We start from the raw sequence: 83,468 nt of genomic DNA on the forward strand, positions 1-83,468 counted from the left end.
TGGTCGCCGGTGCGCACCTTCAAGGGCTATGCCGCCTGGGGCGAGCCCGAGGGCGCCGGCAAGAACTCGCTGCGCCGGGCGGCCATGACCAACTGCGGCTGCGCCAGTTCCTGCAACGTCCATGGCCACGACCATGCCGGCGCCTGGTCGAGCAAGCTGCCAGTCGGCGACCTCCGCAGCTTCTGGGGCGCGCTCGGCTGTGCCTGCTGGGCGGTGTGATATGGCCGGGAGCGACCAATCGGCGGCGGTGCCGCGAACAGGCGTGCTGCGCTGGACAGCGCTGCTGCTGCTCTGCGCCGCCTATATCCAGGGGCCGGTGACCAAGATCCTCGATTTTCCGGGCGCCATCGCCGAGATGGATCATTTCGGCCTGTCCCCGGCGCCGCTCTTCGCCGTCGGCGTGATCGTCTTCGAACTGGCGATGAGCGCGCTCATCCTGGTGGGTCGCTGGCGCGGGCTCGCGGCGCTGGCGCTCGCCGGTTTCACGCTCGCTGCCACCTTCCTCGCCCTGCGCTTCTGGGAGATGCCGGCAGGGCAGGGGCGGATGATGGCGATGAACGGCTTCTTCGAGCATCTCGGGCTGATCGGCGGCTTCATCCTGGTCGCGATCGACGATCGCGCCCGCAAGGGAGTCACGCGATGAGCGTCGCCCCACCCCCGGCTGCGGCTTCCGGCTTCGCGCCGCTGCGCCAGAAAGTCTTCGCCGTGCTCTGGGCGGCGACGATCATCGGCAATATCGGCTCGTTCATGCGCGACGTCGCCAGCGCCTGGCTGGTCACCGACCTCTCCGGCGCGCCGGCGGCGGTGGCGCTGGTGCAGGCGGCGGCGACGCTGCCGATCTTCCTGCTCGCGATCCCGGCGGGCGTGCTCTCCGACATCCTCGACCGCCGCAAGTTCCTGATCGCCATCCAGATCCTGCTCGGCTGCGTCAGCCTCTCGCTCATGCTCCTGGCCGGAACCGGGCAGCTCAGCGTGCCCGCCCTGGTCGGCCTGACCTTCCTCGGCGGCGTCGGCGCGGCGCTAATGGCGCCGACCTGGCAGGCGATCGTGCCCGAGCTCGTCGGCAAGGCCGACCTCAAGAGCGCGGTGGCGCTGAACTCGCTAGGCATCAACATCTCCCGCGCCATCGGCCCGGCGCTGGGCGGGTTGATCCTCGCCGCCTTCGGCGCGGGCTTCACCTATGGCGCGGACGTGCTGAGCTACGTCATCGTCATCGGCGCCCTGATCTGGTGGCGCCGCGCGCCGGGCGCGGACGATGCGCTGAGCGAACGTTTCGCCGGGGCCTTCCGGGCCGGGCTGCGCTATGCCAAGGCGAGCCGGGAACTGCATGTCGTGCTGTTGCGCGCGGCGATCTTCTTCGCCTGCGCCAGCGCGGTCTGGGCGCTGCTGCCGCTGGTCGCGCGCAACCTCCTCGGCGGCGGCGCCGGCTTCTACGGCATCCTGCTCGGCGCGGTCGGCGCCGGGGCGATCGGCGGCGCCATCCTTCTGCCGCGCCTGCGCGCCCGGCTCGATGCCGACGGGCTGCTGCTGTTCTCGGCCGTCCTGACCGCGCTGGTCATGGCGGTGCTGACGCTCTCGCCGCCGCAATGGCTCGCCGTCATGATCCTGCTGCTGCTCGGCGCGGCCTGGATCGTGGCGCTGACGACGCTCAACGGCGTGGCTCAGGCGATCCTGCCGAACTGGGTGCGCGGCCGGGCGCTCGCAGTCTATCTGACCGTGTTCAATGGCGCGATGACCGCCGGCAGCCTGGGCTGGGGCGCGGTGGCGGAAGCGGCCGGCATCCGCGGCACGCTGCTGATCGGCGCGGCCGCGCTGCTGGTCGCCGGCATGGTCATGCACCGGATCAAGCTGCCGGCCGGGGAGGCCGATCTCGCGCCGTCCAACCATTGGCCGGAGCCGCTCACCGCCGCCACGGTCGAAAACGATCGCGGCCCCGTGCTGATCCTGATCGAGTACCGCGTGCCGGCGGCCGACCGTGAAGCCTTCCTGCGCGCGATCAACGCGCTGTCGGCCGAGCGGCGGCGTGACGGCGCCTATGGCTGGGGCATCACCGAGGACACCGCCGATCCCGACAAGCTGGTCGAGTGGTTCATGGTCTCGTCCTGGGCCGAGCATCTGCGCCAGCATCGCCGCGTCTCGAAGGCCGATGCCGATCTGCAGAAGGAGGTCGCGCGCTTCCATGCGGGTGAGGGCGGCCCAGTCGTGCGACACTTCCTGCACGTCGACCCGCCGCCGAGGCCGGTGAAGCATCGAGGGGAAACAGAGCCATGAGAGATTGCGTCTGACGCGGACTGCACGGGCGACGCCTGCGCAAAATCATCGCCCCGCCACGCGTTGCCAAGCATTCACCCGGTCGCCCAAAGGAGAGCAACATGTCCAAGTATCTGGAAGTCCTGACCCCGAAGAACTGCCAGCTCATTTTCATCGACCAGCAGCCGCAGATGGCGTTCGGCGTGCAGTCGATCGACCGGCAGGTACTGAAGAACAACGTCGTCGGCCTTGCCAAGGCTGCGAAGGCCTTCAACATCCCCACGACGATCACCACGGTCGAGACGAACAGCTTCTCCGGTCATACCTATCCGGAGCTGCTGGCGGTCTTCCCTCAGAACAAGATCCTGGAGCGGACGTCCATGAATTCCTGGGACGACCAGAACGTCCGGGATGCGCTCGCCGCCAACGGCCGCAAGAAGGTGGTTGTCTCCGGCCTCTGGACCGAGGTCTGCAACACCACCTTCGCGCTCTGCGCCATGCTCGAGGGCGGCTACGAGATCTACATGGTGGCGGACGCCTCCGGCGGCACCTCCAGCGACGCACATAAATACGCCATGGACCGCATGGTTCAGGCTGGCGCGGTGCCGGTGACCTGGCAGCAGGTTCTGCTCGAATGGCAGCGCGACTGGGCGCATCGCGAAACCTATGATGCCGTCATGGCGATCGTGAAGGAGCATTCCGGCGCCTACGGCATGGGCGTCGACTATGCCTACACCATGGTCCACAAGGCGCCGGAGCGCGTGACCCATGGCGAGACGATCGGGCCGAATGCCGCCAAGTGAGCTGAGCGAGCGATGATGCCGCTGCGGGTGCTCGCGGGGGCATCATCACGATGGCGCCGACCTCGCTTGCGCCCGCGACATGATCGAGCCGGGCTAGGTGTCCTTCTGCGAGGGCTGCCGCGCCGCGTCATCGCAGTAGCGTTGCCAGGAGACGTTCAGGTGGTGTGCGACGGCCGCTTCGGCACCATCTTCGTCGCCCCGGACGATCGCATCCAGAATGGCCCGGTGCTCGTCGAGCACGGGCTTGATGTCGTGCGGCCGGCTGTTGACCAGACGGGCGTGGTGCAGATGCGGATGCAGATTGCGCACGGCCTGGGCGAGGATCGCGTTGCCGGAGGCTGAGAGAATGGCCTCGTGGAATGTCTCGTCGAGCCGGCTGGCGCTGACATAGTCGTGGTCGTCGGCGCCTTCTTCGGACAGCTTCCTCTCCATGGCTTCGATGCTGGCGCGCATCGCGATGATCGATTCTGCCTGCCGGGTGCGTGCAAGATGTCGGGCGGCAAAGCCCTCGTTGAGGATGCGGAAATCCTTGAGCTGCTCGAACCATGCGCGCGGAGGTTCGGGCGCAACCGAAAAGCCGGTGAAGGAGACCGATGCCACCAGACCGAGCCCGCAGAGCCGCGTCAGCGCTTCACGAATCGGTGAGGAGCTCACCTCCAGCTCGCGTGCGAGCGCATCGATGTTGAGCTTCGCACCCGGGGCGTAGACACGGTCAAGGATGCGCTGCGTGAGCAAAGCAGCCACCTGATCGACGAGCGCTACACGGGTAAGAAGCGGCTTGCCGGCCATGACGCCTCCCTTTTCAGCCTATCGCTTTTCTTGCTATTGACGACCGTCAATCATCGATCATGCACGATTCTTATATGTGAACGATCGAGGCACGACCGCCAGTTTGGCTGGGAGAGGGATCAGGATCCGAGGGCGACTAACGTGAAGATCGCCGCGGCTTTGACAGCCCCAGGCGTTGCCAGGAGCGGCGTTCATGCAAGTGTCGACAGGACGGGACGCGAGGGGCTTTTTCGGCGAGCGCGTCGCCGATCATTTCGGGATGCGGGGCGAGGTCGTATCGGAGTTTCATCTCGACGGCCAGTTGGGGTTGGCTGCCACGCGGTTGTCCTGCGGGCGCCGCTTCAGGGAGCGCACAAGCCAGACCCATAGCGAGGGTGCGTTCTCCATTCTCTGCCAAATCGACGATCTCGAATGCCATTCCGGCTGGCTCGGGGGGCAGAGATATCGCTCAGGCCGCTTCCGCGCGAAATCCGTGAACGTCGTGGATTTGCGTGAAGATCCGCAGTGGCAGTTCAGAGGCCGCTTCGACGCTCTCCAGTTCTATGTTCCTGCCGACGGGCTCGCGTTGATTGGTGCACAGCATGGAGGCCGCACCGCTTCGACATTGCGCTCGGAAGGCGAGGCCCCGGACGAGATTCTGTGGGGGCTGTCGCAGGCGCTGGTCCACGCCTCGGCTTCGCCCGGCGCGAACCAGCTTCTGACCGATCAGATCGCGATGGCTCTCCTGATCCATTTTGCGCGCGCCTATGGCGGCCTCGAAGCCGAAGCCGCCGCTGGGTACGGAGGGCTTGCCGCCTGGCAGCAGCGCCGGGCCAGGGAGATCATGACCGCACGATTGGCGTCGAACCTGACGATCGCGCAGGTGGCGAGCGAGTGCCGGTTGACGCCCAGCCATTTTGCCCGCGCGTTTCGGCAAAGCCTCGGTGTGGCGCCCCAGCGCTATCTGCTGCAATTGCGGGTGTCGGAGGCGAAGAAGCATCTCGTCCAGCAGCATCTGCCGCTCTCCGATATCGCGTTGATGTGCGGCTTCGGGGACCAGAGCCACTTCACGCGCGTCTTTCGCCAGCTTGCGGGCAGGACGCCGGGCGCATGGCGCCGGAACTTCCAGGGCAGCGACGCCGAATAGCTGTCGGGGATCAGGCAAAGCCTGCCGTTGCCCCCTCGCTATGCCGAACCGACGATACTTGGAGGCAAATCCGAGATCGCCGCTGCAGATTCCTGATCAATCCCGGCGAAGCGCGATCCAATCGGCGCGTGCTCTAGCATAGGGGTTGCGCGGGGTTCGCGCCGACACCTGAGCCCATCAGCCGGGCGCCCTCACGCACATCAATTATCGACGGAAGCCGCCGCCGTGGAAGCCACCGCCTCCGTGGAAGCCCCCGCCGCCGAACCCGCCCCCGCCGCGGAAGCCTTCCAGATGTTCGCCCCTGAAGCGGGCAGCCTGTTCACGATCGAAGTTGCGAAAATCGCCACCTCCGGCATTGGACCAACGCCCGTTCTGATGCTGCTGCCAGCCTTGCGCGCCGCGCCGCATCACCTCGCCATCGCGTCCGGCATAGAGGTCGTTGGCACGCGGGTGGTTCTGCCTGAGGTCGCTGACGCTGTTCCGGGGGCCTGGGCCGCCCGGGCGACTCTCCAGCCGCTCGCCTGCGCGGCTTTCGAGCCGATTGCCCAGATTGTTGCCGACCTGGTTTCCGAACCGGTTGCCGATGTTGGCATTGACCCGGTCGCCGACGCGGTTGTCGATGCGCGTGCGCACCGTGTTGTTGCCCCAGCGATTGTAGATGTTGGCGTTGTTGAAGTTGAAATTGTTGATCACGACGTTGCCGCCGCCGTGCCAACCCCATCCTCCCCAGCCCCGTCCCCAGGCGCCGCCGCTCCAGGCAGCGCCGGCGATGGCGCCGATCGCAAAGCCCGTCGTGGCGCCCCAGGCGAAGGCTGCGCCATAGCCATAGGTCAGTGGCGCCGGGTACCAGAAGTCCCCGACCCAGGCCGGGTAATAGTAGCCGGTGCCGTAGACCACGACCCCGCCCGGCGCGACCACGGTGCCGTAATAGCCCGGCGTATAGCCGACATAGACGGTGTCGGCGGTCGAGCGGTAGACCTTGGCATAGGTGACGTAATGCAGCGGGGATTCCGGCGGAATGGTGTAGATCGCCGGCGGGACTTCGGTGGCCACCTGCCAGGGACCGTTGGGGCCGGCGGCGGTGAACCAGACGCCGTTCTCGATGGCATAATAGGTGCTGCCGACCCTGATCACCGGAACCGAGGCGTTGACGACATATTCGAGGCTGGTGCCGGGGACCGGCTTCATCTCCGGCTTGCCGTCGACCTGGACATTCGGCTTGGCCTTGCGGCGGTCGACCGTGGCCGTCTGCGGGATCTGGTTGTCGATCAGCGATTCCTGAGCCTGCACCGTGCCGCTGACGGAAGCCAGCACGTCGCCCTTGGGGTGGCTCTCGGGAATCTTGGCGAAATCGGCAGGCAGTTTGTCGCTCGCGACGAAGCTCCAGGGCCCCTGCGCCAGCGACGGAGAGCGGAACCACCGGCCTGAAATCAGGACGTAGTGATCCTGGGTGCTGACATCGACGATGATCTGGCTGCTGGTGTTCTTGACGTAAAGCAGCTGGGTTGCCGGGATCGGTGCATATTCCGGCTGGCCGGCTGTCTGCACGAGTTCAGTAGGCTGCAGGCTGACGTCTATTCTCGGCGTGTTGCCGCGTTCGACGGTTTCCTCGATCTCGGGCGGCGCCTCATCCATCAGATTGGCGCGGGAACCCGCCGATTTCAGGGTCGCGGCCAGGGATGCGGGCGGGCTCGCGACGACGGACCAGCTGCCATCGGGCTCCTTGGCCGACCACCACTTCTTGAGCGCGCGCAGATAATAGGTGGCGCCGCTCTCGTCGAACAGCATCAGTGCCGGCGTGTTGATGACGCGCAGGAGCTTGCTGCCGGTGATCTGGCGCAGCTGCGGCTTGCCATCGACCAGCACCAGCATTGCGGGTGTTTCGCTGAAGATGATCTTCGGCGGATCGTTCCTGACGGGCAGGGCCTTGGTCGTCGTCTCCGCCTCGGCGACCGCGAGGCTCGCCTGCAACCGGGCCAGCGAGATCGTACGCAGACCGGTGCCGGCATGCTGACGGAGCGCCGCGGCGTAGGCATCGGCATTGGCGGGATCGGACGGGAAGCTCGCCTTTACGACCTGGATATTGTCGAGCGTCACGCTGTCGCTCTCCCGGTCGACCGCGGTGTGGGCCTTGAACCAGACGACGCCCAGCGTCTGCGCGTTGGTGCCGGGTTTGTCGACCGCAACGGCGGCACGCGCGTCCAGGGTGTCGTCCTGCCAGCGTTCGATCTGCGGCTGGTAGACGGTGATGCTGCGCTCGGCATCCTCGACCAGGCGAGGCCAGGCCGCGTCAGCATGCGCCACATCGGCGGGCCGCGACGCCGCGGCCCGCCCTGCCTGGGCCAGAGCCGGCGCCGCCGGCGGGACGAGTATGCAGGTTATCGACAGAAGAGCGACCGTGTTCCGGAGGTGCGACTTAAGGGTCTGGCGCATCCGGCTTCTCCTTGTCCATCCAGCCCGGCGCCCGAGTGCCGGGCGCGATCAGCGGTCGCAGCGATGATAGCTCGTCTCCACCTCGGGAAATTCGGGGTCGAAGCGGACGAAGGTGCCGTCGTCCTTGAAGCGGATCGAGACTGTCATGGTGTCGAACATGATCTTGTCCGCGCAACTGAGAAGGAGCGTCGTCACGTCGCCCTTCTGCTTGGAGGATTTCACGTTGCAAGTGGCGTTCGCGCCATTGATCCGGTTGCCGTTGACGATGAAGGCGCTCCAGCCATCGAGCGTGCGCTTGAGCGCGAGCTTGCCCTTGCTCTTGACGAAGACCTGATCGCAGGTCGAAGCGGTCGTCGTCCAGGCCCCGTCCATGCGGTCCACGGCGTGCGCCGCACCACTCAGCAAGGGAAGGGCGAGGACAAGGATCCCAAGGCCGGCCAGTCGCTTTCCACTTTGCATCTGCACTCTCCCATGCGTTGAAAAAACAAGAAAATCTGCGGCAGGCCGGGCAGAGGGGCAGGTCATGCACTTCGCCGATTGGGAACGGTGCCGCGTCGAGACCACTATCAGGTCATTCTTGCCGATATCTTCCGCCACGGAAACGTGCCCCCGACGTCTCGGGCGTTGCGCCCAGCCTGAAAATGCTATCCGTTCTGATGAGTGCTTGGTGGGAAGGCTATGATGATTGTCGTCTGCGGTGGGTCTTGATATCAAGATGTACCAAGACATTCCCGTCAATCACGAGGCGAGGATCGTGGTTGCTCTGCGGTTGAGGATGGCTCGCGGCGACGTCGCGGCATCTGGCGGCGGCAGCGCGACAAGCCGGGCTGCGGAAGCGATCAGACTTTGAAACAGGGTGCCGCCAGCAAGCCGGCTCGGCGCGCAAGCCTTGCACGCGAGATTGCCAGGGCGGCTGGCCGTGAAGGGGTTGTCCTTGCGGTCGGGGCGGCGGCATCGATCGGCCTGCTGGACCTTGTCGGAGAGGCAAGGGCAGCCGGCAGGCCGCCGACCCTTCTGCGAAGCTGTACCATAGCGACACCGGACCTCGAGCCCCTCCTGCCCGAACCGCCCTCCATCTCCCCCGGCAAGGCTGGCGCCGACGATACGGGAGATGACGATGAGGAAGACGAGGCGGACGACGACGACGAGGAGGATCCTCCGCCCTCCGGCTTCGTCTCGCCCGGCTTGGGCGGCTGCATCGTCGTCTCCGGAACGGTGAATGCCGGGCTCCAAGGCGACAACTATCGAGCGAATGCCCTGGCGCGCGCGACAGGGCTCGTGCCGCAGAATACGACTAGCTTTCCGCTCAGCACGACCTTTCGGATCGAAAGCGGTCAGTCGCTTGCCAATGGCCATTATCTTGCAACGGCCTTCGAGTTCTCGATGGACACGAACAGCGGCGGTGGCACCGACGTCACGATCGGCGAGGCGAGCATTACACTGGGAGCCTTCAGCGCCGGGCTGGCCAGCTCGCGCTTCGATTTCTGGACCGGTGACGAGTTCGCCCTGGTCGGGCGCATTCCCAGCCGCACCGTTGCCCTGATCGGCTACGAGCGACCGCTTACCGAAGAGCTCAGCCTCTCGCTGTCGGCCGAAGATGTCTCCGCCGACCAGCGCATTCCGCTGCCGACCGCGGGGCGCCGCCTGCCGGACGGCGTGGCCCGCCTTGTCTATGAAGGGGAAGCGTTGACCCTGCATGGTGCGGTGGCGTTGCGGGAGGTTTCGCGTATCGGTGCGCCGAGCCTGTCGGGGCGGGCGGCCATCATCGGCGCGACCTGGGAAGGCAGCGTGCTCGACCGGTCGTTCACCCTGTCCGGCCAGATCGCCGGCGCTGTCGATGCCCCCGCCTATGTCGGCTCGCTGCTCGACCGGCGCACGGCATTGCCGTTCTTGACCGGCGACCAGACGACGCGCGGGTGGTCCGGCCTCGTCTCGATCGGTTGGGATTGGTCGGACGAATGGTCCAGCAACGCCTATCTCAGCCGCTACAGCCTGACGCTGCCGCGCGCAGGCGACATTGGGGGGCAGGTTCGGATCGATCGAATGTCTGCGAATCTGATTTGGAGGCCGGTCACAGGCCTGCGCCTCGGACTGGAGGGATCACTGGCCTGGCAACGCCTCGACATCGTCGGTTCGGCGCGTGCCGCAGCTCTTTCCGGCACGCAAAGCACCGCCCAGATCTTCATCGAGCGGGTATTCTAGCTCTTGGAGACGTTTTGGAAACCCGAGCCCGCATCTGAGCAGCCGCGTTAGCGACGGAATGGCTCCTCAGGATGAGGGCTCGGGGAATTCTCAAAAAGGCTCTTATTCCAGCTCTCCTGCAGACGGCACGTTCACCGTCGACGCGCGGTATCCGGTTCTCGGTCCGTCAACGGGCCTGAGCCGCCGCGAAGGCGAGGTTCTCGGCGAGCAGCGCTTCGGCGAGGGCCGGCGTGGCAGCCTCCACATAGACGCGCAGCTCGGGGGCATTGCCCGAAGCCCGGAAATGGACCGTGCTGCCATCAGCCAGCGTCAGGCGAAGACCGTCGCGGCGGTCGCGTGCGACCACCCCGCCGTGGCCGGAGAAGCTGTCATCGCGAAACGCTGCATCGTCGGTATCGAGCCTGGCGATCAATGCAGCGGTGCGATCCTGGGGGATCTCCTGGAGCCGGTTCGACAAGGCAATGGCGAAAGCGGCCTCTGACGCGATCTCGCTCAGCTGCTTGCCCTGCCGCGCCTTGAGAGCGAGCGTCGACAGGATCGGGAGCATCGCATCGCGCGTCGGCAGGGCCGCCAGCACGCGTCCATCGCGGGTGACATTCGAGCCGAGCAGCACACCGCCATTGGCTTCGAAGCCGACGACGACCGCTGCGCCCTCGTTTGAGGCCTGTTCCATGCCTGCGATGACATAGGGTGAGCCGACGCGGGTGCGAACCACGCGGGCGAACAACCCCGGCCGGTCGAGGGCGGAATTCGAGGTGACGGGGGTTACGATCGCATCGGCCCCGAGAAACTGCGCGGTCAAGGCGCCGACGAGATCGCCGCGCAGGAAGGTTCCGCGTTCATCGGCGACGAGCGGACGATCCGCATCGCCATCCGTCGAGACGATGGCATCGAGCCGCTGCTCGGCGGCCCATTGCCGCGCCAGGGCCTCGTCTTCAGGACGCAAGGCTTCGGTATCGACGGGGATGAAGCTGTCGCTGCGTCCCAGCGGCAGAGCTTTCGCGCCGAGCGCGGCGAGAACCTCGCAGATCGCGTCCCGGCCGACGGAGGAATGCTGGTAGACCCCGACGGTCAGCCCCGCGAGGGCCGAGCTGCCGAAGAAATCCGCATAACGGGCTTGGTAAGCCGTCAGCGCATCATAGGGTGCAGTCTTGGCCTGCAGGGTGGGCATCGCGCTCAGGCCCAGCCGGCCATGCCAGGCCAGGATCTGTGCCTCGTCGGCCTTGTCGATCTCGCCCTGCGCCCGGTAGAATTTCAGCCCGTTGCGGTCATCGGGAATATGGCTGCCCGTCACCATGATGGCCGCGCAGCCGCGTGTCATCGCGGCCAGAGCCAGTGCGGGTGTCGGGACGGTCCCGCAGTCGATGGGAACGAGACCCGCATCGACGATCGCCTGAGCAGCCTGACTGGCGATCAGCGGGCTCGATGAACGCAAGTCCCGCCCGATCAGCACGTCTGCCTGCGCTTGCGTATCATTGTCGCGGAGCATCGCGCAGAAGGCGCGAACATGGCTGTAGGTCGGCAGGCCGACGAGTTCGCCGACAAGGCCGCGCAGGCCGGAGGTTCCGAATTTCAGGCTGGTCATGAGAGGCCGATCGTCCCGAGGTCGAATGCTGTTCAAAGGATGGAAGGTGAATATCAGAATTCATTGCTTGGCTTCTGGTGCCGCATCGACGGCTTGTTTCCTGGTCCGGCTTGACGGCCTCCTTCGCTCGCTTCGCCCTCAAATGTTGTAGAAGGAGCGATACCATTCGACGAAGCGCGTGATGCCCTGCTCGATCGGCGTCGCAGGGCTGAAGCCGGTGCGAGCCGCCAGATCGCCGACATCGGCATAAGTCGCGGGCACATCGCCGGGCTGAGATGGCAGCTGCCTCTTGATGGCCTTGCGTCCACAGGCTTCCTCGATCACCGCAATAAAGCGGTCAAGCCGGACCGGCGTGTGATTGCCGATATTGTAGATGCGGAACGGCGCAGATGCCGTCGCGGGATCGGGGTCGGAAGCATCGAATTTCGGGTTGGCCACAGGCGGCAGGCCGGCGAGCTTCACGATCGCCTCGCGGATGTCGTCGACATAGGTGAAGTCGCGGCTCATCTCGGCTTCGGCATAGACGTCGATGGGCTGGCCCTCGAGAATCGCTTTGGTGAACTTGAAGTAAGCCATGTCCGGACGACCCCAGGGGCCGTAGACCGTGAAGAAGCGCAAGCCAGTCGTCGGAATGGCGTAGAGGTGCGAATAGGCATGGGCCATCAGCTCGTTCGCCCGCTTGGTCGCGGCATAGAGCGATACGGGATGGTCGGCGCGGTCATGCTCACTGAACGGCACCTTGGCGTTCGCGCCGTAGACCGAACTCGATGAAGCGTAGACGAGATGGTCGACCGGATGCCGGCGGCAGGCTTCGAGGACGGAGAGGAAGCCGTCGAGATTGGCGCTCGCATAGGCACGGGGATTGTCGAGCGAGTAGCGCACGCCGGCCTGGGCGCCGAGATGGATGACGACCTGCGGCCGGAACGCGGCAAAAGCCGTCTCCAAGCCGTCATAGTCGGCAATGTCGCACTTTTCGAACGAGAAGCCGTTGCGCGCCTGAAGGCGGTCGAGCCGCGCCTGCTTCAGCGCCGGATCGTAGTAGGGGGTGAGGCTGTCGATGCCGAACACCTCCACGCCCGCATCAAGGAGAGCCTCCGCGACGTGAAAGCCGACGAAACCGGCGGCGCCTGTCAAAAGCACACGTTCAAACGGCAGATTGGCTTTCATGCGATCATCTTCGTTCGTGCGGTTCTGGCGTCTTATTCGCGATGCGCCGCAACGTCGCAAGCGCCGCGCGACGATTTTGACACGCAAGGGGGATGCGATGCTCGGGCCGCGATCTTGATGGGCGCGCGGAACCATGCCGATCGCCGAAAGCATGGGCAGGCGGCGGTCGTCGTCATGCGTGCCAGCATCCCCAGAGGGATGCGCGTTCGCGACCGCCGCCTCGGCCGCGATGCGGCTGGATCGATTGCATCTCGGCTGATTTCGTTTCAGGACAGCGCAGCTTTGAGCTTAAGTCCACCCGTTGATATCCGCGCCGCAATCGGCGGATAGGCGAGATGAGAACAGACGACGCGGGTGTGCTTCCGGAAGCGGCGTCTTCCGCATCCCGGATGTCGACGCTGTCGAGGAGTGAATGATGAAGATCGTTATGATCGGTTCCGGCTATGTCGGCCTGGTGTCGGGCGCATGCTTTGCGGATTTCGGCCATGATGTCGTCTGCGTCGACAAGCAGGAAAGCAAGATCGTCGCATTGAAACGGGGCGAGATCCCGATCTTCGAACCGGGTCTGACCGATCTCGTGCGCACCAATGCCGCGGCTGGCCGGCTGTCCTTCACGACCGATCTTGCAGGTCCGGTCGCGCAGGCCGATGCGGTCTTCATCGCGGTGGGCACCCCGTCCCGGCGCGGCGACGGCTTCGCGGACCTCTCCTATGTCTATGCGGCGACGCGCGAGATCGCGCAGGCATTGAGCGGCTACACCGTCATCGTCACGAAATCGACGGTCCCGGTCGGAACGGGCGACGAGGTCGAGCGCATTATCCGCGAACTGCGTCCCGATGCCGAGTTCTCCGTCGTTTCCAATCCCGAGTTCCTGCGCGAGGGCGCGGCGATCGAGGACTTCAAGCGGCCGGACCGCATCGTGATCGGCGCCGAGGAGGATCGGGCGCGCACGATTATGGCGGACGTCTATCGCCCTCTCTACCTCAATAGCGCGCCGATCCTGAATACGAGCCGTCGCACTGCCGAGCTGACCAAATATGCGGCGAACGCGTTCCTGGCGACCAAGATCACCTTCATCAACGAGATGGCGGATCTGTGCGAGCAGGTCGGCGCCAATGTGCAGGACGTGGCCCGTGGCATGGGGCTCGACAATCGGATCGGCAGCAAGTTCCTTCACGCCGGCCCCGGCTACGGCGGGTCCTGTTTCCCGAAGGATACGCTGGCGCTGATCAAGACGGCTCAGGATTATGGCACGCCGGCGCGTATCGTGGAGGCCGTCGCGGCGGTGAACGATCAGCGCAAGCGCGCCATGGGCCGGAAAGTGGTGGCGGCCTGCGGCGGGTCTGTTCGGGGCAAGACGGTCGCCGTGCTCGGGCTGACCTTCAAGCCCAACACCGACGATATGCGCGATGCCCCGTCGTTGGCGATCGTTCAGGCGCTGCAGGATGGCGGCGCCACGATCCGCGCCTATGACCCCGAAGGCATGGAGCAAGCCAAGGCGATGCTGCCTGCCGAGGTGATCTACTGCGCCAATGCCTATGATTGCGTGGCCCAGGCGGATGCTGCCGTCATCGTGACCGAGTGGAACATCTTCCGCGCACTCGACCTCGACCGGGTGAAAAGCTTGATGGCCGCTCCGGTTCTGCTCGATCTGCGCAACATCTACCGGCCGGAACAACTGCGTGCCAAAGGCTTCACCTATGTCGATGTGGGAAGAGGCCTGCCGCCGGAGGCGCCCGCCAAGGCGACCGACGCGGCCTAGGCGGCGGCTGGACGATCATGACTCCGAGACAGTAGGTTGCGGTGCACCCTTGGGAGCATCTCCTGGCGCGAGCCTGCCGGCCAGCGCGTGACGATGCTTTCGCTGTGCTCAATGTCCCTCGAGCAGATTTCAGAGATGCAGCATGTCCAATGATGTCAGCCCTCTTGCGGGAAAACGGCTCGAACCTGCCATGCTCGTCGATGTGGGAGCGCTGACGAAGGCCTATTTCGAGCGGCCGGACCCGTCGCAGCGCTCGCAGCAGGTGGCCTTCGGCACCTCGGGCCATCGCGGCTCCGCATTCTCGCTGTCCTTCAATGAGGCCCATATTCTCGCCATCGCTCAGGCGATCTGCCTCTATCGCCGTGAGCAGGGCATCGACGGGCCACTCTTCCTCGGCATCGACAGCCACGCGCTCTCGCGCAACGCCTTCGAAACCGTGCTGGAGGTCTTCGCCGCCAATGGCGTGACCACGATGATCGACGAGGCGCTCCGCTTCACGCCGACGCCGGTGATTTCGCACGCGATTCTGACCTACAACCGCGGCCGCAGCTCCGGCAAAGCGGATGGCGTTGTCATTTCGCCCTCGCACAACCCCCCGGCGGATGGCGGCCTGAAGTACAACCCGCCGCATGGCGGCCCGGCCGACACCGACGCCACCGGCTGGATCGAGAAGAAGGCCAACGCCTTCATTGCAGACAAGCTCGCCGGGATCAGCCGTGTCCCCTATGAGCGGGCGTTGAAGAGCGAGCATGTCCGCAGGCACGACTACATCAGCGGCTACGTCGCCGATCTTGCCGATGTCGTCGACATGGAGGCGATCGCCAGGGCCGGGGTCTCGATCGGCATCGATCCGCTCGGCGGGGCCGGGCTCGACTACTACCAGCCGATCATCGACCGCTACGGTTTGAAGGCGACCATCGTCAGCAAGGAGGTCGATCCGACCTTCGGCTTCATGACCGCGGACTGGGACGGCAAGATTCGGATGGACTGCTCCTCGCCCTACGCCATGGCGAGCCTGATCGGCATGCGCGACAAGTTCGATGTCGCTTTCGCCAATGATACGGATGCAGACCGGCATGGCATCGTCACCCGCAGCGGCGGGCTGATGAATCCCAACCACTATCTCGCGACGGCGAGCGCCTATCTCTTCGCCAACCGGCCCGGCTGGCGCAGCGATGCCGCGATCGGCAAGACCGTCGTGTCGAGCGCCATCATCGACCGCGTCGCGGCCAAGCTCGGGCGCAGGCTGGTCGAGGTGCCCGTCGGCTTCAAATGGTTCGTCGACGGCCTCCTCTCGGGCGCGTTCGGCTTTGCCGGCGAGGAGAGCGCCGGCGCCTCCTTCCTGCGCCGCGACGGCACGGTCTGGACGACGGACAAGGACGGAATCATCCTGGGCCTGCTCGCGGCCGAGATCACCGCGAAGACGGGCGCCGATCCCAGCGTCTTCTATGGAAAACTGACGGCCGAACTGGGCAATCCCCGCTATGCGAGGGTCGATGCCCCCGCGACGTCGGCGCAGAAGGCGATCCTCAAGAACCTGTCTGCCGAGCAGATCACGATCACGGAACTTGCGGGCCAACCCATCACTGCCATTCTCAGCGAGGCGCCGGGCAACGGTGCCGCGATCGGCGGCGTGAAAGTGACGGCTGCCGATGGCTGGTTCGCCGCTCGCCCGTCCGGCACCGAAGAGGTCTACAAGATCTACGCCGAGAGCTTCCGCGACGAGGCGCATCTGGCGGCAATCCAGCAGGATGCACGGCGCATCGTCGGCGCGGCGATCGGCGGAGCAGCCTGAGGAGGCTTCGGCGCAATTCGTTACAGTTTGGTCTCCTGCCGGCCTCGTCGGCCGGCAGGAGACTCATGATGCGACGCATCATCGATCGCTGGGGATAGGGCCGCGAATTTTATTCGATTTTTGCCCCGATATGGCAGTCTGGCCGGACCGATTCAGGTTCTGCCAACGATAATGGCTCGGAGGGGCATCCGTGATCTATGTCGGGATTTTCTACCTCGCCTGCGCAGCGGTGTTCCTGCAGCTCGTCGAAGGAGCGCCCGTCATAGAGTAGATCGGCCGGGCAGGTCATTCGCCTGAGCCGAAAGCCTTCGTCCGGAAGCGCTCGGCCGCAAAGGGCGCGATGTCGCAGAAGGTCGGGGCGCCTGTCATGGCCTCCGCCAGCAGCCGTCCGGTCGCGGGTCCAAGCGTGAAGCCGTGATGGGCATGGCCGAATGCGAACCATAGGCCGGTATGCCGGGGGGCACGGCCGATCACGGGAAGCATGTCGGGCAGGCAGGGGCGCGAACCGCGCCACGGCTCGGCATCCAGACGCCGCCCCAACGGCATCATGCCTCGTGCGATCTGTTCGGCTCGGTCGAGTTGCCAGGTATCGGACGGCTGGTCGCGCCCGGCCAGCTCGATCCCCGTCGTGAGCCTGACGCCGCGCTGCATCTGCGTCAGCACGAAGCCGGCCCGAGCGTCGCAAAGCGGGTGCCGCGGAGCCAGCTGGGACGCAATCTCGTAGTGCATGTGATAGCCGCGCTTGAAGCCCAGCGGGAAGCGATAGCCGAAGCGCTCGTAAAGCTCCTTTGACCAAGGCCCCAAAGCGGCGACGACCTCTGATGCCTGCCATTTGCCCGCTTCGGTCGGCAGGCGCCACGCCGACTGCTCGTGCCTCAAGCCGTGCGCGTCGGCCTTTGCCACGATGCCGCCGCGGGCTGCGAAGAGCGCCGCATAAGCGCGCGTGACTGCCCCGGGGTCGGTCACCGTCGCGGGGTCGCGCCAGTGAATGGCACCGGCTATCGCGTCCGGCAGCAGTCCGGGCTCGCGGTGGTGCAGGCTGTGGTCATCGAGCACGTCATAGGCGAGGCCGTAGGATTGCAGATCCGAAGCCGCCCTCGTCGCTTGCTCGAACCCGCGCCGGTCGCGATAGAGCTCGATCCAGCCGCCGCTTCGCATCAGCGCTTCGGTTCCGGCTGCCTTCGTCCAATGGCTGTGTTCATCGATGCAGCGCTCGATCAGCGGCAGGATCGCCCGGCCCAGCTTGTCCAGGCGCGTGGGGGCCGAATTCCACCAATAGCGAGCGAGCCAGGGCGCCATCTGCAGCAGCGTGGCCGGGCGGTAGCGCACGGCGATCGAGCGGTTCGACGCGAAGGCGGCAAGCGTCGCGAAATCACGGGGAAAGGCATAGGGGACGACCGAAGATCGCTCGATCAGTCCCGCATTGCCGTGGCTGGTCTCGCCGCCGGGCTCGCCGCGGTCGACCAGCAGAACCTTGCGGCCGCGCTCCTGCAGATGCAGCGCCGCGCTGACGCCGACGATTCCGGCTCCGAGCACGATCACATCGGCGTCTCGTATTGCAGTGGTCATTGCGCGGGAAAGCCCGTCTCCATCCACCCGAAGCGGGCACCGGGAAGACGAGCCTCAAACGGAAAGGTTTTGCAAGAAAATAAAAATCATTTGACGTCGTGAAAGAAAAATTTCTTGATGGGGCGTCGTCCGGAGCTCAGATGTCTCAAACCCTTCGCCAGAGATTGCAGGCTTGCCTCGCCCACGGCTCCAAGGCCGACAAGGCGTTGGCGAGCTACATGCTGGCGCAGATGCCGAGCCTGCCTTTCGAGACGGCGGCCAGCCTGGCCGAGAAGGTTTCGGTCAGCGAACCGACCGTCGGGCGCTTCTGCCGGACGCTTGGCTACAAGAGCCTCAAGGACCTCAAGGGCAGCCTCGCCGAGGAGATCGGCGACAGACCCTGGCTGATCAGCGACCGGCTGCGCGATTTCCAGCAGCGCAGCCTCGCGGGCGACGACCAGCTCGCGCGCAGCCTTCAACTCGAGATCGCCGGTCTCGTCAGGCTCTATGAACTCGCCCAGGGTGAGGAGTGGAAGCGGGTTGCCCGGCGCCTGGCGACGGCGCCCTCCGTCTATGTCACCGGCTTTCAGACCGAGCGGGGCCTGGCGCAGTACCTCGCCAACCAGCTGCAGTATCTGCGCGACGGCGTGCATCTCGTCGATCTTGCCGCCGGCAATTTCTCGGAGCTGCTGCTCTCGGGCGATGCCGGGCGTCATCTCGTGATCTTCGAAGCGCGGCGCTATTCGCGCATGGCCAAGGTGCTGGCAGAGCAAGCGAAGGCGGCCGGCATCCCGACCACGCTCGTGACCGATTCCTTCTGCGACTGGGGCCGCGGCCTCGTCGACGAAATGCTGGTCGTCTCGACCGAGTTCAACCTGTTCTGGGACTCGACCGCCCAGATGGCGAGCCTGAGCAATCTGCTGATCAACGCGGTCTTCGTCGAGCTCGGCCCGCAGGTCGAGCAGCGGCTGAACCGGATGGCTGAACTCTATGGCCGCTTCACCGGCCATGTCGGCGACAACTCAGGCCCTCTGGGCTGAACCACACAAGCCTTTCGCAACATCTCGAAACAAAAGGGGAAGCGGGATGAAGACGATGATCAAGGGGAGCCTTCTGGCGTTGGGGCTAGCCGCGCTTGGCGCGACCGCCGCGCCGGCGCAGGAAGCGACGTTCGTGATGACCGCGCGCCTCGTCGGCGCGCCGGCCTACAATCCGATCAAGGCGACCAAGCTCAATACCGCCACCACGCTGATCTTCGACCGGCTGGTGGTGCAGGATGCCGATCAGAGCTTCCATGGGCAGCTCGCGGCGTCGTGGGAAGCGAGCCCCGACGGCATGCAGTGGACCTTCAAGCTGAAGCCCGGCGTGAAGTTCCACAATGGCGAGCCGTTCAACGCCAAAACCATCGAATGGTGGGTTCCGCAGTTCAAGGGTACCGAGAACGCCTTCACCGTCGAGGCGATCGACCGTGTCGAGGTGGTCGACGACCTGACGGTGCGCTTCCACATGAAGCATCCCGACCCGAACCTGCTGTTCAATCTCGCCAGCTCCTTCATGTGCATTCCCGAGCCCAAGGCCTTTCAGGCGCTCGGCGACAAGTTCGGCGTAACGGAAGCTGTCGGCACCGGCCCCTACAAGATGCAGCAGTTCACCGTCGGCCAGCAGACCGTGCTGGTCCGCAACGACGACTATGCCTGGGCGTCGGATTTGTCGGCCAACAAAGGGCCGGCCAAGTTCAAGAAGCTGACCTTCCGCGAGATCGCGGAGGAATCGACCGCCTATCTCGAGCTTAAGACCGGCGGCGCCGACCTCTTGGTCAACGTTCCGACCGACTTCCTGCCGCGCATCCAGGCCGACAAGGCCGTTAAGCTCGTTACCATTCCCGGCAACGAGCTGGTCTACATGCCGATCAACACCAGCGTCGAGCCGTTCACCGACATCAAGGTGCGTGAGGCAACCGCCTTCGCGGTCAACCAGAAGGAGATCCTGACCAGCCTTTATGGCGGCAACGGTGCGGCTGCGGACACCTTCCTGATCTCCTCGCTCAAGGAATCGCAGGTCGAGCCGAAATACAGGATCTCCTACGATCCGGAGCGCGCGAAGAAGCTGTTCGACGAGGCCGGCTGGAAGGCGGGACCCGACGGCATCCGCGTCAAGGACGGCAAGCGCCTCGAGGTGAAGCTCTGGACCCAGAACGGCACCGAGTTCAAGCGCCTCGTCGAGATCGTCCAGGCCCAGCTCAAGGCCGTCGGCATGCAGGCCGACATCAGCATCATCGATGCGGGCTCGATCAATGCGCAATATCGCAAGAAGACCGAGCACCAGCTCGCGATCCGCTCCTATCAGTGGACCAATGCCGACATCGTCGACTGGTTCTTCGCCGCGAAGCGGGCAGGCTATCCCAACGTCTCGATGTTCAACGATCCGGAAGCCGAGCGGCTGAACGACATCGCCATGAACAAGTCGAAGACCTGGGACGAGCGCGTCGCGAACTTCACCAAGTACCATGAGTACGTGCTGTCGCAGTACGCGTTCGCGCCGATCTACCAGCCCGCACAGAGCCTCGCCTACGGCAAGCGCATCGCGATGCCCGAGAAGATCCGCGGGACCGGGCTCTACGGACCGACGATGCTCGACATCGCGCCGGCGAACTGAGCCTGGATCGCCGCGCGTCCGACAGGACGCGATAACGGCGATCTATCTTTTGTTGCCGCATCGGACCGAAAAGTGGATCCCACTTTTCGGTCCGATGCTCTAGGCCACGGCCGCACACGGGAGAGACCCTTGCTGCGCTTCGCGATCCGGCGGCTCGCCATGCTGGTGCCGGTGTTCCTCGCCGTCTCGCTGGTGATCTTCATGATCATCCATCTCGTGCCGGGCGACCCGCTGGAGCATCTGATCCAGGTCGGCTCGTCGCCCGAGCAGCGGGCTCAGATGATCGCCCGCTACGGCCTCGACCAGCCGCTGCTCGTCCAGTACGGGCGCTGGCTCGCCAAGGTCGTGACAGGCGATCTCGGCGACGCCATCGTGATGCGCCAGCCGGTTTCGCAGCTGATCGCGGAGAACATGCCGCACAGCCTCGCGCTCGGCGGCACGGCGCTCCTCTTCTCGACGACCGTCGGGATCGTGGCCGGCGTGCTCGCCGCCTCCTTCCGCGACAGCCTGTTCGACCGGGCGGTTATGGGCTTCATCCTGCTGGGCTCGACGCTGCCGAGCTTCTGGCTGGCGCTGCTGATGATCCTGATGTTCGCCGTGCAGTTCGAATGGTTCCCGGTTTCGGGCGCCCGGAGCTGGGATGCGCTGGTGCTGCCGGCGCTGACCATCGGTATCGGGGGCACGGCGCTGATCGCCCGCGTCACCCGCGCCGCCATGGTCGAGATCTCCGGCCGGGACTTCGTGCGCGTGCTCCAGGCAAAGGGGCTGCCGTTCTGGCGCATCCAGCTCCGGCATGTGCTCCAGCAGGCGATGCTGCCGGTGATGACCATTCTCGGCCTGCGCATCGGCTGGATCCTCGGCGGTGCCGTCACGGTTGAATACGTCTTCGCCCGGCCGGGTCTCGGCTCGCTGCTGATCACGGCGCTCGGGCAGCGCGATTATCCGCTGGTGCAGGGCTGCCTGCTGATGCTCGCCATTGCGGTGATGCTCGGCACGCTGCTCGGCGATCTCGCCCAGGCGGCGCTCGATCCGCGTCTGCGCGAAGCGATGGGTGCAAGATGAGCCGTTCGTCCCTCGTGTCCCGGCTTGCGCGCTCGCCGCGCGGCGCCCTCTGCGCCCTGTTCCTGATCGCGCTCGTGCTCTGCGCCATCTTCGCACCCTGGATCGCGCCCTACGACTATGCGGCGCAGAAGCTCTCCATGGCGAACACGCCGCCCTCGGCCGCGCATTGGCTCGGCACCGACGAGTTCGGGCGCGACCTGCTCTCGCGCATCATCCAGGGCGCGCGCACCTCGCTCAGCGTCAGCGTGCTGTCCATCGCGCTTTCGGTGATCGCGGGGGCGACGCTCGGCGCTGCCGCCGGCTATTTCGGCGGCATGTTCGACCGGGCCGTCACCGTCATCGTCGACCTGACCTGGTCATTCCCGGAGATCCTGCTGGCGCTGATCCTGATCGCCATCTTGGGCCCCGGCCTGCATTCAACGGCGATCGCGATCGCCATCGCCTATCTCGCGCAGTTCACCCGGCTGACACGGGCGCAGGTCATGGCGCTGAGGGGGGAGCTCTTCGTCGATGCCGCGGTGACGGCCGGCGCGAGCCCCGCCCGCGTTCTCTTCCTGCACCTGCTGCCCAACGCGATGACGCCGGTCATCGTCGCCGGGATGCTGGCGACGGGCGATGCGATCGTGCTCGAAGCGACGCTCGGGTTCTTCGGGCTGGGGGCCCAGCCGCCGATCCCGAGCTGGGGTGCGATGATGAGCTCCGGCACCGCCCAGATCTTCATCGCGCCCTGGATCATCATCTTTCCCGGCCTCGTCATCGCCACGACCGTGATCGCCATCAACCTGTTCGGCGACGCGCTGATCGAGGCGCTCGATATCCGCCGGCCGCTGCGCGACGGCTGACGCTCCGCCATTCAAGCGAAACATAAAGAGACCGCGAGGAACGCCATGACCTTCACCGTGCTGACCGCCGAGTTCTCGCATGAGAGCAATACCTTCAGCCGCTGCCCGGCCGACCGTGCCGCCTTTCAGGACCGCGGTATCCGCAATGGAGAGGCGGCCATCGCCGAACGTGGCGAGGCCAACACGCCTATCGCGGGCTTCCTCGATATCGGCCGGCCGGCCGGATGGCGTGTCATCCACGCGATCAGCGCCGCCGCCCAGCCATCGGGGCCGGTGACGCGAGACGCCTACGATCACATCGCCGGTGTCATCGTCGATACGGCCAAGGCCCATGGCGGGGCGATCGATGGCGTACTGCTCGGCCTGCACGGGGCGATGGTGACGGAGTTCTGCGAGGACGGCGAAGGCGAGCTGCTGGAGCGCCTGCGCGCCGTGCTGGGCCCGAAGGTGCCGATCGGCATCACGCTCGATCCTCACGCCAACGTCACCCGCAAGATGACCGAGCTGGCTGACATCGTCGTTTCCTACAAGACCTACCCGCATGTCGATGTCCGCGAGACCGGGCGGCTGGCGGCCGGCATCATGCAGCGCACGATGGCCGGGGAGATCAGGCCGGTGACGCTGCGCGCCGAGCGGCCGATGCTGGAAGAGGTCAATGGCGGACGCACCGATATCGGCCCGATGGTCGAGCGCATCGCCAAGGCCAAGGCCTATGAGCAGGAGGCCGATGTCTTCGCGGTCAGCGTCAACGGCGGCTTCGGAAATGCCGATATCCAGGAGGTAGGCCCGACCGTCCTCGTCACCTGCCAGGGCGATCACGAGTGCCACCGTGCCTTCGCCGAAGCGCTCGTCGACGACATGTGGCAGCGCCGCTTCGACAAGGTCACGCCGTTCCTCTCGGTGGAGGAAGCGGTGGCGGAGGCGGCCGGCTATGTCGCGACCTCCGGCCCCCTCATCATCGCGGACTATGCCGACAATCCCGGGGGCGGAGGCTATGGCGATGCGACCGAGCTGCTGAAGGGCATGATCGCCGCCGATCTGAAGGATGCCTGCTTTGGACCGATCGTCGACCCTGAGGCTGCGGCCGAGCTGCACCGGTCCAGGCCGGGCTCGACAGTCTCCGTCCGGCTCGGCGGCAAGGTCGACCCTGAGATCGGCGGGGGGCCGCTTGCGCTCACCGGCACGCTCGTCAGCGTCAGCGACGGTGCCTATGTCGGAGACGGCCCGATGATGGGCGGCTTGCATGCGAGCTGGGGGCCGTGCGCCGTGCTGCGTGTCGGTAATATCGAGATCCTCGTCACCACGATCCGCGCCCAGATGAACGACCTCCAGCAGTTCCGTGCCTTCGGCATCGATCCCGCCGCCAAGCGGGTGGTGGCGCTGAAGTCGATGCAGCATTTCCGTGCCGCCTTCGAGCCGATTGCAGGCAAGGTCATCGTCTGCGACAGCGGCGCGCTCTGCACACCCGATCTCACCAAGCTGCCCTATCGCCGCGTGCGGCGCCCGATCTTCCCGCTCGACGCATAGTCGGCGCCTGCGTCGGGAGCCGTCGTTCCGCTGTCGATCCGAGTGGGCCATGCGTTCTGCGCGAGCAGCGGCCCGTCTCAAGCTGTAGGGACACCGGCAGCTTGGCACTCGATTTGGATGAGTTCCGCGATCTGGATCACCGCGCGGCGATGATCCGACCGTTCCGGAGGCCGGCGACGAGAAGGCGGTGGCCGAGGCCGGAGAGGAAATCGACCTCGTCGGCCTTGAGCGAGAGCTTGTAGCGGAGCTCGAGAATGCGGGCTCTCGTCTCGGGCGCGCGTATGTCTGCCAAGGACAGCCTCACGAACTTGATCTCGAGCTTGTCGCAATCCCGCGTTTGCATGACATCGCAGCGCCAGCGGACCAGGCGTTTCCGCCAGCGCCTGGTCTCCTCCTCCAGCCCGTCGAGACTGGCCCGGCTTGAATTGTCGATCATCGCATCGATCGAGGCCGTGATGGTGTCCAGCGCTCCCGGGCCGTCCGTCGATGTCGACATGTCGCCGCCGACGCGCAGCGAGGCGTCGGCTACGATCACGACGATGCGCCTCACCTCCCGCGCTGTCGCCTCCGGGAGTGGCGCCGGCGCCGGTCCGCGCATCGACCTCATGAGGTTTTGGGTGGCCAGATTGTCGACGAGTCCACCATCGAGCAGCTTCAGGTAGCGCAGGTCGGTAGCCGTCGCGTAACGAGCCTGCGTTTCCCGAAGATGGGACACGACCGTGGAGCTCGCAGCCGGCGCCACAGGGACGCCTGGAACGAGCGGACAGGCTGCGTTGAAGTTTTCCAGGACAACCGGCGCAAACAAGACCGGCACGGCTGCCGAGGCTGCGACGGCATGGGATAGGGGAAAGGTGGCGTAGTCGCTGCAGATCGTGCGGAAACTCTCGCGATCGAAGGAGAAGGGCGCACGATTATAGAGGTCCGTCGCGTGCAGCAGGAGGCGCGGCCCTCCCATGCGCTCGAGGTCGCCGAAGGTTGCGCCATGATAGAGATGAGCATCGAGCCAGGCGCCGAGGCCGGTGAGGTCATTGACGCCGCCGCGATAGCCGCGCAGCAGATTGTCCGGCGTGAAGGCGGTCCGCAGCGACGCTTCGGGATCCTGATCGAGGTAATCGCGCCTGAAGGCCGGTATACCCGACGGGCCATGTAAGGCGACATAGGCCGCCAGCATGCCACCGCCTGAAACGCCGGCGACCACCGCAATATCGTCCGCGAGCGTCCGGCCCGTTTCCTCGGGGGCCCGTTGATCGGCAAGCGCCGACAGAACGCCGTATCCGAAGGCGGCAGAACGAGCCCCTCCGCCTGACAGAGCCAGCAGGACTGCAGTGGTCCCTGAACGCGCGGGCGATGAGCGTGGGCCCGCCGACGCCGCGATCTCCGTCAAGGGCAGGTTCGAGGGAGGATTTGAGGGGCTGGCGCAAGCTGCCATGCCGACGGACAGTGCCGCCATTCCCAGAACCTTCAGTGCCTTCTTCCAGCAGCCGGCAGTCGGCTGGCTTGTCGGCTTGAGAACCATGCGGGCGCTATCTCCACCGCCCGCCGTCTTCTCTTGTTGGGACGCGCAGGCCGCGGGAGATGTCGCTTCGGTCGATTATCTCAGCATTATGCCCGCCATGAACCCGAGGCGTTCAGCTCGGCATCGGCAAGCTCAGGCGAAAGCAGGCTCCGTGCGCTCGATCCAGAATTGCGATTGCGCCGCCGTGCAGCCGGACAATTTCCCGCACGAGATGAAGCCCCAGGCCGGCCCCCCGATCCTGGTGGACGATGCGGGAGAAGGGCTCGAACACCCGCTCGCGCTGTTCGGCCGCGATCCCGGGGCCTTCATCGATCACATCGACGATTCGCTCGCTTCCGACCGAGATGGTGATCGTGCCGCGCCGGCCGCCATGCTGAATGGCGTTCTGCACCAAATTGACGAGCGCCCGCTCGAGCCCCGCAGCGTCTCCGATGACGTCAACCTGCTCGGCCTCGGTATCGAAGGCGAGCGCGTAGCCGGCGTTGATGGCGAGTGGCGCAAGATCGCTGGCGACGCGCCGGCCGATCGCGACGAGGTCCAGCCTGACGAAGGCGTTGGGAGCGCGTTCCAACCGCTGCAGGTCGAGCAACTGCTCGGCCATCACGGCGAGCCGGGCGATATCCTCAAGCAGCCGGCCGCGCTGGGCCGAGCCCGGCAACGTCTCCAGCCGGGTCTGCAGGATCGCGATCGGCGTCCGCAGCTCGTGAGCTGCGTCGGCGAGGAAGCGTTTTCGCCGGGAATGCCCCTCGTCCAGCCGCTGCAGGGCACGATTGACCGCATCGACGAGCGGCGTGACTTCAGTCGGCGTCAGCACCGTCGGCAGGCGGGTGCCTTGGCGGTCGATGTCGATCCGCTCCGCCTCCGCAGCAACGGTTCCAAGCCCGCCTAGTGCCCGACTGACCACCATGGGCGTTGCGATCAAGGTCGCCAGGGCCATGACGACCAGCGTGGGCAACACGAAGCTCGCGAAGACGACGAGAATACCCTGGATCAGCCAGCGGAGCGGCGCCTCGCCCCCCGGACCGGTCACGACCTGGATGTCGCCAGCTGCGCTCCCGACCCAGCGCATCTGGGCGTTCGCGCGCGGCGGGTCCCCCAGGTTCCAACCCAGGCGAGCATTGCCGATCTCATCCAGCGCATCGCCGATGTGCGCGAAATGAGACGGCGGAGATCCCTCGACGAGCTGGCGCCCCTGCCGGTCTCGCACGATGTACCAGAGGTCGGGCACCTCGGCGCGCAGCTTGATCAGTTCCGGCGTCTCGCGGATCGCGAGGCTGCCAGTGGCGTCGCGCGACACTGCGTCCTTCAGTGCGTCGATCGTAATGTCTTCGGATTCGAAGTTGAGGAGATGGCCACCGAGATAGAGCGCGGCGATGATCGACACGACCAGCAGCGAGAGCAGCGCAGCTTGCAGCGCGAGCAGCCGGCGCACCAGCCGCCACTTCAGCGAATGGGCACGCGGTGCCTGGAAGGTCATGCCGCCTGCTTCAGCAGATAGCCGATACCCCTGATTCCGTGAATTTCGAGCTCCGCCCCGGCATGGCTCAACCTCCGGCGCAGGCGAGAGACATGCATGTCGAGCGCGTTCGACTGGATTTCGTCGTCGAAGCCGTAGACCGCTTCTTCCAATGTCGTGCGCTGGACGGCGCGGCCATGACGGCGCAGCAGGCTCTCCAGCACCAGCAGCTCTCGCCGCGGCAGATCGAGGGCCTGCCCATCCACGCTCGCGCTGCGATTGCGCCAGTCGAATTCGAAGCGGCCGATGCGCAGGAGGTCCGGTGCCAGCTCCGCCGATCGGCGCAGCACGGCGCGCAGCCGCGCGAGGAGCTCATCGATCACGAAAGGCTTGGCAAGGTAGTCGTCGGCGCCCGTATCGAGCCCCTCGACCCGCTCTTCGATGTCGCCACGGGCGGTCAGCACGATGACGGGAGCGAGCAGCTTCCGGGCGCGTATGCGGGGAAGCAGATCGAGCCCGTCACCATCCGGCAGATTGCGATCGAGCAGCACCGCGCCATGAACGCCGGCCGCGATCGCTTCCTCGCCTTCGGCCAGCGTGGTGACATGGTCGACGACCATGTCGCGTTGCCCGAGCGCCGTGCGCAATGCGCTGGCCATCTCCGGTTCGTCTTCGACCAGAAGAATGCGCATGCCGGGTACTCAGTGGCCGCGCATGAGCGAGGTACCCACGTTCGGCTTGCGGGCGGTGGAAGGCGCTGACGGCTGCAGCATGATGGGGGCTTTGGGCGGGGCGGGGCTTTGGCCGGTATCGCCCCCCACGCTTGCCGCAGCATTGCCGGGCAAGGTGTCTCCGGACCGCTTGCGAACCGGCGATCCCTAGTAGACGTCGGCCTGGTAGCGCCCCGCCTTCCGCAAAGAGGCGACATAGGAGATGGCTTCCTCGCTGGAACGAGCGCCATGTTCGGCGACGACATCGACCAGAGCGCGCTCGACATCCTTGGCCATCCGCTTGGCATCGCCGCAGACGTAGAAATGTGCGCCTTGTTCGAGCCAGGCCCAGAGCTCGCTGCCGCGCTCGCGCATGCGGTCCTGCACATAGACTTTCTCGCCATCGCGGGACCAGGCCAGCGTCAGATTGGTGAGGAAGCCCGAATCCTTCATCGCCTGCAGCTCGTCTTCGTAGAAGAAATCGCAAGCGCGGCGCTGGTGGCCGAAGAACAGCCAGTTCCGGCCCGGCGCCTTCGTCGCCAGCCGGTCGTGCAGGAAGGCGCGGAAGGGTGCGACGCCCGTGCCCGGGCCGCACATGATCACTGGCGTTGCCGGATCGGCCGGCAGGCCGAAGCCATGGGCGCGCTGGACATAGACCGGCACCTTGTCGCCGGGCTGGACCCGTTCGCCGAGGAAGGTCGAGGCGACGCCCCAGCGCGGCCGGGTGCCGACCTTGTAACGGACAGTATCGACGGTCAGCGTGATGCGGCCGGGCGTGGCGTTGTGCGACGAGGAGATCGAGTAGAGCCGCGGTTGGAGCGGATCGAGCGCCTCGACGAAGGCCTCGGCCGAGAGCCGCGCCTGCGAGAACTTGTGCAGCGTTCCGAGTACGTCGAGCCGGTCGAGGTCTCCATCGGGGTCTTCACCGGCGGCAAGGCGTCTGGCCTTGGCGCGGGCTTCGCCCCCCGTGACGTAGGAGATGAGCTGAAACAATGCGTCAGGCGCCGGGCCGAGCGCGCAATCGGCCACGAGCTTGTCCCGCAGGGACTTGCCGCCGATCTCTGCATCCGGTCGCGCGCCCAGCAGCGCGATCACGGCATCGACGAGGCGCGGGTCGTTCTGTGCGACGATGCCGAAGGCGTCGCCGACGACATAGTCGAGGCCGGATTCGGAGAGGTCGAATTCGACGTGCCAGGTCTCCTTTTCGGAGCCCTGGCCATTGAGCTTGCGGCGCGAGAGAAAGGTCGCGAGCGCGGGGTTCTCACGGCAGCGCCCCTTTGGCCCCGGTTCCGCAGCCGGAGCGGTCTCGGTGGGAGTGCCCGCGGCGGAAGCGCCGGGCTCCTCCATCAGGGTCTTGATCTGGCGCAGCGTCTCCTTGCCGCCGGGCGCGCAGAGATTGAGCCGCCCCTCCGCTCGTGAGGCGATGGCGGCGGAATAGGTTTCGCAGACATAGCCGCATTGCCCGCAATCCTGCTGCGCCATGGCGGCGTAGAGCCGGCGGGGCAGGGGCTTGCCTTCGGCCAGCTGCATGCGCTCGGCCATCTCCAGCGACGGATCGTGCCAGGGCGCCCCGTCCTCGGCCTCGGCCATGACGGCGGCGTTCTCGGCCGGCGAGAGTGCGGTTACGCCGGCATTGTCGAGCGAGAGCAGCCCGGCGAAGAAGCCGTTCAGCCAGGAGCGCTGCTCCTGGCGCGCAGGATCGCCTCGACCAGGGCCGGTGCGTCCTCCGCCTTCACATTGGTCCGGAATTCGCGGCCGATGCCGCCTTCGACGCCGAAGCCGCCGCCGACAAAGACGTGGTAGCCGGGAACGGTGTCGCCATCGTCATTGATCGGGACCTTGGCGCCGATCAGCCCGAGATCGCCGATATAGTGCTGGGCGCAGGAGTTGTGACAGCCGGTCAGGTGGATGTTGACCGGTGTGTCGAGCGTGATGCGCGGCTCGCAATGGGCGGCGATGGCAAGCGCGTCCTCCTTGGTATGGGCGCCGGCGAATTTGCAGCCGGTCGCGCCGGTGCAGGCGATCAGCCCCGCGCGCAGGATCGAGGTCTCGGCGGAGAGGCCGACGGCCTGCAGATTGGCCAGCACGTCCTCGATCTTCGCGTCGGGCACGCCGGAGATCAGCAGGTTCTGCCAGACGGTGAGGCGGATATCGCCGTCGCCGCAGCTCTGGGCGATCGAGGCGATGACGCGCATCTGCTGGGCCGTGAGCTTGCCGACCGGCAGCGCCACGCCGATCCAGTTCAGGCCGGGCTGTGCTTGGCCGTGGACGCCGATATGGGCGAGCCGGTCATAGACCGGGCGCGGCTTGACGAAGGCGTTGTCGAGCCGGATCAGCCCGCGGCCGAGCTTCTCCTCGACGGCGGCGAGGAACTTGTCGAAACCCCAGGCGTCGAGCACGTATTTGAGCCGCGACCTGTTGCGGTCGGTGCGGTCCCCGTTGGCGATGAAGACGCGCACGATCGCATCGGCGACCGCAATCGCGTCGGACGGGGTGACGATCACGCCGGTGTCGCGGGCAAGGTCCCTATGGCCGGTGATGCCGCCGAGTGCGAGGCGATACCAGATCCCGGGCTCAACCGGCTGCCCCTCGAAGGTGGCGCCTTCCGCGACCTCGATAGCCTGGAAGCCGATGTCGTTGGTGTCCTCGAGCGTCGCGACGGAGCCGGCGCCGTCGAAGGCGACGTTGAACTTGCGCGGTAGCCCGTAGAGCGAGCGGTCGTTCAGGATGTGATGATGCCAGGCGCGGGCATGCGGGCGGGTGTCGATGAGTTCGAGCGGATCGATACCGGCGGTCGCCGATCCCGTGACGTTGCGGATGTTGTCGGCGCCCGAGCCCTTCGCGGTGAGGCCGAGATCGGCGAGGCCTTCGAGCAGAAGGGGCGCATGCTCGGCGGCGATCTCGCGTATCTGGAGATTGGCCCGGGTGGTGACGTGGCTGTAGCCGCCGCCGAAGCTCTCGGCGATGTCGGCGACACCCGCGAACTGCCAGGCCCTGAGGATGCCGTTTGGAATGCGCAGCCGGCACATATAGCTGTTCTGCGCGGGCGCCACGTAGAACAGGCCGTGATAGCGCCAGCGGAAATTGTCCTCCGGCTTGGGATAGATGCCGGCCTGGGCCTGTTCCTTGAAGCGGGCATAGGCGTCGAAGGGGTGCTCGGCGGCTTTCCACTTCTCCTGATCGACGAGCTTGCCGCCGGCGGCAACCGTCCGCGCCTGCGCCTCGGCATGCTCCTTGTCGGGCCCGGACGGTGCGGCCTTGGCCGCGCCCGGCGCACCGCCGAGCGGACCAAGGCCGCGCGCGGTGCGAGCCGACTGCATGCCGCTCACGAAGCCTTCGAGGTAGCGCTTCTGATCAGGGGTGAAATCGTCGCTCATGATACTTTTCTTCCTCAGCCTCATCCTGAGGAGCGCCGCAGGCGCGYCTCGAAGGATGCTCCAGCGCCCTCTGGACCATCCTTCGAGACGGTCGCTTGCACGGCCTCCTCAGGATGAGGGCTAGGGGCGGTGTTCGGGTCACGCCGCCTCGACGAAGCGATGGCGCTCGTAGAGGAACTTCAGCACCGCCTCGCGCGCGGCGATGTAGGTGCGGTCGGAGACCAGTTCGAGCCGCTTGCGCGGGCGCGCGAAGCACACGTCCAGCACCTCGCCGATGCGGGCAGAGGGGCCGTTGGTCAGCATCACGATCCGGTCGGAGAGCAGCACGGCCTCGTCGACGTCGTGGGTGATCATGATCATGGTGTTGCCGAGCGCGGCGTGGATCTGCATCACCGAGTCCTGCAGATGCGCGCGGGTCAACGCGTCGAGCGCGCCGAACGGTTCGTCGAGCAGCAGGATCTTCGGCTCCATCGCGAGGCCGCGGGCGATGCCGACCCGCTGCTTCATGCCGCCGGAGATCTCGCCGGGGCGCTTGTCCCTGGCATGGGCTATCTGGACGAGGTCGAGATTGTGCATGATCCAGCCATGCCGCTCGGCCTTGCTCTTTCTGCCGCCGAAGATCTTGTTCACGGCGAGCGCGACGTTGTCGTAGACGGTGAGCCAGGGCAGCAGCGAGTGGTTCTGGAAGACCACGGCGCGGTCCGGGCCGGGCGCGTTGACCTCCCTGCCTTCCAACAGGATGCCGCCGGTCGTCGCAGGCGTCAGCCCTGCGATGATGTTGAGCAGGGTCGACTTGCCGCAGCCGGAATGGCCGATGATCGAGACGAACTCGCCCTTGTCGATGACGAGGCTGACGTCCTTGAGCACTTCCGTGGTGGCGGCGCCGCGCTGGAAGCGTTTGTCGACGTGGTCGATCTTCAGATAGCTCATCGTTCCGCCCTCAGTTGGTCGCGGTGCCGCGGGTGACGACATGGCCGACGAAAGCGACGAGGCGGTCGAGCAGGAAGCCGACCACGCCGATATAGACCAGCGCCACGATGATGTCGGAGAGGCGCGAGGAGTTCCACGCATCCCAGATGAAGAAGCCGATGCCGACGCCGCCGGTCAGCATCTCCGCCGCGACGATGGCGAGCCAGGACAGGCCGACGCCGATCCTCAGGCCCGTGAAGATGTAGGGCGCGGCCGAGGGCACCATGATCTTGTAGAAGAACTCGATCTGGTTCAGCCGCAGCACCTTGGCGACGTTGCGGTAGTCCTGCGGGATGTTGCGGATGCCGACGGCCGTGTTGATGATGACCGGCCAGATCGCCGTGATGAAGATCACGAAGATCGCCGAGGGCTGGCTGTCTCGGAAGGCGGCGAGCGACAGCGGCAGCCAGGCGAGCGGCGGCACCGTGCGCAGCACCTGGAAGACCGGGTCTAGCCCGCGCATCGCCCAGATGGATTGGCCGACGAGCGCACCGAGCAGCACGCCGACGACGGCTGCCAGGCTGAAGCCGATGGCGACGCGCTGCAGCGAGACGAGGATGCGCCAGCCCAGCCCGATATCCTGCGAGCCCGTCCAGTAGAACGGCTCGACGATCAGGTCCTTCGCCTCGTCCCAGATCCTGGTCGGTGGCGGCAAGGAGGATTGAGGTCCGGAAGCCGCGATCTGCCAGAACAGCAGGATCAGCGCGACCGTGATCAGCGGCGGCAGCAGGTTGATGAGGACGCTTTTCGCGATGGGAGCGAGCTTTCCCACGAAGGGCTTCGCACGCCCGGCCGGCAAGGGCAGGACTGCGGACGGCTTGCCCGAGAGCGGGACGACCGTCGCGCCCGCGATCGTGCCTTTCAAGACAGGCTGACCCATGTTCCAGTCTCTCCTCTGACCGAGCTCATCCGTCGCATTCGTCATGCCGCCTCGCTCGCGCGTGCCTGCGCGCCGATGCGGCGGATTTCGGGAAGGCAGGAGCCGCAATTGGTCCCGGCCTTGAGCTGAAGGCCGATCGCTTCGGCCGTCGTCGCGCCGGCCTCGAAGGCGGCGCGGATGGCGTTCAGCCCGACGCCGAAGCAGGCGCAGACGGTCGGTCCGGGATCGGCGCCGCCCGGGTTCCGTCCCGAGAGCAGGGCAAGTCGGCTTTCCACGGTCGCTGCCGGATCGGCGAAGAGGGCCTTGACCGTGTCCCAGAGCGGCGCGCGGCCCGCAGGAGCGAGGAAGAGGGCGGCCTGGAGCCGGCCTTCCCGGAGCACGGCACAACGATAGCTGCCGCCGTCGCGGTCGATCAGCTCGGTCAGCTCTCCCGCGCCGAAACGCTCGCGCATCAGAGCAGTCAGGTCATCGACGGACGCGTCGGTGGCGAAGAGCCGGCCCTCGCCGCCCTGCACAGCAAGACGCGCCCACCAGCTCTGCTCCGGCAGGGCGAAGGGCTCGCGCGACAGGACGAAGCCTTCGAAACGATAAGCGACCGGCGCGATCGAAACCGGCGTCGCCTTCATCTCGGGCTGGCCGGAAAAGGGATCGCAGAGCGGCTGCGTCAGGGCGCCGATGCGCGCGTCGGAAGCGGTCTCGCCGGACCAGTGGATGGGCGCAAAGAGCGATCCCTCGGCCACGCCTTCGTCGGCCGCGACCCTGAGCGCCGCGCCGCCATGGGCGTTGACCAGACGGGCAAAGCCGCCCGCGACCAGCCGGAAGCGCGAAATGTCGACCGGATTCACGTAAATCGAAGGCTCGGCGACATGCGCGGTGAGCCGCGGGCTGAGGCCGGTGCGGGTCATGGTGTGCCAGTGGTCGCGCACGCGGCCCGTGTTGAGCAGCAGCGGGAAGGCCTCGCTCGTGACCGAGGCCAGCTTCGGCGTGGCGAGCCGGCGCATCTGTGCGCGGCGCGCGGGACCGAAGAAGTTTCCATCGCCGAAGAGCCGCGCGGTGCCATGCGGCCGGGATGCCGGCACGGGCCATTGCACCGGCCGAAGCCCGTCATAGCCGGCGCGGTCGAGGCCGGCATGGGCGCCGATGTCGAAATCGCGCGTGCCGCGGTTCTCGAAGGCGGAGAGCGTGGCGTGCTCGGCGTAGATTTCGTGCGGGCCGGTGTAAGAGAAGGCCTCGCCGAAGCCGAGACGCTTCGCGACCTCGCAGACGATCCACCAGTCCGGCTTCACCTCGCCCGGCAGGTGCAGGAAGGCGCGCTGGCGCGAAATCCGCCGCTCGGAATTGGTGACCGTGCCATCCTTCTCGCCCCAGGCGGCTGCGGGCAGGATGTAATGGGGCTTCGCCGCGAGCGTGTCGTTCGAGAGCACGTTCTCGGAGACGATGAAGAGGTCGAGTCCGGCGAGCGCGGCGCTGACCTTGTCGGCCTCCGGGAGGGAGACGGCCGGGTTCGTCGCCATCACCCACATCGCACGGATGCGGCGCTCAGTGACCGCATCCAGCATCTGGACGGCCTTCAGACCCTCCCGCCGGGCCATGTTCGGCGCCTGCCAGAAGCGGCGTACGCGGTCGACCTCTTCCACACCATAGCCCATATGGGCGGCGAGCATGTTGGCGAGCCCGCCGACCTCGCGTCCGCCCATCGCATTCGGCTGGCCGGTGAGCGAGAAGGGGCCGCAGCCGGGCCGTCCGATCCGGCCAGTGGCGAGATGGCAATTCAGGATTGCGGCGACCTTGTCGGTTCCCTGTGCCGACTGATTGACGCCCTGGCTCCAGGCCGTGACGACATACGGCGTGCTGGCCCAGAGCTCGTAGAAGGCTGTGATCTGCTCCGTCGGCAGGCCGGTGGCAGCGGAAACCGCGGCGATGTCGGGGGCCCACAGGCCCACGAAGAGCGCGGCGTCGGAGCCGGGCTTCAGCGTCAGCACCATATCGGCGTCTTCCGCCGTGGCGGTGACGCGGGGATCGAGGACGACGAGGCGCGCACCGCGCTCCTGCCGGTTGTCCTGCATCCGCCGGAACAGGATCGGGTGGCACCAGGCCGTGTTGGAGCCGACGAGGACGATCAGGTCGGCGCTGTCGAAATCCTCATAGGCGCCGGGCACCGTATCCGAGCCGAAGGTCCGGCGCTGCGCAGCGACCGTCGAGGACATGCACAGGCGCGAATTGGTGTCGACATTGGGCGAGCCGATGAAGCCTTTGGCCAGCTTGTTGGCGACATAGTAATCCTCGGTCAGGAGCTGGCCGGAGAGGTAGCAGGCGATCGCCTCGGGCCCGTGCTCCGCCGCGATGGTCCGCAGACCGTTGGCGACGGCATCAAGCGCCTCGTCCCAGCCGATCCTGTCATAGCTTCCGGCGGCATTGCGCTTCAGCGGGTGCAGCACCCTGCTGCCCAGTCCCAGCGTTTCGCCGAGCGCAGAGCCCTTGGAGCAGAGCCGCCCGCGATTGGCCGGATGGTCCGCATCGCCCGCGATGGCGGCGCCTCCCAGCCCGTCCGGCGTTGCCAGAACGCCGCAGCCGACCCCGCAATAGGGGCAGGTCGTGCGCGTCGCAGTCGGGGCGAGGGGGGCGTCATCGCGCATCAGGCGGCTTCCCCGATGCAATAGCTCTCGCCAAAAGGCAGGTCGGCGCGGATCGCGCTGATGTCCTGGCCCGAGCGGATCAGCCCGAGATAGAACAGGGCGCCCTGCGTATCGCCGACGAGAACACAGCCGGCGAGGCGGCCGTCACGCAGCACGAACTTGCGGTAGATGCCGGCAGCGAGATCGCGCAGCACGACCGTCTCGGCACCGTCGCCGGCCTCGAACTCGCCAGCCGAGAAGACGCCGACGCCGGAGACCTTGAGATTGGTCGCGAGCAGCGAGCCCCGATAGGCCGCATCCTGGCCGGCAAGCCGCGTAGCCAGCACGCGGGCCTGTTCATAGGCCGGCTCGACCAGCCCATAAGCGAGGCCGCGATGCTCCGCGCATTCGCCGATGGCGAAAATCGCGGGATCGTCGGTTGCGAGGCCGTCATCGACGAGGATGCCGCGCCCCACGCCGAGGCCGGCTGCTCGCGCGAGCCCGACATTCGGGCGCACGCCGATGGCGATGACCGCGAGATCGGCGGGAATCTCGATGCCGTCCGTCAGCTCGACGGCCTCGACATGTCCCTTGCCGCGGAAGCCCCTGGTTTCGGCGCAAAGGCGCACGTCGATCCCACGCGTGGCCATGGCGGCGGCAAGCAGGGCTGCGCCCTCATGGTCGAGCTGGCGTTCCATCAGGCGGTCGACGAGATGCAGCAGCGTCACTTCGGCGCCGGCCCGGGCAAGGCCATAGGCGGCCTCGAGCCCGAGCAGCCCGCCGCCGATCACGACGATGCGGGCGCCGCGCTCGGCATAGGCCCGCATCGTGCCGACATCGGCGGTATCGCGGAAGGTCGCCACGCCGGCAAGATCGCTGCCGGGAAAGGGCGGCCGCAGCGGCGCCGAGCCGGTTGCGAGCACGAGCTTGCCATAGGGCAGCGTCGGGCCTCCGCTGAGCGTCACCGTCCGCGCCGAGCGGTCGATGCTCTCGACGGAGCGGCCGTAGAAGGTCGAGATGCCGCGCGCGCGCCACCATGCGGCGGGCTTGAGCTCGATCTCGCCTTCGCTGATCTCGCCCGCGAGCAGCGGCGAGAGCAGCACGCGGTTATAGGCGAGCCGCGGCTCCTCTCCGATCACCGCCACGGAATAGCGCCCGAGCGCGCGCTGGCAGAGTTCGTCAGCCAGCCGCGTCGCGGCCATGCCGTTGCCGACGATGATCAGGGGCTCGGCCATGGCGTCAGGCCACCCGCTTGATCTTCAGTGACTTGAGATAGTCCATCGGCGCCGAGGGGTCGAACTTCATGCCGTCGAAGAAGGTCTCGACACCGCGGGAATCGGCCGTCGGGGCGCCGGCGACGCCGAGCGTCCTGGCAGCCTCGCGCCAGAGATCGGCGCGGTTGGTCTTGTCGACCAGCGCCTTGATGTCGATGGTCGGCTCGAACTTGCCCCAGCGGATGTTCTCGGTGACGAACCAGGTGTCGAGGCTCTTCCAGGGATAGGAGGTCGAGCCCCCTTCGCCCCAGAACTTCATGTAGAGATTGGTGCCCTTCGCCTCGCGGCCGTTGCCGTAGTTGATGTCGCCGAGCAGGCGCTTGTTGATGTCGCCGGTGGGGACGTTGAACCACTGCCGCCGGCCGACGATCTCGGCGAGTTCCTGGCGGTTCTCCATCTTGTCCGCCCACATCTGGGCCTCCATGACCGCCATCAGGATGGCCTGCGTCGCCCGCGGATTGGCGTCGACGAAATCGGCGCGCATGCCGAGGATCTTCTCGGGGTGGCGGAACCAGAGCTCGCCGGTGGTCAGCGCGGTGTAGCCGATGTTCTGGTTGACGAGCTGCTCGTTCCAGGGCTCGCCGACGCAGAAGCAGTCCATCGTGCCGACCTTCATGTTCGCCACCATCTGCGGAGGCGGCACGGTGATGACCTTGATGTCGGTGTCGGGGTCGATGCCGCCGGCGGCGAGCCAGTAGCGGATCCAGAGGTCGTGGGTGCCGCCCGGGAAGGTCATGGCGGCGGTCAGTTCCTTGCCCGCTGCCTTCTTGCGCTCGAAGGCCTGCTTCAGAGGCGAGGCGTCTTTCTGGACATTGAGATCCCTGTACTCGTTCGAGACCGAGATCGCCTGTCCGTCCTCGTTGAGGTTGAGCAGCGTGTACATCGGCAGCGGCTGTCCGTTCTGCATGACCTTGCCGGTCGAATAGAGATGCGTCTTCGGCCGCAGGATGTGGCCGCCGTCGATGCCGTTGGCCTTGAAGCCGAGCGCCATGTTGTCGCGCGTGGCGCCCCAGGAGGCCTGCTTGGCGATGTCCATGTCGGGCAGGCCGTGCTTGGCGAAGAGGCCCTTCTCCTTGGCGATGATCAGCGGCGAGGCGTCGGTGAGCGCGATGTAGCCGAGGCGCGTGCCCTTGACTTCGGGGCCGGCGCCTTGAGCGAAGGCGCCGGAGGGCAGGGCGGCCTTCGCTGCCGCGAGCAGTGCGGCCGTGCCGGACAGTCGCAGGACGTCACGGCGGCTTGCGCCGGCCTCCAGGGATGCGGCCGTCCTGATCGGTGTCTTGGAGCTGTGGGTCATCGATGGCCTCTCGATTGCCGGAAAGTCGTTCGCCTTGAGCCAGCCCCGAACGCGAAAAACGCCGCGCGAAAGACGCCTTGTCAGGCGCATTCGACAGCGGCGTTGCTGTGTCTTCCGGATCGGGGATGGCGCGGGCAGCGTTGGCCGCGTCGCATCAGACTCTACAAGGATCGTGCCAACCGCTCGGCGGCGCTGCGATCCTTGAATTGCAATAACTTGCGAACTCGCGAGCTGGCGGGCGATGGGCTCAATCGCTTTGCAGCGCCGCACAAGAGAGGCGCATTGGCCTAATGTTTAGGCATAATGGGATGGTTGGCGAAAATGCCCTCGAAATAGGCCGGCAGGAAAACGCCCCGGGCAATGTCGCGCATCTGCGGCGTCGCGACGATCTGGCCGGCCTGTTCCATTCCGGCCAGAACCCAGCCGGCATCGTCCGGATCGGGGCGCAGCGCCTCCCGGTCGAACCGGATGAAGCGCTCGATATGCCTCGGCGGGCGGTCGGCGCCCTGAATCAGCTCTCCGTGCAGGATGCGCTCGATAAGTGGCGCCGGGAGCGCCAGCCGGTCTGCGGCCGAGAGATGATGCGCCATGCGCGCGAAGTTCTCGGGGCGGCAGGCCCATGCGCTGGCATTGAGGATCGCGGCGCCGAGTTTCGAGACGGCCGCCGGGCGCCTCTGCACGTCATCGGCGCGCCAGGCAAGGACCTTGTCGTGACAATTGCGCCGCAGGTCGACGCTGGCATGTACCATCGCGCCGACGCCGGCCGCTACGGCGGCCGAATTCCAGGGCGCGCCAGCGCAGAAACCGTCGATCCGCCCGCTGGCGAGCGCCTCGACGGTCTGCGGAGGCGGCACCACCTCGAAGCGTACGTCCTCGCCGAGCTTGAGCCCGCCCTTCTCCAGCCATTCGCAGAGCAGATAGATGTGCATCGAGAAGCCGAATACGGCGGCGAAGGTGAGCGCCGGCAGGCCGGAGGCCTTGCGGTGCGCGACCATGGCGGCAAGCGCGCGGGCCGAGACGGCCGTATCGGCCACGTCACCCTCGGCCAGGCGCGACAGCTCCTCGAAGCGCCGAAGCGAAAGGGTAATCGCGGCGCCGTCGCGATTAAGCGCCAGCGGCGCTGCCATCGGGGCCTTGACCCCGCCGATGCCCAGCGTCGCGGCGATGGCGGCCGGGCCGAGCATATGGGCGGCGTCGAACAGGCGCACATTCAGCTTGTCGCGCAGGTTCGACCACGACACCTCGCGAACCAGCTCGAGATCGAGCCCTTCGGCTTCGGCGAAACCCTCGTCCTTCGCCAGCACGACCAGCGCGCAATCGACCAGCGGCATGAAGCCGACCCGCAGGTGCAGCGTCGTCATTTCAGCATCTCCGCAGCGGTGATGAGGGAGCGGGCGATGTCGACGAGCTTGCGCTTCTCGTTCATCGCGGTGCGGCGCATCAGCGCGTAGGCTTCGTCTTCGGAGAGGCCCTTCAAGCGCATGACGATGCGCTTGGCCTGGTCGACCGTCTTGCGGTCCTCAAGCTGGGAACGGGCCTCGTCCAGCTCCTCGCGCAGCTTGCGGAACGCATTGAAGCGGCTGATGCAGGTCTGCAGGATCGGCTGCATCCGCTCCTTCTTCAGCCCGTCGACGATGTAGGCGGAGACGCCGGCCTCCACCGCTGCCTCGATCGAGGCCGAATCTGACTGGTCGACGAACATGGTGATCGGCCGGCGGATATGCCGGCTGACGAGGAACATGTCGGCCAGCGCGTCGCGGCTGGGGTCCTCGAGGTCGATCACCACGACATCGGGATCATGGGCCTCGATGGCGGCGATCAGCCCGGTCGTCGCGGACACGCGGATCAACTGCCGGTAGCCCGCTTCCCGCAGGCCTTCCTCGATGATCGCGGCCCTGACCTGGTTCGCGTCGACGATGAGGATTCGCAGATTTGGCGCCATGCCTTTCAGCCGTTCCTTTGGGACGGTTCGCGGTGTGCCAATCAGGAATCGTGCCACCATGGCCAGCGCGGCCGTCCGAACGTTCGGCGACAAGGCGATTCAACGGGCCGAGGCCTGCGGCTCTTGCCGCGGGCTTCGTCCGTGCAGGCCGTGGACTGACGCGATGCGAGCCTGTAGCGAAAGCTTCCCCGATAACGATGTCGCTGCATGGGCAGGTCCGGCAATGTCAGCGTTCGGGCACCCGATGGAGATCGCACCATGCCCAAGCTCTGCAAGTTCACCTCGCCGAAGGACGGCGAGCCCGTCTACGTCAATCCCGATCAGGTCAGCGTGGTCTACACCTTCAAGGGCGAGCCGCCGGATACGATCATCGCCTTCCGCAAGGATTTTCTGCTCGGTGTGAAGGAGAGCCTCGACGAGGTGGTGAGCACGCTCGAAAGGGCCGCCACAGAACCGACCAGCGGCGCCTGACGCGGAAGGCCGCGGCGGAGGAGGCGCGCCAGCGTTGGATTTTCGCCCGGCGCGCCCATATCCTCTTGGCAGGGAGGTGTCAGGATGGCCAGCGGTTGGGCTCCCGACGGAGCCGTTCAGGATCAGATCGACGATTCCATCAATGATGCGGTCCGGCTGGCGCGGTCACGGCTGCCGGCGGGGCCGGGCGAGATTCATTGCCAGGAATGCGGCGAGGAAATCCCCGAGGCGCGCCGTCGCGCCATGCCGGGCGCGCGTCTGTGCGTGCACTGCCAGTCGGGCCATGATCGGTCGGCGGCGTCCTCCGCCTATAACCGGCGCGGCAGCAAGGACAGCCAGCTGAGGTAGGCGGGGCCGGGCTGCTGAACACGCCGATCCGGAGTGCTGCAGGCGCTGGGATGTTCAGCGCGCAGGGGTCTTTGGTTCTCGCCCCGCTCCAGGCTCATAGGCCGCGCGATCGATGCCGTGCCTTGCGAGCTTGTCGTAGAAGGTCTTGCGCGGGATGCGCAGCGTCTCCAGCGCGGCGCGGACATCGCCGCGCGCTTCTTCCAACGTCTTCCTGATCAGCGTCGCTTCGACCGCGTTGAGCCGTTCGGGCAGGCTCAGCAGCTCGGCGTCCTCCGCCTTTCGGACCGGCAGCAGGTTCTCCGGCAGCCCGAGTGCGACACGCTCGGCGAAATGGACGAGTTCCCGTACATTGCCCGGCCAGTCGCTATCGACGAGGTGCCGTTCGACGGCGCGGTCGAGGGGGGGCACCTCCCGGCGGTACTTTTCCGCAGCCCGCGACAGGAAGCGCGAAAACAGCAGCGGGATATCACGGCGGCGTTCGCGCAGCGGCGGAATGTGCAGCGTCACCACATTGAGGCGGTAATAGAGATCCTCGCGAAAATCGCGCCGCCGCACGGAGTCGCCCAGGTCGGCCTTGGTCGCGGCCACGACCCGGAGGTCGACGCGGCGCAGGTCGTTCGAGCCGAGCGGCGCGATCTCACGCATTTCGAGGACCCGCAGCAGCTTGACCTGCGCGGCAAGCGGCATGCTCTCGAGTTCGTCGAGGAAGAGCGTGCCGCCGCTCGAATGCTCGATACGGCCGATCCGGCGCTTCTGCGCACCGGTGAAGGCCCCGGGCTCGTAACCGAAGAGCTCGCTCTCGATGACGCTGTCCGGCAGAGCGCCGCAATTCAGCGCGACGAAGGGCTTGTCGCGCCGCCGCCCGAGGCGATGCAGCAGGTTCGCGACGACCTCCTTGCCCGTTCCCGTCTCACCCTGAACCATCACGTCGACATCGACATCGGCGAGTTCGCGGATGGTCTGGCGCAGGCGCATGATCGCGGGTGTCTCGCCGATCAGGGTGGTTTCCTCCTCGCCGCGCGTCGCCAATGCCCGCAGGCGGCGATTCTCGAGGACGAGCGCGCGCTTCTCGGCGGCTCGATGCAAGGTCTCGACGAGGCGCTCACCGGAATAGGGCTTGGCGATGAAGTCGTAGGCGCCTTCGCTCATCGCCCCCACCGCCGTCTCGATATCAGCATGGCCCGAAATCATGATCACCGGAATGTCGGGATCGAGCGCCCGCAGCCGCCGGAACAATTCGATGCCGTCCATGCCGGGCATGCGGATATCGGTGACGACGATGCCGGCATAGTCCGGCCCGATCCGCTGGAGCGCCGCCTGGCCGGAGGGCAATGCCACCGCCGGGAAGCCGGCCAGGCGCAGTGCCTGAACATTCGCGTCGCGCAGATCGAGGTCGTCGTCGACGAAGGCGACCTCGATCGCAGCGATGGAAGCGCCGGAATTGCTCATGCGGCTGCCCTCTCCAGATCGATGATGAAGCTGGCGCCTTCGCCCGGCCGGCTCGTCGCGGTCAGCGTGCCCCCGAAGGAAGTGATCATGTCCTGCGAAATGACCAAGCCAAGGCCGAGCCCCTTGGGCTTGGTCGTGCTGAACGGCGTGAAGAGCTGCGCCAGCGCGTCGGCGGACAGGCCCGGACCGCGATCCGTGATCGCGATCGCGACGCGGTCGCCATGCGGCGTGACCGTGATGGCGAGCGCCGGCTCTCCCCCATCTCCGCCATCGAGCAGGGCCTCGATCGCGTTGCGCAGGAGATTGACCAGAACCTGCTCGAGTTCGATCGGGCGGGCGGTGACGAGGACCGGCTCCGGCGGAGCGGTGACGACGGGCGTCACGCCGGCCTGACGCAACGGCCCTTCAAGCAAGGTCAGGGCGCCTTCGATGACGGTCGCCACCGGGACGGGCACGGGCGGCCCCTTGCCGCGGCGCGCGAAGCCGCGCAGAGCCTCGGTGATCGCCCCGATCCGATCGGTCAGCGAGACGATCCTCGCCAGTGCGCCGTCGGCTTCGAGCGCGTCGGACCGCTTGAGGAAGGCGCGGGCGTTCTCGGCATAGGTGCGCAGCGCCGCGAGCGGCTGATTGACCTCATGGGCGACGCCGGCGGTGACCTGGCCGAGCGTGGCCAGGCGGTTGGCCTTGGCGAGCTCTTCCCGGAGATTGGACAGCCGTTCCTGGGCCAGGGTCCGCTTCGCCATTTCGGCGACGAGCATCTGATTGGCGCCGGCCAGCTCGGCGGTGCGCTCGGCGACGCGGTCCTCGAGCTCGGCCTTCGCGCGCGCGTCTGCGTCGCGCCGGGCGAGATGGTGCTGGCGCCGGCGCAGGGCGAAGGCGGCGAGAGCGGTGCCCGGCATCAGCACGAGCGCGACCAGCGCCTGGGATTGCGAACGGCCCGCGGTGATTGCGGCATCGACAGGCAGAAGCACCTCCAGCGCCCAATCCGTCGTCGGCACGGGCTGGCGTATCTGGACATAGCGGCCGGTGAGCGGGCTCGTCCCCTGGACGAGCTCCCCCTGCTGCACCAGCGGCAGAGAAGTCAGAGGGGCGGCGCCGAACTGGAGCGAGTCCCGGATCGCCGCGGCTGTCGCCTGGTCAAGCGGTGCTTCGACCCGGAAGCGCCAGTCCTCGACCGTCGCGAGCAGCACGACGCCACGTTGGTCGACGACATAGCTCTGGCCGCCCAGCGCCCGCCAATCGGCCTCGACCCGGTCGAATTCGACCTTGACGACGATCACGCCGAGGCTCTGGCCGGCGTCCTCGATCCGCCGGGTGATATAGAGACCGGGCCGCTGGCTGACCGTGCCGAGCGCGAATTGCTCGGCGCCGCCGGAGGCGACGGCACCTCTGAAATAGTCGCGGAAGCTGTAGTCGCTGCCGACGAAGCTCGTCGGCTCGTTCCAGTTGCTGGCTGCGATTGCGACGCCGTCCAGGCCGAGCAGATAGATCACGGCGGTGCGGGCCTCGCGCGCGATGGCTTCCAGCTTGAGGTCGAGTCCGTGGCGGCTGCCGCCCGTCAATGCCAGCCGCACATCGGGGTCGCGGGCCAGGATGACCGGCAGCGCGCGCTGCTTCTCGAGCTCGCCGCGCAGGATCGCGAGCGCCAGCGTTCCGGCATCCCCGGCGCGCGATTGCGTGCCGGCGATGGCCCGGCTGCGGCCGAATTCTCCGGCGGCGAAGAGCGAGGCGATGGCAATCGCCGCGACGACCAGCCCGAAGACCAGCCAGCGCAGCTTGGCCCTGCCTTTCCGCGGATCGAGCAAGGGATGGCTCATGTTCTGTCGTCGTGCGGATTTCCGCACAAATCAAGAGGGTTGTGTGCGGCTTATCGCCAGATGACATCGATCGAAGCCGCTCTGCGTCTTTCTAATCATCTGTTTTATAAGGTCTTTGTCGTCTTTTCGTGGTTGGCACGCCGATTGCGCGAGCGGCGTAGCGGTTTCGAACAAGAGCAAGAACACCGCCGACCCAAGGAGCACATCATGGCGACCACGCTCGACCTCGCGTCCGCTCAGCCGGCGCGTCCGAAGAAGTTCTACCAGCACCTCTATGTCCAGGTTCTGTTCGCCATTGCGGCGGGCATCCTGCTCGGCCATTTCTGGCCCGAGCAGGGCGCGGCCATGAAGCCGCTCGGCGACGCCTTCATCAAGCTGGTGAAGATGATCATCGCGCCGGTGATCTTCCTGACGGTCTCGACGGGGATCGCGGGCATGACCGACATGCAGAAGGTCGGTCGCGTCGCCGGCAAGGCGATGATCTATTTTCTCGTCTTCTCGACCCTGGCGCTGATCGTCGGCCTCATCGTCGGCAACGTCATCCAGCCCGGCACCGGGCTGCACATCAACCCGGCCAGCCTCGATGCCAAGGCCGTGCAGAGCTATGCGGCCAAGGCGCATGATTCCAGCGTCGTCGGCTTCCTGCAGAACATCATTCCGGACACGATCGTCGGCGCCTTCGCCTCCGGCGACATCCTGCAGGTGCTGTTCTTCTCGGTGCTGTTCGGCCTTTCGCTCTCGATGGTGGGCGAGCGCGGCAAGCCGGTTCTCGACTTCCTGCAGGCGCTCTCGGCCCCGATCTTCAAGCTGGTGGCGATCCTGATGAAGGCCGCCCCGCTCGGCGCCTTTGGCGCGATGGCATTCACCATCGGCCGCTACGGCATCGGCTCGGTCGCCAACCTCGCGATGCTGATCCTGACCTTCTACCTGACGGCGGGGATCTTCGTGCTGGTCGTGCTCGGGGCGGTCGCCCGCTACAACGGCTTCTCGATCTTCGCCCTCATCCGCTACATCAAGGAGGAGATCCTGCTCGTCATCGGCACCAGCTCTTCGGAGGCGGCGTTGCCGAGCCTGATGGAGAAGATGGAGGCTGCCGGCTGCAAGCGCTCCGTCGTCGGGCTGGTGATCCCGACCGGCTATTCCTTCAATCTCGACGGCACCAACATCTACATGACGCTGGCGGCGCTGTTCATCGGGCAGGCCATGGACATCCACCTGCCGCTCGGCGACCAGATCCTGCTGCTGCTCGTCGCCATGCTGAGCTCGAAGGGCGCGGCCGGCATCACGGGGGCGGGCTTCATCACGCTGGCCGCAACGCTCTCGGTCGTTCCCGCCGTCCCGGTCGCCGGCATGGCGCTGATCCTGGGCATCGACCGCTTCATGTCGGAATGCCGCGCGGTGACCAACTTCATCGGCAATGCGGTGGCGACGATCGTGGTGGCGCGCTGGGAAGGCGAGCTCGATCAGGACCAGTTGCAGGCCGCGCTGAGCGGTCATTCCCCGCTGGTGGTCGACGGCGAGGTTCTGTCGGTCCCGGCCGAATAAGCCAAGCTGCCAAGCCCGGAGCACCGATCTTGCGCGGTGCTTCGGGCCGCCGATCATTCACGCCCGCATTTCACAGAAACATCGGATGTGCCGGCCTGCCCCGTTTGAAGGCCGGCGAGGGCATCTGAACGGCTAGTATCTGTTGCGCTGGGTCACGTCGCGGATCGCAGTCAGCCCAGACAGCGCGTCGGGTGACTTGTTCGCCTTGTAGAGGGCCTGGAAGACCTGGCTCGCGTCATCATAGCGGCCGAGATTGAAATAGGACCAGCCGCGCATCAGCATCAGGTCGGTCGTCTCGGGAGCGTAGCGTGCCCGCGCGGATAGCGTGACGAGTGCGCCGTTGTAATCCTTGGCATCGTATTGCGCGAAGAAGCGCTCGGACATGAGCAGGGCCGAAAGCTCGTTGCGCCGCGCGGGAGGCAGAGCCGCACTGCCGGCCGCGACGCTGGCTTCCGTCGTCAGGCCCTGCTGGATCTTGGCATAGGCCAGGCCGGCAGAAGCATCCGACACGACCTGGGCGTTGCCGGTGCGCCGCGCCGCTTCGAAGGCTTCCGCTGCCGCGACCGGGCGCTTGAGATTGAGAAGGCACCAGCCGCGCTGCAGGGCCGCAGCGCCGGATGAGCCGGCGCCGCAGCTGCCGCCGCTCGTGCGGGCGGTGCTCGACCGGGGCGGTGCCGCGGCGACTATCGCGTCGTCACGTTCCACGGGACGAGAGCGCAGCGCGGCTATCGCGGGCCGAGGCGCGCGCTCCAGCGGTTCCAAGGCAGGCTCCACCCGGGTGCTCTGGCGCGTCTCGGCAATGAGAGGCTGATCGGCACGGGCTTGGGTCGGGGACTGCGGCCGCCTGCGCGCTGGGTTGAGAATATCGGCGATCCGCTGGGAACGGCCCCCCCATTCGGACATCAACGCGCGCAGCCCGGCTTGGTCGCGCAGACGCTGGCGCACGAGCGCCAGCCCATAGGCTGCCGGCTCATAGCCGCGGTCCCAGGACAGCGCGGTCTCGAACCAGGTGGCGGCCGGCGCTGTTTGTCCTGAGTTGTAGGCGTACCAGCCGAGGGCCCCGGCACCGGGGGCGTACCGGTCCGTGCCCACCGTCTTGGCGATGCGCTCGATCACGGCACGGTCGAGGCGCGGCGGCGGCTCCTGGGTGAGCAGCGCTGTGATGACGTCGAGATAGGCCTTGCGATTGGCTGCGCCAGCTTCCAGCCACTGCGCGCCGAGCGTTTCGGCCTCCTGATATTTCCGCGTCGCGCCGAGTGCGAGCACCGCACCTTCCGCCGCCTTCGCCCCGCCCTTGCGCGCGAGCGCGGTCTGGAACCAGGTCACGGCCTTTGCCGGGTCGTTATGGTGGAGAGCGTAGAAGCCGAGAAGGATGGGGTCGTCGGCCGTCGTGGCCGCGTTGGCGAGGGCTTCGATGCGCCGGAGATCCTCGGGCGTGGCTGTCTGCGCCGGATCGTCGGCAGCCTTGCCGATGCGACGCCGTGCGAGCTCGTCGCGAATGCTGGCAAACTCGGTCTGCCGCTCCTGCGCCAGCAGCGGCTCGACCAGATTTTCCGGCAATGTCGCGAGCGCCTTCTGCATCGTGCCGACCCGCTCGGCCGGGTTGGTGCAGTTGGTCAGCACATAGGCGAAGGCGTCACGCGCACGATCCGGCTTGCCAGTCTGGACGAAAGCCTCGGCGACGCGCCAGAGCGCATCGACATTGGCGCAGGTCAGCATGGCCGGCGTCTCGGTGCCCAGGCGGATGACCTGCTCCCATTGCCGGGCGTTCGAGGCGTTGACGAGGCGCTGGCGCGCCTCGGCCGTGTCGAGCTGCGCCACGAGATCGGCAGGTGCGCGCCAGTTCGGATCGGCGCTGCCGCGCTGGGCGATCGCGGCGCGCGCCTCGCCGTACTTGCCCTCGGCGAAGAGCTTCCACATCCGCTCGAGCTCAGGGTCGCCGACCTGCCCCTGCGAGGTCAGATCGGTCGGCGGCTTCCACTCGGGGTAGAGCGCCCGCAGCCGCGCGAGTTCGGCTTCGAAGCGGCGAACGTCCCCTTGCGCCGCGAAATAGCGCAGCGCGGTTTCATCGACCTTCTGCGGAGGCTGCTGCGTTTGGGGCTGAGCCACTGACGGGGGCGTCCCGGGGCGCGCGGGCGCGTTCGTGGCCTGCGCCAATTCGAGCGCCGCCTCGTTGCCCGGCGTGGCCTGCTGCGCCTCGCCCTGAGCCTGCGCCGACCGGATCACGGGTTGCGATCCCGGCCATTTGGCGTCCTGACCACCGTAGCGGCCAAGGGCATAGAAGGCGGCGCTCGAGGCCGCGGCGACGATAAGGACCGATCTCACATGCATTGCGGATACCTCTCGCTCAGCATCGAGAGGGACAGAAGATGGAGCGTCGACGGGTAGTACAGCGTTGGCTGGAAGGCCTTCAGCTCCGCCGGAATCGGCGTTTTATCGAGCGCGCAGGCCATCGCTGCGGCCAGGATGCGATAACCCGCATCGGGCAGAGGCTCGACGGGCTTGCCGCTGCGGACGTCGACGACCGCCGTGCCGCTGGCCCAGGCCTGGCGGAAGGGCTCAAGCCGCGCCTTCTCGCCAAGCCCGGCGCGCAGCAGATAGAGGGGGATGCGGAGCGCATTGTAGCCGAACTGGGCCGGGAAGCCTTCGGCCGGCCTCGGCTCGGCCTTGATCGACAGCCATTCCGGCGCAAGCATCTTCCGCTTCGCCAGCTCGTCGAGCAGCTTGAGCCCGCTGGCCTGGACATGCGTCCAGACCGGGTCGCCGGTCAGCTGGGTCATGACGGGGAAGGCTTCGAACACCCAGTAGGACGGGTTGATCACCGGGCCGTCGGCTCGTTCCTTCTCGGAGAAGCCGACCGCGGCCGGCATCAGCCAGACCTCGCTTCCGCGCTTCAGCAGCGCGACCTTCGCAAGGGAGCGAGCGATCTGGCGGGCGGCGGCCGTATAGGCCGGCATGTTCCAGCGGCTGCCGGCGCAGGCGAGGGCGTGGGCGATCAGGAGATCGCCGTCGCTGGCGTTGTTAATGTCGGTGACGCGGGGGCTCGCCTTGGGATCCCAGCGCCAGGCCGCGAGCCCGTCGTCGCGGATGAGCAGTTCCGTGCGCGTGAAGGCGAAGATGCTCGCGAAGGTGCTGCGGTCACCTGCCAGGCAGGCCAGCAGGAGCCCGTAGCCCTGGCTCTCGCTATGGCTGATCCCGCCATTCGCGTCGTCGACGACGCGGCCCTCGGCGGTGACGAATTTCTGCCGGTACAGCGCCCAGGCATCGGCGGGCACGGCCGCTTGCGCATTCGGAAGGAAGCCGAGGAGAGCAGCAGCCAGCATGGCGAGAACGCGGATCATGATCGACGCCCCAACCGCCGGAGCATCAGCGAGGTTCCGATGCCGAGGCCGATGCAGGCCGTGAGCAGCGCCAATGCATAGACGCCGATATTGCTCGACATCCAGTTGGCGAAGACCAGGCGCATGTTCGTGAGGCTGAAAGGCCGCGTCATCACGAAGGAGGTGCTGTCGGCAGAGATGATGTGCGCCTCCTGGGCGCCTCGGAAAGCGGTGATCTTGCCGGCCATGCCCGCCCAGTTCCCGGGCGAGACGACCCTGTCCACCGTGCTTTCCAGCGCCTCTTCACGGCGGGCGATAAACGCGGTCCAGACCTGCCTCGTCTCCGGATCGGCCACCTGCGCGGCAATCAGATCGGTACCTTCGGCGGGCTCGTACAGTGTCGGTGCGCGGGAGGGCGCGCGCAGCTGTGCGAAGGACAGATCGAAGGTTCGCTGGAGCCATTGGTCGATGGCGATGAAATAGCGGGCAAGAGGGCCGCCCAGCGAGCCGCGCCAGCGGTCGCGGACGGCCTCCGTTGTCGGAGCCGCACCGCCCGAGGCTTCGGGCGTCGCCTGCCGGCCTTGCAACCGGTTGATCACGGCGTCGAAGACAGCGGCGCCCTCCGCGTCCGGTGTCACCACCACGGCGTCCGAGCGCAGCGGCCAGGTCGCGCGGACATTGTCGGCGATCCCGACACGCGGGAGCAGCCCGGCCGGCATTTGGCCGGCGGCGCCGACGATGAGCACCGGCCGGTCCCCGACTGCAGCAGGCCCCGACAGCACATCGACGGTTAGCGGCCTGCTGGCCCGCTGGGCGATGCGCGCCAGCAGCGTCGTCGCGGCGCTGAGGTTGGTGGCGTCCTGCCGGCCCATGATCAGGGCGACCTGCGATGCGACCGAATAGGGAAAGCCGGTGCCGGCAGCCGCCGCGAGATTGGGGCTGACGCCGATCTTCGCGAAGTTCGGGACGGCCAGCACGGTGGTGTCGAACAGCGCGAAGCGGCTTTTGCCGGGCAACGTCGCGCCAGGCCCGCAGCTCAGGTCCGATTTGGCCACGGTGACGGCCTCGAACCAGATCTCGTTGACGCCGGGCCGGAAGTGCCGAAGCGGCACGGTGATGGGGAATTGCTGGAAGAGACCGCCCGTCACCGCATTGAGCTGCAGGGTCGCCGCGACGTTGCCGTTGACGAAGATCTCAATATGGCTGTCGCCCGGAAGGACCTCGTCCGAATAGGCGCCGTCCAGATAGAGCGTCGCCTCGCCATAGGCGTTGGCGTAGAAATCGCCGGGCATCGCGACGACGGCGCGCACCCGCATGCGCCGGCCGGACGATTCCTGCGTGGAGATGCCGAGCTCGGAGAACCGTACCACCTGACGGTCCGCAATGAAGGGCGCATCCGGCACGTGCCAGCTCGCCGTATCCATGATCTTGCGATTGATGTTGGCCGGCCTGGAGACGGGTGCGGTCAGAAGCTTGCCGACGATCGTGTCGATGTCCGACCAGTTCTCGCCGGTCACGAGCAGCATGTCGGCACTCTTCTTCGGGCTCGGTACGAAGCCGAGGAAACTGCGGCCGCCGGCTTCGGCCGGCAGTGCGCCGAGCAAGGCGCGCACCTCCTCGTTCGTGCCGAGCGCGACGGTCAACGTGCCCGGCCGCGCGCGGTCGGGCAGACGCTCGGACACCTTCACCGCGACCTGGCCATATCGTCCGCGCAGGGCGAGCGCCTGGGCCACGGCGAAAATGCTGTTCGCGGCAATGGCGCTCGCTGCGCCGGGAGCGACGATAACGATCGTGGTCTGGCCGCCCTCGTCGGCGCCCACCGCCGGCAGATCGTCGAGGCTGCGCAGCCGGAACTGCTGCGCGCCCGGTCCCTTGAACGTCAGCCTGGTGCCCGCGCCGTCGATGCGGGTCCACAGCTCATAGGTCGAGGCCACCGTGCAATCCGTCCGATGGCGCTGCAGAGCCTCGAAGCCGATCGTATTCCGGCCCGGCCTGAGCAGGCCTTTGCGAACCGCGACCGAGGTCTGCTTCAGGCGATCGGACGAGGCGATCGGCATCTCGATCACCCGTTCGCCATTGAGGCGGACCGCCAGCCGGGAAACCTCCGGCATCACGACCAGCGCATTCTGGAAAGCGATGTCGAGATTGGGATCGGCAGCTGCTTCGTCCTGCGTCAGGTAGAAGGCCCAATTGCGGGCATCGCTCTCGCCTTCGAGCATGACGCGCGGGGCCGGCAGCAGCGGCTTGAAGGCGAAGGCCGGAACCTGCGATGGCGCCACCGGCTCCCGCGCCGGAGGCGGGGCAGGGTTGGCCGCGGGCGGCGGTTCTGCCAGCTGCGGGCTCGGCGGCGCGATCATGAAGGGGGCCGGGCCGGGCGCAGTCGCTGGCGCCTCCTGTGCCGAAAGCCGCGGGAGGAGGCCCTGCGCCAGTGTGGCAATCGCGACTGTGAGGAGGGTGAGCGGGAGCCGTCTCATTCCGCCGCCCCGGTGCGCGTGGACGACCGTGAAAACCGGTAGAGGCCGAAGAAGTAGGACAGGCCGCGGCTCGTCTGAAAGGCCGCCATCCGCAGGAAGCGGATCGTGCCGTAGATCACCCCCATGTTCTGCCGCCGCGACTTCTGGAACTGGCTCCAGTTCTCGGCGTCGGAGAAAGCGAGATCGGCGATGATGCGGCTGTGCAGCGGCTCGCTCGGCTTGTAGCTGCAGCCGAGCAGAAGCCCCTTGTCGTCGGGGGCTACGCGCATGATCCGCAGGGGCAGGGACCCGCGCGGCATGTCGATGGTCGTTTCGAACGACACCTGCCCCACGCTGCCGATCGGCACCTTGTCGAAGTCCCTGGACAGCACCCGGATGGCGATGCCGTCGACGGATACGTTCTCCGTCACGACCGGGGCGGTGCGTCCGTCGATCGTGATCTCACCCCGCCGCTTCACCGCGAAGCGTCGTGCGGCGCGCCCTTCCGGCCGCTCCGAGACGACGCCGAGCGCGCAGCCCGCCATCAGCAGGTTGAGGACGTTCCACAACCCCACGACCAGGGTCGTGTCGGCATTGTAGGGTTCGGCGATCATCCGCCAGTAGGTCGCGATGACGCCGAGGAACAGCACGGCGAAGATGATGAAGAACGGCTTGCCGAGCTCCGAGACGCGCCGCTGCTCCAGGGATTCGTTCTTGGCCGTCACCTTGAAGGTCGGCTTGGTCGGCCTGAGCAGCACCGAGATCACGGCCGGCAGCAGATAGACCGACTGGATGAATTCGTAGAGCTCGGAGATCCATGGCCAGCGATAGCGGCCATAGAGATAGTTTTGCATCATCAGGTTCACTGCCATGTAGCTGAGCACATAGGCGATGAACTCGGCGCCCGAGGCAGTGAAGATCTCCAGGCCGAAGAACAGGTAGAACAACGGCGCGATCAGGAAGGTCAGCCGCGCGAAGGGGAAGAGCCAGAACAAGGCGGAGGACGAATAGCAGAGGCGCTGCGGCAGGGAGAGGCCGCGCTTGAACATCGGGCGGTGGAACAGAAGGATCTGCATCATGCCCTGGGCCCAGCGCGAGCGCTGGCCGATAAAGCTCGTGAACGTCGCCGGCTGCAGCCCTGCGATCAGCGGCTTGTCGACATAGACGCTGTGCCAGCCGGTGGCGTGCAGCGTGATCGCCGTTTCGGCGTCCTCCGTGATGCTCCTTCCCGAGAAGCCGTTCGTCGTCTGCAGGGCCGTGCGCCGTAAGACCGCGGCCGAACCGCAGAAGAAGGAGGCGTCCCACTTGTCGAGGCCGCGCTGGATGATGCCGTAGAACATCTCGTTCTCGGACGGCATCGTCTTGAACGTCTTGAGGTTGCGCTCCAGCGGATCGGGATTGATGAAGAAGTGCGGGGTCTGGACCAGGAACAGCTTCGGGTCCTGGCCGAAATAGCCGACTGTCTCGGTCAGGAAGCTGCGCGCCGGGGCGTGGTCCGCGTCGAAGACGACGATCAGTTCGCCCTCGGAATGGGCGATGCCGTTGTTGAGGTTGCCGGCCTTGGCGCTGATGTTGCGCTCGCGCGTCAGATAGGAGACGCCAAGCCCGTCGCAGAGCTTCTGCAGCGTCGCACGGCGCTCCTGGGCGGCGCTGGCCGCGACGAAATTGTCGGCGTTGCACTTCTCGTCGGTGCCGCCGTCGTCGAGCAGGTACACTTTCAGGCGGCCGGCCGGATAGTCCATCGCCAGCGCCGCCGAGAGGGTGGTCGCCAGCAGTTCCGCATCTTCATTGTAGGAGGGCACGAAGACATCGACCGTCGGCGCGTTCTCCGGGTCGATCGGCGGGGTCTTGCGCCGCGGCAGCGGCATGGCCACGACGAAGAGGCTGAGGAAGAGCATGCCGATGTTGTAGAGCTCGGCGAGATAGACGATCAGGCCCGGGATGAAGTCCTCGAGCTGGTTGACCGGCGGCAGCGTGCTCGTCGTGCGCCAGTAGATATAGCGCAGCACGATCGCGGTCCCCAGGCCCAGCGCGATCAGCCGCCAGACGCCGTAGGGGCGCAGGAATTTGAGGATGATCATCGCGCTCACCACGATCGCGCCGGCGATCAGATGCGCCTGCAAACTGATCGGCAGCGTGATGAGCGCGACGACCACGATCGCCGTGATGGCCCAGAAGATGACGTAGCACGCTGTTCGCATCGGGCGTTCGGCAATCCGGGTTGGGCTCAGGGCGCAGGAGGCGGTGGGACGGTCGGATATCCTTCGAGAGGCTTGTCCGGGATCGGCTCGGGGGCTTCCTGCACCCGGCGCTCGTTTCGCGGCGCCCGCACCGGGCGCGGCCGGGCGGCGGGCGCCTGCTCGAAGGCGTCGAGAGCCGAGGCCTGCGGCACCGGGTAGATCGGCGCTCCGGCCTTGCCGAGTTCCGGCGCAGGCGACGGCGCATCGACGATCGGGCCCCAGCCCGAACGCCGCAGCGAGGCGTTGATCGAATAGCTGTAGGCGAGGCGCAGCAGCCCCGCTTCCGTGGCGGCGGGGTCGCAGACCCTGATGCGGACCGAAATCACCCCCGATCTCGGCATGAAGAGGCTGTCGCCGCTCGCGATCCGCTGCCAGGCGTAGAGGCAGCCTTCGCCGCCCACCCCGCGCCCGAATGCATAGCCGAAGGGGCCGTATTTGTTCTGGACGAAGACGGCTGCGGGCGCCATGGCGATTCCCGGCAGGCGCTCTTCCATCTCCTGGGCGATGGAAAAATCGTCGATGCCCGGTTCCCGCAGCAGGTTGCCCTCGACGCCAAGCCTGTCGGGGAGATCGGTGAGCGTGAAGAAGGCGGCGTGGATGGCATTCTCGCCTGGCGTGCGGCCGCGCGTCGCCAGCGAAATGACCTGTGAGATGGCATTGTCGTAGTTGCGTTGGGTGATCCCGGTCACGGGAAGGCTGCCGGGTGGGGGTAATACCAGCGCCCGGCCGACATCGACCGTGATGGACCGCGACGCGATCAGCAGCTCCGAATCGGAGAGTTTCTGCTCGCCGCAGCCCGCGATCGCTATCGTCAGCCCCGCCGCCGCGAGGGACATCGCTACACACTTGAGGGGCGCACGACGTGGCGCGTGGTGCGCGGGCGAAAGCGGCCTCGCAACACTCATCGGCGTGCCCGTCGATGTCTGCTCGGCATCGTCATGGTCGAGACCATTGGTTAACACAGTTAACGCGCGGTTAACTGTGGCCGCACGGCTGCAAGCCGGCGATCAGCCTGGAACCCCCCTCTGCAATACAGATGATTCGCGGGCCCATTCCAACTGTGGATCGCTTTCGATGGCGGCGGTTGAAAGAACGCTCGCGAGTCGACTGATGAACACAGATCGGCTCGCCGCCGGCGAAGATGATTCGGGGTAGCTCGCCTTCCTCTTTCCGACGCAGGGGAAAGCCGTGCCCGGCGTTGCGCTGCTGCGGCCGAATCAACACGAAAACACCTGTGGAGAACAGAGATGTCCGGCTAAGCGAATCCTGGAAGCGGCGGGATATCGCCACCACATCCTGCCACAGGCCCGAACGGGCTTGCGCCGCCACTCCGGTCGCGGCAACAATGGCTGATGATCAGGATATCGATAGCTGCAAGCGTGGTCGCCATCCTCGTGGCGGGCTGCGTGTCATCCCAGCCCCGTGGGGTTCCGGCTGCTTCGGCTGGCTCTGCCAAGCGGATCGTCCGCGACAGCGCACAGCTCATCCTTCCGGATGGCACGCGGGTGAACCCGGACTCGAGCGGCGGCTTCGAGCTGCCCAATGGCGACTACGTCAAACGCGATCCCGGCGGTGCGCTCATTCTGCCGACTGGCGCGCGCTGCCTGCCGGATCAGGGCGGCTATCTCTGCCCCTGATCGCGACAGCCTCTTTCCGGGCCGATCAGCCGGCCCGGTCGTGCAAGGAGGCATTGGCTGATCTCGACGGGCAGCCGCGCCGTCTCAGGTGGTCTGCCGCCGCGAGGTCTTTTCGGCCGAAGCTTGCCGCCTTGACGGCGTGTCGGCGGCCTGTTGGCCTGCCGGCCACGAAACCCCGTCATCCTCGAGCACGTGGTTGTGGCTGCGATAGGCCCATATCTCCTTGGCCGCGTCCCAGTGCTCGCGGTCGCGACCTTCCGGCTGGCCGTCCCTGATCCACAAGTCGTAGGCGATCTTCCGGATTTCGTGCTGGGATTTCTCGTCCTGCTGCATGTCTCGCCTCCATGATGGCTCCCCGATGCGCATTGGGGAATCCTGGCTTCGGAGCGGGCAACGGCTCAGCCGTGCAGGGGATCAACGACGCTCAGTACGCGCTGTTCCCTTGCTGGGTCGAAAGATCTCGCGGGAAGCGGCACTCAGGCCTTCGCGGCAGCAAGCGTCGGCTCGCCGGGTGTGTTCGCCTCCGGTTTTGCCGGGCGGCGCGCATAGCGCTGCGCCAGCACGGCGCAGGCGAATAGCTGAGCCTGGTGGAACAACATCAGCGGTAGCACGATCAGGCCGAGCGCCTGGCCGGGGAAAAGAATGTTCGCCATGGGGATGCCGCTCGCCATGCTCTTCTTCGAGCCGCAGAAGACGATGGCGATCTCGTCCTCCTTGGAGAAACCGAGACGGCGGCTGGCGAAGGTCGTGATCGTCAGCACGGCGGCGAGCAGGACGATGTCGATGATGATGACGAGGCCGAGGTCGGCGAGCGTGACCTGGGACCAGATGCCGGCGACCATGCCCTCGCTGAAGGCGGCGTAGACGACGAGCAGGATCGAGCCGCGGTCGACGATGGAGATCGGCGCCTTGTGGCGCTGCAGGAACGGCCCGACCCAGCGGCGCAGCAACTGGCCGACAATGAAGGGCAGGAGGATCTGCAGCGCGATGCTCTCGACTGCCTTCGTGCTGAAGCCGCTGCCATGCGAGTCGAGCAGCGCGACGACGAGCAGCGGGGTCAGCACGATGCCGAAGAGGTTGGAGACCGAGGCGCTGCACAGCGCCGCCGCGACATTCCCGCGTGCGATCGAGGTGAAGGCAATCGACGACTGCACGGTCGAGGGCAGGATGCAGACGAAGATCAGCCCCGCGACTAGCTCCGAGGGCAACCAGCCGCCGAAGACGCGCGTCAGCAGGAGGCCGAGAAGCGGGAAAAGCACATAGGTGCTGGCGAAGACCAGCGATTGCAGGCGCCAGTGCAGCAGGCCTTCCCAAACCGCCAGCGGCGACAGCCGCGCGCCGTAGAGGAAGAACAGCAAGGCGACCGCCACCGAAACGGCGTCATTGGCGACTTCCGCGCCGACGCCGCGTGCCGGCAGCACGGCAGCGACCGCGACCGTCGCCATGAGCGCGATGAGATAGGGGTCGATGCCGAAGCGGGCGAGCGTGCGGCGGATCATCTGCGGTCCTTCCGATGCGATGCCATCTTGTAATCCCTTTCGGGCTCATTTTGATCCGGACTGGACATGATATCGCTCATCATGGATCGTGATTGGCATGGAACTGGACAAGAAGCCGCTCGATCCCGTCCTCCTGCAGAGCTTCCTCAAGGTCTGCGAGACGCTGAGCTTCACCGAAGCCGCGCGCCAGCTCGGCCTGCGCCAATCGTCGGTCAGCCAGCACGTCGCGCGGCTGGAGAAGCGTGTCGGGCGACGCTTGCTGGAGCGCGACACGCATGAGGTGCGCCCGACACCGGACGGCGACGCCATCCTGCCCTTCGCGCGGGAGGCGCTCGACGCTGGTCGTCGGATCGAGCGCTATCTCGAGGGTTCGACCCTGCGTGGGCGGCTCAGGCTCGGGGTCTCGGAGGATTTCGCCTACACGGCGCTGCCGGACATCCTGGCCGAGTTCGCGATGCAGCATCACGCGGTCGACCTGGAACTGACGGTCGGGCTCAGCGGCCTGCTCTACGAGCAGTATGATGCCGGCGATCTCGACCTGATCTTCGCCAAGCGCCGCAAGGGGGACGAGCGCGGCGAGGTCGCCTGGCAGGAGCGGCTTGTCTGGGTCGGGCGCCCGGGAGCGCGGCTGGCGGAACAGCGGGAGGTGCCGCTCGTGCTCTATCCGCCGCCGAGCATCACGCGCGTCCATGCGATCGAGACGCTGGAGCAGGCGGGACGACCCTGGCGCGTCGCCTGCACCAGCGGCAGCCTTGCCGGATTGCGTGCCGCGACGGTGGCGGGGCTTGGTATCACCGCCCATTCGGCCCGGTTGATTCCGTCCGGCCTCGCCGAGGTCGAGCCGCGCGAGGCGCTGCCCAAGCTAGGGACGATCGAGTTCGTCGTCATCGGCGGGCAGTCGCATCAGGAGGCGGCACGGGCGCTCTCTGCCAGCATCCTGTCCGGCACGAGCCGCCTGCTGCCGGAGATTCCGGCGCGGCGCGGGCGGAAGGCCTAGGGCAGCTTTTGATCTGGCTGAGCCGTCGGTCCGTCATTGCGAAGAGCGTCAGCGACGAAGCAATCCAGGGGGACGTGGGGCCCTGCCGCCCTGGATTGCTTCGCTTGGCTCGCAATGACGGGGGCTCCCGTCCAAAAATCAGCGTGATCAGTCTCGCGCCAGCGCCACCACCGGGTCGAGGCTCGCGGCGTTGCGGGCCGGCAGGAAGCCGAAGGTCAGGCCGATCAGCGTCGAGCAGGCAATGGCGGCTGCGAAAGCCTCGCCCGAATAGATGAAGCTGACCTGCGAGCCAGAAGCCTCGAAGGCGAAGCCGATGGCGAGCGCCATCCCGATGCCGAGCGCGCCGCCGATGAAGCAGACGAGCGAGGCCTCGATCAGGAATTGCTGTAGAATGTCGCTGCGACGGGCGCCGACCGCCATGCGCAGGCCGATCTCGCTGGTGCGCTCGATCACCGAGACCAGCATGATGTTCATCACGCCGATGCCACCGACGAGAAGCGAGATCACCGCGATCGAGGAGATCATCAGCGTCATCGTCGCGGTGGCGCTGGTGATGGTGTTACGGATCTCGTCCTGGTTCAGGATGAAGAAGTCCTTGGCCCGATGGCGATGGGTCAGCAGCTCGGTCACGGCTTCCTGCGCCGCGGCCATCGGCGTCTCGTCGTCGACGCGCAGCGTGATGCTGCGCAGCGAGAGATCGCCGAGGAAGCGGCCCTGCACGGTGGTATAGGGCAGGAAGACCTGCGGGTTCTGGCTGCCGCCGAAGCCGCCCTGCTGCTGGCGGATCACGCCGACGATGCGGCAGGGCACCGAACCGACCAGGATCACCGTGCCGATCGGGTTCGCCTGCCCCTGCGGGAAGAGCACGCCCAGCGCGTTCTCGTCGATCACGACGTCCTGCGCCAGCGTGCGGACATCGGAGGCGTCGAAGAACGAGCCGCGTGTCAGCACGCTGCCGCGCACGTCGAAATAGCGCTCGCTGACGCCGTTGACCTGCGCCGTCGCCTCGACATTGCCGAAGCGGATCGTCGCGCTCGTCGTCACCGTCGGCGTCACGCTCGCCGCATAGGGCTGGCCGGCCAGGACCTGCGCGTCGAGCACGGTCAGCGTCTTCACCCGGCCCGAGCGCAGATCGCCGAAGCCGGTGCCGGGAAAGATCTCGAGCGTGTTGGTGCCGAGGCCGGAGATGTTCTGCAGCACGTTGCGCTTGGCGCCCTCGCCGAGCGCAACGACGCTGACCACGGCGGCGATGCCGATGACGATGCCGAGCATGGTCAAGGTGGTGCGCAGCTTGTGGGCGGCCATGGCGCGGACCGCCATGCCGAACGCCTCCCTCAGCCGGCCGGAGGCGGCGCGCAGCCGTCCTGCCGGCGGCGGAACGGGTGAGGGCGGGGGCACCTTTTCCGAGCGCGGCGCGGTGCGCCGGTCGGCGACAATCCTGCCATCGCTGAGCTCGATGATGCGATGGGCGCGGTTCGCGACATTCATGTCGTGGGTGACCAGAATGACGGTGTGGCCTTCGCGGTTGAGCTCCTCGATCAGCGCGAGCATTTCCTCGCCGCTCTTGCGGTCGAGCGCGCCGGTCGGCTCGTCGGCGAGGAGGACGCGGGCGCCGTTCATCAGGGCGCGTGCGACGGAGACGCGCTGCTGCTGACCGCCGGAAAGCTCGGACGGCCGGTGCGTCTTGCGGCTGCCGAGGCCGAGCCGGTCCAGCAGCATCGTGGCGCGGCTCTCGCGCGGTGCCGGCGGAATGCCGGCATAGATCGCGGGGACCTCGACATTGGCGAGCGCCGTCAGCTCGGAGAGCAGGTGATAGCGCTGAAAGACGAAGCCGAAATATTCGCGCCGGAGCCGGGCGAGTTCGTCCGGGTCCAGGTCGCGCGTCGGGCGGCCGTCGATCTCGTAGCTGCCGCCGGTCGGCCGGTCGAGGCAGCCGATGATGTTCATCAGGGTCGACTTGCCGGAACCGGACTGGCCGACGATCGCGACCATCTCGCCGGCCTCGATCACGAGATCGGCCCCGTCGAGCGCGGCAACGGTCGCCTCGCCCGTGCCGAAATCGCGTCGGACACCCGCCAGACGGATGAGCGGCACGCCCACGGTCAGAAACCGAACGGAGAGCGGGACCGGCGCGTCGGTCGGGTCGCGTCCGCGCCGCCGCCGCTGCGGGTGGTGACGACGCGCTCGCCTGCCTTCAGGCCCGAGGTGATCTCGGCGACGATCTTGTTGTCGAGACCGACCGTGACCTTGCGCTGCTCCACCTTGCCGTCGTCGCCGAGCACCTCGACGGAGGCATTGGGGCCGCGGCGGCGGATCGCGGTCGAGGGCACGGTGACGACGTTCTGGGCGCGGCCGACGATCACCGTGACCTGCGCGGTCATCGAGGTCAGCAGGCGGCCGTCGGGATTCGGCACCTCGAACCAGGCGTTGTAGTAGACCGCGCTGGTGCTGGAGGCCGAGGAGCTGCTGCTCGTGGTGGCCGAGCTGGTCATGTTCTGCGTCTTCAGCGTGTCGGGTGCGGGCTCGACGAAGGAGATCTTGCCGGGGAAACGTTGTTCGGGCGCGCCGAGCACGCTGAAATAGACCTCCTGCCCGGTCTTCACCCGGAGCACGTCCGCTTCCGAGATCTTGGCCTTGACCGTCATGGTCGAGACGTCGCCGAGCACGACGATGGTCGGGGCCGACTGGACGGCATTCACCGTCTGGCCTTCCTGCGCGACCACGGCGAGTACGGTGCCGGCGCTGGGCGCGGTGATGCGGGTGTAGCCGAGAGTGGCGCGGGCGGTCTCGACCTTGACCTGGCTCGACATGATCTGGGCATCGAGTGCCTCGATCTGCGCCTGCGTGGTCGAGACGGTCATCTGCGCATTCTCGTAGGCGTCGCGCGATACGGCGTTCTGGCCGACCATCTGCTTCTGGCGGGCGAGGACGGCCTCGGCATAGGCGAGGCTGGCGAGGCGCTCGGCGCGCTGGGCCTTGAGCGCCGCGAGATCGGCTTCGGCCGAACGCAGCGCATTCTGCTGGGTGATGCTGTCGATCTCGGCGATGAGATCGCCCGCTTTCACGTTGTCGCCGAGCCTGGCCTTGAGCGAAATCACGCGGCCGGTGGTCTGCGCGCCGACGCTGACCTGCCGGACCGGCTCGAGCGCGCCGGAGGCGAGCACGGCTTCCTCGACATTGCCGATCGTCGCTTCGACGCTCGGCAAGCTGACGGTCTCCGCCGGCGCAGGTTGCCGCGCCTGCCAGAGATAGTAGCCGCCGACAGCCGCGACGATCAGCGTGGGGAGAAGGAGGCGGCGCAGCCTCATGGTTGCGGCTCCTCTATGGGAACGAGGCGCAGGCGCGGCCCGGTCTCGCCGTCGATCACCGCCGGCGCCGAGACCTCGACGGGCCTGAGCCAGCCGCCGCCGAGCGCCTTGTTGAGAGCGATGAACTGTGTCGCGAGCGTGACCCGGCTCTGAATCAGCGCCTCCTCGGCGCCGAACTGCGTGCGCTGCGCCTCGAGCACGTCGAGGAAGCTCGCATTGCCGGAGGTGTAGAGCGCGCGCGAGAGCTGCGCGGCCTGGGTCGAGGCCTGCGCGGCTTCCGAGAGACTTCCGAGCCTGATCCGCTCCTGCCGCAAGCCCACCAGGCTGTCCTCGACGTCCTGCAGCGCGGTCAGCACCGTCAGCCTGAACGCCGCGTCATTTCTGTCACGCTGGGCTCTGGCCGCATCGACGGCCGCCGCCAGCTCGCCGCCGTTGAAGATCGGCACGCTGAGGCTGGGCCCGATCGACCAGCCGATCGCGCTGTTCTTGGCAAGGTCGCCGAGCTTGAGCGCTGCGGTCGAGATGGTGCCGGTCAGCGAGACCGAGGGATAGCGGTTGGCCTCCGCCTGGCCGATCCGCGCCGTCGCCTGGGCGAGCAGGCGCTCGGCCGAGCGAACGTCGGGGCGGCGGCGCAGGACGTCGGCGGGGATGCCGGTGCGCGGCGGGGCGGGTGTCGCGGGGACTGCGGCTGCGCGCGCAAAATAGGGCGCTGTCGCTGCCGGCGGGCGGCCAATTAACACGGCGAGACGATGTTGGTTCTGGGCGAGCGCGGTTTCGAGCAAGGGGATCTGCGATTCCGTGCTTGCGGCCTGCGCGGTGGCGCGGGCGGTGTCGATGGCAGAGATATCGCCGGCGCGGAAGCGGGTGCGGGTCAGCGCCTCCGTCTCGCGCTGCGTCCTTGCCGTGCTGCGGGCCAGCGCGATGCGCGCCTGCAGGCCGCGTGCCTCGACATAGGTCGACGCGACATCGCCGATCAGCGTCAGCATCGCTGCGTCGAGATCGTCGAAGGCTGCGTCCGTGCCATAGGTCGCGGCCTCGACGGCGCGGCTCTGCGCGCCGAAGAGGTCGATCTCCCAGGAGGCATCGAAGCCGGCGCGGAAGCCGTTGCGCGTTACGCCGGCCACACGCGAGCGCGTGGCCGAGGCGTTGCCGTCGACTTGCGGAAAGAGCGCGCCGACCGCCTGCTCGCGCGTGGCGCGGGCTTCGCGGATGCGGGCCTTGGCCTGGGCAACGTCGAGATTGCCGGCAATGGCCTGCTCGACCAGCGCATTTAGCGTCGGATCGCGCAGGGTGCGCCACCATTCGCTCGGCTTCGCCGCCTTCGGCCCGCCATTCGCCGCGCTCCAGCGTTGTGGCAGCTCGAGTGCGGGCGGCGTGTAGTCCGGCCCCACGGCACAGGCACCGAGAGCCAGCGCCAGTATCAACGGTGCAGCGGAGCGAATCATTGCGGCCAGAATGACGGGAAAACCCGAGGCCGCCACCCATTCACCCCGCCCATGCGCAATATTTCGTCCCTATGGCAATCCTGCCCACAGGGTTGCCGTTTGGGCCGCCCGCAGCATCGCGGCTAGATGACGATGCGGTGCGACAATGTTTTGACCGTCATGTAGTGGGCCAACCCCTCGGCGCCGCCCTCGCGGCCATAGCCGCTGTCCTTGACGCCGCCGAAGGGCACCTCGGCGACGGAGGCCTCCAGCGTGTTGATCGAGACATTGCCGGCCTCGATGCCGTCCGCGAGCTGGTCGGCCCGCGCCGCTGAGTGCGTGAAGCCGTAGGCAGCGAGGCCGAAGGGCAGGGAATTGGCCTTCTCGATGGCTTCCTCGACCGTGCGGACGGGGTTGATGATCGCCATCGGACCGAAGGGTTCCTCGCGCATGGCGCGGGCGTCGTCCGGCAATTCGGTGAGGACGGTGGGCGGGAAGAAATAGCCGCGATTGCCGAGGCGCTCTCCGCCCGTCAGCACGCGCCCGCCACGGGCCCGCGCATCGGCGGCCAATGCTTCCAGCGCCTCGATGCGGCGATGATTGGCGACGGGGCCCATCTCGGTCCCCGCGTCGAGGCCGTTGCCGACCGCCACGGCCTTGGCCTTTTCGACGAAAGCCTTGGTGAAGCGCTCGTAGATGTCCTGCTGCACGAAGAAGCGGGTCGGCGAGGTGCAGACCTGTCCGGCGTTGCGGACCTTGCGGGTGGCGGAGAGATGAGCTGCGGCGACGGGATCGACATCGTCGCAGACGATGACCGGGGCGTGGCCGCCGAGTTCCATCAGGACCGGCGTCATATGCCGCGCCGCCAGCTCGGACAGGTGCTTTCCGACGGCCGTCGAGCCGGTGAAGGCGACGAGGCGCGTCTGTGCCTGCGGGATGAGATAGCTCGAGATTTTGGCGGGCACGCCGAAGACGAGATTGAACACGCCGGGGGGGACGCCGGCATCATGCAGGGCACGCGCGATATGGAGGGCGCCGGCGGGGGTTTCCTCGGCGGCCTTGATGATGATCGAGCAGCCGGCCGCGAGCGCGCCCGCGATCTTGCGGCAGGGCTGGCTCATCGGGAAGTTCCAGGGCGAGAAGGCCGCGACCGTCCCGACCGGCTGGTGGATCACGACATATCGGATGCCGGGTTCGCTGGGCACGACGCGGCCATAGGCGCGCTGGCCCTCCGCCGCGTCCCACTCGAAGAACTCGCAGCCTCTGACCACTTCGAGCCGCGCCTGCGCCAGCGGCTTGCCGTGCTCCAGCGTGATCGAATGGGCGATCTCCTCGACGCGCTCGCGCATCAGCGCTGCGGCCTTGAGCATGATCTCGCCGCGGATGCGCGGGGCCATGCGGCTCCAGACCTTGAAGCCCTCGGCGGCGGCGGCAAGCGCATCGTCGAGATCGGCCTGCGAGGCGAGCGGCACCGCGCCGATGACGCTTTCGTCGGCCGGGTTGAGCACGGGCTGCTCCTCCGCCGTCTTCCGCCAGGCGCCGCCGATATAGAGCTTGAGATCGGGATAGGTCGTCATGGAAGCCTCGGCTGGCGATGCGTTCAGCGGTCTCTGCGCGGCGGTTCCGCCGGCTTCAGAAGGACCATAGGTGGCGGGTCATTCTGTGATCCAGTCGGCTAAATCAGATAAATTCAGATCGATCTGATTATGAATGGTGCGCGCTTGCTAGCGAGCGTCATTCTCGGGCGAAGCGCAGCGCAGACCCGAGAATCTCATGACGAGAAGCCGCTGGTTTCCGAGATGCCCGGGTCAAGCCCGGGCATGACGTGTAGGGGGTCGTTCAGCGCACCAGCGTCCGCACACGGTTCTCGATCAACCTCACAAGCCCGAGCGCCGTCATCTCCGAGGATTTCGGGTTCGTGGCGAGCGGGCGGTTCTCGATGGCGATGTCGAGCTTGCCGAAGGCGCCGCGCGCGCTGAGCTGGTGGCCGTTGCCGCCGGCTGCGGGGTCGGCGACGAGCTCGACGCGGGTGCGGTCGAGCCCGATGCCGGCGAGCGCCGAGATCACCGCGACATTGGCGTTCTGCGGGAAGCGTGAGGCGGCCTCGCGAGCCGTACCGGAGAAGAACGTGGTCGCCTCGGCCAGTGTATCGAGCGCTGTGAGACTCTCGGCGGCAGTCCCACGCCAGGCGGACGGCGGCTTGACGATGCGATGGACGACCTCGTCGAGCGGCAGGAGCGAGGCGGCGGCGATGCCGTCGATGCCGGCGAGCGCGCCGGGCGGGATCAGGATCTGGCTGCCATGGCTTTCAGCCGCGGCGACGAGCCGGTCGAGCAGGGCGGTGTCGCAGAAGGCGCTGGTCGAGGCGACCGCGAAGGCCGGCGCGTGTCCGAGCGCCGCCTCGCCCCAGATGCCGACCGCCTCGCGCCCGGCGGCTTCGACGACGAGATCGAGGTCGAGCCCGGCCAGTTCATCGGGTGCCGTGATCAGCGTCGCGCCGGCCGGGATGTCGCTGGCTGCAATGGCGTTGCGGACGCCGATGGCGACGATGGCGATATCGGCGCTGGCCCGTTCCGAGAGCAGTTCCGCGACACGGCGGTTGATGGCGCCCCAGCCGATCAGGGCGAGGCGCAGCGGCCTGGCGGGATGCTTGGTCATGAGCCTTCAGCCGTTCGCAAGGCGAGATCGAGCAGGGCGCCCCCGTTCAGCCCTTCCAGCATGCTGAAATGATGGCCGGGGCAGATCAGCGGAGCCGGCGCCTGCCATGTCGCAGCGAGCGCGGTGGATTGCGCCTTGAAGGCGTCGCTCTCGCCTTCGCCGACCGCGAAAGCGAGCCGTGTCGATTGCGGTCGGGGCTGGACAATCGGGCTGAGCCGGGTCGCACGTGCCGCATCGTCGAGGCCGAGCAGGCGACCGAGCGGCAGGTGGCCGAGCGGCTTCAGGTCGTAGAGGCCGGAGAGCAGCAGTGCCGAGGCGATGGGCGGTGCGTCCTGGGCGAGGAGCGCCATCGCCGCCAGGTGCCCGCCGGCGGAATGGCCGGAGATGTGCAGGCTGCTGGCATCGAGGCCGAGCGCATCTGCTTCATCGACGAGAAAGTTCAGCGCGGCCACGCTCTGGGCGATGCTCGCTTCCAGCGGGTTATCCGGTGCCAGCCCGTAATTCGGCATGGCGACGGCATAGCCGGCGTCAAGCAGCCCTTGCGCGAACTGGGCGTGCTGGACCTTGTCGGAAGCCTGCCAGTAGCCGCCATGGATGAAGACGAAGATCGGCGCGCGTTTGGCGCCGGCCGGGCGATAGAGATCGAGCGTTTCGAAGCGGCCGGGACCATAGGCCAGATCGACGCCGCCATGGTTGGCGCGGAAGGCCTCGCCGTCGCGGCTCCATTGGCGGAACAGCGCCTTCATGTCGGCCTGCAGGCGCGGGCTGTATTGCCGGCCGAGTTCGCGCAGGTTGTAGCCCTCGACGAGCGCGTCGGGCAGCGGCTGCGCGGCGGCATGCCGGGCGCGGATGGTCAGCCCGGCTTCTGCCTTCCGCTGCAGGCGGATCGGCGGGCGAAAGCCAGCGAAGACCTCGCGATATGCCAATTCGATGGTGTGGCGGGACAGGTGGAAGGCTTCCGGCTGGTCCGTCTCCCACATCATCTCTTTGAGATGATGTGGGCCGCAACCGGCCGCGACGAGCCCGGCGAGGATATCGCTCAGCGCATCGCGCAGGGCCTCGACCGGGTCGGTCTCCGCGCTGTGCGCGACGATCTCGTGAAGGTCGTTTTCGGAACTCATTCAAAAATCCCCTGAGCCCTCATCCTGAGGAGCCATTCTCTTGGGAATGGCGTCTCGAAGGATGGTCCAGGAGCCTGCGGCGACATCTGGAGCATCCTTCGAGACGCCGCTGCGCGGCTCCTCAGGATGAGGGCTGCCTGCTTCGAACCGGCGTCAGACGCCGACATAGCGATGCACCAGTTCCGCATTGTTGGCGATGTCGGCGCTGGAGCCCGACCAGACCGTGCGGCCCTTCTCGATGATGTAATGCCGGTCGGCGATGCGCTTGAGCACATTGATGTTCTTGTCGATCAGCAGGATCGACTGGCCCTGCGCCTTCAGGGCCTCGATGCAGCCCCAGATCTCGGCGCGGATGACGGGGGCCAAACCTTCGGTCGCCTCGTCGAGGATCAGGAGCTTGGGATTGGTCATCAGCGCGCGTCCGACCGCGAGCATCTGCTGCTCGCCGCCCGAGAGCGTGCGGGCCGATTGGCCGGCGCGCTCCTGCAATCGGGGGAACAGGGCATAGACCCGCTCCAGCGTCCAGGGCGAGGAGCGCTTCAGCCGGTTCGAGGCGGTGGCGACGAGGTTCTCGCGTACGCTGAGCGTCGGGAAGACCTGCCGGCCTTCCGGCACGAGGCCGATGCCGCAGCGGGCGATCTTCTCCGGTGCGGCGCCCTGGACGGCGCGGCCGTCGAAGCGGATATCGCCGCCCTTCGGCGCTAGCAGCCCCATGATCGAGCGGATCGTCGTGGTCTTGCCCATCCCGTTGCGGCCTAGCAGCGTCACGACCTCGCCCTCGGCGATATCGAGCGCGACATCGAACAGCACCTGGCTCCTGCCATAGGCCGATTGCAGGTTGCGCACGCTCAGCATCAGGCGTCTCCCTCGCCGAGATAGGCGGTGCGCACCTCCGGATTGTTGCGGATTTCATCTGCCGTGCCGGTGGCGATGACGCGGCCATAGACGAGGACGGAGATGCGGTCGGCCAGCGCGAAGACGGCATCCATGTCGTGCTCGACCAGCAGCATGGTGACGCGGCCCTTCAAGGCGGAGAGCATCGCGACCATCTGTTCGCTCTCTGCATGGCCTAGTCCCGCCATCGGCTCGTCGAGCAGCAGAAGGCGCGGCTCGCAGGCGAGCGCGATCGCGAATTCCAATTGCTTCTGCTCGCCATGGGAGAGATCGGCGACCTTGACCTCGGCGCGGTGGCTCAGGCCTGCGGTCGCGAGGTACTGCCGCGCGCGGCTGCGCAGGGTTTCGTCGCGCCTGGCATTGCCGAAGAAGCGAAAGCTGTGGCCCTCATGCGCCTGCACGGCGAGCGCGACATTGTCGAGCATCGTGAAATCCGGCAGCAGCTGGTTGATCTGGAAGGTGCGCGCGAGGCCGCGCTCGACGCGCTGCGGCGTCGTCAGGGCGCCGATCTCGTCGCCGGACAGCCTGATCGCGCCCTCGTCATGTGTCAGTTCGCCGAAGAGCTGGGTCAACAACGTGGTCTTGCCGGCGCCGTTGGGGCCGATCAGCGCATGGATCTCGCCGTCGCGGACATCAAGATCGACGCCGTCGGTCGCAATGAGCCCCCCGAAGCGCTTGCGCAGGCCGCGAACGGAAAGGAGCGGTTGCGTCGTGGCGAGTTCGGTCATGGCGCGCTCCTGCCGAAGCCGAGGCGTGAGAGCAGCCCGTTGAGCCCGCCCTGCGTGAAGAGCACGACAAGGAGCAGGATCGGTCCCAGCACGAGCTGCCAATGCTCGGTCCAGCCGGTCAGCACGGTCTCGAGGATAACGAGCGCGGCGGCGCCCAGCAGCGGGCCGAGCAGCGTGCCGACGCCGCCGAGGATGACCATGATCATCAGTTCGCCGGACTTGGTCCAGTGCAGCATGTCCGGGCTGACGAAGCGCAGGTAGTTCGCCATCAGCGCGCCCGCGAGCCCTGCGCCCATGCCGGAGATGACGAAGGCGGCGAGCTTGTAGCGATAGGGCGCGATGCCGATCGCCGCCATGCGCCGCTCGTTCTGGCGGATGCCGGCCAGCACCATCCCGAAGCGCGAGCCGACGATGCGCCAGAGCGCGAGGAATACCAGCGCGGCGATGACGAGACAGATGAAATAGAAGGTCACGTCGTCGCGGGTGTTGAGATCCAAGAGCGCATTGCGGCGGCGGATCGTCATGCCGTCATCGCCGCCATAGGCCTTGAGCGAGACGAAGAGGAAGAACAGCATCTGCGCGAAAGCGAGGGTGATCATGATGAACTGCACACCGGCCGTGCGTAAGCTGAGCGCGCCGATGATGCAGGCGAACAGGCCGGCGACGAGGATCGCGGCCGGTAGCGTGATCAGCAACTGGTCGGTGCCGGGGATAAAGCCGAGGAAGAGCGCGTCGTCGGCGAAGGTCCGGTAGAGGATGCCGACCGCGTAGCCGCCGATGCCGAAGAACGCGGCGTGGCCGAACGAGACCATCCCGCCGAAACCGAGCGCAAGATTGAGGCTGGCGGCGGCGATGGCGTAGATCAGGACGCGGGTTGCCAAGGGCACCAGAGCGGGCTGGCCGATCGCCTTGACGAGGAAGGGCAGAGCGATCAGCGCGACGGCGAGCGCCAGCAGGGCGATGGTGCGGCCCAGCGCGGGCGTCGCGGCATCGGTGCGGATGATGGCGTTCTCAGACATGGGCGGGGAACAGTCCCTTGGGCCGCACCAGCAGCACGATCGCCATAAGGAGATAGATGCCCATCGAGGCGAGGCCGGCGCCGAGCGCATCGGCTTCCGAGCCGGTCATGACATGGCGCAGCAGGCCGGGCGCAAAGGCACGCAACGACGTGTCGACGAGGCCGACGATCAGGGCGCCGAAGAAGGCGCCGCGGATCGAGCCGACGCCGCCGATCACCACCACGACGAAGGTCATGATCAGGATCTGCTCGCCCATGCCGACCTGCACGGCGAGGATCGGCCCTGCCATCAGCCCGGCCAAGCCCGCGAGCAGGGCGCCGAGACCGAAGACGGCGGTGTAGAGCAGGCGGATATCGACGCCGAGCGCGCGGACCATCTCGCGATGGGTGGCGCCGGCGCGCACGAGCATGCCGATGCGCGTGCGGTTGATCAGGAGGTAGAGGCCGAGCGCGACGAGCAGGCCGACCGCGATGATGGCGAGGCGGTAGACGGGATAGGTCAGGCCGGGCAGGAGCTGCACCGAGCCGTTCAGCGCTGAGGGTACCGAGACGAAGAGCGGCTGGCGCCCGAACAGGATCGTCACGCTCTGGTTGAAGATCAGGATCAGCGCGAAGGTCGCCAGCACCTGGTCGAGATGGTCCCGCGCATAGAGCCGGCGCAGCACGACCACCTCCATCACCATGCCCACGATAGCAGCTGCGGCGAGCCCTGCGATCACCGCGAGCAGGAAGGAGCCGGTCTGCGCGGCCGCGAAGGCGGCGGCATAGGCGCCGACCATGTAGAGCGAGCCATGGGCGAGGTTGATCACGCCCATGATGCCGAAGATCAGCGTCAGCCCTGCCGCGAGCAGGAACAGCATCACGCCGAACTGGAGGCCGTTGAGCAATTGTTCGAGAACGAGCGTCATGGTGGCGGAAGCCGGAATTCTCTGGGGCGGATCGAAACGCTGCCGTCACTCCGGAGCTTCGCGCTAGCGAAGAACCAGAAGCCCATGACGGTCGGCGTCATTCCAGTTTCGTCATGCTCGCCCTTGTGGCGAGCATCCACGTCTTGAACACCGGTCTCGATGACGGAAGACGTGGATGGTCGGGACAAGCCCGACCATGACGGGAGCGTAGCGCGCTTGACTGCGAACGGATGCAAGCCGGCTTAGAGCTTGCAGTCCTTGGCGTAGACGTCGCTGTGGTTGCTCAGCACCTTGCCGGTCGTCTTCAACACCGGCGTGCCGTCGGCGGCCTTCTCGACCTTGAGCGAATACCAATCCTGCACCGGGTGCTGGTTCGGGCCGAACTTGAACGACCCACGCACCGACTGGAAATCCGCCTTGGCGAGCGCCTTGCGCAGCGCGGGCACATCGGCCTTGCCGCCGGTCGCCTTCAGGGCGGAGGCGATGGCGAGCGCGGTGTCGTAACCCTGGCTGGCATAGTAGGTCGGCACACGGTTATAGGCCTTGGTCCAGGCCTCCACGAACTTCTTGTTGGCGGCGTTGTCGAAGTCCGTATTCCAGTGCGCGGTGACGCTGAGGCCGAGCGCGGCGTCGCCGACGGCCTTCAGCGTGGTGGCGTCGAGCGAGGGCTCCGCCAGCACCATCGGCACCTTTCCGAGCAGGCCGGCCTGCTGGTACTGGCGCAGGAAGGCGATGCCGAGGCCGCCCGGGTGGAACTGGAAGACGACGTCGGGATTGGCGGAGCGGATCTGCGCCATCTCGGGGGCGAAGTCGGTCTGGTCGAGGCGGGTATAGACCTCGCCGACGACATCGCCCTTGAACAGGCGCTTGAAGCCGGTGAGCGCGTCCTTGCCGGCCTGGTAGTTCGGGGCGAGGATGAAGGCCTTCTTGTAGCCGAGATTGGTGGCGTATTGCCCGGCGCTCTCGTGCAGGCTGTCGTTCTGCCAGGCGACGACGAAGTAGTTCTCGTTGCACTCCTTGCCGGCGAAGTTCGACGGCGCGGCGTTGGGGCTGACATAGAGCGCGCCGGAATCGACGATATCCGGCACGGTGGCGCCGGCGACGTTCGAGAAGACGATGCCGGTCATGATCTTGATGCCGTCGGTCTTCAGCATCTTCTCGGCGATCTGCTTGCCCTGGCCGGGCTTGAGCGCGTCATCCTCGACGACGAGCTCGACCGGCACGCCGCCGAGCTTGCCGCCCTCCATGTCGATGGCAAGCTTGAAGGCGTCGCGGATGTCATGGCCGAGATAGCCGCCGGGACCCGAAAGCGTGGTGATCATGCCGATCTTGACCGGCTGCTGGGCAAGTGCGGTGGACGCCGCCAGCGTGGCGGCGATGCCGAAGAGCAATCCGCGCAGTTTCATCATGGACTCCAGTCGTTCCGTTCTGCCTCTGAGATGGTTCGACGCGGCGTTTCTGCGCCGCCGCGCTTTATGCGTGTTCTCGTGCACCATCACCGCGCCCCAGTCGGGGCGCAAGGCGCTGCTGCCCGTTATCCAAGCACGGACTCCTCTGGGAGAGGGAGCCCGCCTTTCGGTGCGGCACTCTCAGAGCGCGACCCAGCCGGCCGGCGGCTTGCGGCCGGGATGGAGCGCGCCGCAATGCTTGCAGGTGCGCGCCTTCTCGTCGGAGAAGAAGGCTTCGTAGAGCGGCGGCAGGTCCTTCACGAGGTCCTTCACCTTGAGCTCGATGCGGTGCACGAGGCCCTGGCACTCGAAGCAGTACCATTCGAAGCCGTCGACCTGGTCGGGGCTACGGGCCGGCTCAACCACGAGACCGATCGAGCCTTCCTGCGGGCGCTGCGGCGAGTGGCGCACATGCGGCGGCAGCAGGAAGACGTCGCCCTCGCGGATCGTCACGTCGTAGTGCTTCCCGTTATCGACCAGCTTCAGCATCATGTCGCCCTTGAGCTGGTAGAAGAACTCCTCCACCGGGTCGTCATGGTAGTCAGCGCGCTGGTTCGGGCCGCCGACGACCATCACGGTCATCTGGCCGTCGTCGAACACCTTCTTGTTGCCGACCGGCGGCTTGAGCAGGTGCTCATGCTCTTCGATCCATTTCTTGAAATTGAAGGCCTTGAGCCGTCCTTCGGTCGCCATGGTTCCCACTCCCGTCCTCGTTCGTGATGTCTATCAGCCAGCCTTCGCGAGTTGGGCCTTGCCCAGGCCGCAACTCTCGAAGGCGGCGCGCGTCGCGGCCTTCTCGGCCTCGGTCAGCTCCAGCATCGGTGGCCTGACGCGCCCGCCGAACTGGCCGAGCAGTTCCTGCCAGTACTTCTGGTGGGCGTGCGGCTTCTCGGCCGGCCGCGTGCCGCGCAGCGCCTCGCGCACCGGGTTCAGGCTGTCGCGGATGGCGCGGGCCTTCTCGGCCTCGCCGCGGAAGGCGAGGTCGGTGTAGTCGCGCATGCGCCGGTCGTTCGCCGTCTGGATCAGGTAGGGCGGAGAGGAACAGAGATAGAGCTGCCAGCCGAGCTCGAGGATGTTGTCGAGCCATTCCTCCTCGGACGCCGTGCTGACCAGGATGCGGTCGCCGGCGAGCCGCGTGAGCTCTGCATACATCGACCGCGGCACGCTGTACTTGATCGCGACGACGTTCTCGATGTCGGCGAGCCGGTTGCAGAGCCGCGGGCTCATCAGATAGCCCGAATCCGGGTGGCTCCAGAGTGCGATGCCGATATCGACCTTCTCGGCGATGGTCCGGTAGTACTCGTAGACCGTCTCGTCCTGCGCCTTGAAGAAGTGCAGGATTGGGGCGTGGACGACGATGTAATCGGCGCCGACCTTCTGGGCATGCTTCGCCAGATCGATGACGACATCCATGTTCTGGTCGGAGCAGGACATGATCGTCTGGCCGCGCCCCGCACTGGCCTCGACCGCCAGCTCGAAGCTGCGCTTGCGCTCCTCGATCGACATCGAGAAGAACTCGCCCTGCTTGCCGGCGATGAACAGCCCGTCGATTTTGAGATCGTCGAGCCAGTGGCGGATGTTCTGGCGGAAGCTGTCCTCATCGATCGCGAGCGTGTCGGTGAAGGGGGTGAGCGCGGCCGCCCAGATGCCCTTCATATGGGCGCGGGCATAGGCCTTGGCGTCCTTCTTGGCGTATTTCATGAAGCCTAACCCTCGCATTCCCGCACGGTCCGGCAGCTGGTCTGCGATAGCGAGGACTGGCCTTGACCGCCGATCCGCTCTGCCGCCTTCCACATCCCTGCCAGGCGTCGCCCCGCATCCGTGGGGCGATGAGGAATGATGGCATGACGGGCGGGGTATACGGCAACTCGTAACATTCGTATGAATTCGGAAGCTGTCCTTATAAATCGGAAAACCCATGGCGATCACGCTGCGCCAGATCCAGGCCTTCCTCGCAGTGACCGAGCAGGGCACCTTCACCAAGGCGGCCGAGCGGCTGCACATGGCACAGCCGGCGCTCTCGCAATTGGTGCGAGAGCTGGAGCGCGAGCTCGGCATCCGGGTGCTCGACCGGACGACGCGGCGCGTCGAACTGACCGAGGGCGGGCGCGAGTTCCACGGCGCGGCGCTGAAGGTCGTGCAGGACCTCGACACGGCGGTGCAGAACGCCAACGGGCTGGCGGAGCGCCGTCGCGGGCGCATCGTGGTGGCGGTGCCACCGCTGCTTGCGACCGTGATCATGCCTCCGACCATCGCGGCGCTGCGCGAGAAGCATCCCGGCCTCCAGGTCGCGATCATCGATGCGCGCAACGACCTCGTCGTCGAAGCCGTCCGCTTCGGCCGGGCCGATTGCGGGGTCGGCACCTTCTCGGCGCTGGAGGACAATATCGAGCGCACGCCGCTCGCCCGGGACAGCCTGATGCTGTTCTGCGGGCGCGACAGCCGATTCGCCGGACAGGAGAGCGTGCTCTGGCGCGACCTGGCCGAGGAGCAACTGATCACGCTCACGCGCGACAGCGGTATCCGCCTGCTGGTCGAGGTCGGCTACGAGAGTGCCGAGATCACGCTGCGGCCGGCCTATGAGGTGGCGCAGATCACCACCGCCCTGGCGCTGGTCGAGGCCGGGCTCGGCATTGCGGTGCTGCCGACCTATGCGCGGGCCGTCGCGCCGGCGGGCGTGGTTGCTCGCCCTCTGGCGGAACCTTCGATCGCACGCGACATCGTCATGATCCGGCCGAGCGGGCGTTCGGTCTCGCCGGCGCTCGCGGCCTTTGAGACGCTGCTGCGACGCTTCGTGCGCCAGCTTGCGCCGAGCGAGGCGGATTGAGCGCCACCCGCTGCAAGCGGCGAAAAGCAAAAAGGCCGCCCGGTGAGGCGGCCTTTCGTCCCTGTATCACAAGGGCATCAAATGGTGGGCGCGACAGGGATCGAACCTGTGACCCCTACGATGTCAAGGGCGCGCTCCACCCCTTCAGGTCAATATAATCAATCACTTAGAGGCTGCGGTATTTCAGCTGCAAACCCTGGTTCCATGGGGTTTCGAGGGGCTGCGTTCAAAGCGCGTGTAAACGCCATTGGCTTGCACGGCGCACGCTCGAACGCCCCTGGCGCGCTTGCCGGAGCGGCACGATGAGCGCATCCGCCCCCATCAGCCTATCCTGCCAGCTTCCGCTCAATCTACGACGCGCCTGGGCGCGCGTCGAGCTGGATGCGACCGGCCTGCTCGGACGGACCCGTTCCATCAATTCGCTGGTCGCCCGACATCATGGCACGTTCGAGGTCCTCATCGATGGTGGTCTGCGCCATGAGGATCTCGTCGCATTGTTGGCCGAGGCCGGCATCAGACGCGCCGATGGCAGCAAGGTCACCTGCAACGCGATCGCTGCTGCCATCAGCCGTGCCCGGCGTTCGTCTCGTTCCAAGACACCACAGATCGTTGCCGAGCTTGAGCCAGACCTCGCTCCGTTGCCGCTGGTCTGCGCGCAAGCAATCGAGCCGCTCAACCATCCACCTGCTGGCCCGGACCCACCCGAACCAGCGGTTCCACATGCCCGATGGCCGCGGCCAGCGGTGGTGAAGCCTTCCAGTCAGGCAGCCGTGAACCTTCGCGCAGGCCGCCTCTTCAACCGCATCGGAGAAGACCGAGACCATGACTGAAAAAAGCAGCATCAAGAGCAAGCCCGTTCAGGAGGTGCCACGCCTGTTCGTCGAAGCCACTTCAGAGGGCACTCACCAAGGCAAGTCGACAATCTTGCAGCGGATTCGAGATCTGTTTGATGATATCGGCCTGCCAAATGTGCTCGTCCGGGTCGAGTCTCGACGCGTTGCTGGCCCTCTGCGCGAAGGCGATGTGGCCATCGCAACCGAGGATCTTGCCCTCGCTGAAACCACGCCGGGAGGTGTTGTTGGCGTCCTCCGGCCCGGATTGCTGCAACTCGACCGGATCGGCCGGGAGGGTGGGGTTGTTCTGTGGGATTGGCCCGGCGGTTTCGGGCAGCAGCGTCAGGAGGTCTTGGTTCGAGCCAATCTCGATGCGCTCCTGACAAAGCGAGGCATCAAGGCAATGACCCTGGTGATGACGACAAACGTGATCGATCGGATCGCGGAAGCGCAGAGCATTCTGGAGGTCACGCGGGACATCGCTCCCAGCTTTCAGCGCGTTCTGATTCGCAACGAATATGTCGGGCGGTTCGCCTTTGCCAGCGATAGCGCGCCTTATCGTAGCCTAAAGGCGGCCGAGGCAGCCGCGACCTTCCCGGGAATCACCTTGAATAAGATCTCGGACGTCTCATTGGCTGCCCTGCGCCCGACGGGTCTCAGCATCCGAGAGATCATCGAGCAGGACCCAGAGACCCTCGCGGAACGACTTCGGACCGACGAGTTTTCGATGGCTGCCTGCGTGACCGGCGTCGCAGCCTGGTACGATCGCTCCGGGAGGGATCTCGCGCAGATCCTGCCTTTTCGCGCGGCGCCCCAGTCGCTCGACGGCTCGACTGAAGCGGCTGGCCGCGAGACGTAAGCGGCTCAGAAGCACCGCTATCTGGCATTGCCTGCAATTCGCCATGCAGCAGGGCCGATCTCCAAGCCCTGCCGTCACCAGGCTCCTGAAGCCCTGGCAATTTGCTGTCGTCGTTATCGTCGCTGAATTGGCCTCTCAAATCCGCGAAGTGATAACGGCGCTGAACAGGTCCCGCTGACCAACCCGCGGCGATCGACGGGAGGCCCGATCACCAACTGTGATCGGGCCTCGTTTTTGTCGGATTCGCTGTCGTGCCACGCGGAAGAAAGTTCGTTGCCTCTGACATCAGGTGATGACTTGTGACAGATTATGACAAAGATTGACGCTCTGTGTTGATAACAACGCGTTCTGACCCATTGTGACAATGTGTGCCGTTATGCACAGAAGTTTTCCGAAAAAATCGACCTGATCCAAATATTGGTTCGCGAAGCAGCATCAACCAATTTTCAATCGCTAGTGAGTCATCACCGATACCTGTCCCGTGAGCAGTAACTCGCTCTCAATTGCAATGGAGACGATCGTCAGGCTTCGGGTGCTGACTGGGGTACGATCATTCACCTTTGGTTGATGGATTTAGGCACAAATGCCCGAGCCGCGATCGAGGCGCATTAACGCTGATCATCATGATCAATTGCCTGCAGGATTTGTTTTGAGCAGAATCCCCTAATCGGTTCGTGCGTGACGCCCGAATCGAAGCGGCCGCCGGTGCGTTTGCAGACGCCCCGACGGCCTGACCACTCTGTATCGCCGAAGGATACATCATGGCTGACGACCCCTATACCGGCGCTCCGGGCGCCGGGAAATCCCCTTTGCCCGCCTATCCGCACCTCCAGCTGATCGGACTCCCGCAGCCGGGCGGATTTGAACCGCATCGTCCGACCGAAGCCATCCATCCGCTGATCTTCGTGCCGAGAATCTTGATTGGCACGCCCGGCCAGGTCGTGGGGATGCTGCCCGCCGATTTTCTCCAGCGCCCTGGCGCATACCTCATGCTGCGTCCCGGCTCGGTTCTCGATCGTCCCGACGTTCGGGTTGGAGAGGGCCGGAACGTTGCTGAGCGACTGCGCCAGACGCAGGACGCTTGGGCGGAGGCGGGGTACTCGCTCGTCATTGCTGTGACCTGTGATCATCCGGCATTCAATAAGGAAGCGGCCGAGACCGTGGAGCTGCGGCTGACGGCGATGATCGAAAGCCACAGTGCGATTCGTGTGATACGTGATCGCGCTCCGAAGGTGCGTGCGCTCGATCTGGCCACACAGCGGGCAATCGACGACATGTTGGCGATCGTCCGACAGGAAGTGGAACGGCGCGGAATCGCCATCCTGTCCGCCAGGCTGGCAGCGCCAGCACCGCTGCAGCCGACCAGCACTGGTTCGTCGACTTTCGCCGCGCCAAGAGCCGTCGAAACTCCTGCTGTGACCGACGAGATGCTGTTCCGGCCGAGCATGGAGATTTCGCGTCCGACCAGCCAGTCACCAGGGGTGTCAAGGCAGATCGTAGAGCCAAGCATCCGCAAGTCGAGGCCCGAGCCTTGGCAGGCCAACAATTACAACCTGCATTACGCTGCGCTTGGCGGTTCCATGGTGAAGCACCGGTCCGACCTCTTCGAGATTGAACCCGGCACACAGGTGAGCGCGAAGGAAGTGCCCGCCTTGCATCAGACGCACCGCAAGCTTCGCAAAGCACTCATTGCACAGGGCTACATCGGGCGCGATCCGGACCGCATGAATGGCCTCGTGGTTGTGCGGCCCATCACCATCAAGACCGGCGCCAAGGCAGCGGCTATCGTCACGGGCTCGACCAAGAGTCCGACGCGCGTCTGGCGTGCTGCCTGAGCGCTTCAGCCTTTAGCTCAATCTTCTCCATTCCATTTGGCCGCGCCGCAGCTTGGCTCTGCTGGCGCGAAGGAACCCACATGTCCGACGCTTCCGAAGACAATCTCCCGGCTGCCTGCCTGATAAATCCGCCCCAGCATTGGTGGCGCTTGCTGGGTCCCTGTGATTGGACCGATTTCGCTGTGTGGGGGCTCTATGATCGCGTTCTCGATATGCTGGAGTTCCTGAACGAGCCTCGCTGGGCGATCGCCAGGCAAGGTGACCCCGCCGCCGCGATCGCTTTGGCGCTGAAGTTTGATCGCGCGGACGTTCACGTGGCTCTTGTCGATGCGGTCATGTCGACGCTGGTCGTCGCAAGCTTGGCGGGCAACCGAGCCGCACGGCTCGTCCTCATTAAAGCCCTGGCCCGCCGCAGGCAGGATGACCCGGCGTTCGATCATGCGCTCGAAGCTTGGTCCGAGCTCGACCACGAGCTGGTCATGGAACAGCGCATGGCGCGCTCGGCGCGCCGGAAGCGCCACACCGATCACGCCAAGGTTGCTGCCAGCAGCGACACGCCGCTTTGATCGGAGGAGCGACATGGATGATTTCGACGAATTCGAACTCGATCTGAACATCGGCGTTGCGCGCGATGCTGCCGAAGCCGACACAGACGATCCGATCGCGCGGCTGCCGCGGCTGATCAGACTTGGCCTCAACGCCATCGGCCACAAGAAGTCGATCCGCGAACGGGTCGGTGGCGAGATCCTGGAGGTCGCGCCCGAGCTCATTGGAAAGGTCACGGCTTGGCTCGCTGGCTACCATGACGCTCCGATGAAGGCGCTCGTGAAACAGTTGGATGCGCTCAGTGTCGACAGCGACAGGCCGGTGCTCCGTTCATTGGCGAACGCTGTACTTTTGGTTTCACTGTCTCCCTTCCTGCGGGATCGGCAAGCGCAGGCGCGCGTCGCGCTTGCGCTCAAGGTCGCGTTCGACGAGATCGCCTTCGACACCCCACTGGAGACGCGCGCTCAGGCCGCCCGGCTTCTGATCGGCTGGTCGATGATGGCATCTGGCGCCTTCACCTCGACCCGCTTCACGAGTGCCATCGACATGGTGCCGAGTCTGGCCAACGCTGCAGTCGAGGACGTCTCTGTCCTAGCGAGCAAAGAGGCGAAGGCCGAATCGGAGGAGACCAAGGCAAAGGAGGACACCTCACGCGGTGGACTCGCGAAGTTGTCCGGAGCTCGCTCTTCGGTGGTCGTTCCGCCCGGCCACATCATCGTTTGCGCACCCGTCCGCAGCAATGGAAAGCTCTGCGACGGTCATCATCACGTCGTCGGCAAGCCGGTGTCGCTCATCGCTACGCCAGATCTGGTTGCGGTCCGCCGGCAGTTGGCAGCGGAGTTTCCTCACGCGACCAACGCGATTGATCGGATACTGGCTGATCTGATTGCCCGGGAGCATATCCATCTCCGGCCGCTTGTACTCATCGGATCGCCGGGCTGCGGCAAATCCAGATTTGTGCGCAGGCTGGCCGACGTCCTGGGGCTTTCGGCATGGCGAACTGCGGCGGCAACTGCAGACGGAGGCGCTCTCGGCGGTACGGACCGCCGTTGGAGTTCGGCGCAGCCTTCCCATCCTTTCCTGGCGATATCGGCGGCAGGACATGCCAATCCGATCGTCATGATCGATGAGATCGAAAAGGCGCCGACGCGAAGCGACTATGGCCGCTTGTGGGACGTGCTGCTGTCGCTGCTCGAACCAGAAACCGCAAGGCGCTATCTCGACCCGGCTCTGCAGGTCGAATGCGATCTCTCCAGAGTGAGTTTCATTGCGACAGCAAATAGCACCGAATCCCTGCCAGCTGCCCTTCGCGACCGCATGCGGGCGATTGCGTTTCCTGAACCGACCGAAACGGATCTTACGAAGCTGCTGCCGCTCACTCTGGCGGAAGTCGCCGCAGAACGTGGTCTCGATCCCATCTGGGTCGAAGCCGTCAGCCGCGACGAGTATGATCTATTGGCCAGACACTGGCCCGGGGGCTCACTGCGGCACCTCCGCAGGCTGGTCGACACCTTGCTGACCGCTCGTGAAGCTGGCGCCTCCCGCCACTAGCGGCGGACACGGCTCGTGCTGCTGTTGGAAGTAGGCTGACTGCGATCTGCACTGGCAATCAGCTCAACGACCTGAAAACCAGCGCGGCGTTGAGCCCGCCGAACGCGAACGAGTTCGACATTGCAGCCGGGATGGTCATCACCCTCCCTTCATTGGGCACGCAATCGAAATCGCATTCCGGGTCTGGGGCGTCAAAGTTGGCGGTCGGCGGGGCCCAACCATTCTCGATGGCCATGATTGTGGCAATAGCCTCGAGCGCACCCGCGGCACCCAGCGCATGCCCGGTGACGCCCTTCGTCGAGGAAATTGGCGGGAGAGACCGATCGCCGAACAACTGCTTCAAGGCCTGCGTCTCCGTGCGATCGTTGGCACGGGTCCCGGTTCCGTGGGCATTGATGTAAGCGAGGTCGGCAGCGGCGATCCCGGCATCGGCAAGGGCAAGGTTCATCGCTGTCGTCATGCCAGCGGCGTCGGGCGAGACGATGTCCCTCGCATCGGCGTTGAAACCGAAGCCCGCCGCCTCGACCGTAGGGTTCAAGCCACGGCTACGCGCGTGCGCCTCGGTCTCCAGCACGATGATGCCTGCGCCTTCAGCAAGCTGCAGTCCGTTGCGCCCCGCTGCGAATGGCCGGCAGAGGGAACGCGACATGATCTTCATGGAGTCCCAGGCGAGCAGTGTGCCGGCCGAGAGCGGCGCTTCGGTGCCTCCCGCGATGATAATGTCAGCGAGCCCGGCACGCAGGAATTGCATGGCGATACCGATGGCATGGCTGGAGGAGGCGCAGGCGCTCGATGTCACGAAACAAGGGCCGGTTGCACCCGACACAATCGAAACCCAGCTTGCGGAGGAACTCGCCATAACCTTAGGAACCGTCATCGGGGGAGGACGCTTGTTCTGCTGGTAGAGCCGGGAATACTGTTCATCGACGCTGCATTGCCCGCCGGCGGCGTTTCCAAGGATCACACCAACGCGTTCTGGACGCGGCAGGCCATGGTCAAGGCCCGCAGCCGCCAGTGCCCGGCGGGCTGCCGCAACGGCAAACAACGCGTTGCGGTCGCAGACTGAGGGCGAAAAGGGCAGTCCTTCCATGAAGTCCTGGTTCAAGACTTCAGACACGCGAATGCCCTTGCCAGGCAAGGCAGACGCGTCGTTGAAGCTTCCTCGCCCTGTCAGCAGAGCCTGCCAGAAGCTTTCCGTGTCACAGCCGATCGGGGAAACAACGCCGAGGCCCGAAACGACGATCCGCGTCATGCCGCCTGCTTTTTAGCCACGAGTTTGGCGACTTCTTCGCAAAGTTCGCCGATCGTCTTCACATCGTTGATGCTGTTATTGGCATTATAGTCGATATCGATGCCGAACTGGTCTTCGATCTTGAAAATCAGTTCGACCAGATCGAACGAGTCAAAGCTGGTATCTTCGAGAAGCGTCTCAGGCCCCCAAACAATGGCAGCGAGCTTTGGGCGATCGCGCGACGTGTTCTCCTGGATGACCTGCTGAAACAGCTCGATGAGAAGATCGGTCGTAATCGTCGGTGCCTCGCGTGTCATGCCGAGCGCTTTCCCATTCGAATCTGCCTGCCACACATCTGCTGGAGTGCAAGAAGGCCGTAAACCATTTGTCGGTTCAATGCATACGGTCGCGTGTCGTGCAAATTCGAGGAGATCATGGTTGCCCGATGAGGTCCGTGATGGTCTTCGCAATGATTTCTGGCTGAGCATGATGTGGCATATGGCCGACTCCGGGCAAGACCATCAGCCGGGCCATCGGGGCCTCGCGCACTAGCGCCATCGAGTGACGCTCCGGTGAAACGAAAGTGTCGCGATCGCCGGTGATCGCGAGGATCGGAACCCGAATCTGCCAGTAACGCAAGGTTTGTGATTTGAGGAAATCATCAGCTGCGACAATGTCCTGAAGATTGCTGCGAAAGGTCGTCTCTCTGTACAGCAGTGGCAGCTCGCTCTCCTTGATAAAGTTGGAAGGAACGGCCTGCGGCGAGAAGGCGAGGGTCACGCCGTTCGGGAGCAGGAAACTCGCCAAGGGGATGCCGATCAGGCGATTGAATATCGGTCCGAGCGTCGGCGATGTCGACAGGGAATGATAGCGCAGGGCGTTCCCCAGCCAGGGGTGCGTGACCGCGCTGAGCAGGACGAGCGCATGGAGCCTTTCGGGGCGATCGAGGGCGACATGGGCTGCTAGCGGCCCGCCAAGCGAGTGGGCGACGAGTACCAGCCGCTCCGGGGCGATCCTGTCCAGCAATCCCATCAGCATCTCGGCCTGGTTTCCGGGATCGGCCATTTCCCAGTCTCCCGACCGATCACTCCAACCCTGGCCTGGCCGGTCGACGGCGATAACACGATAGTCGCGAAGATAAGGGCCGAGCGCCGAGAGAAGATCCCCGTGGCCCGCCCAAGCTCCGTGCACGAGAATAATCGTGCCTTTCGATGGCCGCTTCGGCTTGAGTTCGCGATAGTGTAACGTGGCGCCAGCGACATTCGCGAAAGTGCCGAGCGGCGGGTAATCTCGTGCGGCTTGAAAGCCCAACCACTCGCTGTAGGCGGCTAAGGCGAGCAGGATGACAACAAGCCCGCCTAGGCTGGTTCTGAACCATCGAGACGACCTACCTTCTCGAACAGGAATCGTGCTGCTGCTTCCTGCCAAATTCGCCTCATGAAGCGGAGAAAAGGTGAGCGATCGTTTCACGATCTGCTGCCGATCACACTTAACACGAGCATGGATATATCGACCATCTAAGAGGCCCGGGCGGCTAGACCGATTTCGGGTTGATGATCATAGCATTGCCCGTATAGCCGAGCGTGGGGCGCCGGAAGCTGCGGTCACCGCGCTGAAGCGCGCCGATCTTCCGCGTGAACGATCGAGACGCGCCGGCTGCGAGGGCTATCTGCAGGTGCGCATCTCGGTGTCTTCGACAGCGGAGCCCGCTCTAGGGTATCGCGCTCCGTCGGCTGGGCGGATGCGCTTCATCGTAGGTTTTTTAAGACAACGCCTCGGGGTAATATCGCTCTAGCAGTGCTCGGAACTGCTCCTGGATATAGATAATAGCGGCGGGTGAAAGTTCCCTGCGCCAAGCGTCAGGGTCCCCTGATCGATAATGCGACGAATTGTCGACAGTGCCGGGCGCTCGCCCTCCAGAGAAGCGGGCAAACGAAAACCCATTTGAAGCGGGCCACGTCAATTCGGCCGTCCCCGCCCCCCCGAAAGCGGAGGAGATGACGGTGCTCGGGTCCGCAACCAAATCTTCGCCCCTGACAGTCACAACACGCGGGTCGTCGAAATCCCATCTGCGCAAGGCCGCAAGTGGACCTTGGGTGGCTTGGTAGAAATCCTGTCGTTCGCAAAACGCAATCGTCAGGAGCATGCCATCTTCGCGACAGACAGAATTTAGGATTTCGCGTTGAAGGACCAGTTCTGGCCAGCCTTCTGTCGAATGTGTCGACAGATGCGAGTAATAGGCCGATTGAACGATATTGAGTGGATTACGGATGACGTGAACGCAACGCTGCGTTAGGTGCCCCCGCACTACATCGTAGTTCGCGTTTGTGAGATACGAGACGTCACTCTCTGCGGCGGGGAGTGCATCACCTCGATGCGAGCCAAACAAGCTCAATCCGTTCGCTTGGGTCAGATCAGCGAGATAGTGCCCCAGGAAGGTTGAAACGCATTTGTGGTGTGTGAGGAAAATCATACTGCAACATAACCCGTTTTGACAAAATCGTAAGGGAGCTCGCACCACAACTTTGGCAAGCGTGCCACCTGCTAATCGGCCGCCTCGATCTGGGTGTTTAATCCCGAAAAGCAGGTGAAGGCCGTCGTCGGCAACCCGTATCCCGTGGAACCCGCATCGTAGCAGAAATGCGCCGGTCACAGCTCGCTGCGATCCGCTTCACCACCCTGCGCATGCCCTCGTCTGCAGCGTCCGCCTCCCCGACAAAGCGCACTTCGCCGCCGCGCTCGCTATCAGCCGCGGCAATGGCGTTCCGCTCTGATCTGAGCCTGATCTGAGCCCTTAAAACTGGATCGCTTTGAGCTAGAGTTTTCCGCGTCGTTTCCCATGGGCTGGGAGGAGCGGAAGACGATGAAGGATTCGAAGTTCTCGGACGCCCAGAAGGCGTTCATCCTGAAGCAGGGCGCGGACG

The 83,468-nt window shown here is 66.2% G+C and carries 68 protein-coding genes and 1 pseudogene; 25 read left to right on the plus strand and 44 right to left on the minus strand.

The window, feature by feature from the left end; translation table 11 throughout:
* The 4 genes and pseudogenes from AC1DNE_RS28370 to AC1DNE_RS28385 form a co-directional block, all read left to right on the plus strand.
* A pseudogene (locus AC1DNE_RS28370) lies at nt 1-219 on the plus strand (amidohydrolase); the annotation flags it as partial.
* Between the two features lies 1 nt (nt 220).
* Nucleotides 221-643 carry a DoxX family protein gene (locus AC1DNE_RS28375; RefSeq protein ID WP_441472554.1) on the plus strand — a complete coding sequence of 141 codons (423 nt, stop codon included), beginning with the start codon at nt 221-223 and terminating at the stop codon, nt 641-643.
* Nucleotides 640-2,271, plus strand: coding sequence for an MFS transporter (locus AC1DNE_RS28380; RefSeq protein ID WP_441472555.1), 1,632 nt, complete (start codon nt 640-642; stop codon nt 2,269-2,271). Before AC1DNE_RS28375 ends, AC1DNE_RS28380 begins: the two co-directional genes overlap by 4 nt.
* Nucleotides 2,272-2,372: 101 nt before the next feature.
* Complete coding sequence (locus AC1DNE_RS28385) at nt 2,373-3,053, plus strand: hydrolase (RefSeq protein ID WP_441472556.1); 681 nt, start codon at nt 2,373-2,375, stop codon at nt 3,051-3,053.
* Nucleotides 3,054-3,146: 93 nt separating this feature from the next.
* On the opposite strand, the gene AC1DNE_RS28390 is transcribed toward AC1DNE_RS28385, so the two are convergent.
* Nucleotides 3,147-3,842: a GntR family transcriptional regulator gene (locus tag AC1DNE_RS28390; RefSeq protein ID WP_441472557.1), complete on the minus strand. Its 696-nt coding sequence runs from the start codon at nt 3,840-3,842 to the stop codon at nt 3,147-3,149.
* Between the two features lie 193 nt (nt 3,843-4,035).
* Between AC1DNE_RS28390 and AC1DNE_RS28395 the strand changes: the two genes are divergently transcribed.
* Entirely contained in the window at nt 4,036-4,968 is a 933-nt protein-coding gene (locus AC1DNE_RS28395) for a helix-turn-helix domain-containing protein (protein WP_476767264.1), read from the plus strand.
* 204 nt (nt 4,969-5,172) lie between these two features.
* Here AC1DNE_RS28395 and AC1DNE_RS28400 read toward each other — a convergent pair whose 3' ends face one another.
* Both AC1DNE_RS28400 and AC1DNE_RS28405 read right to left on the minus strand, forming a co-directional pair.
* Entirely contained in the window at nt 5,173-7,401 is a 2,229-nt protein-coding gene (locus tag AC1DNE_RS28400) for a hypothetical protein (RefSeq protein ID WP_441472559.1), read from the minus strand.
* 48 nt (nt 7,402-7,449) lie between these two features.
* Nucleotides 7,450-7,998, minus strand: coding sequence for a hypothetical protein (locus AC1DNE_RS28405; RefSeq protein ID WP_441472560.1), 549 nt, complete (start codon nt 7,996-7,998; stop codon nt 7,450-7,452).
* 249 nt (nt 7,999-8,247) lie between these two features.
* On the opposite strand from AC1DNE_RS28405, the gene AC1DNE_RS28410 reads away from it, so the two are divergent.
* On the plus strand, nt 8,248-9,603 hold the full coding sequence (locus AC1DNE_RS28410; RefSeq protein WP_441472561.1) for a porin: 1,356 nt from the start codon (nt 8,248-8,250) through the stop codon (nt 9,601-9,603).
* 166 nt (nt 9,604-9,769) lie between these two features.
* Here the strand turns inward: AC1DNE_RS28410 and AC1DNE_RS28415 are convergent, their stop codons facing one another.
* On the minus strand, nt 9,770-11,188 hold the full coding sequence (locus tag AC1DNE_RS28415; RefSeq protein ID WP_441472562.1) for a phosphomannomutase: 1,419 nt from the start codon (nt 11,186-11,188) through the stop codon (nt 9,770-9,772).
* A 138-nt stretch (nt 11,189-11,326) separates the two neighbouring features.
* Nucleotides 11,327-12,343: an NAD-dependent epimerase gene (locus AC1DNE_RS28420; protein WP_441472674.1), complete on the minus strand. Its 1,017-nt coding sequence runs from the start codon at nt 12,341-12,343 to the stop codon at nt 11,327-11,329.
* Here AC1DNE_RS28420 and AC1DNE_RS28425 point away from each other — a divergent pair.
* From AC1DNE_RS28425 to pgm, 3 genes are all read left to right on the plus strand, one after another.
* A complete protein-coding gene (locus AC1DNE_RS28425; RefSeq protein WP_441472679.1) occupies nt 12,290-12,685 on the plus strand; it encodes a hypothetical protein in 396 nt (131 codons plus the stop codon). The two genes, AC1DNE_RS28420 and AC1DNE_RS28425, sit on opposite strands and share 54 nt — an antisense overlap.
* 85 nt (nt 12,686-12,770) lie before the next feature.
* On the plus strand, nt 12,771-14,117 hold the full coding sequence (locus AC1DNE_RS28430) for a UDP-glucose dehydrogenase family protein (protein ID WP_476767274.1): 1,347 nt from the start codon (nt 12,771-12,773) through the stop codon (nt 14,115-14,117).
* 142 nt (nt 14,118-14,259) lie between these two features.
* Nucleotides 14,260-15,912, plus strand: coding sequence for a phosphoglucomutase (alpha-D-glucose-1,6-bisphosphate-dependent) (gene pgm / locus AC1DNE_RS28435; RefSeq protein ID WP_476841328.1), 1,653 nt, complete (start codon nt 14,260-14,262; stop codon nt 15,910-15,912).
* Between the two features lie 285 nt (nt 15,913-16,197).
* Here pgm and AC1DNE_RS28440 read toward each other — a convergent pair whose 3' ends face one another.
* Entirely contained in the window at nt 16,198-17,481 is a 1,284-nt protein-coding gene (locus AC1DNE_RS28440) for an NAD(P)/FAD-dependent oxidoreductase (RefSeq protein ID WP_441472564.1), read from the minus strand.
* Between the two features lie 140 nt (nt 17,482-17,621).
* Here AC1DNE_RS28440 and AC1DNE_RS28445 point away from each other — a divergent pair, with 140 nt between their 5' ends.
* The 5 genes from AC1DNE_RS28445 to AC1DNE_RS28465 all read left to right on the plus strand — a co-directional run bounded on the left by AC1DNE_RS28445 (nt 17,622) and on the right by AC1DNE_RS28465 (nt 23,546).
* A complete protein-coding gene (locus tag AC1DNE_RS28445; RefSeq protein ID WP_441472565.1) occupies nt 17,622-18,500 on the plus strand; it encodes a MurR/RpiR family transcriptional regulator in 879 nt (292 codons plus the stop codon).
* Nucleotides 18,501-18,546: 46 nt separating this feature from the next.
* Entirely contained in the window at nt 18,547-20,115 is a 1,569-nt protein-coding gene (locus AC1DNE_RS28450) for an ABC transporter substrate-binding protein (protein WP_441472566.1), read from the plus strand.
* A gap of 129 nt (nt 20,116-20,244) precedes the next feature.
* A complete protein-coding gene (locus tag AC1DNE_RS28455) occupies nt 20,245-21,177 on the plus strand; it encodes an ABC transporter permease (RefSeq protein WP_441472567.1) in 933 nt (310 codons plus the stop codon).
* Nucleotides 21,174-22,019 carry an ABC transporter permease gene (locus AC1DNE_RS28460; protein ID WP_476767268.1) on the plus strand — a complete coding sequence of 282 codons (846 nt, stop codon included), beginning with the start codon at nt 21,174-21,176 and terminating at the stop codon, nt 22,017-22,019. The genes AC1DNE_RS28455 and AC1DNE_RS28460 overlap by 4 nt, the downstream gene beginning before the upstream one ends.
* 45 nt (nt 22,020-22,064) lie before the next feature.
* The gene (locus tag AC1DNE_RS28465; RefSeq protein WP_476767269.1) at nt 22,065-23,546 is read left to right on the plus strand and encodes a M81 family metallopeptidase; all 1,482 of its coding nucleotides are present in this window, start codon (nt 22,065-22,067) and stop codon (nt 23,544-23,546) included.
* Between the two features lie 136 nt (nt 23,547-23,682).
* Here the strand turns inward: AC1DNE_RS28465 and AC1DNE_RS28470 are convergent, their stop codons facing one another.
* The 12 genes from AC1DNE_RS28470 to AC1DNE_RS28525 form a co-directional block, all read right to left on the minus strand.
* Nucleotides 23,683-25,062 (minus strand): patatin-like phospholipase family protein, encoded by a 1,380-nt coding sequence (locus tag AC1DNE_RS28470; RefSeq protein ID WP_476767270.1) that lies wholly within the window; start codon nt 25,060-25,062, stop codon nt 23,683-23,685.
* A 112-nt stretch (nt 25,063-25,174) separates the two neighbouring features.
* Nucleotides 25,175-26,539 (minus strand): sensor histidine kinase, encoded by a 1,365-nt coding sequence (locus AC1DNE_RS28475; RefSeq protein WP_476767271.1) that lies wholly within the window; start codon nt 26,537-26,539, stop codon nt 25,175-25,177.
* Nucleotides 26,536-27,210 (minus strand): response regulator transcription factor, encoded by a 675-nt coding sequence (locus AC1DNE_RS28480; protein WP_476767272.1) that lies wholly within the window; start codon nt 27,208-27,210, stop codon nt 26,536-26,538. The genes AC1DNE_RS28475 and AC1DNE_RS28480 overlap by 4 nt, the downstream gene beginning before the upstream one ends.
* Before the next feature lie 186 nt (nt 27,211-27,396).
* The gene (locus tag AC1DNE_RS28485) at nt 27,397-28,977 is read right to left on the minus strand and encodes a sulfite reductase subunit alpha (protein ID WP_476841337.1); all 1,581 of its coding nucleotides are present in this window, start codon (nt 28,975-28,977) and stop codon (nt 27,397-27,399) included.
* Nucleotides 28,896-30,605, minus strand: a complete 1,710-nt coding sequence (locus AC1DNE_RS28490; protein WP_476841329.1) for a NirA family protein — start codon at nt 30,603-30,605, stop codon at nt 28,896-28,898. The genes AC1DNE_RS28485 and AC1DNE_RS28490 overlap by 82 nt, the downstream gene beginning before the upstream one ends.
* A gap of 138 nt (nt 30,606-30,743) precedes the next feature.
* The gene (locus AC1DNE_RS28495) at nt 30,744-31,535 is read right to left on the minus strand and encodes an ABC transporter ATP-binding protein (protein WP_441472574.1); all 792 of its coding nucleotides are present in this window, start codon (nt 31,533-31,535) and stop codon (nt 30,744-30,746) included.
* Between the two features lie 10 nt (nt 31,536-31,545).
* Nucleotides 31,546-32,454, minus strand: a complete 909-nt coding sequence (gene ntrB / locus AC1DNE_RS28500; RefSeq protein ID WP_441472575.1) for a nitrate ABC transporter permease — start codon at nt 32,452-32,454, stop codon at nt 31,546-31,548.
* A 41-nt stretch (nt 32,455-32,495) separates the two neighbouring features.
* Complete coding sequence (locus AC1DNE_RS28505; RefSeq protein ID WP_476841330.1) at nt 32,496-35,090, minus strand: nitrate reductase; 2,595 nt, start codon at nt 35,088-35,090, stop codon at nt 32,496-32,498.
* Nucleotides 35,090-36,304 (minus strand): NAD(P)/FAD-dependent oxidoreductase, encoded by a 1,215-nt coding sequence (locus AC1DNE_RS28510; protein WP_476766906.1) that lies wholly within the window; start codon nt 36,302-36,304, stop codon nt 35,090-35,092. The genes AC1DNE_RS28505 and AC1DNE_RS28510 overlap by 1 nt, the downstream gene beginning before the upstream one ends.
* 4 nt (nt 36,305-36,308) lie before the next feature.
* The gene (locus AC1DNE_RS28515; protein ID WP_441472578.1) at nt 36,309-37,637 is read right to left on the minus strand and encodes a CmpA/NrtA family ABC transporter substrate-binding protein; all 1,329 of its coding nucleotides are present in this window, start codon (nt 37,635-37,637) and stop codon (nt 36,309-36,311) included.
* A 287-nt stretch (nt 37,638-37,924) separates the two neighbouring features.
* The gene (locus tag AC1DNE_RS28520) at nt 37,925-38,998 is read right to left on the minus strand and encodes a CmpA/NrtA family ABC transporter substrate-binding protein (RefSeq protein WP_441472579.1); all 1,074 of its coding nucleotides are present in this window, start codon (nt 38,996-38,998) and stop codon (nt 37,925-37,927) included.
* Nucleotides 38,995-39,579: an ANTAR domain-containing response regulator gene (locus AC1DNE_RS28525; protein ID WP_476766907.1), complete on the minus strand. Its 585-nt coding sequence runs from the start codon at nt 39,577-39,579 to the stop codon at nt 38,995-38,997. Before AC1DNE_RS28525 ends, AC1DNE_RS28520 begins: the two co-directional genes overlap by 4 nt.
* A 258-nt stretch (nt 39,580-39,837) precedes the next feature.
* On the opposite strand from AC1DNE_RS28525, the gene AC1DNE_RS28530 reads away from it, so the two are divergent.
* Nucleotides 39,838-40,050 (plus strand): hypothetical protein, encoded by a 213-nt coding sequence (locus tag AC1DNE_RS28530; protein ID WP_476766908.1) that lies wholly within the window; start codon nt 39,838-39,840, stop codon nt 40,048-40,050.
* A gap of 84 nt (nt 40,051-40,134) precedes the next feature.
* The gene (locus tag AC1DNE_RS28535; RefSeq protein ID WP_476766909.1) at nt 40,135-40,398 is read left to right on the plus strand and encodes a DksA/TraR family C4-type zinc finger protein; all 264 of its coding nucleotides are present in this window, start codon (nt 40,135-40,137) and stop codon (nt 40,396-40,398) included.
* 54 nt (nt 40,399-40,452) lie between these two features.
* Here the strand turns inward: AC1DNE_RS28535 and AC1DNE_RS28540 are convergent, their stop codons facing one another.
* Both AC1DNE_RS28540 and AC1DNE_RS28545 read right to left on the minus strand, forming a co-directional pair.
* A complete protein-coding gene (locus AC1DNE_RS28540) occupies nt 40,453-41,847 on the minus strand; it encodes a sigma-54-dependent transcriptional regulator (protein WP_476841331.1) in 1,395 nt (464 codons plus the stop codon).
* Nucleotides 41,844-43,664 carry a sensor histidine kinase gene (locus AC1DNE_RS28545; protein ID WP_476803969.1) on the minus strand — a complete coding sequence of 607 codons (1,821 nt, stop codon included), beginning with the start codon at nt 43,662-43,664 and terminating at the stop codon, nt 41,844-41,846. The genes AC1DNE_RS28540 and AC1DNE_RS28545 overlap by 4 nt, the downstream gene beginning before the upstream one ends.
* 207 nt (nt 43,665-43,871) lie before the next feature.
* On the opposite strand from AC1DNE_RS28545, the gene AC1DNE_RS28550 reads away from it, so the two are divergent.
* Nucleotides 43,872-45,209, plus strand: coding sequence for a dicarboxylate/amino acid:cation symporter (locus AC1DNE_RS28550; RefSeq protein ID WP_441472585.1), 1,338 nt, complete (start codon nt 43,872-43,874; stop codon nt 45,207-45,209).
* Between the two features lie 132 nt (nt 45,210-45,341).
* Here the strand turns inward: AC1DNE_RS28550 and AC1DNE_RS28555 are convergent, their stop codons facing one another.
* From AC1DNE_RS28555 to bcsN, 5 genes are read right to left on the minus strand one after another with little or no spacing between them, the layout of a single operon-like run.
* Nucleotides 45,342-47,534, minus strand: coding sequence for a hypothetical protein (locus AC1DNE_RS28555; protein WP_476841332.1), 2,193 nt, complete (start codon nt 47,532-47,534; stop codon nt 45,342-45,344).
* Nucleotides 47,531-48,550, minus strand: a complete 1,020-nt coding sequence (locus AC1DNE_RS28560; protein ID WP_441472587.1) for a family 8 glycosyl hydrolase — start codon at nt 48,548-48,550, stop codon at nt 47,531-47,533. Before AC1DNE_RS28560 ends, AC1DNE_RS28555 begins: the two co-directional genes overlap by 4 nt.
* Entirely contained in the window at nt 48,547-51,003 is a 2,457-nt protein-coding gene (locus tag AC1DNE_RS28565; protein ID WP_441472588.1) for a cellulose biosynthesis cyclic di-GMP-binding regulatory protein BcsB, read from the minus strand. The genes AC1DNE_RS28560 and AC1DNE_RS28565 overlap by 4 nt, the downstream gene beginning before the upstream one ends.
* Entirely contained in the window at nt 51,000-53,183 is a 2,184-nt protein-coding gene (bcsA, locus tag AC1DNE_RS28570; protein WP_441472589.1) for a UDP-forming cellulose synthase catalytic subunit, read from the minus strand. The genes AC1DNE_RS28565 and bcsA overlap by 4 nt, the downstream gene beginning before the upstream one ends.
* A 26-nt stretch (nt 53,184-53,209) precedes the next feature.
* Nucleotides 53,210-54,058 carry a cellulose biosynthesis protein BcsN gene (gene bcsN / locus AC1DNE_RS28575; protein ID WP_441472590.1) on the minus strand — a complete coding sequence of 283 codons (849 nt, stop codon included), beginning with the start codon at nt 54,056-54,058 and terminating at the stop codon, nt 53,210-53,212.
* A gap of 669 nt (nt 54,059-54,727) precedes the next feature.
* On the opposite strand from bcsN, the gene AC1DNE_RS28580 reads away from it, so the two are divergent.
* Nucleotides 54,728-54,859 (plus strand): hypothetical protein, encoded by a 132-nt coding sequence (locus AC1DNE_RS28580; RefSeq protein ID WP_441472591.1) that lies wholly within the window; start codon nt 54,728-54,730, stop codon nt 54,857-54,859.
* Nucleotides 54,860-54,943: 84 nt separating this feature from the next.
* On the opposite strand, the gene AC1DNE_RS28585 is transcribed toward AC1DNE_RS28580, so the two are convergent.
* Nucleotides 54,944-55,192, minus strand: a complete 249-nt coding sequence (locus tag AC1DNE_RS28585; RefSeq protein ID WP_441472592.1) for a DUF2934 domain-containing protein — start codon at nt 55,190-55,192, stop codon at nt 54,944-54,946.
* Between the two features lie 143 nt (nt 55,193-55,335).
* Nucleotides 55,336-56,358 carry a bile acid:sodium symporter family protein gene (locus tag AC1DNE_RS28590; RefSeq protein ID WP_441472593.1) on the minus strand — a complete coding sequence of 341 codons (1,023 nt, stop codon included), beginning with the start codon at nt 56,356-56,358 and terminating at the stop codon, nt 55,336-55,338.
* Between the two features lie 97 nt (nt 56,359-56,455).
* On the opposite strand from AC1DNE_RS28590, the gene AC1DNE_RS28595 reads away from it, so the two are divergent.
* Complete coding sequence (locus AC1DNE_RS28595; RefSeq protein WP_441472594.1) at nt 56,456-57,355, plus strand: LysR family transcriptional regulator; 900 nt, start codon at nt 56,456-56,458, stop codon at nt 57,353-57,355.
* Nucleotides 57,356-57,502: 147 nt separating this feature from the next.
* On the opposite strand, the gene AC1DNE_RS28600 is transcribed toward AC1DNE_RS28595, so the two are convergent.
* The 13 genes from AC1DNE_RS28600 to AC1DNE_RS28660 all read right to left on the minus strand — a co-directional run bounded on the left by AC1DNE_RS28600 (nt 57,503) and on the right by AC1DNE_RS28660 (nt 72,563).
* On the minus strand, nt 57,503-59,455 hold the full coding sequence (locus tag AC1DNE_RS28600) for a MacB family efflux pump subunit (RefSeq protein ID WP_441472595.1): 1,953 nt from the start codon (nt 59,453-59,455) through the stop codon (nt 57,503-57,505).
* A 2-nt stretch (nt 59,456-59,457) separates the two neighbouring features.
* Entirely contained in the window at nt 59,458-60,663 is a 1,206-nt protein-coding gene (locus AC1DNE_RS28605) for an efflux RND transporter periplasmic adaptor subunit (protein WP_441472596.1), read from the minus strand.
* A complete protein-coding gene (locus AC1DNE_RS28610) occupies nt 60,660-62,144 on the minus strand; it encodes an efflux transporter outer membrane subunit (RefSeq protein ID WP_441472597.1) in 1,485 nt (494 codons plus the stop codon). Before AC1DNE_RS28610 ends, AC1DNE_RS28605 begins: the two co-directional genes overlap by 4 nt.
* Before the next feature lie 86 nt (nt 62,145-62,230).
* A complete protein-coding gene (locus AC1DNE_RS28615; protein ID WP_441472598.1) occupies nt 62,231-63,664 on the minus strand; it encodes an NAD-dependent succinate-semialdehyde dehydrogenase in 1,434 nt (477 codons plus the stop codon).
* A gap of 262 nt (nt 63,665-63,926) precedes the next feature.
* Complete coding sequence (locus AC1DNE_RS28620; RefSeq protein ID WP_441472599.1) at nt 63,927-64,745, minus strand: aspartate dehydrogenase; 819 nt, start codon at nt 64,743-64,745, stop codon at nt 63,927-63,929.
* Nucleotides 64,742-65,866, minus strand: a complete 1,125-nt coding sequence (locus tag AC1DNE_RS28625; protein WP_476766916.1) for an alpha/beta hydrolase — start codon at nt 65,864-65,866, stop codon at nt 64,742-64,744. Before AC1DNE_RS28625 ends, AC1DNE_RS28620 begins: the two co-directional genes overlap by 4 nt.
* A 153-nt stretch (nt 65,867-66,019) precedes the next feature.
* A complete protein-coding gene (locus AC1DNE_RS28630) occupies nt 66,020-66,721 on the minus strand; it encodes an ABC transporter ATP-binding protein (protein WP_476766917.1) in 702 nt (233 codons plus the stop codon).
* On the minus strand, nt 66,721-67,488 hold the full coding sequence (locus AC1DNE_RS28635; protein WP_476766918.1) for an ABC transporter ATP-binding protein: 768 nt from the start codon (nt 67,486-67,488) through the stop codon (nt 66,721-66,723). Before AC1DNE_RS28635 ends, AC1DNE_RS28630 begins: the two co-directional genes overlap by 1 nt.
* Nucleotides 67,485-68,507, minus strand: a complete 1,023-nt coding sequence (locus tag AC1DNE_RS28640; protein ID WP_476766919.1) for a branched-chain amino acid ABC transporter permease — start codon at nt 68,505-68,507, stop codon at nt 67,485-67,487. Before AC1DNE_RS28640 ends, AC1DNE_RS28635 begins: the two co-directional genes overlap by 4 nt.
* Nucleotides 68,500-69,414, minus strand: coding sequence for a branched-chain amino acid ABC transporter permease (locus tag AC1DNE_RS28645; protein ID WP_441472604.1), 915 nt, complete (start codon nt 69,412-69,414; stop codon nt 68,500-68,502). Before AC1DNE_RS28645 ends, AC1DNE_RS28640 begins: the two co-directional genes overlap by 8 nt.
* A gap of 242 nt (nt 69,415-69,656) precedes the next feature.
* A complete protein-coding gene (locus AC1DNE_RS28650) occupies nt 69,657-70,820 on the minus strand; it encodes an ABC transporter substrate-binding protein (protein ID WP_476766926.1) in 1,164 nt (387 codons plus the stop codon).
* 183 nt (nt 70,821-71,003) lie between these two features.
* The gene (locus tag AC1DNE_RS28655; protein WP_441472606.1) at nt 71,004-71,555 is read right to left on the minus strand and encodes a 3-hydroxyanthranilate 3,4-dioxygenase; all 552 of its coding nucleotides are present in this window, start codon (nt 71,553-71,555) and stop codon (nt 71,004-71,006) included.
* Between the two features lie 33 nt (nt 71,556-71,588).
* On the minus strand, nt 71,589-72,563 hold the full coding sequence (locus AC1DNE_RS28660) for a dihydrodipicolinate synthase family protein (RefSeq protein WP_476766920.1): 975 nt from the start codon (nt 72,561-72,563) through the stop codon (nt 71,589-71,591).
* A 217-nt stretch (nt 72,564-72,780) separates the two neighbouring features.
* On the opposite strand from AC1DNE_RS28660, the gene AC1DNE_RS28665 reads away from it, so the two are divergent.
* From AC1DNE_RS28665 to AC1DNE_RS28690, 6 genes are all read left to right on the plus strand, one after another.
* Nucleotides 72,781-73,689, plus strand: a complete 909-nt coding sequence (locus AC1DNE_RS28665) for a LysR family transcriptional regulator (RefSeq protein ID WP_441472608.1) — start codon at nt 72,781-72,783, stop codon at nt 73,687-73,689.
* Nucleotides 73,690-73,991: 302 nt separating this feature from the next.
* Nucleotides 73,992-74,519 carry a hypothetical protein gene (locus AC1DNE_RS28670; RefSeq protein WP_476803973.1) on the plus strand — a complete coding sequence of 176 codons (528 nt, stop codon included), beginning with the start codon at nt 73,992-73,994 and terminating at the stop codon, nt 74,517-74,519.
* On the plus strand, nt 74,512-75,381 hold the full coding sequence (locus AC1DNE_RS28675; RefSeq protein WP_476803974.1) for a hypothetical protein: 870 nt from the start codon (nt 74,512-74,514) through the stop codon (nt 75,379-75,381). Before AC1DNE_RS28670 ends, AC1DNE_RS28675 begins: the two co-directional genes overlap by 8 nt.
* A 761-nt stretch (nt 75,382-76,142) precedes the next feature.
* Nucleotides 76,143-77,216, plus strand: a complete 1,074-nt coding sequence (locus AC1DNE_RS28680; RefSeq protein WP_476841333.1) for a hypothetical protein — start codon at nt 76,143-76,145, stop codon at nt 77,214-77,216.
* Between the two features lie 80 nt (nt 77,217-77,296).
* The gene (locus AC1DNE_RS28685; protein ID WP_476803976.1) at nt 77,297-77,782 is read left to right on the plus strand and encodes a hypothetical protein; all 486 of its coding nucleotides are present in this window, start codon (nt 77,297-77,299) and stop codon (nt 77,780-77,782) included.
* 13 nt (nt 77,783-77,795) lie between these two features.
* Entirely contained in the window at nt 77,796-79,313 is a 1,518-nt protein-coding gene (locus AC1DNE_RS28690) for an AAA family ATPase (RefSeq protein ID WP_476803977.1), read from the plus strand.
* Nucleotides 79,314-79,371: 58 nt separating this feature from the next.
* Here AC1DNE_RS28690 and AC1DNE_RS28695 read toward each other — a convergent pair whose 3' ends face one another.
* From AC1DNE_RS28695 to AC1DNE_RS28710, 4 genes are all read right to left on the minus strand, one after another.
* Complete coding sequence (locus AC1DNE_RS28695) at nt 79,372-80,565, minus strand: beta-ketoacyl-[acyl-carrier-protein] synthase family protein (RefSeq protein WP_476841334.1); 1,194 nt, start codon at nt 80,563-80,565, stop codon at nt 79,372-79,374.
* Nucleotides 80,562-80,861, minus strand: coding sequence for an acyl carrier protein (locus AC1DNE_RS28700; RefSeq protein ID WP_476803979.1), 300 nt, complete (start codon nt 80,859-80,861; stop codon nt 80,562-80,564). Before AC1DNE_RS28700 ends, AC1DNE_RS28695 begins: the two co-directional genes overlap by 4 nt.
* A 115-nt stretch (nt 80,862-80,976) precedes the next feature.
* Nucleotides 80,977-82,014, minus strand: a complete 1,038-nt coding sequence (locus AC1DNE_RS28705; RefSeq protein WP_476841335.1) for an alpha/beta fold hydrolase — start codon at nt 82,012-82,014, stop codon at nt 80,977-80,979.
* Between the two features lie 292 nt (nt 82,015-82,306).
* On the minus strand, nt 82,307-83,017 hold the full coding sequence (locus AC1DNE_RS28710; RefSeq protein WP_476841336.1) for a sulfotransferase domain-containing protein: 711 nt from the start codon (nt 83,015-83,017) through the stop codon (nt 82,307-82,309).
* Nucleotides 83,018-83,468 lie beyond the last annotated feature (451 nt).

Source organism: Allobosea sp. 05L423 (genome assembly GCF_056397745.1).

Bases quoted from the DNA above. Each gene is read 5' to 3' on its own strand.
- AC1DNE_RS28620 (WP_441472599.1), bottom strand. From the start codon at position 64,745: ATGACCAAGCATCCCGCCAGGCCGCTGCGCCTCGCCCTGATCGGCTGG.
- AC1DNE_RS28645 (WP_441472604.1), bottom strand. From the start codon at position 69,414: ATGACGCTCGTTCTCGAACAATTGCTCAACGGCCTCCAGTTCGGCGTG.
- pgm (WP_476841328.1), top strand. From the start codon at position 14,260: ATGTCCAATGATGTCAGCCCTCTTGCGGGAAAACGGCTCGAACCTGCC.
- AC1DNE_RS28675 (WP_476803974.1), top strand. From the start codon at position 74,512: ATGACTGAAAAAAGCAGCATCAAGAGCAAGCCCGTTCAGGAGGTGCCA.
- AC1DNE_RS28550 (WP_441472585.1), top strand. From the start codon at position 43,872: ATGGCGACCACGCTCGACCTCGCGTCCGCTCAGCCGGCGCGTCCGAAG.
- AC1DNE_RS28695 (WP_476841334.1), bottom strand. From the start codon at position 80,565: ATGACGCGGATCGTCGTTTCGGGCCTCGGCGTTGTTTCCCCGATCGGC.
- AC1DNE_RS28440 (WP_441472564.1), bottom strand. From the start codon at position 17,481: ATGACCACTGCAATACGAGACGCCGATGTGATCGTGCTCGGAGCCGGA.
- AC1DNE_RS28385 (WP_441472556.1), top strand. From the start codon at position 2,373: ATGTCCAAGTATCTGGAAGTCCTGACCCCGAAGAACTGCCAGCTCATT.
- AC1DNE_RS28565 (WP_441472588.1), bottom strand. From the start codon at position 51,003: ATGAGACGGCTCCCGCTCACCCTCCTCACAGTCGCGATTGCCACACTG.
- AC1DNE_RS28545 (WP_476803969.1), bottom strand. From the start codon at position 43,664: ATGAGCCATCCCTTGCTCGATCCGCGGAAAGGCAGGGCCAAGCTGCGC.
- AC1DNE_RS28690 (WP_476803977.1), top strand. From the start codon at position 77,796: ATGGATGATTTCGACGAATTCGAACTCGATCTGAACATCGGCGTTGCG.
- bcsA (WP_441472589.1), bottom strand. From the start codon at position 53,183: ATGCGAACAGCGTGCTACGTCATCTTCTGGGCCATCACGGCGATCGTG.
- AC1DNE_RS28460 (WP_476767268.1), top strand. From the start codon at position 21,174: ATGAGCCGTTCGTCCCTCGTGTCCCGGCTTGCGCGCTCGCCGCGCGGC.
- AC1DNE_RS28615 (WP_441472598.1), bottom strand. From the start codon at position 63,664: ATGACGACCTATCCCGATCTCAAGCTCTATATCGGCGGCGCCTGGCGG.
- AC1DNE_RS28400 (WP_441472559.1), bottom strand. From the start codon at position 7,401: ATGCGCCAGACCCTTAAGTCGCACCTCCGGAACACGGTCGCTCTTCTG.
- AC1DNE_RS28665 (WP_441472608.1), top strand. From the start codon at position 72,781: ATGGCGATCACGCTGCGCCAGATCCAGGCCTTCCTCGCAGTGACCGAG.
- AC1DNE_RS28700 (WP_476803979.1), bottom strand. From the start codon at position 80,861: ATGACACGCGAGGCACCGACGATTACGACCGATCTTCTCATCGAGCTG.
- AC1DNE_RS28470 (WP_476767270.1), bottom strand. From the start codon at position 25,062: ATGGTTCTCAAGCCGACAAGCCAGCCGACTGCCGGCTGCTGGAAGAAG.
- AC1DNE_RS28630 (WP_476766917.1), bottom strand. From the start codon at position 66,721: ATGCTGAGCGTGCGCAACCTGCAATCGGCCTATGGCAGGAGCCAGGTG.
- AC1DNE_RS28560 (WP_441472587.1), bottom strand. From the start codon at position 48,550: ATGATCCGCGTTCTCGCCATGCTGGCTGCTGCTCTCCTCGGCTTCCTT.
- AC1DNE_RS28660 (WP_476766920.1), bottom strand. From the start codon at position 72,563: ATGAAATACGCCAAGAAGGACGCCAAGGCCTATGCCCGCGCCCATATG.
- AC1DNE_RS28685 (WP_476803976.1), top strand. From the start codon at position 77,297: ATGTCCGACGCTTCCGAAGACAATCTCCCGGCTGCCTGCCTGATAAAT.
- AC1DNE_RS28590 (WP_441472593.1), bottom strand. From the start codon at position 56,358: ATGATCCGCCGCACGCTCGCCCGCTTCGGCATCGACCCCTATCTCATC.
- AC1DNE_RS28450 (WP_441472566.1), top strand. From the start codon at position 18,547: ATGAAGACGATGATCAAGGGGAGCCTTCTGGCGTTGGGGCTAGCCGCG.
- ntrB (WP_441472575.1), bottom strand. From the start codon at position 32,454: ATGGGTCAGCCTGTCTTGAAAGGCACGATCGCGGGCGCGACGGTCGTC.
- AC1DNE_RS28490 (WP_476841329.1), bottom strand. From the start codon at position 30,605: ATGAGCGACGATTTCACCCCTGATCAGAAGCGCTACCTCGAAGGCTTC.
- AC1DNE_RS28495 (WP_441472574.1), bottom strand. From the start codon at position 31,535: ATGAGCTATCTGAAGATCGACCACGTCGACAAACGCTTCCAGCGCGGC.
- AC1DNE_RS28595 (WP_441472594.1), top strand. From the start codon at position 56,456: ATGGAACTGGACAAGAAGCCGCTCGATCCCGTCCTCCTGCAGAGCTTC.
- AC1DNE_RS28515 (WP_441472578.1), bottom strand. From the start codon at position 37,637: ATGACCCACAGCTCCAAGACACCGATCAGGACGGCCGCATCCCTGGAG.
- AC1DNE_RS28655 (WP_441472606.1), bottom strand. From the start codon at position 71,555: ATGGCGACCGAAGGACGGCTCAAGGCCTTCAATTTCAAGAAATGGATC.
- AC1DNE_RS28585 (WP_441472592.1), bottom strand. From the start codon at position 55,192: ATGCAGCAGGACGAGAAATCCCAGCACGAAATCCGGAAGATCGCCTAC.
- AC1DNE_RS28395 (WP_476767264.1), top strand. From the start codon at position 4,036: ATGCAAGTGTCGACAGGACGGGACGCGAGGGGCTTTTTCGGCGAGCGC.
- AC1DNE_RS28375 (WP_441472554.1), top strand. From the start codon at position 221: ATGGCCGGGAGCGACCAATCGGCGGCGGTGCCGCGAACAGGCGTGCTG.
- AC1DNE_RS28635 (WP_476766918.1), bottom strand. From the start codon at position 67,488: ATGACCGAACTCGCCACGACGCAACCGCTCCTTTCCGTTCGCGGCCTG.
- AC1DNE_RS28530 (WP_476766908.1), top strand. From the start codon at position 39,838: ATGCCCAAGCTCTGCAAGTTCACCTCGCCGAAGGACGGCGAGCCCGTC.
- AC1DNE_RS28680 (WP_476841333.1), top strand. From the start codon at position 76,143: ATGGCTGACGACCCCTATACCGGCGCTCCGGGCGCCGGGAAATCCCCT.
- AC1DNE_RS28430 (WP_476767274.1), top strand. From the start codon at position 12,771: ATGAAGATCGTTATGATCGGTTCCGGCTATGTCGGCCTGGTGTCGGGC.
- AC1DNE_RS28640 (WP_476766919.1), bottom strand. From the start codon at position 68,507: ATGTCTGAGAACGCCATCATCCGCACCGATGCCGCGACGCCCGCGCTG.
- AC1DNE_RS28415 (WP_441472562.1), bottom strand. From the start codon at position 11,188: ATGACCAGCCTGAAATTCGGAACCTCCGGCCTGCGCGGCCTTGTCGGC.
- AC1DNE_RS28535 (WP_476766909.1), top strand. From the start codon at position 40,135: ATGGCCAGCGGTTGGGCTCCCGACGGAGCCGTTCAGGATCAGATCGAC.
- AC1DNE_RS28520 (WP_441472579.1), bottom strand. From the start codon at position 38,998: ATGACGACGCTGCACCTGCGGGTCGGCTTCATGCCGCTGGTCGATTGC.
- AC1DNE_RS28525 (WP_476766907.1), bottom strand. From the start codon at position 39,579: ATGGCGCCAAATCTGCGAATCCTCATCGTCGACGCGAACCAGGTCAGG.
- AC1DNE_RS28605 (WP_441472596.1), bottom strand. From the start codon at position 60,663: ATGAGGCTGCGCCGCCTCCTTCTCCCCACGCTGATCGTCGCGGCTGTC.
- AC1DNE_RS28625 (WP_476766916.1), bottom strand. From the start codon at position 65,866: ATGAGTTCCGAAAACGACCTTCACGAGATCGTCGCGCACAGCGCGGAG.
- AC1DNE_RS28510 (WP_476766906.1), bottom strand. From the start codon at position 36,304: ATGGCCGAGCCCCTGATCATCGTCGGCAACGGCATGGCCGCGACGCGG.
- AC1DNE_RS28670 (WP_476803973.1), top strand. From the start codon at position 73,992: ATGAGCGCATCCGCCCCCATCAGCCTATCCTGCCAGCTTCCGCTCAAT.
- AC1DNE_RS28480 (WP_476767272.1), bottom strand. From the start codon at position 27,210: ATGCGCATTCTTCTGGTCGAAGACGAACCGGAGATGGCCAGCGCATTG.
- AC1DNE_RS28465 (WP_476767269.1), top strand. From the start codon at position 22,065: ATGACCTTCACCGTGCTGACCGCCGAGTTCTCGCATGAGAGCAATACC.
- bcsN (WP_441472590.1), bottom strand. From the start codon at position 54,058: ATGTCCCTCGCGGCGGCGGGGCTGACGATAGCGATCGCGGGCTGCGGC.
- AC1DNE_RS28505 (WP_476841330.1), bottom strand. From the start codon at position 35,090: ATGCGCGATGACGCCCCCCTCGCCCCGACTGCGACGCGCACGACCTGC.
- AC1DNE_RS28650 (WP_476766926.1), bottom strand. From the start codon at position 70,820: ATGAAACTGCGCGGATTGCTCTTCGGCATCGCCGCCACGCTGGCGGCG.
- AC1DNE_RS28540 (WP_476841331.1), bottom strand. From the start codon at position 41,847: ATGAGCAATTCCGGCGCTTCCATCGCTGCGATCGAGGTCGCCTTCGTC.
- AC1DNE_RS28710 (WP_476841336.1), bottom strand. From the start codon at position 83,017: ATGATTTTCCTCACACACCACAAATGCGTTTCAACCTTCCTGGGGCAC.
- AC1DNE_RS28475 (WP_476767271.1), bottom strand. From the start codon at position 26,539: ATGACCTTCCAGGCACCGCGTGCCCATTCGCTGAAGTGGCGGCTGGTG.
- AC1DNE_RS28445 (WP_441472565.1), top strand. From the start codon at position 17,622: ATGTCTCAAACCCTTCGCCAGAGATTGCAGGCTTGCCTCGCCCACGGC.
- AC1DNE_RS28380 (WP_441472555.1), top strand. From the start codon at position 640: ATGAGCGTCGCCCCACCCCCGGCTGCGGCTTCCGGCTTCGCGCCGCTG.
- AC1DNE_RS28390 (WP_441472557.1), bottom strand. From the start codon at position 3,842: ATGGCCGGCAAGCCGCTTCTTACCCGTGTAGCGCTCGTCGATCAGGTG.